Raw genomic sequence first — 112,144 nt, forward strand, 5'->3', positions numbered from 1 at the left:
CCCGGAGATTGCCATCTCGACCACAGCCCACACCGGGTAATTGATGTCTCGTGCATTCGCTTCTAATGCTTCTCGAACGTGCATCGGCAGCCCTTCCAAAAAGGCTTGGGCAACTTCCGGTGAAAGATGTTCTTCTGTCTTAAGCTGCTGAAGCATTTTACTCTTCCTGCCTAATTTGAGAGTTATACCGTGGTCTGAGCTTTTGGAGGATCAACACCTCTATTTCCAACGATTGTAACCAATCCTCGAACGGAAGGGAAACAAAAGCGATCGACACCTCCTCTGTTTGAATGCCTTCAACCCAAGCCCAGAAAAACGCCTTATGCCCATTCTTCAGACGTTCTCTCAATCCTTTTCCTTTTCCAACATATAGAATTTCTCCAGATCTATGCTTGATCGCATAGATTCCAGGATGGCTGGGCAATCCTTCTAGCTCTTTAGTGATCGGATGACCGCGATCGAAATCGGTTGAGTACAAGACTGCAAGCATTCGGTCCGCTTTTGCTCGAAGCTCATCATTCATAAAACGCTGCTCTTTTTAATTCCGATATCTTTACCCGTTTTGAGGTAAGGTCACGATCGCAGATCGCGCTTTCTGGCGATCGAGCAAATTCTCAACGAGCGTAATTTGTTGCTCCAGCTCCACGATCGCATCTCGACGCGCCAGAGCCTGCTGCCATTCTCGATGTCTTTCGCTGCCGGGTTTACCGAGCGATCGCGCTTTTACCTTCATGTCTCCCGGCTTTTTGACGTTGAGCTTAATGTACTCATAGGTCTTACCACTCTCCTTCGTTTCAACTTGCGGCGAAAGCCAGTAGTATGCAGGTGCAACTTCGCCAGATTTTCGGATCTGCGCGATCGCGTCAAGCAGCCGACGACGTTCCGCTTGGAGATGAGGGCTTACGGAAATATTTTCGACGTGATTCATTTCATTATCATATCGAAAATTGCGATTCCAGGAGCCGATTAAAACATTTTCGATATGGTAGAACCTTTTATCGCATCGAAAAGGTTTCTGATTCACGCTCGTATTCAGCTTTGCGCTTCGACGCAACCGATTCAGAAGTTGCAGGAAGTGGAGTGGTAGCATAGACACAAATACTTTGAGAAAAATTTCTGACGATCGGAGACCGAGCCGTGAAACCGGGCAATTCTCGCAGTCGTGCCACTAAGAGCCGTAAACCGAAACAAGCAATCGCCCCAGACGGGTTGCCTCAGTTGTCGATCGGGCATCCACAGAACCCACAAGAACTCGAATTGAACTCGGCGAGCAGCGCTATCCCTGATATGGCTGACTCTCTAGATGTAAACAGTTCACTGCCTGTCTTACCAAGAGTTGCTCAAGTTCCTCCAACTGCCCAACAAATCAAAGTTACAGCTCAATATCTTAAAACTCGATCGCCGCTACTCGATCTGGTTACAGTTCAACTGACTCAGCGACTTGTCACGATTTATCAGCAGCGAGTTTCTAATTCAACCAGCGGTTCATCTGCGACCGAGACGAATCTACCCTACTTTGAGGTGATTGCAAATGACAGCGTTCCTGCAACGATCAGAACCAATCTTGAAGGTGAAACGCTGCTGAGCCGAGTTAAATCGCTAGTCGAGACGATATTTGAGCAACGCCATCTTTGGGAAGAAGCAGCAAAGGAGATTTGGTCAAATTTAGTTGTCTGGGCGCTCGAAGACCTGAAGCGGGTAGATAGTGGTGAGTCTGCTCCTGAATCGCCAGAAGTGCTACAGCAGAAACTTTCTGATTATCTATTTGGGCAGAATTCGATCTCCGTTCAAAGCAAGATCCATCGGCTTGAAGAATTCTATTCCCAAACGCTGGTCAACCAAATTCAGAGCGATCTAGATTTACCAAACTATCCGTTGGTTGCCCTGGCGCAACTCCTCGGATTGCACAGTGGCGAGATTGAAAAGCCGTCTCCTCCAACCGAAGTTCGGCTATCACAGGTCGATGCGATCGCGGCGATTCCGACAGGTTTACCGATCGTCAGCAGTATCTCAGCCCAGCTTCAAACCGATCTTTGGAAGCCAGATGCCAGCGGCATCGCGCATTTTCGCTATGCGTCAAGAACAAATCAAAGCAATTTTCTCGAACACTACATTACAAGTCCGGGTGACATTGAAGCTTTACCCTGGGAAGCAGCCGAACAAATCATCAACAAGTTTGGCTTCAATACCGTAAAATTGCAATTCATCTTCGCGGCTCACGCTATGCGTCAAGGGAAGCCGTGGGAAAGTACGTTTACCCTAAAAGCCAGTGATATTGTAGCTGAATTGGGTTGGGATAGAAATCATAGTTCGACCTTACCCACGAAGCGAAATGAAGTTGCCAGCATTGCTTATGCCTTATCTTGCTTGCTCGTTAAAGCCGTCTGGATTGAAGGACGAGGCAACAAAAAACTAGATGCAAGTACTCCGGTTGGCAGGATGTGGGAAGTTCTGATCGATGTACATGGACAGTTTGACTTAACCACTGGCAAAATCGAGCAGCCCAATGAGGTTTACATCACAGTACGTCCGGGCTTGTGGACAGCACATTTCCTGAATCAAGCTGGAAGTAAAGCAAAGGAAGCGTTGTACCAGTTCGGCTATCTTGCGCTGAACATTCTCAAACTTGATCCCTATCACGATGAGTTAACGCTACGTTTAGCAATTCATTTGACGTTAGATGTTCGGATTCGAGCCAGAGATCGCAACCCATATGAATATAAAGTCCGATCGCTGCTTGAAGCCGTTCTCACCGAAAGTGCAGTTCGAGAAGCCCGACAAAGTAGCGAAAAATCACGATCGCTGTTTGATCGCTGGAATCACGCACTCAAACTTCTCCTGAATCTAGGCTGGCATCCAGAAGACTACTCACCAGAATCAAGTGGACAACCAGACACAACCCCCATGTTCTACGTGAAACCCTTTCCAGAATGGTTGAATCCAGATCAAAAGCGACGTAAACCAAAGGGCTGGATTGAATTATGGTTAGAGCAGAAACTGGTGATTAAGCCACCGAATCCGATTCCTCAACGCATGGAAGCACTGACTCAATCAAAGCAGCCTCGACAGAAGCAGTTAGGCGGCAATTCTGCGACGGAAAAACTGACCGGCTCTGAAGTGAAAACAGCTCGCAAAGCCAGAAAGTGGACTCAGGCAAAGCTGGCGGGAACGATCGATGTGGATCAAAGTCTGATTGCTAAAATCGAGTCGAGTAAGCGTCCGATCACACCTGAGCTTGAAACTGCCCTCCGGCGCGTATTGGAGTTATGACTAATTGCCAGATTTTTGCGCTCAATTGATTGTCATAAATCGAGCTTGTCATAAAAATTTTAACGGTCAAAATCGAGCTTAAACTCGTATCACACGGGCATTTGATGCTTATGACAAACGACTCCAAATTCTCCCAATTTAGCTCCGTATTCTCCCATGATCTACCCCAAATTCTCCCATAATCTTTTTTCGGACTCTTGATGCTATAAGGCTTTCGGGGCTTTTATGACATCTGATCAGTCTGATCAAGACTGATCCGCACTAAAACGCCGAAAAATTGGATCTGTCATAATTCCGCGCAGTCGTTCTGCTTGCCTTGCAGGTTTCAGTATCATTCTGCGTCAGTCCTGTGTTATCAACTTCTTCACCTATCTTTCAATCAATTCAAGAGTCGGAAGATCTGTTTCTGCGATTATTCCCTCATCGCTATGACTACATTTGGGCAACTTATTCAGAGCCGTCACACACTCCAAATTGGCAGACACAAAGCCGTCACCCCTTGAGCGATCGCCAAATCGCTCAAGGGTCTCACCTCTACGGTGTGCGCTTCGGGACAAAAACTCAATATGCGATGCTCGACATCGATGCAGGCAGCTCTTATCACCCGAAACGAGATCCGTTTGCGATCGCTCGCATGATCAGCGCTTTAGAACCACTGGGGCTGGTCAGTTATCTTGTTTGTACTTCGAGCTACAGTGGTGGACTACATATCTATCTTCCATTTGAGGAGCCACAAAGCTCTTGGCAGTGCGCGATCGCGATCTCCGTTTTGCTTGAAAGTGCAGGGTTCATCGTGAAACTGGGACAACTTGAAATCTTTCCAAATCCTAAACTCTATCGGAACGATGGCAGTTTCAGTTTATTCAACGCTCATCGGCTGCCCCTGCAAATCGGCTCCTACTTGTTAAATTCAGACTTTCAACCGATTTGGAGCGATCGCACCACATTTGTACAGCATTGGAACTTTGCTCGATCGCGCAACACAATCAACTCCGGCGCAATTAAGCGTGTCCTAAAGCAGTTCCGTCGCCAGCAATTTCGCATTTCTGGCAAGGCAGATAAGTATCTGAATGACTTGAATGCAGAAATTGAACTTGGCTGGACAGGACATGGACAAACCAATCGACTTTTGGGGCGGATTGCCATGCGATCGTATGTGTTTCATCATGTCATTGCAGGGGGCAAGCCGTTGAGCGGACAAGCCCTGATCGATGAAATTGTGCGAGTCGCGCGATCGCTGCCGGGATACGAAGAATGGTGTCGGCATCAGCATGAGATTGAGCATCGAGCCGCAGAATGGGCGCGGTGTGTCGAAGCTAGTTACTACTTTCATTATGGCGATGCGAATGGAAAATACAAAGCTCAGATCAAAAACCACGATCGTCACATCAGTGAATTACCAGACTGGAATCAACAGCAATCGGAATCTGCACGATCAAAGATTCGGAACGCGATCGCAGATTTGTTGAACAAAGAATCTCTACCCAGTAAAGCAACTGAACGATTTAAGAAACTGCTGCAATACCACATTGGAGGCGGATCGCTTTATCGACATAAAGATCTCTGGCATCCACAGTTCTTAAGTCTGGAAACTGAAGAATCGAGCATCAATCAATCAGAGGATTGTGTTGAAACTACGAGCATTAGCCCTCCAAGCTTATTACCTGGTAATGGCGGTAATTCTTCGGACGAAGCACCTTACGCGATAGCTGCGCCACACGGAAACGTGCTCGATGCAATCAGTCCTGTTCTTCCACCCAGATCGATTGTTGCTGAAGCTTGGCATGATGTGATCCAAGGCGCAGTACAACACGCTGATTCAGCAGCAATGCCAACTTCTCATCAGGTTGAACGTATGCACAGCTATCTATTATCTAGTGATCCAATTTTGATAGCAGAAGCAATCTCCTGGCTGCAAGCTCTTCAAGACTACAGCGCATCAGGGCGGAAGATGGAATCCACTAGCTCCTCGATCGATTCCAGGTCTGAAGAGTTTTGTAGCTCAGACTCAAACCATGTCACTTCGTCTGGGTCTGTTCCCGGTAATTGATAAACCAGCAATACGCCAGTCACTCGCGCTACGGTCAGAGGATCAGGAGAAAGATGGCTGAGCAATCCTTGCGCTTTTTGATAAAGCTGTTGAATTGCGGCTACATCCTGCGGGTGTTCAAGCTCGATGCCTCTGGCACACGGGACGTGCTCGACATCTGCTGTAGACTTTCCTGAACAGCTTGGACGAGTTCTGCATCTTCGGCACTGTCGAATGAATCAGACATAAGGCTTAGCGTAATAACAGCGGTTAAGGTCTCAACTATCTTAATGGTTCGCCGTCATTCTTTTGACTATCCTAGTACTACAATCAAACCAATCTAGTTCTGAACAAGCCGCTATGTCTTACGCAGTGTTAAGCGATGAAACGAAAAAGCATCTCGAACAAGAGCGAGTGCGCCTGATGAACGATCGAGAAACGATCGTGTCAGGAATCGCATCTTCCGTGAGTGCTGAAGTCGATCAAGCCATTCAAACCCTGAATGCCCTGCTTAAGGAAGCACCAAAAGTCGAAGTCGTCCCCGCAAAGGACATCGTTGAATCTGTGACGAAACTATTGGATCAGGCGGCAACTGAAACGCCGACCCAACCTTCTCGCAGAACAAGTACGAAGAAAGCTAAGACCGAAGCAAAAGAGAAGTCAAGCCAACCCCAAGCATTTGATGCCAAGCAACTGAAGCGCAAGTTTAAGGGTATCAGTCTTAGTGATGCGGTCGTTCAAGTCATGCAGCAAGACCCAGCACGAATTTATACAACCGATGACTTGATTGCAGCCCTCTATGACAAGTTCGATGAAGCCGACCTGCCGCGAGCGAGAAAAACCTTGGGAGCGACGTTAATGCACGCCATTCGAGCAGGCAAAGCCGAGAAGGTTCAGGACAAGCCGCCACACTACAAGCTGAGCACTCCTGCTACAGTTTAAGGGAGGTGCATGATGCCCTCGATTCCGGGTGCGCTCGATCCCTTAACCATTAAAATCACGCAACTCCCCGACGCGCTTGTGGTTGAGAACGACTGGCGCAGTTTTACGATCGATACCGGCAGTGCGATTATCAGCGTGAGTGTACGACCGAGGATCTGGAACAACCTCGTCGAGGGGACTAAGCAGTATCGAAATTGGACGGCGATCATCACGGGGAGAATGGGGGAACTGACCGACGTGGGGTTTGTGCTAGAACAGCCAGGAATTCAAATCTTTGATACACCGTTAGGAGAGATTGATTGAGCCGCTTGTCCACGTGACGCGAAGCGTCTAGGCAGCGTTTTCCTGGATGTACGATCGATTCACAGATGCAGCAGAATTATCAAAGTTACCGCTGCTGTAGTTGCTCCTTGGTCTTAGGTAATATAGTTTTATTGCCCTTTTCACGCATCCTAATGAAGTCTCCTCAGTTGCCCCCGCCTGTTGCGTACTGTTTAACTCATACCGGAATCACAATAAAAGATCCAGAATATGGTTGGATGACGGCTTGTGAGAGCCAGGAGCTAGGTTATTTATATCTGATAGAAAATCAATTCGATGCTCCCCAGCCGAATGCCATTGCTCATTTTGTTCTGCCCGCAATTGCCCTTCGAGAACGCATCGCGCAGATTATTGAGCAGGGAGGCGAAATTTATCTCGGCTGAAGTGCTGTTCCTTAAGCAAAAAAACCGTTCCGATCGTTGGAACGGCACTCGACATTGGTATGGGGTTTGTATTTTCTTCTAGCTTAGATTGTAGTCCCTGCCCCGAAGACTAGATCGCTAGTAAGCCTGGTCTTTGAGGGAAGCTTGAGATATCTCAAACGTAGCGGCATTGATGCGATACTTCTGGCACAGCGAACCCTACGGGAAGCGAGGCTACCGCTGCTCGCACTCTTTCGCGATCAAGTAGCTCTAACGATTCTCATAGGAAGCAGAACGGGGCTTTGTCGGCGTTGCGCGTTGAGGACGCAGCGAGTGAGACCGAGGCTTAGACTGGGGCTGTGTCAGTTCTGACGAGAGCGGAGGCGGTAAAGTCGCTTCTACTAAATAAATGCGGCTCCCAGTCAAGACGTTGTAAAACAATCCTACCGTACATTGCCAGCCCTGATGTTCGAGTTCAGCTACACGCAGATCACGCTTTTGCTGTGCCTGTTGAGCATCGTCCCAGTCCTGTTCGAGAAAGACTTCGCAAAGAAAATCCATATAGCTTAAGCGAGTAGGAGGTTGAGTGGTGAATCAGCATCGATCGTGTCCTGCTCAACAGCTTCCCCGAATACTCATTCATCACTCATGATTGAGCTAGAGTTATAGACTCATGCCAGATTGATAACCGCGATCAATGCCATTCACATAACTTTGGCGAATTCGTGCTTGATAGGCTGCGGTTCGCGCTCCGATCTGTGGATCTAACCGATAATCTGCCAGAATTTGAGCGTCTGCAACTCGTTCACGCATCGCAGCATTCGCGCTTTCGTAGTTCAAACGCTGAATCTGCTGAAGCAGATCACGCTCCAGGTCGCTCATCTGTGACGCGAACTGATCCATCAGTTGTTGGTACTCTGCGGAAAACTCGTTGTTCCCGTACATCAGCCTTGCCTCGCTTCTTCAGCAGAAAAATGGTCTTCTTCCCTCAAGGCTAGCACTTTTGTACAAAAACACCAAAACATTCTAAGATTAAATCCATCTTCAGATTTGCAGTAAAGATAGCAGGAAAAATTTGTACAAATTCCTCCTGCGTTTGCGTCTCGAAGCGATTGAATACAGGGAGCGCTAAGCGCATCACAGACCGATGAAAGAGAATTCATGAACTGTGCTCCGAGATCGCTGCACTTGCAGTTGTTCGATGCAACTTTTGCACCAGTTTATCAACTGTTGCGAATCGCTCAACATCTTTCTTCATGACTTTAGATCGGAGTGTTTCTCCATCCACTCGAACAATGTCACCCCGACCTTCTTTAATGTCTGTAATGGTCAGTTGGTTGCCAGAGCGCTGAATCCGATAGTTATCTTTTTGGAACTCGTCTTTGCCAATCTGGTCAAGAAATCGGTGTGCTTGATCGACCAACGTTTTGACTTGCTGCCACTTCTGTTGGTCACGCTGCATTTGGCTTAAATCTTCTGTGGTTGCCTGACCAGTGCCTGTTTTCACCGCAATCCCGACTTCTTTAATTTTCTGCAAATGCTCAGGTGGACGACCAATTTCGAGGGCTTGTCTCCACCACTGCCGCATCTGCTCTAGCGTCGGCGATGAATCATGTGCTTGTAGCATTGGTGCCAGTTGATTTGCTGCCTCTGGATTAATTGCGCTGATGGTCTCGATCGCAACTTGACTTGCAAGAACTGTCTGAGTGGCAGGAGATAACGTTGATTGAACTTTAGGCTCGGTAACATCAGGCAACGTGATTTGCCGATCAATTTCTACAGTGTTTTGTGTTGCCGAATGCAGTTCTTCAGAACTTCTTCCAGTTCCTTGAGGACCCGTTTCCTCAGTCGGGTTTGTGCCTTCTTTGAGATTCGCAGGCGAAAGAACAGACGATTGTATCTCAGAATTCTGCGCGAGTGTAGTTTCTTCATTGACGGGAGTTGGAAGTGTGGCTGGGTCGTCCCAATCGGTGAATTGGTCAGTCATTGCCCATTGGTCTAACGACAGTAGGGTTAATTGCTGCTCGTCGGGCTGCGCTGCTTCGCTAGAATTCTCTACAGACGTAAATAGTGTGGTTTGTGGCTCTAGATCTGATGCAGTAGATAGCGAAGCGGATTGCATGAATTCAACTAGACGATCGGGCGCGAGAATCGAGAGAATCGCTAATCGACGAAACTCAACCGTTAAATCAACGCGATCGCGCTCTGGATAAATCGATTGAAACCGATCAATCAAAGCCTCACGCGCCTGATCTGACGCAAGTACAGATTCAAGTTCAATTTCAGGCTGACCATTAAGCCATCGCTCAAGGTTAGATTGAATGCGATCGCGCTCTTGGTCAAGTTGATGGAGAAACTGAGTGTGTCGGTCTTCGATCACAAACTGAGCGAAAGCGCTGAGATTACTCAGATTCTTGTCCATCTCGCTCCACTCGTCAACGCTGACATAGCCGATGTAAACTTCACTCGGATACTCATGCCAATTTGCCGTCGAACCAATGACCTCAACTTGCAAGAAGTCGTCGTTGCGGGGCGTAACGGTTGCTGTTAATACTCCCCACGTTGTTTCAATCGTTGCATAACCTGGAGTGAGAGTTTGGTGCTCTAACGGTATTTCATGGGCATGAGAATGCTGTTGCGCCCAAGCCTGTGATAGTTCAGATAATGCAGGTACAGTTGGAATTCCACCGAGTTCAGCAAATACGCGATCAGCATCAATGTTGCGAGTGGGAGCGAGATTTCGGAATTGGTCAAACGCGGCAGTGGCAATCGCGATCGTGCGATCGATCTGCTCGCGCTGCTGTCCGCCCACTGCCTCGAATTCATAGCGACCGTTGGCGTTTATCTGTTGGTCATTCTGTTGTGCTGCGTCAATGCGTGTGACGATCTCAGCGAGCTGATTGAGATGATGGCGGATTTGATCGATCGCAGCCGCAGGTACTTTATCGCATTCTCGTTGTGGAGTCGATTGAACAACAGTGGCTCGATGTTCTTGAAGTTTCGCTTCAGCGTTTTCAATTGACTTTGGCGTTGCTTCAACAAAGTAAATTGAAGCAACGCGCTGATCGGCGGTATCGCAAATGTTGATGTAGGGATAAACTTCGCCTTCGGTTTTTGCCCAGTTCGATCGATGAAATCGGTACTCAGAATAGCGTGCTTGCAAATCCTGTAACAGTGGTTCAATCGCATTGATTTTTGCTTCGACATACGATCGACGAATTTCAGAAGCCTCTTGAACTAGGCGCAAAGCCAAAGTGCTTCCATCGACATGAGCATTTTCGTCTGTCGTCAGATTGCGAAGAACCTGTTGCCCTTGGTTTGTTGCAACCGCTTCCTTGAGTGCTTGCAGTGAAAGTTTAACGGTTTTGCGATCGAGGGTATCTGGCAGGGTTAAAGTCTGCTTAATGCGAGTTTGAATCTGAGTGAAGCGCTCTAACGCAGTTTTTTCTCCACGACCATACGTTTTGGTATTTGCCTGAACAAACGCCTCCCATTCTTGCTGCTCGGCGCTGGGTGTAGATATGTTGAGTGACGACTGTGAAAATTGCGTTCCTCGACAGTCATCATCAAGCAACGCTGTGACCGCAGCTTCGATTTGTTGAGCAGGCAGCGCAGTAGACACAATGCGGCTTAAATTGTCTCTCAGTTCTGCACGAGAATACTGATGCTGTTGAGCGAATGTTTCTGCGATCGCTGCAATTTCTTCCCGATTGAAAACAACAATGCCGCCTTCATATCTGAGCGTGGGCTGATCCACGCTCAGTAGGGGCATCTCCTCCGGAGCTAGAAGCACGATCGGGAATATGTCGCGATCATGCTTTCCGTGAGCAACGACCACTTCCTGTTGAAATTGCAGCTGTTGCACCACTTGATCAAGTCTTGACTTTGGGAATCGGCTAAACGGAACTTCTAAATCTTCAACCTCCATTGTTCGTATCTGTCCGCCTGTCAATCGAGCTACAGATGTTGCAATCTCACCGAAACACTCATAGCAGCCGAGCGCTGGATTTTGAATGAGTACGATCGCATCCGGAGTGGCAATCTTCTCCTCAAGATAGTGATTGAGCGGAAACGGCAATATCTCGATTTTCCGCAGTGCCTCAAGGATGTTGTCTTCGAGCACGATCGAGGTTACTTCTGCGACCGGATCTGTGACAGTCGCATCTTGTTTCACGCCAGTCGAGTAGCCTAGATTGCGGAGCTTTTCAATAAACTCAGCCAGTTGATGAGGCGTGGGATTGTTATCTTTATCGGTCAACCTGCCGATCGTCACCCGTTCGCGAGTTTCCTTGCTAAACGCATCAATTACAATCCCAACGGTGCTGAGGCGTTGCTCGAAGCGCAGTGCTGGAAACTCTGCTCTAAGCGCTGGAAATGGTTCAGTAGCACGCAGTATTTCATGACGTTCGATTTGCTGCTGTGCGTTAGCATAAGCCACATTTCCAAACTGCGAAACATTGACATGAGCGGCAAGCGCTCCATCAGGATCATATACAAACAGCGTAATGTCAGAATAGCGATCCAATCTACTGCGATTTTGATCAAAGGTATAGCTAGGATAACGATTTTGAAGTTCAGCCAGTGTGGTCGCTGGCTGAACGCGCTCGGAAATCGCATCATTTGTATTTGCACTTTCGGTCAGAGGGGCTGAACTCGTGATTCCGATACTGTTTTGCCACGCCTCGCGTAGCTGTTGTCGAACCGCTGCTTGTTCCGTTGGAAGCAGTAGATGGCGATGGTAGCGCTGATTCTGATCGGGATTCTCCCTGAGCCAATCACTCAGGATCTGATCAAATCGCTGCTCAAAAACGGCTTGCGCGGTTTCTAAGTCTGGTGCTCCTGCTAAAACGCTTGACTGCATACCAAGCACAGGGTCATTCAACATAAACTCACGCAGTCGATCAAACGACTGTGAAAACACTTGGTTTCGATCAGCAGTATAGATGAGCCGTGCTACTTGACGAGCGATGTCAGACCCTCTAATCCCTTGTGCCGTTGCCCACGGCTTAGGCGGAGACCAGTCCAAAGTTTCAATCAATCGTTCGATGCGGTCTAGAATTGGCTCAACCTCCGGGCTATAAGGTAATGCTGCCGGATTAAAATCTAGGAACGCATCTTTATCGGCAACGCTTTTAACTACGTCTGCACAGTCTTCGCGCCATGCTGCTGCAAGCTGCTGCTCAAGCTCGGTTAACTCTTCTGTCAATGGCAGTACAGCGTTACTGTCGTCTCCTGCAAGAAAACGATAAAGTCGATCTAATGCGACTTGCTGAGGGGTTTGCTCAAACGCTATGACTGGCACTTGCTGATGTGCTTTGGCAGCAATCTCTCTCTCGCCCGCGCTTGCCGTTTCAGCCGACTGAATCACTGCTTCGCTGACGATCGATAGCTCGTTGAGGCGATTCGCCCCTAAAACAGCACTGTTATCGACCAGTTCCTCGATCGCCATTGATCGCGCATTTGGTTCACCTGGCAGAAATACGACAAAATCTTCGCTTTCGATTTCGGCTCGCAGTCGTCTGAGATGGGTTTGATCAAAAACAGTCGCGCTCGGCTGATTGTCCATATCTTCAACGGAAAATACTGGACGCGCAAGCGATTCTGAAATATCAATCACACTGATAAAGTCATAAAATCGTCTGCTACCTGGAACAAGCATCCGTCCTGACTCGAAAACATAGTCAAGACCATCGATTTCGACTTGTCGGGACAGCACAGTATTTATGTCACGTCCCAGCAGACTGCGGATTGAATTTGCGAGCCGCAGTGCAATTGCTTCTGGGCGCGATCGCTCATAAGCGGCTTGGGTAGCTTCGACAAAGCCACCGTCGTACAATGCCCGAATCAGGGACATTGCAAATGCACGATCCGGGCTTCGCACCACTTGACCTGTGGGAAGTGGCGATGCGACTTCAACAAAGCGGAGGTGTCCTGTCGGTTCAATTTGGAACACTGCTTCGCTATCTAAGATAAAATCACCATCAATCTCTCGACAGCGTGTGAACGACAAGCGATTTTCCTGACATTGAATTGCTAGAGGTTGATAAGTTTCGTGATCCACACCAAGCTCAAACTGATCGCCCTCTAAAATTGCTTCTGCAATTCCAGAGTCGTATAAAAATCTTGTAGCTTGTTTCTCTAATAGCGACAGTTGCTCGCGGGGAATCTGAAGTGATTCTGGCGGCTCGATCGCTGTACTTTCTGAAACAGTTGGAACCGGAAGATCGATCGAAGTGGGATTGTTCGGTTGGCTTCTTGACGAACGGCGTGGAGAACTTGTCGCAGCCTCATTTTCCTCTCCTGGATTGCTTTCTAGATTGTCTAACTGCTCTGATTCTTGCTCAGGTGCTGTTATATCCGATGGCGCGATTTCAGACTCAATGTTTGCAGATCTAGTTGCTTGAGGTCGTTCACTGCTGCGAGTAACTTGAGGTGCGGCAATCGTTCCATTGCGTTCTAGCGCTTTTGCCAAAACCGCTCTTAATTGTGCCCACTCTCGATACACGGGTGGATTTTGGGCAGCGGGTAAGGGTAGCGCGGATTTGCCTCGCCCCTCGATGACCACGACATCAACGGGAAATGAAGTGCCTTGCTTGCCGTAGAGATCTCCTGAAACAGTAAAGTGCTGCGTGACATTGTAGTTGTTGTACAGCGTAAAAAAGAAGGCTCGCTTGTCACTGCCGTTGTAGGCTTTGGAAGGATTCCTACCAACTTTTTGATCCATTGGCGCACCAAGGACTAGCACGGCTCGACCTTGATCGTTCATTGCGCTTAAGGATTTAAACGCGATCGCGTGATCCATTTGAGTGGTCGGATAAGCACGAGTTCCCGGTGCTGGGTTATTGCCTAAATCAACCTCCCACTGTTTCGGGCTTCCCGTGTGATCATCGGATTTGCCGAACGGAGGATTTGCGACTACTACGTCTACCTGAGTCGGTAATCTAAATTCGGTCGCATCACGCTCGGTGACTTCGTACCCTTGACTTCGTAGCCGTTCTGCGCGGCTTGAATCAATTTCATTTGCCAACACTTGCGTCGATCGCGTCGTTGCCGTCAACAAGGCACCGTTTCCGGCTGTCGGTTCCCAAACCGTCTGAGCTATCTGAATTTGAGCTAATTCCTGCACCAGTAACCCCAATGGAACCGGAGTACTATACTGCTGCAACAAAATACTATCGCTGGTTCGAGCAGAGAGATTCGGTTGCCGCTCGTAGAGTTCAACCAAAGCATCAAAGGCAGCCAAGGGATTTGCACGATGGGCTTCGGCAAGCTGCTTTGCTTGCTGCACGATGCCGCTCTCGATACATTCTTCGATCGTGCGATCAAGAAAATTCGTGCTGCGTCCTAACTGCTCTAGTTGTTCAATGCCAAACTGCCGAGCCTGCCGGATATCTTGAAACTGACTGCCGTTCGCGAAATGCTGTTGATAAGCGTCGATGAGTACGTCAATGTCGGACCGTTCATCGTCGATTTCGTCGATCGACTCTGCAATGAGGGTCGAGTTTTTCAGACGATGCTGTTCGATTTCAGCGCGAATTTGCTCAACTGGAATTTGAAATTCAGCCATGCCTAAGTCATCGTTGCTAATGGCTGCAAATGTTTTTAACTCCTGTCCGGTTACTTCGCGAGCGCGTTCCTTGAACGCGCTCTGAGTCACTTGTAGCGGTGTGCCTGTCTGGGATAGAAGCTTGACAAAAGCTTCTAAATTTTCATCGGGAACAAAGGCTTTCATTTTGTCGGAGTGCTTTGCAAATCCTGGTTTGCCCTCGCGGTTCAGTGTGCATTTCAGTAGCTCGACATCGGTATAGTAGTGTCCACCGCCGCGACGAGACGCGCTAACTGCGACTTCCACTCCGGCTCTGCGCGTATTATCGTCCATGATCCGGCTGGTTTTTTGCAGCGTTAAGTTGTCCGGGGTTCGTAACACCGCTCCTTCACTGATGAGTTGTCGAGCTTGAGCAAAATTGGCGACCACGATCGGGGCTGAGGCAAGCTCTTTTTCAACGTTTGATTCTCTTGGTAGCAGAATGCCTTGACGAACGACACCCTGAGCCGTAGTAAAGCTAACGTACTTCCCCCCGTTTTTGGCGTTGAGCAAATTGCCCGTTAGCATTTCGCGCAGTTCATGCGTCTCAGATTGTGCTCGATCAAATAGCGCTGGCACAGGCAATAGTTCAATATCTCCGGTGTTTGGATCGGCTCTTAAGCCAAAATCCATTGGTTGCAGCGTGATGCGTCCAGATGGGGGCAGTACGTCACCGATCGTGAGAGTCAGTTCACGACTGCTATCGACAACCGCGATCGTCAGTTTCCAAGCGCTCCCCGCAACCGGAGATTTCACGCCTTCGTTGCGCTGACAATCGAGCATAATTCCGAGCATTGCTCCGTTCGATGTCCGAATCGAAACTGACTGCCCTGGCGAATAATCCGAAATCAACGCTCTGACCGATTTCCAGCGGGTTTCAATGTCTTGTTTGCGCGATCTCAGCGTTGCTTGATCCTGCTCAATTTTTTCTAGCTTCTTCAGTTTCGACTCAACTTTTTTTAATTCAGCTTGTTTCTGTTTAATCTCCTGATTTACTGCCTTGTCCACTGGCTCGTCTTTCTGTTCAGAAAGTGCCTTAATGTCCGAGTCTAACTGTGTGCGATCTCGAAGCAGTCCTGCTTTTGGCAACAGTCGTTGAGCCAACTGATCGAGTTTTTGCTCGTAGTCTTGTAGCTGCTGCGTAACTCGCTCGTCAGCGTCATCAAGCCGCGTCGCGACTTGCTCACCTGCGGCTTCACGCAGTGCTGATCCAGCAGCAAAGTCGTCGGGCTGCACGGGCATGTCGTCGAGGTTTAAGCGAGAGCGAATCTCGTCGCGAATCTGTTCGCTGGAATATGGTTTTCGCAGTGCTTTAATTAACATTCGCTCGACAGTAACGGCTCCGCCAAACAGGTGTGAAGTTGATTGGGCTTCGATGAGTTCCAATCTTTCCTGTGTCCGTGCTTCGAGATTCAATGTCTTTTGTTCGAGCGGAGATTCGCCGAGCGCTTCTTGCTGAGTAATGTAGGCATTGAAGCGCTCGGTCAAGGTTGCGAACAATCGTCCTTGCTCTTCGAGCGGCAGAAAGATGGCGCGTCCAGTCACTTTTTTTGCAGCACCGTCATTCGTTTCAGAGTTGACTAGCGGATAATCGAGTGCTTGGTTCAATTCGTCATCATCTTTCAGCAGTTGAGCCGCAACCGTGTCGCCTGCTGAGTTCGAGAAGCTTGGACCGTCGAACGATTGGGCGGATTGGCGATTTCCAGTTGTATTCGCATTGAGCGAATCCATTTTGCGGTTAATTTCAGATACGATGCGCTGAACATATGGAATCCCTTCGGCTATGATTAGCTCAGATCGAGGCAGTCCAAACGCGCCCGGAATGTCGTAACGCTCTGTGACTCTTCCCCAAGTTGGTCGTCCAGACTCGATTTGATCGGGCGAATGCTTCGCTGGGTTAAGCTGTCCGGTGCGATTCGCTCGTCCTAAGAATTGCACAAATTTATTCACATCCGGGTGCGCTTGTCCGACAATCAAAACCCGCTGTCGCTGATCTTGAAACGTTCGACTCGCATGAGCGCTCCATCCGGTTGTAATGTTTGTGATCAATGCGTCAGACGTGCCATTGTTGAAAGCGGCTTTCGCATCAGTGCGAACCTGTACATCGCTTGCATTTACGGTTTTCAGCCGAGGCGTGCCGCTACTGTAGTCCAAGCCCAAACTTCGCCCGGACATCTCAGCAATCGAGTAGCCGCGTTGGGCAATGCGGTGCAGAATGTCGTCGATCGGTGAAATTGGAATGCCTGACCAATCGAGTGCTTCGACTCGCCGCTGAATTTGATTCACGATTTCGATCGCGCCAACCCCCAACTCATCGTCGGTCATGCGGTAGCGACTTTTTTCGCCGTAAGCATCCCCGATCGTCACCCAGCGACACTTTTCAAGCTGCCGCAACAGTAAATCCCCAACATTGAGACCAATCTCCGGATTGGTAGCAATCCAGGCTTGATACTCGCTCTTTGCCGCAGCGACGATCGCTCCAAGATATTGACTCTGAAAAATCTCTTCCCAAATATCCGGGGCGACATCGGGATGCTCAACGCGAATGAGATCGAAATGTTGCTCCCGATAGTCCGCTTTGATGGCTTCAAAAATTTCATCATATTGAGCGTCTAGGTAAAACTCTAGCGCTGACTGCATTGTATTGTAGAAGCCGACGATCGGTTTTCGTCCGGCTTCAATTTCAGAGATCGCTTTGTTGGCAATGCTTTCACTCGACAGCGCGAATAGAAGTTGCTGAGCAAAGTTGTAGGCAGTGCTGCTAAACAAGGTACTCGTAACTGAAGCTTCACCTGCACTTGCATCAACAGCTTTGACTCGTTCAGCACGAACGTAGGCGGCTTCTTCGAGGGTGTGAATTGCAAGCCGCTTGGCGCGATCGAACTCAACAATCAGCCGCATTACCTCGATCGACTGTTGAAACTTGGTGAGATTCACCGTGACTAACGTATTGGTGAACTCGACCCCCTCCATGCTTTTCTCTAATCGAACGAGTTCCCCCGCCATTGCAAGCTTAGAGGTGAAATCTTGTTGGGCGGGAGTACCCTGCCGAACGAGTGTCGAAGCTAACGCCTCAGCAGATAATCCTGTTTGCTGAATCTCACTTTTCGGGTAGAGTAATCGAGCCAGAACATATGGATCTTTGAACGCAGTTGCAGATAATAGTGCATAGTTACGACTGTTTGGCAAAACAACTTCAGTGAGAAAGCCAGATGTACTCCGAATGTCACCACCAGCCGCTTGCTGTCTTTTTTGACTTGCGTTCAACTCAGGTTGTGGTCCTGATGCACCGCCGCCCAAATCACACTCATCGAGAATAAACGTTGCAGCAGGCGCGATCGCTTCGATAAACTGACGACGAATCGAGCCTTTCTCTTTCAGTTGATCGTAGGTTGTGAATACTACGTTATAGTCACCGATCTTTCCCGTTTTATGAAATTCATTGATTAGCCGTCGCATTTCTCGCGATCGCTCGGCTGATCCTCCAGTGCGGATAAATCCTAGCGTTTGACCATCTGGGGCTTTTAGCTCTAAATCTAAGCCTGCATTTGTAAAGAAAGGACGAATGCGGTCTTTGATTCCCGTATCCACCATATCGCGCCCCAGCATATCCACGTATAGCTCTGGCTTAGCAGTGAGAAAAACCGCAATTTGCTGATTCTGGCTTGCCGTCTGCGCGGTCTCAATGATTTGAGCGATCGCTTGCTCTTTTTCTGATTCAGAGAGCTGCGATACGTCAGGCAGTGCGATCGGTGCGATCACACTTTGAATTAATCCACAAACAATCCGCCCTTTGCCTGTGCCTGTATCGTTACCGATGAGCGTAACCTTGCCACGCTCTAGATTGAGGTAGGTAATCGCTAAGGTATCAATCTGTTCAGCAGCATATCGATCGTGTAACGTTTCACGATCGATTCCTAGTTTGGTCGCGACATAAGTATCCACATTTAACCCAGTGACTTGCTCCACGCGATCAAGGCTTAGTGCTAGTGCTGTGGTCATGTTGGTTGGTGTAACCGTGTCGATACCTGTTCCTCGACTGCGTGGAGCGTATTGAGATTGTAGGGCAACCATAATAAATCAACCTAAACGAAGAACGAGCTAGATCACAGTAGCTAGCTTGTAAATACAGGGACTGAACGGATAGATTGTTAAGGAATAGCTTCGAGAATCCAACCGTCAAAAGTGATTTCAGACCGAATGCAGTCTGCAAAATCTCGACTTTCCGTAGCTCTAAGCGTTGTAACGGGGAACAGTAGAGTGTGCGGAAAAAGATGAGTTCTATAGTCTGTTTGGATTGTCTTCACGATCGCGGTTGCAATGGCACGATCGCTCATGCTTGAATCGAGTTGTTCAATGCCCAATCGAGCTTCAATCAGTTGTAGTGTCGCTTGCTTAACGACTTCACGATCGCGAGGATCAACACCCATCTCATCCCCATATTGCTCAATCCAATCTTGAAGATGCCATTCAACTCGTCGCACTAAGAGTAAACAGTAGTCATCTTCAAACTCAATCTTAACGGTGCGGGGGGGTGCTAACACTAAGTTCCAATGAAAGCCTCGGCTCCGCTCGCTCCAAGTTGGACACCAAGCTGTCCCAAAATTGAGAAATGACTCATACGGAGACTGTTCAAAAGCAATGTCGTTCATTGGAATTCACCCAACCTCAACTTGTTGTCGTTGTCGTGTAGATTGAGAAGACTGCCGTTGAGGATTGTGTTGTGGAGTAATATCTAGCCGCTCAAAATCATGCTGCGAAAGAGCAGAGTGAACAATTTGCCCTTTCCGAACCGTGAGCAGAATTCGAGATTGATCAAGTTCAGGGCGTGGATGCTGGGCTGTAACGGTAAGAGTATCGTCGTTACGTTCGATCCGGTAGTAGTTGCCGTCAAAAACCGAGTTTGCCTGCAACTGCAAGCTTCGTTCTGCGATCGCCGCGAATTTCAAGCTGTTGACATAATGAAGCCGTTCGGCTACATCACCGCCTCGCACGACTTCAAGCGGCTGTACTGCCTTGAGCGTTGAAATCAGCTCCGAATTGATTCTTCCTGCTGCTACTTCAGTCACATGGATTGCTTGAGACGCTGCATCAATGCGAAAGCGTAAGATTAGTTCACCTTCAGGATTGTTAACTCGAAAATCATTGTTTCCGGTATGAGTTACCGCAAATCCATTGTGGCGATAGCGATCTTCTCCAGTGCGAACATACCCGCGAACAAACAACTGATGGGCTGCTTGGGCTGCCCGATAGTTCTGTGCGTCCTGCCAGCGAGTCGCGAACCAGTTTTTTCCAGCTTGAAGCCATGTTTGTACTGTTTTAAGCGGTGCGATTTGCGATTGAATCGATTGAACTTGCGTTTGAAGCGACTGAACAAACGACTGGACAAATCGCTTGGGACTATTTTCGGGCATTCGCTCCAGTTCAGCTTGTGTGACTTCTAATGCTGGCACGTTTACGCCAAGTGGCTCTTTGGGTACAGGCTCCTGCTTGATTCGAGTTTCCAGTTGAAACACGCCTGCTGCGTCACGGGTCCATCCTTGAATTTCTTGTGCGGCTTGAGGTGTGTCTGGTTCAGAAAGAATCTGAGCACCAATCGCTTCAACAAGCACTCTGTCACCGTATTTGATCGTTAAGCGATCAGTCTCCCCCTCTGGTGACAGTGAAATAGTATAGCCTGCAACCTCAAACCGATGAAGTTTTGAGGGTTGCTCGTTTAAGGGATTAACAAGAGTTTTGGCTGATTCAACGACTTCAGAAATCGTGGGTTCAGATCTAGGATGCGATGCTTGCACCGTGCTCTGCGATCTCTGATCGAGAATGGCATCGATGTCCGCCGCTAAACTTTCTTTCGCAAGGTTGATCGATTGAAGATCATCTGCAATCTGACAAATTTGATCAGTTGAAAGTGGAATCCCATGTTCGTTTTGATTCGTGGCTAAGTAATCATTTAATCGATCGAGTTCTACATCTGCGCCTGCTGTGATTTCTGAGACGATCTCCTGTAGTTCCTGAGCATCTACAGCACGATCTTGATGCTCTAGCTCACTCAGTCGAACTCGTGTATCTCGCAAGATGGAAATCGTGTGTCTTGTTCCTTCGGTTTGCTTAGTGCTTAGTGTTTTTTGTTCGAGTTCAGTAATGGCTCTGATTGCCCAATTATGATCCGATGGTGCAGATCGATCAACTTCAAGAATCGAAGAAATGGACTGCTGCAATCCAGTTTGGTTAATCAATACCTCTTCACCGCCACTTAGACTCCACTGAGTTTCTAGTAGCAGTACATCACCGCGAAAAATCTGATAGTCTGGGCGAAGTGTTCCAACCGACCTCGCAGGGGTTGCACTCACGTCTTGCTGTAGAAGCGATAAAAGCTGCTTTGCATAATATGAGTCAATGTGATTTGTCTCGCCGCCGGACCCGTACACAACCTCTCCAACTTTGCGAATTTCAATTTCATTCGCTAGCACTTGCGGATCAGTGTTCATTGCCAGTGCGATTTGGTTAATCACCCGGCTTGCTTGAAATTCAGGTGTTGAAGGAGAAAGTGTAGTCATCCATTGCTGGATGGCAGGCTCGAACTCACGCTCAGGCTGATAAAGTAGATTAACTGAGGTAGCACCACTCTTTTCCTCGCGCAGCAGAACTTCATCGCCAAGCTTGATGAGAATTGATGGGTTTCCTGGATGATTGACTACATTAGTATCGGGCGAATTGTTGAATGCGGCAAGAATAATGTTTGCAATCGTGTCATCGATTAAACTATGCGATCCAGTGCGATCGCCCCGAACTGTATTACCATACACGACTCTTCCTCGACTTCCATATTCGATTCTGAGATTGCTGAGGTCGTCGCGGCTTACACCACGGCGTTTAGCGACTTCATCAAGCACACGATCAGTTGCAGGTTGATTCGGATTGCCAGTCGCTAATTTGTCTTCAAACGTACTCATCGAAACCTCCAAAATGCTATCCTTGAACGACTGCCTGCTCTAGCTGTTCGGCAAACGTTGCCATTGCTCCGATTCGATTCACGATTGCTTCGCCCGATACCAGAAACAGTGCGGTTTGATCGTCAAATTGAATCTCCGTAAATCGAGGGTGGTAGGCATTCGGACAATTTCGGATCAGCGTGAATTGTCCATCTTCCCACCGAATAAACGGCATATCTTCGTACAAAATTGTGACTGATTTGGGGACATAAGCAGGCGGAAACGGCGGCTTTTGTCGAGCCTGATTGAGATCCCAAACCAGTTCGGCATAAGGTTCAAGAACGCTCATCGCAGATTGAGAGATACTTGGCAACTTAAGCGATTCACAATCGCGATCGTCTAAGGATTGCTCGATCACTTCAGGAGCGGAGTGCTGCCGAACCTGCTGCATAATTTGTTGCCACAACGAATCAGACATCTTAACTTCTCCTGACTGCTCAAAATCCAACGATCGCGATGTGTGATAAAGAGTTAACCGAGATATTTTGAGTTGCGTCCCATACAAACACGATCGGCTCGTCGCGTGCATCCGTTTGAATCGTAATGTTATATGGTTGATAGGCGGGATTCAGCTTACGCTCATCTTCCACCACTCCATCAACAATCCGATAAACTTCAACCCCATCAAAGCGAATTGATAATGTACGAATCAAGCTGACTTGATGAATGACAAGAGCTTGATCAGTAGAGTCATATGCAGGCATCGAGCAATTGTTCATACAGAGTATGCAGATGATTTTTATACAAATTCGCTAACACGAATGCTCATATTATCGATGATGCTGATAGCAACGCGACAGCGCCCTATCTAACGATTTATGTTTTTATACTTGTTATTGTTCCACTTCTGTACAGAATCACATCGACATTTCTCCAATTCGAGGACATGATGGAAAGGTCAATCGTCCCCATCTTGCCATGCGTTCACTTTTTCTCTACTTGCTTCTGAAGGACTCCGCGCCACGATCATCTCTTTCTCTCGTTGGCGTACTTGGCATCGTTCTGCTGGGACTTGCATGGCTCCCATTCGCACTTATTGTGGCAGGAGTTCAAGAGCTATCAGAAGTCAGTCGAATGGATGAACTTAAAGACATGAATACGCCCGAAGCTCAGATGCAGCGAGCTGACTATTTTTACTACAAAGGAGGATGGCTGCGAGGTCTCAATTCCAGAGCTGCTGACGATAAGGCACTATCGAGCTACGAAGCGGTCATCGCTCGTTTTCCACAGTATGTAGACCTTGACAAAGCTTATCTCGGAGCTGGGGAATTGTATCAACGTCGCGGAGATTATCAGCAGGCATTAGCGCGGCACTCAGTTGGACTACAAATCACGCAGCGAAGAGACTACATTCCGAGACTATTGCTAAGAGGAAAGCTTGTCGATGACTGCTGCATCGGAAATAACTGTCAAGATTCACGCCGATTTCTGGCGTGCTTCAATAGCGCGTCGGCAACAGCACTCGATGCGAACAAACGTCGCTAGTTAGATTTGTGACGACGCAATGCACTGTAGAGGTTTGAGAAGTCATCGCGCCAGACTGCCATCTCTCCGCGTTGAAGGTCACGCCATTGATGCTGTTTAAGTATGGCGACTTGATTTCGGTTAGAAGTTAATACGACCCAATCGCTGGGAGAGCCAACTTCAACTCGATCGCCAAAATCTCTGCGGTCTTGACGCATCGTGCCAAGAAGTCCTGCTGCTGATGCTAACTGTGCTAGTGGTTCTTCTAAATCAACGTAGCCATTCGTGATGTTGTAAACGATCGTCCCATTTGGTTTGAGCTTTGATTGAAATAGCTTTAGAGCCTCGATCGTGAGCAGGTGCATCGGAACGGCATCTGATGAGAACGCATCAAGTACAATCAAATCGTACTGCTCTGCTGATTTGTCAAGTTCTAGCCTGCCATCTCCGGTAACAATTCGGTGATTGGCTTGCATCTCAGATAAGTATGTAAACGACGATCGTGCAATTTCAACAATTAATGGATCAAGTTCGTAGAACGTCCAGTTTTGTTGTGGCTTGCTGTGGCTCGCAACTTCGCCCGCTCCTAGACCTACAACGGCAACATGAGCACGATCACTAATCGTTTGCAGGACATCATCAATCGGACTTCCAGAACTGTAGTAGCTGCCCGGAACCTGGCTGAGCGATTTATCAAGCTTTTGTTCACCATGTACGGTTGAGCCATGCAGCAAAATGCGAGCGGTCGGAGTTTGCCCGACTTGATAAGCTCCATAAAAACTTCGCACAACGGTTGTGACATCAAAGTTTGGCTCTGGTCTTGGAATCACAACTAACATAGCGAGACAGATGCTAATGCCATATCGAAAGGCAGGCAAAGCTTGCACTCGGCAGAGGGGGTTGAACCACGACTTTGCCCACTCATCCGGTAATCTCAACCATGCGGCAGAGATTGCTAGCATCAGGGGATACTCGATCAATCGAGGAAAAATCAATGGTGCAACCAAGGCATTAAACAATCCACCGAGGCATCCCCCAAGTGCAACAAACACATAAAATTCAGCCAGTTGCGCGGCTGGAAGGCGTAGCCGAGCAAGTTCACTATGAAATGACCAAATGACTCCGAGAAAAATCACAATGTTTAAGCTTAAAAGCTGAGGTGAAATGCGAGAGCCGCTCATATGGTAAAGCCCAAGCGATAAAATCACCATCATTAAGATAATTGGTTTAACTTCAGTCGGAAACAGAAAAGGGGATGGCAGAAAAACGAGAATAAACGTTGTGAGATATAGCCCTAGAAAAATTGCCCAGACGATCGGACTCGGTGCAATATCACTGGTGGTGTAAGTTGTTATCCCAGCGAGTAAACTTGAGGGCACAAATGAGAGCCACAGCCACTGGAGACGCAGATGATTTGGATCGGACTGATGCGTAACTTTGGCTGAAGCTTGGTTGTTGCGGCTCACGATTCGACAAGCCTCCATCAGTCCGAGGAACAGAACGAACAATAGTGACCACGCAATCGATTGAAAGCTCAAAGTGAATGTTGGCTCGATTGCAAATGGATAAGCGATCAGAGCAGCCAGAGAACCCATATTGCTCATTCCGTATAAGAAATAAGGCTTACGGTCAGGTGTAGCAAACCACCCCTGTAGCATCGAGGAAGTCATTGCAAGCACGACTAGCGGCGACCCGATCGAGGCAAGAATTATAGCAATGATTTGTAGCGAAGGGTGTCCGGCAAAATCCCACGGTTTGAGATGAATTGGCAGATCCCAAAGCGAAAGAATAATCAACACTAAATATGCTAATCGACGAGTCAGCTTCTTTCGCTGATTTGCCCAATGTACATAAAGATACCCCAATAGGAGTAGTAGCTGAAAACAAGCAAGGCAAGAGGTCCAAATTGCAGATCCACCTCCGAAGTTTGGTAGCAGCAATTTGGCAAAGAATAGCTCAAGCCAGAAGAGCAGAAAGGCACTTAGGAAAACGGTTGTAGAGAATAAAAGCTTAATAATCACGACTTAATCCTAAACAAGGTTGTTATTGACTTAACGGACAGGTTCCAACGAGTGGTCTTTCGATTTTGCTAGCTTCTGATGAGCAGCAATGAAGCGCTCAACATCACGCTTTAACAAGGCAGATTCGACTCGACCAGTCGGTTCAAGGCGCAGAATTTCACTATATTTGCGTCCGTCTAGTGCCTGAACGGTTAATGCTCCTCCGTCTTCCTGCTTGACTTCAAAGTGATTGCCTTTTCCGGGTCCAAGTTTTCGCACCACACCAACAACAAATTGAACCTTCTGTGCATACTGCTGTTCAGCCTCATCGGTGCCTCGGCGTAGAGCCTGGGGTGTTTGCTGAACGAGTTCTAGTGCTTCGTACTGCGCCCTGGAAATACCTGAGTTAGATTTTCCAGTAATCGTAATTCTTGGCTCTGTTCCGATTAACGGTTTTTCCGCCTTAAATTTGAGTAGAAGATTTCCGACTTGATCATTAAGGATAAATTGGTTGCGTCCTTCAAGGCGAACCTGGAATCCTTCGTAGCGAAATGCTCGCTCCTGTGTGCGGTCAAACCCATATTGATAGAGTGCTAGCACTGTTTGTGCAGCCTGGTGCTCTCGTTTTGCTTCAGGAAGCGAGGCAATCCAGTTTCCAGCAGATGCAATGCCCTGCCCGACCGCTTGAAGTGTTTTTTCCGTGTCAGCTTTTGCTCTTGATTGAGCCTTTGCTTTGAGTGATTGAAACTGCTCGCTTTCTAGACCCTGCTGAATACTGGTTGTTGCTTTGATTGCTTGCTGCTTAATATCTGCGGTTAATCGTTGAAAGAATTGCTTTGTTGAACTAGGTGGCAGCGCCTCAATTTGTTGAGTGACGATCGCGATCGTATTGAGCGCGGACGGTTTTAATGTCTCAATCTCTGGAACTAGAGTATTTGCCGGACTGGAAGCTTGAGGCGACTGAAGTTCAACTTGACTAATCGCTAACTCAGCGATAACCTCCACTGGGGCTTCAGGAGAACTAAGATCTCTACTTGGATCAAGTACAGTTTCAGGTTGATCGAACAATGCTTGTCGATGGTTGAATGTTTCTTGTTCTGTGGGATTAGCAGTGAGTGGAGAAACTCGATCAATCACCTCGTCCATCGGGCGACTTATCTCAGCAACCTGACTCACCACAGACAAGCAGGCGTGGAGCGATTGCTCGTCCGAGAACTGTTGTACAGGTTCTTGCCAAACTCGATCAATCACAGCTTCAGTTTGAGTCGAATTTAAGCCTAATGTAGCGGTCACGCGATCGAGTATATCCTGTAAAGCTACGTCAATACTCAGGCTTCGCTGCTCTGCCCAATTCTTCCATCCGTTTACTTCACGAGCAACTTGGTAGAATGACGCTTCGGGACTTTGATTGCTCTGCTTGCCTTCGATGATGTCAAGTGTCTGTTCCGATAGAACTTCAGATAACACTAGGTTTAACGGTTCCTGTGCTTGCAACGGTGTTGAAATCGGTTCTACAAGTGTTGGTGAAACTGTTTGGCGTGTTCTATCTTCATCTGTACCGTTTAGATCGATTGGAGTGCTGCTGATAACAGGTCGTTCTGCTTCGATTGAAGCTTCTTCAAAAGCACTAGGCAATTCGGTTTTGGTTTCAGGCTCCAAGATTTCAGGATTTGCAATCTCCAACTCAGGAAGTTCAAACGCATTGATCTTGACCACACCCCCGGTCTGCTCAAATAGAACAGTCTTACCAACGCTGATTTTGATCGTAGATGGAGTTCCAACTTCCGCTTCGCTCGAATTCAGCTCGGTTGATACAGGCTTTATGATTGCCGCTTTGAGCAATACAATTCTAGCCTCATCAAGATCACTGCGTTGCTCTTTACCGACCGTTCCGTAGACGACTCTTCGCCCTAGCTGAATTCTAAGTTCTCCTGGCTCGAAATCAATTCCTGCTCGTCCAGATAAATTACGAACAAGTTCGTCGATCAGAGTTTTACTGATAGAGTCAGCAGTCGGTTGTGGCTCAATTGAAGAGATATCTTGTTCGCTGCTCATAGAAAGTTGCTAGGTTGGGTTTAACTGAAGATCGAGATTTGCCATTGCGTGAGTGCGATCGACGATCGCTTCGCCGTTGATGAGAAACAGTGCGAGCGAGTGGTCAAAATAGAATGCAGTAAACGGAGGTTTGTAGTTCACCGGGCAATTAACTAGTACGGCTGCAACTCCATCAACAACTTCAAGACACGGAACGTCATCAAAGCGGATCTGAATGTGGGTTGGTTGATAGTCAGGCGCAAATGGCAACTGATTGTTTGCTTCTGTGACTTCAGCAAAAATTTCTGGTTCTTTTGTTAATACGGCAAGAGCTTGAAAGGATAAATTCATAGGGGTTACTGTTGAGCTTGACAAGGTGGACTTCATTAAAACAGATTTAATTCAGGCGAAAACTTATTCCCGTTCAATGGATACCGAAGATGAAAGGATAGGGCGCTGTTTTTGAATTGCCGGATTCTCACGCGCTTTCTGATAAATCTGACTAAAGCCCTGCTGTTCGTCTGGAGTGAGATTTGCAATTAAAATTTCTCCGTCTTTTGCTTTGAGTAAACAGTAGCCGTCTTCATTGCGGGTAATTGTTAACGTTCCGTGGGTATCACGGCTGATACTATACTTACTGTTCGGACGGTTGAACTTGTCTGTATCGTATCCATCGAGCAGATAGTTCGCAACATAAGCTGCCTTTGCTCCTCGTGGTGCTAGACCGCCTAAATTTTGTGTTTGTTCGTTGAACGTGTGATCGCTTGTAATGGAATCAAGCCCATGTATCTCAATGTTGAGACGCGAAATAATAATGTCATGCTCTTGCGAGAACGAGAGGTCATTCTTGATGACGTGGTACTCGCCGTTGTCGCTAACTTGAAAGACAAGTACCTCATTCCCTTCTTCGTTGCAAATAGTATAGATACTCTGATCTACAGAAATAGTATAGTTCTCAGCAGCATAATGCCCTTCACTTCCATAGGCGTTTGTAAGTTTTGCAACAGTATCTGCAAGAATTCGGTGTTTTGAGTATTCGAGTTCTGTTGATGTCGGTAGGACTTGAGGCTGAATTGCGGCTGGAAGGGAAGGCAAGAGTGCAGGGGGGACGCTTCCTGTCAGTTGACCCACCGTTGTTCTCGGTTCTAGCAAATGAGGATTCGTTCCAGCAAGTTCTTGCAGTGCAGCTGTCACTCTCGGTGGCAGTGCGATCGGTTCAGAAATCCCTTCAAGCTGAATAGCTGGCGCTGTTCCTGCCCTCAACAAGTAGGGTGCTGTTCCAGCAAGCTCGTTTGGAGATTCATACTGCACTTCGATCTCCGGAGGAACATCTTCGATTTCTACACCGATTTTCGGTGACCTCGATTGTGTCTGTAACTGAAGAAAGCGCAGCAGCAGCAGAATTTCTGCAATGCGTTCCCACATATGCAGGTAGCTATTGATTGCTGATTGTGCGTCACCTTTGTCGATAAATACGTCTGCCATCTCGCCCTCCTACAACAATCCAGCCGCGATCGCCCAGGCTGCCGTTTCTTCAACATTCGGGTCAACTTTTTTCTCTAGTGGGTAAGTCTCCAGAAAATACTCTTTCCGCAACCGCATTGCGGCATCGTCAATTCGTGTTTGTGAACTTTTTTTGATTAGTCGCGCTTTTACTTTCTGCCACTTTGCTTGGCTCATCTCCATTCGCTGAGTGTCCGCTTTGGGAATCTTAATCGTGCAGCGAAGTGGTAGAGAAATTTCATCTTTGTTGCTGTATCCTCGATTGAGCAGAATGCACGTTCCTTGCGGCAATCTGAGAAACTGTTCGGGAGCAAACAGCTTACGAGTTCGTTCCTGTTGTGAAATACTCGTACTAGCCCCCCCTTTTCCACCCATGCTGCGCGATCGACCTTTGTATTGCAAATGCTCTTCGCCGAGGAACTTCGAGAAGACATCAGCCGACTCGTATTCTTGGGGATTGAAGATGACTTTTCCAGCACACCCCCCAAAGATTGCCCTCGCCGTCTCGCGACCGTAGACTTTCTCAAGCTGTGCTAGGTTTTGAAAGCCAAGCAGACACGATAAGCCATACTCGCGAAACTCGTTAATCCATTTGACCAGATCCGGAATGTAGAGAGTCGGCAACTCATCGAGTGCAAGCACGAGCGGATCTTTGCGGTTCGGGTTCGCATTTTTGGTCACAATCATGTGTAGAACTGTGGCAAGCAGCGGTGCTACCACATCGCGGCGTTCTTGATCCATGCCAAGGATTAACAGTTGCTTTCCAGAAAGCGTTAGCGGAATTGTCGATGTGCCGCAAAACACGCTCAGGATTGTTGGACTCATAAATCGGCTGAACAAAATGCTTGCTGTCGAAATGACGCTCGCAACTGTTTTTTCACTATCTGCCATTGAGATGAGTTGCCCAAAGCTTGTTTCGATCCAGGTCGGTAAATCGGCTGCTTGCATTCGTGCGGCTAGATTCGGGGCACCGAGTGCTTTAGCGCAGGTAATAATGTCTGGGTACGGGGTACTCTTTGCGAGCAGCAGGACGGCTTGAATCAGTTGATCGCCAGAATTAGTAAAGAACGGATCTTCAACCGTTTGGGTTCCGGGCTTGAAGTTGCGGTTGAGAACGATCGCGATCTGCCGCGCCATCTCAACATCATCGATGTCCCGAATAAAGTCGAGTGGGTTACAGACATCGCTCTCTGGAAAGCCAGGAGCAAAGACTCGCACTTCGTATCCTGCCTTCGCTGCAACGCCTGCGATGCGCTCACTTTGAATCGGGTACTTAAAGTCGTAAAGAATGAGCGGAAACCCCTGATCAATCACCGATCTCAGTGAGGGATCAATGATTGAGTGGGTTTTTCCGGTTCCAGGTCCACCGACAACTGCCGTTCCGCTTTGAGCTTCGGTAAGCCAAAGCGTTTTGGTATCATCTTTGATCCGGACGACCGTTGCCCCAGGTTCAGTCGGTGTCGGCTGACCAGGTTTTGAAACCGCAGTCGGAAGAAACTGGAGTTGAGGTTTGACGACAAACAGCGTGACGGCATTGCGCCGACGATCGTTGATTTGGCGATGAGCGAGTCGGCGGGCAGCACGCTTCTCTTTTTTGCCTGCCCATTGTGCGGTTGCCAACCGATTTTTTTTGCTGACTCGCCCTCCATCTTGACGATTGAGCCAAATCAAGCCCACCACAGCCGTGAGAATGACTGCACCATTCGGTGAAAAAAGTTGTTTTTGAATCGCCTGGACGGTTGGACTATTTGGCGTAGCGGCTGCTAGAGATTGCGATGCCTCTGGCACACGCGAACGTGCCTGCATCGAGGTCGCACTCAATAAACTTAGTGAGAGTGCGATACCGAGACCGAACAGCGCTGCTTGAAATGGGCGAATTAGCTTGTTCATGCGTGATCGAGGACAGCTTTGATCGGCGATAGATCCGAACCAGAAAACAGTTCAACCGTTTGATTTTGGCTGACAATAAACGAGGGTGTGCCTGAAATGCCCAGTCGATTTGCGAGATCAACATCTGCGCGAACGGCGGAGAGCGCTGCGTTCGATCTGCGATCGCGATCGAATTGGTCTAAATTTAACTTCAGGGTGCGAGCGATATCGAAATACAACGGTTCACCGAGATCAGATTGATGAGTAAACAAGGCATCGTGATACTGCCAAAATTTTCCTTGCTGCGCGGCTGCCCATGCTGCTAACGCCGCAGGCATCGCCTGAGCATGAATGCTCACTAACGGCAGATGTTTGTAAACAAGCTGTACGTCGGAGCGGTCAGCGACCAGTTTCTGAAGGTCAATATGAGCTTTGGCGCAAAACGGGCACTCAAAATCTGAAAATTCAACTAGCAGTAGTTTCCCATGCCCTGCACCTATTGCTGGAGATTGACCTAGAACCGTTGTTGGCGACTGCTTGAAGCGCTCTAATGCTTGAGATTGATCTTGCGTCCTTTGATTCTCTTGTTCGGATTGATAGGCTGTGATTGCGCCGATTAACACATCCGGGTGCGCTCGGATAATGCTTAATACCTCCGCTTCAATGTTGGTTGAATCAATGGTCTGTGGTTGGGCTGCAAGAACAACTGACTGTGGCAAGAATATTGTCCACAGTGAGATCGAGAGAGCCAGCGTACAATAAAATTTTTGTACAAAAGTCATTTGCTTTATCATGATTGTCGTTCTTAAAAAATTAGGTACGAGGTTGAATTGCAGAGTTTGCCATTGCAACTAGGGAGTCTCGATCTCCGACTTTGATTCCAACGACATACCGAACCCCTTTCTCATCCCAGACGACCTTGGCATCGTTGCAGTTCGCACCGCAGATCCAAGGGATGAAATAGCCTTCGATTTGGTTCGTGAGCTGTACTTTTGCCATCAACTGCTTTGAACGCAGTCCTTTGAAGGCTGGGTCTTTCATGAATCCATAAGCTTCCTCGATCGCGGGTGTGCCGTCTGTTTTGCGAGTTGCCGAAACGGTTCCTAACCGACAAGCATTTCCACCAGAACAGGTTGGACTATAGCCTAGTATCACAGCGTATCCATTCGGGGTGGCACGATCGATGACAGCATAAGCTTTCAGTCGTCGTGCCTCAGCTTCTGATGTTGAGTCTTTGTTGCGCTGTCCACTGCTTGGAATATAAGTAGGTAATCGCAGCGGAATTCCGGTCATTTGTAGTTGAACTAGAATTGGATTGAACAAATTAGTGGCATCCGGAATACCAGGTTCGATGCTTGTTGCCTGAGCGAGAACGGGTGTCGCTTTAAATATCAGTAAACAAGCACACAGAAACACGATCAGATAGCGGCAAATCCATTGATTAATCAATTTCATAAATTCTCCAGGAGTGTGAAATTCTATGGCATAGCAGCAGGTAAAGAAAGTACAACATGGTTTTTTTAGTGCTGTTACAGCGGTTGTGGTGAATGATGAAACAGAGAAAGCAGAACTTCAAGCGATGGGGTTTGAACTCCCACGGGTGTGCATGGATGCAACAATGGGAGATATCGGATAAATTCACTCTCTAGTACGGGAGCTAGATCGGATTTGCTGTTGAATTGCGTCTACAAGTTTGAGCGCAGTTGGTTGCGGAACACCGAAGCCTGTGATATCTTCTGCTCTCAGCATTCCTCCAGTTCCACGTACAAATTGCCATTGATTCGCAGTTAAATCTTTTAACACCACCGTTTGTCCACCTGTTTCTCCATCTACCCACGAATACAGTCCATAGCGATCTGCAATCGCCAGTCGTGTCACCGTAGCTTTTGGATATCGGCTTCTAACAAGCTGAACGATCGCTGTTTCATCCGGATTCTTTGGTACATACTGAGCTTGAACAGAAGTCTTCGACGCGATGCTCATCATGATCGGAAGCGAAAACAAAGTCAGTAATAGTAGTAATCGTCTTTGCATGAGCTTGTTCCTATAAAATGACGTGATTCTAATATCAAAATCGTGACGTGTTCTGAAACTTAAACTTTGACTCGGCACAGATAGCGAGTAAATCTGCCATTACAGCCATACGACCCGCTAAAACAACCATCGCTTTCCCAAACGAAATTACACCGACCCGATGAGTTAGATATTGTGGTTTTACAGCCATCACTGGTGCAAATCCCAATATGTCCAGCAGCAACGCTGTCATCCATGATTAAGATATCGCCTGCTTTCGCATCGCTTGCGTTGACAAGGGTACCGCGACTTCCATTTTTGCAGCCGTCGATTGCAGATGTAATGCTGAGCGCAGGTTGGCTACCACCAAACATTGGCAATCCTGCTCGCTTTAGCACTGTGTCTACTGCAACCATACAGCCGTTACGACCATAATCGGTTGCTGGATCATTGCACTGATTGATCTTTCCTTTATTCGCAAGGGCTGATTTGAGGACGCGATCGTTCACTGATCCACTTGCCGGAGCCGACGCAAGGCAAGTTGTTGCACCTGTCAGTTGAGCATTTGGGGCATTAATCGAGGGAGGAGTTCCAGGGGTTGCTGCTCTTGCTCGTTCAAGTGCGGCTTGGTAGCTGCGAGCATGGCTTGCAATCAGCTCAATCTGGTCATGGTCGTTGACTTGTTGACGGGCACAGCTATAGTTTGCTCTCCCACCTGAAAAGCACTGGGCGATCGGGCGAGCTTGACCATAGAAGCCTTCCTTTAGTCCCACACATAAAGCATCAGCAGCCGTATTGAAATCTTGTAATCGCTTGTCGGAAACACCCCCATACTTCATTCCGAGGCGCTTCATAATTTTGGTTTTTTCATAGCAGTGCGTCACTTGAATCATGCCTTCGCCTATGCCACACGCATCATAGGCTCGCTTGTCATATTCCTCCATTGTGTTGAAGTGATCCGTTTCGTGACGGGCAGTTGCCAAAGCATAAGCAAGCTGTGCAGAATCAGTCAATCCAGCCTTGGCACAAGACCGCATAATGTAGGGAATGTACTGTGCTGCACGTTTTCGCTCTCCGTGATCTGTAGGGGTTGCATTAATTACAGCCTGAGTGACAGCATCGAGGTGCTTAAGGTCGATCGGCAAGCTTGCAGAACAAGTATCACTGCCGCTATCTTCTTCTGTCGCTATCTCTGGTGGTGTATAGTCGTCTCCGGTGACATCCTTTCCAGTGCTTGGTGGCAAAAATGGGATAATTTGCTTTTCGCGGAATGAGCCGATCGGCATTCCTGCGTCACCGGGCGGGAAGAAGTAAGGCGTACAGGTCTTTCCGACAAAAGGCAGTCGTTTACAGGCACGAAACTTTAATCCTACGGTAATGCTGCCTTTGTCTTCTTGTGGACGAGTTACCACAACACGAAATGCTTTGCCAAACGGATGATTACCCACAGGTCCCTTGCAGCCAAATGGAATGCAAAGTGGTCCATAACCGTCTTTAGCCTGTAATCGACCGTCTAACCACGCAAAGCCAGAATACTGCGTTGTCATCATATCGTGCATCTCAATGTGCGGACATGACTTACCTGGACATTCAACCTCCTCGAATTTGTCTCGACGGGGGATGGTTCCACTAATTACCCGCAAACGGTTTTGCTCTTTTGGTCCGAGCACCACATCGACCTCAGCGAACCGCACTCCTTGAGCGAGTTTTGGTGCAACGGGGAATTTTGATAGCGGAATATTACCAAGTCCAACCGAGTTAAGGTCTTTGAGCAATGCTTGATCTGCTACCTTAAGCTGATCGAGGGGGGCAGTCGATAATCCCGGTAAATCATCGAGTTTGAATGATGTCAGTTTGAAATCTCCTAGCGATTTAAGCGGCAATTTGGCAATGTCTGGAAATGCTTTGACTAAATCTGACACGGTTGCTACTTGTTCAAACTGAAGTGGTAAATGCTCAAAATCGATATTTCGAGTGGGATCAATCGGCACACCAAGCTTAGTTTGCAAGCTTTGCATTGCCAGTTGAACAAGTGGTTTTGCCCGCTGAATGGGTAAATTGCCAAAACCGGGAATATCTTCGATGAGGCTTGTAGGCGTTTGCAGCTTGACTACATCACCAAGATGAGCGAGGTTGAGCGATTGTAAATTCGCTCTGGATAAACGCGCAATCTGACTGATACTGAGTTGCCCAATTCCAAATGCCTCACCTCCAGAAATTGAGCCAATTTGGAGATACTGCGTAGGATCGACATACGCACCTGGAACCAGTTGGCTAAAATCAGAATTCGGTGAGATTTGTTGAAGCTGAGAGAGAAGGTCACGATCAACCTGAATCTGTGGAAATTGCTTTAAGCTGACTGCGCCAAAATCAGGAACTTCAACCGACTGCATTCCTGCATTCGTTTGAACTTGCAGCGTTTGTGTTGGCATTGCTGCCTCGGTTGTTTGGGCTTGGGCGACGTTTACGGGTCCTAGCGTGGCGCTTAGGCAAATTACGAACAGTAAAACGACCCGAACAATTAATCTAAACATAGCGGAATCGTTAGGTAGAAAAGGGAGCTTATAAAGCAAGCGTCATGAGCCAATCAATAAATTCAGTCGGAACGCCAGAACTAGATACGGCATCATCAAACGATCGCCCAGACTCAACAAGTGAAAAAAACTTTTTCAAACTGTCACGAACCAGACTGTTTGGTGCAATCAAAGACTTCGCTTCTGCGATCGCAAGCCCTTGTCGAACTTTTTGAATATTTTGCTGATCAACATTACTCTTTCGGTTTTGACTAGGGCGAGTTCTAATTGACTGTGAAGCCTGACCATTATCAGCCACAATCTGTATTGTTCTAATATTGGTTTTAGATTGTTTGACTAATCGCAGTTCAAACTCGTAAAGTTTTCGATTACTGCCGTTAGAGCGCGACGTAATCACTATCAGCGTTGTATTTTGGATTCCTGCCGCCTGATAAGATGCTCTTGCGTTTCTTGGAAAGGCAATTGCATTCCGAAGCTGGCGGAGGTAGATAACTGTTGCCCCGGAACTACAGCCTGATCCACTCCCTGAATTCGCCGTGATTGAGCAAAGTGGAGAATCAAAGCCTAGAACTACCTTCGAGCGATCGTCGAGACGAACTTGCCGGACAATTTCACCAGATGGAATAAAGCTTAAATTGACAGTATGACCAAGCGGTAGCTCGATCGCGGGTAAGCCATTCACGCCTTGAGCATCGCGGCTGGTGATCGATTGAATTGTGCTAGCCCGAATCGGAAGAACAGTCATGCAAAGTGCAATCGTGGACAGTAAGCAAGCGAGGCGAACATTCATGTGTGCCTCCTAGAACTCGATCGTTTGGTTAACATAAACCTGTAACGCTTTTCCAGATGGGATATACCAGAGCGTTGGGCGAGCTGCGAGGTCTTCAGCCACTTTTTGGCTACGCGCCGTTTGGATTTGCGATAAAGCAGAAAACGCACCTTGAAGTACTGCACCAGCAACATTCGGACGCGAATTTGTAACCGAGGTAGCTGAACTACCGCTGCCACCATTAATTGACGAAATCGAAGCCTCTGAAGTCGAGCGGTTTAAAATTTCGCCGACTTTCGACAATGCGCCGGATAGCATGAGTGAGCGATCTCTTGCTGCCATTTCACGTCTTGGATCATTCAGCTTATTAGCTAAAATTGCACCGCCGTCACCGCCGCGAATTGTGATGGCTCCGCTCGGCGGCGAATACTCCTGATTGTTAATAATTACAGTGTCTGCGACTAGATCAGCCAGTCCGGATCTAGCATCGAGAGATCGCACAGTACAGACAATCTGAGTGCCTTGCGGAAGTACTATGAGTCCGTTCGGGTCTTGCATCGCTTCGTTTAGCTTGAGGATAAATTTTGGAGTCGTTGCCGAAGTTTCGCTGCCAGTTGCAACGACTGGAGTGACCAGCGTTGCCCTGCCGTGAGTTCCAACAAGCAACTTGCGTGCGCCTGTACCTGACTGAGCGACATAAGCAGCAAGAGTGGTGGGATTCGCAGTAGCCTCAACCTGTCTTGTGGAGGCTGTGTCTAAGCTTGTGCGCGGAGTTGTTTCAGTCGGGATGTCAGATATCGTATCTGAAGCATTTGCGATCGGGGATTGTGCTGATGCCGTAGGAACACTGCCAAACGTTGCTGCACCTGAAAGACGCTCCCACTCTTCGTCTGGATTAGTTGCCCGCGCAACGGGCGGGATCGATCTGACAACCGAAGGCGGCTGCGACAGAACCGGGGAGGGTAGTGAGACAGGTCTCGGTAAACTAGATGTTGCGACTCTAACAGGAGTGGGAATGCTTGTACCCCGCTCTGTGATCGTAGGCGAGATCGGTTCAGGACTGGATTTTGAACTCGGCAGTTGTGCGGGTTGCTTTACTTTGGGTTGTGCTTTCGCGGATGTCTTTTGGCGCTTGAGTTCTTCTTGCTGCGATTGAAACGCAAGTGCAGATTTATAGTCCCCAACTGCATCACCGTTACTCCCTGGCACCATTGGAGACGCAAATTTAGCATCGGGTTTCGGCGATGACTGTTGCGCTGCCGAATTCACGCTATTCATTACGCCTGACAGGAATACACCAAGTGAACCGATCACCGCAAACACCAGTCCACCACCAAGTAACAGTCGTGAGTAGGGACTGGAGACCCAGGACACCTGCGTTTGGTATTCAGTCGGATCTTCTTCAACATCCGGATCAAGCTCCGGGTCAAATTCTTCATCAGTGCCCTTGTCGGTTGAAGCAGCTTCAGCAGTGGGCGCAGAGCGTTGCGTTTGGGAATCAAGAAACTCCCACAACTGGGCTTCGTTTGGCTCAATGGTACTTGTAGGATGTTCAGATGTCATTTTGCCTCCTACGGTTTGAGATTTCCAGGTTGAAAGTCGCGCATTCCATAGATCTCCAGCCCAGCTTGTCGAGTTTGATAAACTGCTCTTTGCAGCGTTGAGGTCAAATCTCCAGGAGTTGGAGTATCAATCGCTCGTACAAAAATTTCTTTATTAAAGGGAACGCTGATACCCTCCGGATGGTTGCTTGAAAAAGTTTCAAGCCTAGCAATTAAAATGAGCTTCCACTGACCATCGGCAATTTTTTCTGGATCAGATAGCTTGTCAGTAATCAAGGTCATTTGTGCCTGTCCATTGAAGGCTCCGGGAGGAGTTAAGTCAGCAATGCTTGCGATCGCTTGAGGACGAAAATCTTGAGATAGCGCAAAGCTACTTTGCCAAGAGAGCGTTGAAATTCGCCGATCTCCGGATTTGGTACGGATAGAAATTCCAGCATCGCTCGCTTCTGAGCCTAGTTTTGCACCTGGTTCAAGCGGAAGCTTACCAGTAGCACTGAGTAAAGCCATCATCGAATCCATTACAAACTGCCGAACCACAGCAGGAGCGCGATCGTTGCTCGACGACATTGCTGCCACCGAGATTGCCTTACCATTAACAAGCTGAACGAGCGTTGGTGGCTTTTTGTGAGCCAGTGAAAAGAAAGCTCCGACTAACAGCAACGTTACAAGTGTGTTAATTACACTCAGCGCACCCGTAACCAAGACGAAAATGCCAAAGGTGTTGAGTGGATTTGCTGTCTTGCGGCTTTCACGCCGGATTTTTTGAATCGTTTGCATTAAATTTCTCCTCTTTATTTGCCGCCCCCGACAAAAGCGGCTGCCCCGCTTGCGATAATCGTAGTGGTGGTGCCAATGGCAGCAACAATCCCATTAAAAATTGCCATTCCTCCACCTGCTGATAAAGCTAGTGCCGCAACGGGTGCAAAGATACCGAGCGCGATCGAGGCAGGAAACAAATCTTTTGGTCCGGTGTTATAAGTTGCAACTGCGATGAGACCTGTGATGATGTTGAGGCTCAATTTGCAGATGCCTAAGCTCCAGAAAGCTGTTATCCAGGCATATAGGGGTTTTGCGCCGATCGGCAGTAGGGATGTTGCAACCGCGATTGGACCAAGCAAGGCTGTTAGCAGCAGTGATGCTTCGATGAGGTGTTGAAAGGCAACTTGACATGCCATCAAGATGATCTGAACGAGTGTCAGTAATGGGGCAGTCGTTGCTTTAAGTGCAGTTGCGGCAGCGGTCGTCGCGGCATCTGCTAGTGTCCCCAATGGATTTTGAATCGCAGCGGCTGCAAATTTTACCAGTTGCTCATACCATGCTCCAGCTCGTTCATCAGCCGGAACTGCGTTGAGTGCTGTTTGTGCGTCTTGCTCAACCTTTTTGAGACACTCCTGCACCTTGTCATTTGTCGTGAAGCTATCGCAACGATGGCTCAGTTCTGCAATTTGTCCACGCACCGACGCATAGTTTGCCATTGCTGACAGTATTTTATCAACACGAATATCCTGAGAAATCACACCGATGACCTGTTCGTTGGTCGTGTTGACCATTGAGCGCATCAACGTTGTGACTCCAGCAAGTGCAGCACCATTGTTGAACAACAGTACAAACACAACAACAATCCAGAATAGTTCGCTGAGTGGGCGATTTGTTTCGTCTTCGAGCATATTCTTGGTAAATTGTAGCAAGAAGACCGCACCGCACAACACAGCAAGCGTTAATCCAAGTCGAGTGAGCGTAGTATAAAGTGGTCCGTTGAGTGCAGATTGCCAGCTTGAATCCCAGACAGCAGCCGTGGCTCTGGACAACGTTTCGTTGATATTCAGGCTTGTATCGGGATCTACAATTTGTCCTAGAAGTTGCATAAGTTCCCTAGCTCAACGGAGCATTCTGAATCCATTGCTATTTGCTTCAGTCAAACTGGCAGTCTCATCGTGGCGTGCAATTTCTGCCCGCTGACGATCGCCTTGCATTCCTTGGCTGATATCACTCAAATTTGCGATTGATACAGCAGTTCCGACCTGGATCGATCGCAATGACACAGCTTGATCCCCTTGAATTGCTGCAATCTTTTCAAGCTGAGCAGAAGCTTGTCCATGCTGATTAGAGATGCCAGAGAGTTCAGTTGCAACGCTTGATAGTCCGCTAGAGTGACCTGCGAGCTGCGTCGAAACCCCAGATAAAATGTTGGCAATTTGCCCGTTCTGCTCAGCCTGAAATTTGATTGCATCCTGGGTTGATATCGCTGCTTTTGCCCTCACTGCAAGTGTGTTGACGGTGCCTGCTTGAGTCATGGATGTTTGAGCAATCTGCCCAGAGCTTTGGACAAATTGCTGAGTTCCTTGGGCAATCTGTCCAACAGATTGAGCAACTTGGAGTGAGTTTTTACTAATCATGCCGACATCTGCGGCAGACTGCGCGATCGATGTCATCGCCTGAGTATGCAGTTTTTGAGCATCGCCGCCAAGAATCGTTTGATTAAACTGATTCGTTGCTCGTAGGGTTATTTGTCCATCTTCGAGAATTGCTGGATATAAGCCATCAATGTTTGTCGTTTGTGGCGATGTGTTTAGAATATCTGAGCGGGTGGCACTGGGATCGGGCAGTCCTAAACTGCCCTGATTTCTTTGAATTGCAGTTTCGATGTGCTTTAAGTATTCGCCGACTTGACTTTGCAGAACGGCTTGCGTTGGCAGAATCTTCGTAAACTGCTGAATGTAGGCTTGAATTTGACCAATTAAGCCGTCAACCTGAGTTCTCACACCGTTGATTGGATCTTGAATCGATGAAATTGTAGAACTTATATCACCGATCGGGTTTTGGGCTTTGCCAAGGACATCCTGAACTGCTTGATTGAGAATGCCATCATTCGGTAGAAATACGTCCGCTAGCGCGATCGAAGGTAGCAGTACTGCCATCACGGTGCTGCCGATGATCATCGATCGCCGATCAAAACATGGTTTGCGTGAGGGTCGAACAGTTCGTGTCATAAAATCCTCCCTGTAAGTAAGTGCTTCGTTCCGTTTGATTGCACACTGCTGTCTGAAGGCAGCGTATTCAGTAATGGATCTGTCTCAACTGGTGTAGGTGCCAACTCCGGTTTACGGTAGGGACGCTGATTCTTAGTTGCTGCAATAAACTCTTTCGACCAAGCGGCTAGCGCTTGGTAAGGATTTGGATAAGCTTGTAGAAACGCTTGACGACATTCAGTTTGATCCGGATTGTTTGCGACGACCCCAACTAAGATTGGTGAACCGTAGTAACGCACAAAGGTTGGACGACCTCCTTCGTCGAGGAGCCACTGCGAATACATCTCCGACGCTTGGGGATAGAAGCGCTCACCCGCGTTGACGGAAATCAGTTCGAGCGGGTATCCGAAGAATTTGCAGAAGCTGCTAATCGCAACGGGCTGAATGCGTCCAATAAGCCGTGTACTAATGTTTTGAATAATTTTTGGTCCTGCTTCGGGCGAATTCAGGAGCGTGTTCGGGTCTTGAGCCGCAAGCCCAGTTTCAATCCCTGCTTTTCCTCCGTTTGCACACAGACGCGCAATTAAATTGGCAATTTCTTCCCATTCCATCAGAACTGAAAATTCATCAATGAAGAAGATACTGCGGCGATGAGACAAGGTACGCCGTAAGGCTGCTGCATAAGCAGACAATGCTAAAACGGCTGCATCTTCAGAATCGGATAGTCCTTGCAGTGCGAATACCAACAATGGATTATCGGTTCGGAAAGTTGAGGGACGAGCGATCGCTCGTCCAACCGTCGTTGAATCAATCCACAGAACAAGCTGCCGCTCGATCTGACTCACCGATTTCTTCGTGGTATCGTCTTGCCGCGTCGATTCGGAGAGACCATCGGTGCCATGCGCTTTGAAGAACTCGAAGAAATCTCTCAGCGTTGGCATATTTAGCCATGCTTCAGTATTGAGTCCGGCTCGATGGGCTTCAGCATATCGAGCTTTAATGTCTGAATCATCAAAAAATCGAGCAATGGCAGGACCAAGAATTGATCGAATGCTTTGGCGGAAGTTGCGATCGTCAGAAGTCGTTGGCTCTTTGCCACCGAACACCAAAGTCATCACCGCAGTTTGCAAAAAGTCGATGTACTGTGGCATTCGTTCAGCGTATTCCTCGTCGTTAAAGCCAGATAGATCCGGAATCTCGAATAGATTATTGGCTTCTTTACTGATGTCGAAGTAGCTTCCACCGAGGTAACGGCACCAGTCCCGAAACGTTGAAGCAGCTTCAGACGGTGGAAAGTCCATGATGATTACTGGAATTTTATAAGCGAGTGCTTGAGATAAAATTCCAGAAGTCAGAACCGATTTTCCCGATCTCGTTGTTCCGAACAAGGCAAAATTGCGCGGCTGTGACTGAGTGTAAAAATTGAGATGCAGCGGTACGCCACCTTCTTCAGTAATTAGCTCGAATCCAGATCGATCAATTTCACGCGGAGTCACAACAGGCATCATGCCTGGAGCTTCGCTCGTGAGATAGCCAAGCCGACGATCAAACGGTTTAATTAAGAGTCCATCCCAAGTAATGAGGAGCGTTTGCAGCCAAATTTTCCAAGCATATTCACGTTCGCGATCAACCCAAGCTGGACGCAAGAAGCAGCTTTTCAGATAGCGACACGCTTCATCGAGCTTATGAACGGTCGGGCGATGCACCAAGAATACGGTTGCCGTTTGTAGGACAACACCGCCTTCATACAAAGCTTCCTGCGCTTTTACGGTTTTGGTTTGTCTCAATGATGCGGCAACGTCGATCGTGTTTTTGCGAATCGATGTGCTTTGGTCGAGCAAGCTTTGCTTCATCACTCGACGCATATTGTCTTTGACAATCCCTTGGTTCGCTTTAGAGATTTGACAGAAAACCTCTGTATCAACTACAGGTTCACGCGAGAGTGTTTGCCATAGGTAGGACAGTTGGTTAAATTTAGTGCTCCAACCTCCTGGCTTATCGAGAAATACTAGCGGAGCAACATAGTTGCCATTGACATGAACCCAAGCCCGATCGTCTTTGGGGCTACCTGAGTGCAGTAGCAATGTTGTGAAGTGAACATCGCTATTGATTTCCTCACGAATTCCTGTTTCTGTAACGTGCAGAATTTGGGGAACAGGTGGAGTCTCAGTCTTATTGAAAATTTGCCACTGCGAAACCCAGAGATCGACGACATCCATCGGGTAGGTCTCAAGACGCATCTTGGTATCGAGAAGCTGCTGGTAGTTGAGATAGCCATCGGTAAAGGCTTTTTCAAACGCAATTTCATAGCTTTGCTGCACCGCTTGGGTGTCAAATCCAGTGAATTTGTGAAATAAGCTCTCAAGCTTAAGCAGTATTTTTTCCCAGATGTCAGTGCCTTTTACGGTTTCTGATGAAATCGTGTAGGTTGCGTAGACCCTTAAGAACTTTGGTTTTCGCAGCCCTTTTGGGTGACGAACGCCATTGTGATCAACTTTCCAAGTTAAATCCTGTACCCGCTGCTTTTCTGACATGATCAAGAACTTAAGTTGCGGGGTAGGTGCTAATTCGATCAGTTGATCAAGCTGCAATTGGCGTTGAGCATCTGATGCAAAACTGCCCATATGAAAGGTGATCCGTTCTCCTTCGGGAAGGTCTTTCAGTCCAGCCTCGATCGCATCGAACGCATCTTCTTCTTGACGTGGTGTAAGCGAGGTATGCAAGCCTTTACATGTCCAACCGAAGATGAATTGCAAGCTTTCAGCACCTTTTTTGCCGGATTGCAGCATAATGCAGCTTGCCGTGGAGCCGTCTTTTAGCTGATAGCGAATCAAGCATTCTGCTTTGAATTCGTTCTCGATCGCACGACACTTGGCGTTGCCTTGATCGCTCGATGAGATCGTGTGTTGTGATTTGCGTTCTAGCTTCATGGTTGAAGATTGAGGAAGGTGAAACTGGGTTTCTTGCGGCTCGAAGCTAGGAATGACTGAACTTCGCTGGCAATGAGTCGAGATTTACCCGATCGAGTTGTGCCAAACAGTTCAAGGCTTTGGCTATCCTCGCTTCGTTGAGCAAGAAAAGGTTGGCATTTAGGTTCTGAGAGAAAATGGCTCATGTAGAACGCGATGCGATCGCTTACGGGCAGATTTTTCAGTCCAGCCTCGATTCTGCTCAGCGCATCAGCTTGAGACACTTGTGAACTATCGGGGTTTGGATGTTTTTCTACCCTTTTTCTTTCTGCTGTTTGGAGATGATTTGGTTTTTTCATATCGCTGTCTGGTAGAAGATCGGTATGCTGCGAGCGACTGATAACGGATATAGCCGCGCGTCCAGTTCGGTGTTTGGATGAACTTGGATAAGAACTGATATGGACGAGAGCCATTCAGGAGCCACCAAGTTGCACAACCCCCGGCGACGCTCAACCCAGTCCAGAGATAGCCAACGTGCAAGAGTCCCTGTAGCACCGTGTAGAACACTACTGCGATTGCAAACCAAGGAATAATCAGATCGGCAGGAATTGGACCTACTCTAGGGCGAGAATCGAGAATCCGATTAACGGTGCGAAATTCAGGTGGATTCATGCTTACGCACCTGCGGCGTTCCCGATAATTAATCCAGCCATAAAATCACCCACAATCAAGACAACCAAAATGACGATCGGTGTTTTCGCTAGCTCTTGCCAATCCGATTCTTGCTGCCTTGCTTGAACGACTCGAATAATAGACACCGCAAGATAGATCAATAGAATTGCACGCAGAAAGTTAAAGATGAGCGAAATGACAGGTGTAAGATCTTGTCCGCCTTGACCTTTGAAATTTGCGGTCATCCATTTCTCAGCATTGACGTAGAACTGAGCACTAGCGGAATCTGCTTGCACAGTCAAAAGTGCAACAATCCCAATTCCAATCATTAATCCAAAAATAGTCGCGAAGCTCAGATTAAAGGTGCGATCAAGCCGCGCTCGCTGATGGCAATGATCGAGGTAAGCATAAGCATTTGCGATCGCAATGGGGAAAAGAAACGGAATCGTTGAAAGCAAATACAATGGCGTTGAGATTAGTTTGTGCATTGACAGATCGAGCGTCAATAGCATGATGCCAATGATGATGCTAGTCGCTGGCATTGGTGCTTGCAGTTGCGACCACAAATTCAGCTTTTGTAAAGCTGACGACCGGGAAAGAGCAATACCCATAAGTCAAAGAAGTGAGTGGAGGGAGTTTTTTGACAGAAAAAAAGGCAAAAAAGCTCTGAACAAGCTCGATTTGTTGGTCAATCAAAGCGTGTTAATCAGGCTATTTATTTCTTTTAAATGGACAGCAATCTCGTTGATTTCCTGAGGCGAAACTATGACTAAAGAGTGCCTGCGAGATGACTGCATCCTACGATATATAGAAGGGGCTGAGCAAGTAAATTTGCAATATCCAATATCAGCGGTTATGGTATTTTTCCTGATTCACTAAACTTATAAAAGCCTGTAAACATTGCAATTTCTAGTATGTAGAATTCGATAATTTGTGCAGTTTAAGTTAAAACTCAAACTGCACAAATACTGCTTAAAGTTATATGAACTTCAATATTTTATATAGATTAATGCAGTTTGATTTTTGTGATTTTATCCTTGTTAAAAACTGCTTTTAACACAGTTTGAAATTTTCTCTAAATCTAATTAAAAACTGCCTCTGATGAGGATCAAAGGCAGTGAATAAACAAAGTGATTGTGCAAGATGAGCTACATCAGTTTCTCTGGTTTAACCCAGGATTCAATATCAAGTTTGTGCTTCTCGCCGTAGGCATACAACAAACGCAAATACTTCTCTGGATCTTCCGTAACTTCCGCTTCAAAGCGCTTGGTGATTTCTTCAGGTGTCATAGAGAAAAGTCCGATGTCATTAATGCAGCCTTGTTCTTTAAGCGTTTGTTTAGCAAACTCAAGATATGGACTGAGAATGTCCCGAATCATTGCAGAAACCGCAGTTCCACTGATCGTGGCGAGAACCTTGAGCGAGGTTTGATCAAAAGCGTTAATCGAGGGATGTACTTCCTCCGTAAGCTCTGTTAAATAGGTTTAGATAGCCTGGTATTCATCAGAGTGAGCGGTTAAAATGACTGCACGAGCATTCGCAAATACCTTCGTATTAGGAGCTACAACTATTTTGTCAGAACCTCAGAGATTCGCCTACTTGTACCTGCGAATTTACTCATCAAATAAATGTCTTCTTAATCTAAATACAGCCTCTTCGCCCTGTATTTCTTGAATTGTTTCCAGATGCCTTTCCAAAAACTCAATGTAATTTTCGATACCGATCTCAAAAGCGATTTGGGTGAGTAGGACCATGACAGTTTCGATTTGAGAGGCTTGCAGCAAGTCAAATACAAGCAGACTATTCAGCAAACTAGAGATTGCCTGATCAAACTGTCTGGATAATCGATAGGCATCGCCTAGATTGCATGTTGCCGCTGCATATCCCCAGCGATCGCCAATTTCTTGAGTAATTTCGACACTCATTTGCTGGCAACGAATTGCCTTTTCATAGTCTTCTATACAGGTGTAGGTGTTACCTATGTTGCTGAGGGCGTAAGCCTCACTTTCCTGGCTTTGAAGTTGGCGAGCGAGGACCAATTTCTGACGCAGGTATTCCAAAGACGCTTCATAATCTCCCAGATCTTTATATACTGTGCCAATGTTTCCTAAAGCCTTCTCTTCACCTTCCAGGTAGCCAATCTCGCGAGACATCTCAAGTTGCTGCTGATAGTACTGAAGAGCCTCCTGAAACTGTTCAAGCGCAGTGCTGACATTCCTTAAACTGCCCAGAGTGGCTGCGATCGCTTTCCTATTGCCAATCTGAACACTTATTCGCAGACTGCTCTGGAAGAGATCTCTGGCAATATCGTGGACTCCAAGATAGTAGTGGGCAACCCCCAGATTCTCCAGAGCGTTGGCTTGTCCATCCTGATCATCAAGTGCTATGGCAAGGTGCAGGTGTTGTTGATGATAAGCGATTGCTTCCTCAAAGTTGCCCTCTAACCGTTGTAATACGCCTAAGTTGCCCAAAAGTTTGCCTTCTCCTCTGCGATCGTCTAATTGACGTGCCAGACCAAGTGCCTGTTTATAGAAGGTGGCTGCCGTAGAGTATTGCCCTACTGCTCCATAAACATTTCCCAGATTGCACAGTGCGTTCTGCTCTGCTTCTGCGTCTTTTACTTGCTTGGCAAGGTCTAAGTGTTGAGAGTGATACTCAATCGCTCTAGAATAATTACCTAAACTCTGGTAAGCTAGACCTAATCCATTCAAACAAATCATCTCACCATCTGGAGAGCAATGCCCTGATAGTTGTTTATATAGCTGTATTTGTACGGTGTAATATCCCCATCGCCCTAACTGTAGGTGTAATGGGTCAATCAACGAACCCTGTAATTTTGTATTGACGACGTTGAGCCGAAGCAGCAGTAACTCCGTCGCTTGTTCCCATGCAGTAACTTGACACAGATGGTAAAACGATTCCAACAAACCCTGAATTTGGTCTAAATTTGTTGTCTTTCCATCAGGCTGGTATTTTGTCAACCAATTTTTGACAGCTTTATAGTTAGCACGCTCTGTGCGTGAAGTACCACTGCACCGTCCATCGGTACCTACAATCTTCAGGTAGGACAGAATCACCTGCCCAGCCTGAGTAAGGTCATCAGTCTCCAGAATTGGTTGCATTTGACTGTTCATTGAGCAACCTCTCTTTCAGCATATCGCATTCTTGGCGTAATGAAATCCCAAGTTCTGTAGCTATAGAGTGAGCGCGATCGCAGCAGGAAAAAGCTTTTTCAGGATTCGTGAGTTCAGAATTAATTTCTGCCATGTCATAAAGCACCAGAGCTTCAAGGTGACGATCACCCACCTCTATAAAGCATCCCAGTGCCTCCTTCAAATTTGCCATTGCCTCTTCATACTGCTCCAGAGTTCCCAGGTTAGCTGCGATATTGTAAAGAGCTTTACCCTCCTCGTAACGATCTCTGATAGCTTCCGCAACCGCTAAACCCTGTCGGTGAAACTCAACTGCCTGAGAGTAATGTTTCAACTGATAAGAGGAGTTACCCAAATTAGCTAAGGCTCTGATCTCAGCAGGGCAATCGCCTAGTTCCTGTACGATCGTCAAATACTGTTGGTGACAATGAAGTGCTTGCTCATGGTCTTTCAGAGAAGCAAAGGCATGTCCTAAATTATTTAGAGCCGCACCTTCTATCGGACGATCGCCCAGCCTTCTAGCAATAAATAGCTGTTGTTGATAATACTCAATCGCTTGACTATATTTCTCCAGGGCATCGCAGGTAACTCCCAGATCCCAGAATGCTGCCATTTCCTGAGGTTGATCATCAAGGGATTGCACGATTGATAATCGGCGCTGCTGGAAGTCTAGTGTAGTGACATATGCCTTTAATTGAAAATAGGTTCGACCTAATGCATCTAACGCCTGAATTTCTATGGTATGACCTGGAACAGCCTGGGCAATGGCGAGAAGTTCCTCACCCCGCTTGATGGCGAGATCATACTGCTCCATCTCACGATAGGCACGATTGAGATAGAGAAGAGTTTGAGCTTTTTTAACTCGATCCTGAGCAAATTCCAAATGCTGTTCGCCGTAATGAATGACACTGGCATAGCTCTGATTTGCAGCATTGCAATCACATAGAGTCTTCAACGCCTGCTCTTGTCCCAAATGGTCTTGAATTGTTTGGGCAATTGCAAGATGCCGTCGATGGTAGTCCAGTGCTTTCTCTCGCTGGTTTAAAGCCCAGTAGGTGCTTCCTAAACCACCTAAAGCGTAGCCTTCGACTTGACGAAACCCGATTTCACGAGCAATGTTTAAGCAGTCTTCAAGAACAGCGATCGCTTCGTTATACTGACCAACACATTGATAAGCGTTGCCCAGATTACCTAATGCTTTCATCTCTCCTGGGCGATCGCTGATCTGTTGCGCGACGGCTAGACGCTGCTGCTGATGCTCAATGGCTTTCTCATAGTGCCCCAACGAATAGTAAACAATCCCCAAATTTCCTAAAGCATGTCCTTCACCGGGACGGTCGTAAAGTTGCCGAGCAATGGTCAAGCTTTGTTGATGGAAGTCGATCGCTTTATCGTAGTTACCCTGACTGTGGTAGTTCAATCCCAAGTTCGTCAAAGCATTCATTTCTCCATGCTGATCCTGAATTGCTTGGGCAATGGTTAAGCGTTGCTTCTGACAACCAATTGCTTCGTCATAGCTTCCCACGTTGTAGAGAAGCACGCCCAGATTACCCAGAGCACGTCCTTCCTCAAGGCGATTACCGGTAGTTCGTGCGATTTCCAGGCTCTGTTTGTGGCAGTCAAATGCTTGCTGGTAATCACCCAAATCAGCATAGGCATTACCCAGTCCCATCAGTAGTGTTGGTTGCGATTCAAAAGTAACATGGGCTAGCAACGTGGTATACAGTTCAATTTGGGTTGAATAGTAGCCCCATGTGGCTAATTGGTTGTGCAGTTCTTCCGCAGTCGCCGTATTGAGTGGTATTTGAAAAACGCTAATTGCCTGACTCCAAGCATCAATTTCGCAAAGATGATGGAAAGCTTCCAGATATCCTCGAACCTGCTCTAGACTGGAAACGCCTGCTGGAGGTTGATATTTCCCAAGCCAGTTTTTGATGGCTGTGAAATGGGCACGGTGGGGAGAGTGTCGCTGTTTAACTTCCTGTGCAATTAAAGCAGCTTCAATCTCAGTCAAAAGTTTTTTACCCGGTAGAGTCAGATCTGCCGGATTGATTTCGTGCTGAGATGTCTTTTCTGACGGAGCTTTGACGGAGACATTCGGCTGCTTGTTCATATTGACCAAGAGAATAGTAGATTATCGCTAAATTGTCTGAGATGCTATCTATGCTGACTGGATCTCCAAGTGTTTTTGCAATGGTTAAGCTTTGCTGATAGTGGTGAATTGCCTGATCGTCATCACCTACAGCATAGAAAATTCCTCCTAAATCTCCCAGTGCTCGCTTTTCTCCTTGAGGATCACCAATGGTTCTGGCAATGATTAGACTATTATAATAACAGTCGATCGCTTGCTGGTATTGCTCTTGCGCTGCATAAATACTCCCTAAATTCCCCAGTGCTCTGGCTTCTCCTTCAGGATCACCAATGTCCCTGGCAACCGCCAAACTTAGTTGAGCAAAGGTAATTGCTTGGTCGTAATCACCCAGAATTTCGTAGAGGCTACCTAAATTTCCTAAACTCAAACCTTCTACAGCACGATCGCCAATTTCATTGGCAATCGCTAAACTTTGTTTGCAGTACGCGATCGCCTGTTCGTATTGCTCTAATGCTTCATAAACAGTTCCTAAACTTTCTAGCGTTGAGCATTCTCCAGAGCGATCTTCAAGGTCACGGGCAATAGCCAGACTGTGTTGCAGACAATCGATCGCTTTCTGATAGCGTCCTAAAGCTTCACAAGTACTACCCAAATTCCCCAAAGCTCTTCCTTCTTCATGCCGATCGCCAAGCTCCTTGGCAATGGCTAAACTGTTTTGATAGTAGTCAATTGCCTGCTGGTATTCTCCCATCGCTTCATAGGTGTTACCCAGGTTGCCCAGCGTTGTTGCCTCCATTGGACGATTCTTAGTTTCTCTGGCAATTGCCAGAACCTTGAGATGATAATCCAGTGCGGTCTGATACTGACCTGAATAGGATAAAGCATTGCCTAAATTGCCCAACGATCGTGCCTGTGCCTTGCGATCGTTCATCTGTTGAGCCAGTTCTAAACTGTGTTGGTGATAATCAATTGCCGTTTGGTACTGCCCCAAAGCGCAGTAAACAATCCCTGAGTTATCCAGCCAGATGACATCCCACGCAGGTTCTAAATGTCCTAGCAATCTTTCGTAGAGCAAAATTCGTTCTCGCTGGTACCCCCAGGTTCCAAGCTGATGGTGCAGTTTTTCATAGGTAGGGGTGTTGCAGCGTAAATTTATTATTTCCTTTGCTCCAAGCCAGTCCCTGACCTCGCACAGATGATGAAATGCCTCTATCCCTCCACGAACTTGCTCCAGATTAATAGCTTCATTTGTGGGGCGATACTGGGTTAGCCAGTTTGCAACCGCCCGGTAATGGGAGCGTTTTGAAGGCTGAATGGTTTTGAGTAATCGCAGGTCAATCCCTATCTGTTCAAGAACTGATACATCAGAGGGTAGAACTCTTTTCATACTTTTCTGTAGCTCCCTTTGCAACGCTGAAAGTGAAACACAGTGCCTGCTCAGCCTGAACAAGATTAGCCGTCTTCGGAACTCTTCCTTTCTAATTGTTCATTCAGCAGCATCTCTTTAAGTTCCTTGCATTCCTGCAATAATGGAATTTCTAGTTCTGTAGCAATCTCCAAGGCACGATCGCAATACTCCAAAGCCTCCTGATATCTGGACAGCCTGCGATGAACAGCGGCAAGGTTCTGAAGCGTTACAGCTTGAATATAACGGGTCTTCAGGCTGATTGCTATCTCCAATGCCGACTGCAAATACTCGATCGCCTGCGAATACTGTTCCAACCGGATCGCCACCGCCCCTAAATTGCACAGAACGTTGCCTTCCCCTCGTCGATCGCCGATGTCCCTAGCAATTTCCAGGCGTTGCTGATAGTACTCGCTGGCGGGTTGATATTCTTCCAATGAGAAGTAGACATTGCCCAAACTTCCCAGGGCTACCCCTTTGCCTGATCGATCGCCAATGGCTTCAGTCATTTGCAGATACTGCTGAAAGTAGCCAATTGCCTGCTCATAGTCGCTCATAGAAAGGAAGGCATTGCCTAAAGCGCCCAATCCACTGGCTTCTCCATCGCGATCGCCAATTAACTTTGCAATTGCCATTTGCTGCTGATGGTAGGCAATCGCTTTCTCGTAATCGCCTGATGCATCATAAATACTTCCCAAACTACCCAGTGAGTTTGCCTCACCTCGACGGTCCTGAATGTCCTGAGAGATCACTAAACTGCGCTGATGGAAGTCAAGAGCTTCCCGGTATTGTCCCAAGTAGTAAGCAATGTTGCCCAGATTTGCCAGGCTGGCACTTTCACCCCGGCGATCACCGATAGTCCGGGCAATTTGCAGGCTTTGCTGATGATATTCAATAGCACCGATGTAATTCCCCTGGCTGACATACACAAGTCCCAAATTTCCCAATGCCTGCCCTTCGCCGAATTGATCGCTGATATTGCGTGAAATCTCTAAACTCTGCTGGTGGCATTCAATGGCTCTGGTATAGTCTCCCAGGCTGTTGTACGTTAATCCCAGGTTGCCCCAGGCTTCTCGTTGTCCTCGATAGTCGTCAATTTGTTGGGCGATCGCCAAACGTTGCTGCTGATAGTCAAGGGCTTTGGAATAGTCTCCCAGAGCATCGTAAGCTAGTCCTAAATTTCCTAGCGCCGCACTTTCTGCACGACGATCTCCAACTTCTCGCACAATTGCCAGACTTTGCTCAGAATATTGAATTGACTGATGGCAGTCACCCAGAAAGTAGAGATTTAACCCAATATTTCCCAATGCCAATCCTTCACTCTGGCGATCGCTGCTGGCTTTTGCAACTGCCAAGTGTTGGCGCTGGTACTGGATAGCGGTGTTGTAGTCTCCAAGAGAGTTATGCAGATTGCCTAAACCATTAAGCAGAACCATCTCCCAAGTAGAATTGAGCTTACCGAGGAGTTGAGTGAACAAGTCGAGTAGCTCACGATAATAGCCCCAGGTATTGAGTTGATTATGGAACTCATCTCTGGTGGGCGTATTCAGGCGAATAGAAAGAATTTTGCCTGCGGCTTTCCAGTTCTCAAGTTCAGACAAATGGTGGCAGGTTTCCAGGTAGCCACGCACTTTCTCCAGGTTAGAAGCATCTGAGGACGGCTTGTATTTGGTAAGCCAATTGATGACTGCTCGACATTGTACTTTCTGAAAGTGTGAAACCTGCATTGATCCCGAAGCATCTGGATTAATTCCCAGTTCGGTCAGTACTAATTCGCTTGAAGGAAGGATATCAACTGAGAACATTTTCTCTACTCCCTCCTTTGACTAAGCCTGTGCCAAAGCTTGAGAAATCTTAGAACTAGATGAGTCAATGTCAGATTGAGTCGGGCAAGGAAGATTCCTTGGCGATCCCCAATCTTCTGCGTAACGATTAATGCTTGTCGATGAAGCTCAATGGCTTGCTCGTACTTGCCCATCCACCCATACACAGACCCCAAGTTTCCCAGTGCAACTCCTTCACTGGAAAGTTCTCTAGTTTCCCGTGCCATAAATAGGCTTTGCTCAAGGCAGGATATTGCTTGATCGTACTGTTTAGTTCGTCGGTAAAGTTCACCCAAACTATTGAGAGCAATAATCTGTCCAGCTCGATTTTCTAATTCCTGGGATGCAATCAGGTAGTATTCGAGGTAAGTTGCTGCTCTATCATATTGATGCAGATACGCGTAGATATTACCCAGGTTGCCTAACGCTTGAGCCTCTATAAGTCGATCTCCACTTTGACGGGCAAGTGTTAAGCTCTGTTCCAGGTAGTCAATTGCTTTCTGAAACTGTCGCCGATCTCCGTAAACATTACCCAGGTTTCCCAGTACCTTGGCTTGTTCTTTAAGAAGACCAGTATGTCTAGCAGTTGACAAACTTTCTTGCAAAAAAGCAATTGATTGCTTAAAGTTCCCAAAACCTGCATGAGCAATACCAAGATTGATGAGAGCAGTCGCTCTACCTGAAACATTACCACTCTGCCGCGATAGTTCCAAGGCTTGCTGAGAAAAGTCAATAGCACGAGAGTAGTTTGCAAGATGTCCATATACATTTCCCAGCCCAACAAGAGATATCACGCGCACATCTAAAGGTGCTTCTTCCATAATTAAACTTGTGTACATCGCCATCTGTTCAGGATAATAACCCCAAATTTCTAATTGGTGAATTAGCTCATAAGTTGTTCCAGTAACCTCATTCTGTAAAGGAAGACGCAGTATGATGTTAGCCCTTTCCCAATCTTGCACTTCACAAAGATGATGGAAAGCCTCTAAATATCCACGAACCTTCTCAAGATTGGAAGCCTCCGGAGATGGAGTGTATTTAGTGAGCCAATTAATAACAGCTCGATAATGCGCTTTTTGACCTAGAGTAAGCGTCTTGAAGTCGCGCTCCGGTTTGATATCAAGACTTGACAGTACAGGTGTTGTGGAAGCAGGCAAGTTGCTCATGCATTACACCTCACTAAGTAAGTCTGTCTTCAAATCTTGGTACCGTTATATTTTCTAGCGTATCCAACCCTCGCAAATTCTCTAATGAAACACTACGGATCAGATTGTGCTGTCTCAACAGATATTGATCGCTACTATCAACTAATTCTTCAATTAAATATCGATCGCGCAGCGCATCTAACGCTGCTCTTTGTTCCTCTTCATCCCGATCCCAATCCTCCAGGTGACTTAACCAAAAATCTTCAGGAACTGGGCAACGGTAAACCGATGCCTCGCAAAGCATAATGTAAGCCCATTTTGAGTCTTCTTTCAGTCGCTTAAAGGTTTTGTTTAAACGTGATTGCACGTTTCTCCTCAGCGTCTTCGTAAATCGATCCAATTGCCATTTATCATCGGCTCCCACAGAAACTCCCTCTTGAGCTTCAGCAAGCGCTTTCTCGACTTCCTCAATCTCGTTACCGTATCTGTTCCAATAGGCGATAACATTGCCCTCAAAGGGTTTGTTCTTAATTTCACCCGCGATGACTCGTAGCGCTAAAGGGTGTCCTTCATAGGCAGTCCCAACTCGCTCCAAATAAGGTCTGCCTTCCGAAGTGGGGGCAATATCTAGTTCCGTTTTTTCAAATAACGCCATCCGCTCTGGTTTTTCCAAACCGCTCAACGGCTGACAGTACCAGAAATTATAAGATCGCTTACCTGCATCCTCAATATGTCCAGGTAAGTCCTGAGAAGTCAGAATGAAACGGCTTTCACAGGAATTTGCTTTCAGATAGCGATCAAAGAGCTTGATCCACCATTTATCTTTGAAGTCACTCCATCCTTCCTCTTCGTTACCCTGCAAAATATTCTCCAGAGAGTCCATCTGGATCAGGTAGCGATTCTCACACAAGTGTTTGATGAGACGTTCCAATAGTCGCTGGGGGTCTTTGCGATCGTCAGGTGTAATCAGTTCTCCCCACTTTTCTAACCAGCGGGCAGCAACACTGGCAAAGTCCGAGGTCTGCTGCTCATCGTCAAAGTTCTCCTGGTGATAGTGGGACCAGTCATTTCCAAACCAGTCACTCACTTCTACCGCCAGTCGCTCACCCAGAGCCGTTTTCCCAATTCCTGTGATACCCACCAGAATCAGCAGACGGCAGTTACCACGGATGCGATCGCTTAACGCCTGAATCAGGCTATCCCGACCAACCCAAGCATTATCGTAAGCAAAAAAGTTGGGAGAACCAACTTCAGGCACATTTTTACTCTGAACTATTCCGTTATCAATATTTGAACCAGGTTTATTACCTACCAAATCACCTGCTGGGTTTCTGGGAGTTAAAGGTTCGTCGAGCAGGAAATGTTTAGTAAAGCCTGCGGCAGCAGCAGCAGCATAATCATGCCATTCGTCATTTTTACTGGAATCTGCGTAGTCACAAAGACCACGAATCACTAAGCAGCGAACTCGTTCAAAACTTTGCCAGGTAGAAGCGATGACACCGTAACCTTCCATTTCAATTGCCATGATTTTTCGATTCACAGCAGCAATTCTGTCTCGCTCCATTGCATCTGCAATCACTTTATCGCCCGAAGCAATTACCCCTAGACCGAGTTTAGGACGAGTTTGAGTTCTATCAGGGCGATCGGCAAGAATTGGAAAAATGGATTCAGGCAATGCCTGCACTCGATCCAGGAGAGTAGCATCCACAGGAATTTGCTTAGGTTCGGGAAGTTTACCTTCCGAGGTCACCTTACCCATCTCATAGTAGTAAATCTCTTTTCCGACGACTAAATCTCCAAGATGTTGCTTTGATGAGGATTTAGCAGTAGCTGCAATCCCCACCATAAGTACCACAGCAGGTTCCCAATGATGTAATGTGTCATTGGTAAGAATAGCTGCGTTCACACTTGCCATATCCAAGGATTGTGCTACAACAATTTCGTAAAACCTACCATTATTGAGCAGTAGGCGTTTCCTCCAGTATGTGCGAGAACCTTTTCGGACGCGATCTTTTGCCTCGTCAATTTCAAGGACTTTTAGGATAGCTAATCGCTCAATCTTAATTGCGGTAATGATAGCAAAATCAATCATAGTATCCTCTTTAGCCTCTAACTTTGGAATTGACACTCCAATTAAATTGTGTTGGGTTTCTTGAATTTGGGAAATGGTTGAGGCGCTTAGTTGGAACTTTGCTAATACCTCAAATGCAAATGCGCTAGCATTACGGGCTGCCTTGTCCTGCCGCTCATCCTCAGTGCCCTCCGCAGGATCATCCGCGTTTTTGTCCTGAATCAGGTCAGATATACCCCGAATCACGATCGCCTTGATTTCAGGGTTGGCAAAAGCTGCACTGAGGAAACCAAACCCCTCCATCTCAACGGCAATTGCATCGTTGTAACTCGCTCTGATGAAGTTAAAAACATCCGATTCTTTCGAGGCAACAACTTTCTCTCCGGCAGCAATGGGAGCTACAAACACACGAGATTGCGGAATCGGACTATTGGACAGCCGTTTCAACCACTCTCCTCTTCTTGCCTCTGCTCTAGCTCGCTGCACTAATGCATGAGCCGATTGCCCTGACGCAGGGCGGGTAAAGAACTGCTCTCCGACTTTGCCAGATTCATAACCGTAAACTTTTGTTGCTGCCACGACATCGCCGATCGCAACATCTTTGATGCCTCCAGCTATGCCCACAAAGAAAAGGATGTCGGGCTTGAAGTAGGCGATCGCCCGTCCTGCTTCGACGGCTGCTCCCGCATTCCCGGCTCCCACCTCGGCAATCCCAACTTCCCACGCCTGCTCGTTCCCTGAAAATTTTCCCCGCTCGTAGATTGTTCCTTGAGGATGCGTTTCCTCCTGAAGATCTGTGAGATGGGCACGGACAGCCGAATATTCAACGGGTAAAGCAGTCAGTATCACCGCACGAGGCATAGGCTGGCTCCTCGAGAAACCTGAATACTCACTATTTTGGCGGTTTAAATCTGAATTGCCCACAGTTTAGAGAATTTCTTTGGCTGGCTGAGGGATGGCTTCTCATAATCCACAATAGAGGCAGGATTTGAGAGGGAGCCAATCATGAGCGATAAAGACCCGATTCTTGAAATCTTCTTCAAGGAATATGACAAGCTGAAGTCAGAGCAGGCGCAACGGATCGGCTTTCGGGACAACCTGCTTTATGTGACGCTAGGCTTGTTTGCCACGATCATCTCGTTTGCGGTTTCTAATGCAAGCAATTATTATGCTTTGCTGGTGGTTCCCTGGGTCTGCCTAATTCTGGGCTGGACCTATGTGGTCAACGATGAAAAGATTTCGGCGATCGGCAGGTACATTCGCTACAAGCTGGTTGATAAGGTGAAAGAGCATACGGGCTACGAGGATCTGGAAACCCTGTTTGGTTGGGAGGTTGCTCACCGGGATGATAGACATCGCAAGCGCCGTAAAATTCAGCAGTTGATTGTGGATGAAATTACGTTTGTCGCTTCGGGGCTGATTGCTCTGGGGGCGTTCTGGTTTCTGGTTCCCAAGCCACCTGTAGGAGTGACGATTCTATCCTGGGTAGAGCTTCTGTTGCTGATTGTGCTGGGAGTTGAGACGTTTATCTATGCTGACCTGGGTGAGGGACGCTGATGTTTAGTTCAGGTGTACGGTTCAGTAGGGAAAGTCTATGATGGGGGAGGGAAAACGGGATGAGGAGCGGGAAGAGCGCATCACGATGGAAGTTGTGGTGGATGCCTATGGGTCGGAAGAGCAGGCGATGGGCTGGTACTACTATTTGCAGGATACGATGCAGTTTCCGTTCACAGCAATCTGTGTCAGTAAGCGACGCATTTCTCCTTTGAGAGAAGGCACAACTGTGGAGGGGGTGGGTATGGCACCGGAGGATGAGTGCGAGCAGGAGATGTTTGTGAAGATTGACTGTGAGGGGGATACGCTGGGAGTGCCCTTGATTCAGCTAGAGGCTCCAGAGGCAGATGCAGAAACGCAGCAAGCGAACACTTTGTGTGAGCCAAAGGCACCGCCGACTGGCACTACTGGATCTCAGGGCTATGAGTTTGGGTAGGGTTTAGTGCCCGATTGCTTGACGTTGGGAGTAGATTTCTTCGAGCAATAGGTCGCGGAGTTCGTCGGCAATGTCATCGGGAGGATTGCCAGCCAGTGCTCGTCCGATCAGGCGTTCTGCATCTCGAAATTGATTACACCTGATCGCCAAGACTGCGGCACTGCGGTGTAATACAGAGCGAGTGGGTTCCAGGTCAAACTGGTTAGCAACGAGATCAGCAGCAGCCCGTTCTTTCGTAAAAGCGGCTCTGGAGAGAGCGTTTACCGCTTTAGCATCACCCCGTTGACGAGCCAGAACTGCCTGGTCAACCAGTTCCATTGCTTCTCGGTGAAGGGTTTCTACATCCTGCATTTTTCCACGAGCCGTGCTTTGGGGGTGCCAAATTTAACCACTGCAATGTAGCCAGGAGCCACCGTGTCTGAAAGGCTGATCCTTAGCTTCATATTAATCCTGGATTGCAGGAGGGTTTCAGAACCTTGACGAATGCCTGAAACTTCCAGACGGGCTTTCCGTTGGAACGGGGTGTCTGAGTCATCAATGGAGCCAAGCCAGAAATCGAAGCCAAAGCCTTTTCCTTTGACCGATCGCTCAATAATGGTGAGGTTGCTGAGGCGAGGCATGATTCAGTGCGGCAATGCCGTAAGCCCTGTACTCGATGGCAACTTCCTGGTCAGCGTTGAAGCGTCGAATAGTATCTCGATCGCATTCCACTGAAGTTCAATGGTGCAGGATTGGATGCCATCAATTTGCAATGCGACACTCTCTTGATGCCCCTGATCGTCCAGGCAAACAGCAGCGGCTTCAGCACAAGTTGCTCCAAAGGTCAGCGACCAACCGGAACGTTCGGGTTTGTTCTGGCAAAGGTCAATCCAAGCTAAAGGGGGAGTTGGCAGAACGACGATCGCCCGAAAATATCTTCAGCAAGAATTTGGAACGTTTTTGGAATTCCCGATTGCTAAAGAAACCAAAGATATTGCTTCGATCGAGAGTTTGATTGAAGAAAACTAAGGCAACTAGGAGAAGAGCCAGGGCGAGAATTTTTAGTGTCTATTGATCGACTCAAACGCAAACTCCAAAGAGATCGCATCAGCATACCTTGGGTCGTGGCAGCCATCGCCCGTCGCGCCATGCAGGGCGTGAACTTCGTCCATTGCCAGCATCGCGCATTTCCGACATTTCTGCGGTATTTTTGCCCGTCCTGTTTATGCCATGACCGTGACGATTAAGGAAAGAATGAACCAGAAATGCTTAGATCTTCGCTGTTAAAGATAAGTATTTACACTTATTTGCTACATTTTATCCCAAATATACGATGCAAATATCTGGTGTAAGACTAAGACAAATGTAAGACCATTAATTAGCAAAATTCTACATCAAGTGAATCGAACCGACTCTGCCCAATTCTTTCTGTTGTTGAAATTTATCAATTTTTGATTTAGGGGCACTGAGCAAACCGGCTTTATAACTCAATTTTGATTTTTTGCGTGAACTTCGTTAACACAGTGTTATGAGTAAAGTGTCACTATAGACTGGTACGCTTGATCTAAAACGAGGCATTATCAATCCAAAAGGAGGATGTAACGCATTTATCCTCTACGGCTGCATGAACAATATAGAATTTCAGAGCGCCTCTTAAGCGTTCTGCTTCCCGATTTGGAATCCTTATGTCAACTGCCCAGCAAGTCATCGCGCTCCTCAAGAGCCACATCGAAGGCGAGGAACAACAGTTCTATACTGTTGCGATGCAAGTTGCTGCCCATGAAGCAAAGCAAGGGCATTCCAGGGTCGCTCAGGAAATCCGGGACTTAATCGATCGCGCCAAACAATCCCGCTCGCCAAACATAGGAACGAAGTCAGGTCCCACTCCCTTGATCCAACCCAAAGGGGAACTGGCAACCCTACTGTCGGCTCGTTATTCAACGATGCGCTTGAGTGACATGGTGCTGGACGCAAATCTGTGTAGACGATTGGAGAGAGTCATTCATGAAAACATCAATAGGCGCCGATTAGAGGAACATAATCTTAGCCCCCGTCGAAAACTTTTGCTGGTTGGCCCTCCTGGATCGGGAAAATCCATGACAGCTGAGGTCTTGGCAGGTGAACTCCAGTTGCCGCTTTTTACCGTACTCTACGACACGTTAATCACCAAGTTTATGGGAGAAACGGCGAGCCAGCTCCGGCTAATTTTTGATGCGATGTCCGCTACTCGTGGGGTGTATTTCTTCGACGAATTTGACGCGATTGGAGCACAGCGCAGCAATGTAAACGATGTTGGCGAAATACGGCGCGTCTTGAATTCATGCCTGCAATTTCTGGAAAATGATCAAAGTCCCAGTCTGATCATTGCGGCAACCAACCACCCTGAATTGCTGGACAAGGCGTTATTTCGGCGGTTTGATGATGTAATCCAGTATGAGCTGCCTACACCCAGCGTGATTCAACAACTTATTCAAACTCGAATTTCTAACTTCAAAGCTTCCTGGTCTGACTGGCAGCCAATTGTTGGCGGTGCTGAAGGGCTGAGTCAGGCTGAAATCATTCGTGCCATCGAAGATACCGTGAAAGCCACAGTGCTGGAAGAAAAAAAAGTCATATTGGAACAACTCCTTATTGATAGCCTCATTGAACGTAAAAATGCTACATTCCGTTGAATTCGCTATTAATAAAGATAGTGTTCAAGGAGTGTCGCGCAACCGATGGCTGAACCTTTTTCCGACTTGCCACATTTTTATCTGCAAGGGACTTCCAGTGCCGCAAATTATACTCGTCCAAAAGGCGGCGGCGACTCAGACCCTCCTCCTGAACGCGATCGCATCAGTCATGCAAATTTCCTCACGAGTCGCCTTCAAACGGCATTAGAAGCAGCAGCGAATGAGCGCAGCCTTCGCGTCAAAGACTTAACTTACGGAGAGTCCGGGTTTTATCTAGAATTTACGGTTAACAAAGAAGAATTTAAAGAGATTTCGTTGGATGATCGACGTAAGCAGATTGAGCTTCGCGCAGTTCGGTTGTCGGAGACGGATGACAAGTTGATTCACGCCACAGTTTTTGTTCCTGACAAAGCTGCGAAGCATTTTCTCAAGAAGATTGAGAACTACCGGGATAAGAACTCCAAGTGGGACAAGCCGCAAAACCAGGGACTCGTTACGCGCTTAGATGATATTCGACTGGGAGCGGTTAGATCGCTCTTTACTGACCGAAAGGAGCTTTATCCGCCGCCTGATCAAACCATCTGGTGGGAAGTCTGGCTGAAACGCGATCGTAGAGCTGATTTTCTGGAAATTGCAGAAAAGCTCAACTTTCAAGTAAAAAGCCACTCGCTTTCGTTCCCGGAACGGGAAATTCTGCTGGCACTCACGAATATTACGACGATCGCGACCATCATTCGCAACACTGATGGCATTGCGGAGCTGAGGATTGCTAAAGATAACCCTTCTTTTTACTTTCAGGAATTAGAGGTTCTGGAGCAAGCCGACTGGGTTGAAGCCCTGAAGCGTCAGCTCTTCTATCCCACGTCTGACCAGATTGCCGCTGCCATTCTGGATGGTGGGTCTAACCGCTCCCATTCGCTTCTTGAAAAAAGTCTTGCTTCTAACGACATGCATAGCGTTGATCCTACGTGGGGTGTAGGTGATAACCCAAACTGTGGTCATGGCACTGCGATGGCAGGCGTCGTCCTTTATGGTGATCTCGAAGCTGCGCTCGCTTCAACACAGCCGATTGAACTCACATACCAGCTTGAATCGGTGAAAATTCTTCCTCCGGTCGGGCAAAACGATCCAGACCTTTACGGAGCAATCACCGGGGAAGCGATCGCAAGAGTCGAGATTCAGGCACCACACCGCAAGCGCGTAATCTGCATGGCAGTCACAAGCTCAGGTCACAATACAGGGTGTCCTTCGTCTTGGTCAGCCGCAATTGATAAACTGTGCTTTGAGGACAACGAGACGCGCCGGTTGATTGTTCTGCCAGTCGGGAACATTCGAGACGAGATTCTACCGAATGAATATCTCGATCGAAACGATACTGAAGCCGCCGAAAATCCCTCACAGGCTTGGAATGCGCTGGTGGTAGGGGCCTACACTGAAAAAGTTAACATTACAACACCGCACTACAAACATTATCAAGCGATCGCGCCCGGTGGAGATCTCTGTCCCCGTAGCCGGACTTCAACCCTATGGCATTCACAATGGCCCATTCGCCCCGACGTGGTTTTTGAAGGCGGGAACCTAGCGACAGACGGCAGCTCGGCAGGCATGGTTATTGACGATTTAGGATTGCTCACAACCCACCATAAACCGATGGCGCGGCAGTTCGATTTTCTAAGTGACACCAGTGCTGCTACCGCGCTGGCAACGCGAATGTCGGCGCAAATTTTGTCTGAACATCCTGATTATTTACCCGAAACCGTTCGGGCACTCATGGTTCATTCAGCCAGATGGACACCCGCCATGCTGGATCGCTTGCCCACGAAAGTCACGCAAACCCAAAAGCGAACTCACCTTCTGGCGCGCTACGGCTTTGGTGTTCCAAGCCTCGATCGCGCACTTCAAAGTGCAAAACACGACCTGACGATGATCATGGAGGATCAATTTCAGCCATTTTGGAAGAAGGATGGCGAGATTAAGACCTATCAGATGAATTTCCACAAGCTCCCCTGGCCGAAAAAGGAACTTGAGAAACTCGGCGGAGCGGAGGTGGAACTTCATATCACGCTTTCTTACTTTATTCAGCCCAATCCCGGAGAGCGAGGATGGACACGACGGCATTCTTACGCTTCGCACGGACTGAGATTTTCTGTGAAGAATTCGCTTGAGTCCGTTCCAGAATTCAAGAAGAGAATCAACAAAGAAGCACGCGATGCTGAAGAGAGTTTAACGTCTTCTGGAAGTGACAAGGGATGGGTTCTAGGTCAGATGTTGCGGGATCGCGGCTCGCTTCACTCTGATATCTGGCGTGGTACTGCGGCTGATTTGGCAACAAAAGATGCGATTGGCGTCTACCCGGTCAGTGGATGGTGGAAGGAAAAACCAAATCTCGACGCTTGGAGTATGCTTGCACCTTATACGTTGATAGTTTCCATCCGTGTCCCGACAGGAGCTGACATTTACACCCCTGTTGAGAACATTGTTAAGCAAACAATTGTGATTGAGAATGAGTACTAGCGGTAGACGCTATTAACATTCCAAATCGCTTGAACTGTAACCCGATGTTTCTGGGTGGTATCGACGTATTATGGGTAGTGGCGAGATCACTCCTCTACCATGCGTCAGCCGATACCACAGCCACAACTGGTTATCCCTGCATCTTCCCCTGCGCTTCTGCCCATCCCTGTTGCGCCTCCCACTGATGTACGGGAAACCTATGTCGAATCATTCTTGCAAGCGCGAAACATTCAGCCAAATACCGCCAAAGCTTACCGGCAGGACTTGCAGACCTTCATGGAGTGGAGCGATCGTCCGTGGGGAGCCGTCACCCAGCGTCAGGTCATTCATTTCAAAACCTACCTCACCAAGGAGCGCAAGCTTGCGTCAAACTCAATCCGACGCATTCTGCGAACGCTGAGATCATTCTACGGCTGGATGGTCAAGTCGGGGCACCTGAGCATGAATCCCACGCTGGAAGTGGAGTTGCCGGAAGCCGAAGAAGCGGAGTCGCAAGAACTCCGCGATCGTGAAGTGGATCAAATTCTCGCCGCCGTGGCGCGATCGCGCTTTCCTGAACGTAACGCCGCGATCGTGATGGCGCTGTTGCACGGAATGCGAGCTGAAGAAGTGGTCAGCCTGGACATCGGCGATTATCAGACGCGGGAGGTGGCAGGGTACGACTCGAAGCAGCTACATATCCGTAAAGCCAAGGCGAACAGTATCGGCTGGGTGGTTCTGCTGCCGGCCGGAATAACAGTGTTTGAGAATTACCTGCGTTGGCGAACAGCGCCGCCAAGTGCAGAGCTTGCACCCGATGCCCCGATGTTCCTGTCCTACTCGAATCGCACGAAGAACGCACATCAGCGCCTGACCTACTGGGGGATTGATGAACTGATGCAGTGGCTCAAAGCAGAGACCGGGATTGACCTGCACTCTCACCGAGGACGCCACACCTATGCGACAAACCTGATGATTCAGTACGGTGTACCGGAAGCGGAAGCAATGAAGCTGACCCGGCACCGCGATCGGCGCAGCTTCCGACGCTACACCAACAAGCAGGAAATCCACGCGGCGCAGATGACCATCCTCAAAGCCAGCGGGCAAATCCCTTCACCTTAGCGGCAGGCTGCACGGTTCGGAGTGTAGGGATCGAGAGTCGTCATTCAAGGATCGAGTGGACTTTTCACCCCTCGTCCTCCTTTGTTTAGGACAACTTTGCGATCGACGGCGAGATGTGTAAGGTAGGCACTTATTTCGGCGGCTCCCATTTCGCGAGGGGGACGACGATGATGAAACTCATAAAAATCTCGAATGTATCCAAGATAAGCCTTTTCAGTTTTATCGCTGAGGTGTTCAAGACGAGCGACAGCATGAATTTGATCGACTATCGGTTGGGCGTAACCAAGAGGTTAACGGTTGAGTGCGATCGCCAGATGTGCAAAGTTTTAGTGAAGCCCGTTAATTTTCCGGTCAACTATAAGTGAACTTTGTACTCTTCAATGAATAAACTGTTAGAGTGCCATAGCAATAGCCTTGTAAGCTTGTTAAGCTTTACAGTTGCTTACATTCTGAGGAAGGAGCTGAATGGATAATTTGAATCGGCTCATCGAGTATAAGCTCGATGATGGGCAGACGATTTTAGTTGAGGTAGTCGAACCAACACCAGGTGGTTTAGCGCCAGTGGGAAGAACTGCCGATACTATTGTGCAAGCTCAGAAGACGCTTTCAGAGGCTTTAGATAATGTTCGACCAGTTGCAGAGGCAATAATTGGGAAGTTATCCAACCTATCAACTCGTCCAGATGAAGTGTCTGTTGAATTCGGGGTTAAGCTGAGTGCAAAGGCAGGCGCAGTCCTGGCAGCAGCAAGTGCTGAATGTAATTATGTTGTTAAACTGACATGGAAACATGTCAAGTAGACAGAACTATCATCAAGACTTCCGTTCAGCAACTTATGAGTAAGGATATCGAGGCTTAATTATGGAAGAACAACTTATCAAGTCAGTTGTCTGTATTTGCAATGAGAATGGTACTCCAGAGGGCGTTGGTATTCTTGTAAGTAAGAGGCATATAGTAACTTGTGCCCATGTAATAACAAACATAGTTGGGCATAATTTTGAAGATCGAAATAGTGATATTGAATTAAATGCTATGGTCTTCATCTATGAAAAACCTTTTCCTATCAAGGTTCGAGTGGTAGAGATATTCCCCCAGGATAATATTGATTTCGCTGGACTTGAGATTTTGACTGAGATATTTGAGAGTATTCCTCCAGTTAAATTTATAAGTAATAATTCCTTGTCAGGGGATACATTTCGGGTCTACGGTTTCCCAGACTACTACAATAACGGAGTTTGGTCATATGGTGAGATTCGTGGTAAGCAAACTGATGGTTTAATTCAAGTAGAAAGTAACCCGAACAGCGCGTACTTTATAAAGAAAGGCTTTAGTGGTTCGCCTGTATGGAATGATGACCTTCAGGGATGGGTTGGAATCATAAATAAAGCTGATGCACTTCGTGGTGCAACTATGATTTCTGCATCTACTCTTCGCCAATGTTGGACTCAGGTTATTGAGTTAATTGCTACATCTGAGTCACAGTATCTTTCTCAGTTGGTTGAGGATCTACAATGCTTTGCAGGAATTGTTGCATATGAACCTCCTGCTATCACTATAAGGGTCAAAGCAGGTAAGCCGCAACCTCATATCAAGCATGGGATTAAATGGTCGAGTGAGTTTAGCGATGTAGAATCAAGCGCACGTATTGATGATGGTTATCTGATCACAGATACCAAAGTAGGAATTGAAGAAATTCTTCCTGTGCATTCACGATTCATTCTCTTAGGAGATTTGGGAAGCGGAAAAACTACTTCATTGCAACACATCACAATAAAGCTAGCACAAGCACGTTTGAAAAGTGGTAAGGGTACTATACCGCTTTTTGTGGATCTCTCTGATGAATGGATTAGACCACAGACAATCGACAATAAAAACACTAGTTACTTAGAAGGTTTCAGAAACCTTCTAGAAAAGAATTGGAATTTGGAAACCCCACTTGATGAAATGCTATCAAATGGAAAAGTGATAGTTTTTCTCGACGGGCTTAATGAGATGGGTGTAGATAAGCTCGAAAAGGTTAACGCAGTTAGAAGCTGGATTCAAGGGCAGCGTAGTCCAAGATATGTGGTTGTCGCTTGTCGAGACACAGCATACACCAGTGAACTAGATTTAGGATTACCAACAGCTTATATCGGTAAGCTTAAAATAGATGCTTGGGAACTAATCGCTACTAAGTTAATCCAGCATCTTATTGATGAGGGGCAGGGGTCTCAACTTGGGGTAAGTGATTTTGTAGAGGCAGTTCGTAATCAGCATGAACTGAAAAGTATTTTAGATAAACCCTACTTTATTGAGCGTTTAGTAAAAATCTATGTAAGTAGTGGACAAGTTCCTAATACAGAGGCTTTGATCTTAGATGACTTTGCGAATACTGTATGGAAGCGAGAGAGACAGCAACAGAATAAATTGCCGGAATTTTCTATCATGCAGGTAATGCTGGGGCATTTAGCTTTTTTATTGCTCTCACGTCAAAAAGTATCACTTGACTATAAGGAAATTGTGAAAGAAGCAGTTGGGCTTCTTGGTTGGTTATTTAAACGTGAAGAGTTGACGAACTTAAACCTTGTTATTAATGCAGCGGTACATGCCAGTTTGTTGAGACAAGAAGGTGCTTATTACAGATTTTCAGATGAATTTTTCAGAGACTATTTCGCTGCGACATACATGATGGTTAATCCTTCAAAAGCAATCCCTTCGCCAAAGGCTGATAGCAGCAATTTATCAGAGGTATGGCAACAGCCAGTAAAATATTTTCACCAGTTACTTCCTACGGAAGACACTAAATTAATCGAACTCCTCAAGAGAGTAATACCATGTAATCCCGTTATTGCTGTAGATTCAATTTTGAATTCAGAGTCACGATTGAGACATAACGATTTTGTTGTTGGTCAATTACTAAACTTACTGAAGACTAACTATCCATCTTCTCTTGAAAACTCACTATTATTAGCTTTCAAGAAAATTGGTTCACACTCACATTCTCAAATTATTCAAGCACTCGCCGATAAAAATGAGAACTTCCAACAGAAAACTTATCTTGCACGACTTGCTGGAGAGTTAAGGATTCGAGAAGCAACTCCAGTTCTTGTAGAAATTGTTCAACGTGAAGATTTTTACAGAGGCAAAATACGTTCATTGCAAGAAGAAAAAACTCGTCTTGAAAATAAGTCAGATAATCAGAAGTTGAAAGAAAATCTTAGAGTTGGACTAGGTGTTGCTGCATTAACAGCATTTAAGTTCGGTTTAGCTATTCTCTCAGGCAATCCAGCGACGCTAAATACTGCTGCAAGCTCGTTTAAGGAAGTTGGTCCTATGGCGTACCATCAACTTAACAATCAGAACCAGCAACCTATTCGTGAATTAGCGACAAAAATAGAAGCATTAAATAATGGACCTTTGAAACTTATAAATGCTGCCAAGTTAGCCTTAAATCTATTAGCAAAACCTGTTGAGAAGAACAAAGAGAAATCTGCACAGGAAAGCCGAACTCAATTCGATGCTGAGGGTGAAATTAGATTGAATTGGTATGAGATGCAAAATGGTACAGAGAGAAGAGTGGGCTTTAATAGTGAGACCTTTACTATTCGTATTCCTCCAGGTGGAGAGCCGGGTAGAGTAATCAGAGTTTTAGGAAAAGGGTCTGTTGATCCGCACAATCAACAACGTGGCAACCTTTACTTGGTGATTGTTGCGGACAGTAGCACTTCAGATCAGCAAATTGCTACAAATTAGGGAGTCACTCAGGAAATACTAGGGGTTGAAACAATTGGTGGTGTTATGACACCAATAATTTTACGGGATACTCCTCTACCTACTCAAAAGGTAGAAATTTTCAGCACGGCGGTAGATGGGCAAAGCAATATAGAAATACACGTATTAAGAGCCAATCAAAAATTTACTCACGAGAATATTAGCCTTGGTACATTTCGTCTTGGTGGGATTCGACCAGCACCAAAAGGGATTCCTCAGATTGAAGTAACGTTTACTGTCAACATAGATGGATTCCTATTTTTTCTGCTAGAGACCTAATCGCTGGCAACGAGTATGGCGCGACAACATGCAAAACAAGTCAATTTCGAGTCGTCTGAGCGATGCTGTTGCAGAACATAATATTGGCTGAAGTGCTTTTTCGACAAGAGTTACAGCGATTACGGTCTAAATGAAAATGTATTGATCAAAGATAGGGAACGTTCAGATCTAGACCTCGATCTGTTTCGATCTCTACACGGAGCGTAGCGCTTACGCCTTCGGTTCGCGGGTATACCTCCACGAACCGGGAAAAAGCATCTGCTTGCAGGCAGCAGTTTTGAGTTGCGCTTTCTCGCCGTCGATCGCATATCAAATGCAACGCCTTAAGGGAGTGCATCGTGATGGAAGCGCAACGCGAAGAACTGATTGACTTGATTAAGAACGCGGACAGCGCCTTGTCAGACGTATTCAAACCCACGATGCTTTCATGGCTTGAAGCTGGAGATCTATCTTTGTCAGCATTGTTAAAAAAGACTCAGCACGCGCTTAAACAGGCCCAGGAACTTGAAGAATTCCTGCAAGAAGTGGGCAAGAAAAATCCGCACGGGATCTACCCGACTTTGCAGGAATCATACCCTGATCATTTGACTGTGGATGGAACGGCTGCGGTGAATTAACCGCCTGACTTGATCAATTCTTCAGCATCAGATTTTGAGAGTAGTCCGATCGCGCTCAGCTCGTGAATGACGGCTTGACGCAGAAACGCCGCTTTATTGGGCATCGCATCCACGATCGCTTCAACGTTAATCGGCGCGACAGGCAGCTTGGTGCCCGTGATGCGATCGGAAAGCACGACCGTGGATTCCCGTTTAAATTGATGTTGTTTAAACCGTTCGGTCTGTGTAGGCTTTGGATTGCTCATTTTATTGGTCTTGTGTCTTTCTATGATTGTATTCCCTCGTTATCCTGTGAATCACATTGTAAAGCTTTGTTAAAACGCTGCTATTCCCGCGTTACCCTGCGATAGACTGATTTCATTCGAGAGCCATTCGTTTCAAGTTGTCGCTCTCGATCAGGACCCGCTACACCCTGTAATTTTTGGAGAATTGAAGATGTTGGAAATGATTGATTCCGCTCTAACCTACGCGGCAGTAGGCGTCTTGGTTCTAGGATTTTTGTATTTTGCGATTAGTTTTGTACTGTTTTGCAATCAGCAAGCTGATGCCCAATTGAAAGCGCGCGCAACGGCGAAAGTAAGCGCTACAGAACCAGCAAACGCAGATGTCGGTGTTTCAGATGAACCTGCGGCCGCAATCGACCATCCTCAAAGTTTGCCAAGTTCCGATCTCACAACTGACTCTCGTGACGTTGAGAACACGATCGCGGATAGCTCTGCTGAAACAAACACACAAGAACGCGATCGCACTGTTTCAGAGTTGCCATTGTCCACTGAAACTGATCATGTCAATAGTTTGTCTGAATCTGATTGTTCGTTAGATGGTGTTCGTCGCTATACGCTGCATGGGCGCACGGTTGTCAGAGTATCAGATGTTAAAAGTACCGTTCCCGACCATGTGAGACGCTACACGTTGCATAGCAAGAAGGTGGTTCGAGTTGAGGATTTGCAGGCTCAGTTGCTTTGATTTCTTGTGGCACTTTGGGAAAGGGGTTCGATGGAGGAGATCCTCGAACCTTCCTTTTCCTGAACAGTATCGAATGTCGCTTCGCATTCTTGATCATACTGGGCTGCAAAATACTGTGTCACTTCGTAATGCACGCTTAACGGCACATAATATTCTTTATGGGTAAACACAAAGACGCCCTGCCTTTCAGCTACGGTTTGCGACACAATCAAACCTTTCTTTTCTAGAGAATCAAGGGTCTTCTGTGCGTAGCCGCGTCCTGTGTCGCCGCAGTAGATGGAACCTAAAGCCTCTTTCTGTTTGTTGGAAAGACGCGATAAACCAGAACTGTCATTCATCGTGTGACCTTTCACCCAGCATCAATGGTTTGATGCAGCGGTTGGTATTTGAGAACCCTTTTCCCCATTGAGGTATAACTTTGGCAGCCTACTCATTCTCATCGGCTGAATCAACCTCGATCGGGCGATGACTTTCGAGTTCGATCTCCAACTGCTCCACGCTGGAAATGATTTCTTGAAGCTGGGGTGGGACAGCATCACCGCCGATCCGGTGTGTGGAGACGCTGATCGGCTGCGTCATGCCTTGAAGCGCGAGTTCAGCAACCATCCGTTTTTTGGACTTACACAAGATGATGCCAATGGTTTTCTGGTCGTCCGGGTGCTTCAGGATGGCATCGACAGCCGACACATAAAAATTCATTTTGCCGGAGAACTCAGGCTGAAACTCCACCATCTTCAGATCAATCACCACAAAGCAGCGAAGCTTAAAATTGTAGAAAAGCAGGTCAATCCTGAACTCCTGCCCCTCGACGACGATCGGGTACTGGCTGCCGACAAAGCTGAAGCCAGAGCCAAGTTCCAGCAGAAAGTCGCGGATGTGTCCAACCAGCCCTCGCTCAAGATCGCGCTCTTGTGCTGCCTTATTTAAAGAGAGAAAGTCAAAGTTGTATGGGTCCTTCACGAGAGCCTGCGCCAGGTCGGACTGTGGTTTCGGCAGGGTCTTCTCAAAGTTGGTGACAGCCCCACCTTGTCGCTGGTAAAGATTGCTTTCAATCTGCATTTCTAGAATGGCGCGACTCCACCCATTTTCGATAGTTTGACGGATGTACCACACGCGCTGTTCTGGGTCTTTCACCCGGTCCATCAAAACGCAGTTATGTTTCCACGGAATTTGTCCACCGAGCTGGTGGACAAATTCCTCATCGGGATAGGCTTCAGCGAAAGCCCGCATGTATAGCAGGTTTGTGCGGGAAAATCCCTTGATGTCAGGAAACTCCCGCTTCAAATCTTTGGCCAGCCGTTCAATCACCTTGCCGCCCCAGCCTGCCTCTGCCTGACGGGTAAGAATCTCACGGCCGATGTGCCAATACAGCAGCACAAGCTCTTTGTTCACCGCGATCGCCGCGCGGAGCTGCGCCGATCGAATGCGCGATTTCAGGGCGCTGAGAAATTCATCGTATTTTTGAATGTCGGGGAAGAGGCTGTCAGACACGGTGAATCGGGGTAAGGGGTGCTCGTTTCAGCATCGCAGATTTCATGAAAACGACAAGCTTTTGCTGTAATCGAACGAGCGAATTGCTGTTCCGCGCTACTGCAAAGCTCCATTATTTCGGGGTATCAACATCACCGCTGATGCCGCCTTTGGCTTTTTTGATGAAGTCGATGAACTGTTGGGTCGGAATGCCGAGACCGCTGGCCGCGATCGCTACGTTGGCGCTGGGAATGGTTTCACCTTCAATTAACCGGCGCATCGTCTCGGTCGTGATTTGCTCAACCGAGGTGCCCCGCTCTAGGTCAGCGATCGGGGTCGGAGAATTCAGGTCAAAGCCGTCCTGGCAGAGCAACTCAAAGAGCCGTTCAACGGGAATGTTGCGGGATTGGGCTTCGACCTCTAATCGCTGTTCGTTTTCCTCCCAGTAATGCTCCAGCCACAGATTAACGGCATCCCGCATCAGCGACGCGCCAGATTCGTTGAGTAGTTTAGAAAGCACAAGGAATTTCCAATGGTCGAGTCGGGGCAGGGCACCGGATTGAAACCGCTGGGGTCTGGTCGAGGGCAGGCGAACTTTTTTCCAATCAATTCCCATGCAAGTGTGAAATCAGCAATTTGCCTTATATTACTTGACTCGCAACGCTCGCTAAACAGGCGAAGATTACGCCTTGTCTTATTTGCGTTATAAGTAAAGCAATATTGCGTTATCGGCTTCGTCTCGTCGCTTGACCATGAATGCAGACACCCACGCCCTGATCTCACAGCAATACCAGACGATCGAAGCCCTGCGGACGCAGCCGATGGGGGGCATGGACTATTGCCAGAAATGGGTGCCGACATTTTACGGAGTTTATCCGGGAGAATCGGGTTTCAAGTCGAAGTGTCTGGCCGAGCTATCGAGGGTTACAGGCACCCAGCCGGACACAATCCGGGCGACGTGGGGAACAAACTTTGAGAAAACACCAAGCTATGCCGCTCTGCTGCTTCGCACGACGGATCTGTTGAACCAGGTGATCGTCGGCATCCGACTCCCCCCTAACTTTCCAAATTAACTGCATGATTTCATAGCAAAACGCTTGCCGTAATAAAATGCGGCATTTTTAATAGATGCATGGGGATTGCAGGCTGCAATATTGCAGACCGGGTAACGCAAGACTACTGAATCCCAGATGCGATGTCTCTGCATTCGAGATCAACTGAATCTGAACGCTCTCTGCACTGCCCCTGAAACCGGACTGAACCCATTCAGAACTCACTATGAAATGGAAGCCCAGATCATACAAACATCCCTGCATGATTTCATGCATTCGACCGAATTCGAGCCGACGCGCAGGCAGCTTGCCACGCTGGCGGAATGCTCGGTTCGGACGATCGACTATGACGTGGCGTTGTTGAAGCGCCTGGTTCCGAAAGAGTTTCGCTATATCGACGGACAGGAAATTTTCACCCACGAACAAAAACGCGCGGTTCTCGGTGTGAGGCGACTGTTCAAGAAGTACAACAATGCAGCCCAGGTTGAAGATTACATCGTTAGAAATGGAGTCCCCCTCGCATGACACGACAAGACGGCAGTGACTATCTCGGTATTCCTCTATTGCGGTTGAATGCTATTGCTGAAGCCCTCGGCGTTCCCTATGACGCAATGGAGCTGGACGAGACGCTGATCGAAGAGATTGGCGCGATCGCAATCTACATGAACGAGCATGGCGTGAGCAACCCGGCGACAGCGGTGCAGGCGGTGCATCTGAACCGCAACGCAGCGAGTATGCCAGAGACATTCGGCGCGCAGACGAACCATGAAGCCGACATGGAGACCGTGCATCAGGATGTGGCGAACCGCTTCGTGATGATTCAAGTCGCGACCAATATCGGATTAGGCATGGCGATTCAGAACGGCGGTGTGGACCCCAAGTATCTGACCCCGGAGCATCGGCAAGCTCTGGAAGATTCGCAGAACTTCACCCGCAGCATGGTCAACCAGCGCTTCAAGGGTGTCACCACTTTTTTGGGGCAGGTGGCGAAGGGAACGCGGCAATTGGAGATGCCCGTGGTGCCGACCTCCGCGAGGGTTATCTCGCAGGCATCCGATTCGGGCAGCTAGCGATCGCCATTCACGTTTCCGGTCAAGTTGAAGCGCGAACTGCCTATCTCAGAACAGGTCAGCATCTCTTCTACGGCGTTGTCCTGACCACGCTCGTGGCAGTGATCTTTATTCCACAGTTGGCATTTTCCGTTCCGGTCTACCTGACGGGAGCCGCGATCGGACTGATGACTCGATTCCTGTTCAACTCATCTCAGGGAGCAAAATAATGGCTCAGTACACAATCGACGTTCCGCTCCGACATCACGAGATTCTCGACGGGCTGGGGTTGCACGAACTCAGTGACACCGCGAAGTGTGACTTGATGAGTGCCCTCAGCCTGTTCGGCGGGCTTGAGGACGATGTTTCAGGACTGAACCCGCTCTCGAATGCCACCGATCTGTTGAGCGATATTGACTGTCTGGACCAGCAGGCGGTCGCCATTCTGAATGGGCTGAGCGCCTACGCTCTAACACCGCACGACGGACGAACAATGGCAGCGATCGTGGCATCCACCCTGCACGCGGTGCAGCCAAAGCCGTATGCGTGGAGGACGACCTGATGCACCCCCCGATTATTCAAGATGAACCCCGCTCCCCTCAGTCCGCACCCGCGCCCACCGCCGCGTCTACATCAGCGTCGCCGCGCGGCGCAGCACCACCCTCCTGGTTTCGCTGGGTGCTGGGCAATCTGATGCGTCTCGGATCGCTGAAGTTTCATCAGGTGTTCTGGATACTCGCGGCGGCAACGTTGGTCTTTCTGTTGATCCAGCTTGCCAACAGTCGCGGCAGTGCCAGCAATACCCGCATTACCACGCCCGCTGCACAGGACTTTAAAGACCTGCAAATGGCGCAGTCGATTCAGATTGTGCTCGGCAAGCCTCTCAAGAATGCGGCTGGTGAGCTGGTCACGGTATCCGACCCGCAAGTTCGGCTCCAAGCTGGCGTGCGCGTCAAGCGATGGCAGGACGAGGAACTGATCGCCAAGCAGTCAAATATCACGATTCTGGCCATGCTGAAGGGCATGACCAGCCCAAAGCATCCGTGCTATCAAAAATCCCGCCCGGACTGTTTGCAGATCGTGCGCCGGTTTAACGATCAAGACCGCGTGAAAGCGGCGGCTGCCGAAGACCTAAAAGGGTTGATGAAAGCAAGCCAGGTCGAGGAGAGCCTCGATTTGATTGCTCAAGGCGACCCGCCGCCGACCAAGTTTGACGATGATCTCTATACCCTCGCTGTCGCCACCGTTCGCACAGCCCGCAACGAGCTACAGCAGCGATCGTCTGGGGGACAGGCAAAAGCTCTGATTGATTCTGTTGTAAATGGAGGAGATGACAATGACCCTCGAAATGCCACTAACGCACCCCGCCGTCAGCGTTAGCAATAATCTGATCGAGGCTTTTTTCAGTGAGTTTGGCGCAGAATTTGAATCGTTCGTAAATTTAACGGCTCTGCTGGATTTTCGCTGCGTGCTGGCGTGTTATTCGGCGATGCACCTGGGGGGCGAACCAGACTATACCTATGTCGATGCCCTACGTGACGCGCCGCCTCCCGATATGGACATCAGCGTGCCAGTTATCGATGCCGCCGTGAAGTTTCTGTTTGACCACCACGCACCACCTGCGATCGCGGAGTATCTGATTGGTCGGATCACGCAGCTCATTATCCTGCGTCATTAGGGCGCACTACGACTGCCATGCAAACAATCATTCCAATGTGTGAACTGGAAGGGCAAATTGATCCGGTCGTCTGGAGCCAGACGCAGGCGATCGTCGAGCAGTTTCTTGAGACCTACGGGGAATGGCTCGAATCGTTTGAAACAGCTCACCTGTTCGATTTTCGCGCCGTTCTCGCAAACTATAGCAGTCTCGTGATCGGGGCTGGCCAGAGCGACTATTGTTTTTCCCGTGCGCTGGAAGACACGCCGCCTGCGGGCATGGTGATCGCCTCAGAGACGATTCGCAGTGCAGTGGAATTTCTGGATGATGCCCAGCCTCATCCCGCAGTTTGCGAATTCCTGATTGGTCGATCATCTCAAGTTTTGCTGTCCCGATTCTGAATAATCCACGCAATTGATTTGAGGACTCACTTGTGAACGCGATTTCTTTTACGAAAGATGCTTTACCCGGCTACTACGGCGACACACCCGCCGTTGCTGCAATCATCGCTTATTGCCACGACGATGATTTGTTCAAAACGCTGTCTGCATCGGAGAAATGGGGGTTCTTGACCTTTTTGACTTACTGGCAGTGGAACTGTGTCGATGCGGGTGCGGCCCGCACCAACACCGCCATCAGCGGTTCGTTTGAAGAATTTGGCTATGAGCTATCCCCCACGATCGCAGCATTGATACAAATCCTGAATGATCATCACGCCAACGAGGTTGATGCCCACATCTTGATCAACGCGCTAACCAACCAGATTCAGCAAAACATTTTCGCGGTTTGATTGTCCTTTTCGTGATCCGGTACAGCATCATGCCTCCTGTGCTTAAAAACCTATTGTCAATGCTGTGTCTGCTGGGCGCGTGCTGGTCAGGACTGAATGCGGCGCAGATTCAGTCTGTTCTGCCAGCGGACGCACCGACCGAGATCATGCAGGAAGGCACCATTCCGGTCGAGCAGCGCTCAAACACGCTGGGGTTCGGCTTGTCGGGGCTGCTGTTCGTGCTGGCGATCGCCATGCAGCTCGACACTGTTTTTCGCCGTGAGGAGCAGGGCAGTTTGCCACCCACATCAGTGCCAGCCGCACCGTTGACAGACGCGCCTGTGGCTTCATCGAACCTTGCCCAGACCCCACCTCCGCCGTCCTCACCACAGTCTGCACCTGACCCAAATTCTCAGCAGAATGGTGAGGTGCCAAGCTCGGTAGCGCCTGCTGTTCAAACACTCGTTGCGGTTGCCCCGATTATTCAGGATTCCCCTGTCTATACAGTTCCCGCAACTGCAACGAACGGGGGTGCAGCAACCCGCGAAGACATCTTGACCAAATTCGCGGCATCACCGTTGGGACTGGTGTTTACAGCGCCCCCAGGCACAGGAAAGACCTGCACCGAGCTTGCCTATCTCGCCAAGCTGTTCGAGCAGTCGCCAGACGCGATCGTGCGGGTGGTGTGCCGCAAAAAGGATGCTTTTTTGGGACTCGCAGCTATTCCCCGCTGTGTTGAACTGATTGACCCGCAGTTCGAGGTGTTTTTCGAGGCGATTAACTGGATTCACGGCATCCTGCATCAACGCCTGGGAATGCCCGTGCAGCAGCGCGGGTCGCTTGAGCCAGTGCGTCAGGTAATCGGTGACTACTACAGCACAGCAAACAGTTTAAGCCAGCAGAAAAAATACCGCGATCGCTGGGAAGAAACCAAAGCAAAGCTGGGCGACATCAATACGCTCGGTCGCGAGGTCAACGTAGGAGCGGTAATCGATACGCATAGCTTCAACACGGCGGCACTGGGCGTCTCCGATGGCAATATCCGGGACTGCCTCAATATCGCAGCGCTCGGCAAGATTACCCGCGATGACAATGGTCGCGAGGATGGCGGTTACGGATCGATCTTCAAGGCGATCAACAACAAGCTGGTCGTCGATGATGACACGCTGCGTCAGCAGCTCTTAAAGCGGGATTTACCACCGCTGCAAGAGCAGAGCCAGCAAACAGGTCAGCCCGTTCTGTTCACAACGATGGGCACCCCGCGCCTGATGCTGCTGCCGGATTTGCGCTGGGCAGAAACCTATCAGTTGCCGCGTGCAACCCTTCAACGTTTGGCCGCGAAGCTGGGAACGTCGTTACCGGAGGAACATGCAACCTGACCATCGCTACGGGGAACGCGCCCCACCTGCGGCTTTTGCCGTCAAAGACCGCTGACCGCTCGAATGAAACCAACTTTTTTGAGGACTGAACTCATGCCGACAAGACGAACTACGACCACGATGCCGCAGCCCGTCACTCTGCCGCAGCAGACAACCTACAGTGACGATATTTTGATGTATGACGCGCACGGGCACGCTGTACCCGTTGGGCAAGAAGCGATCGTTTACCGCAGCTATCGCGACGTGAATCCGCATACCAACCCGAACGCCGTGATCGACTGGGCATGGCAGGGGTCATCGATTCTGTTCCGCCGCCCGGTGCGAACCCTGTTCGGCGGCGCACTGATTCTGCTGGTGCTGGTGGCGGGGTGGAATATTTTCACCGGCACGCTGCTAGTTGCGATCGGCGCGGCTAAACCCGTGTCACTAGGGCAAATCCGCGACAAGACTTCTGTTTCGCAAGTGTCATACGCGATCGGATCATCGTTTGTTGCGCCGGTGGCGCGTGGAACAACCGCTACCTTTGTCCGCGTGGCAAGTGAAACCGCGCCTGAAGCCGTTCTGGTGGACGATCGCAAAGCGACTCCCCAGCAGGACGACCTGGATCGGGCACTGACCGAAGTGCGCTACACCCGCCAGCCAGCGCGCTAGGAGGCACCGTGAGAACAGGGAATCTGCTGATTTGCATCACCTGCCTGCTGACGCTGCTTTCAGAGTGGTCTGTATCAGGGCAACTCATGTTTGGATTCCCTTTTATTACAGAACCCCTCAGCCAGTTGGCCAAAGTACCGGGGTCAGCATCCAGGGTGCGCGATCGAACGTTTGCCGAGCTGGATAAATTCCGGCCAGCACTGCCCGCCGACCCGATGCTGACCACTGCCCCGCCCAAGCCTGCGCTCGATCAAGCCACGCTCGTGGAGTTGCGAGGAACTCATGCACATCCCCGGTTATCTCAAAAAGGCACTCGACGAAGCAAACCCTGAAGTTCGGGCACAACTGGCGATGCAGATTGCCCGATCGCAGGATCGCCGCGTGTTTTGGCTAAAAGTCTGGCTCCACACAGAGTCTGGTCTGACTTTGCTGCTAGTGCTGTTCACTCTGTCAGTACTGACAATCAGTTCAATCAATCAGCGCACGACTGCCTGGTTTCAGGGATTCAAGCTGTTTGGTGTTGCATTGTCAGGCATTCAGTCTGCGGCACGTCTCACCACCTTCAATCCAGAGGCGGGAAAGCCGCTGAAAGTGGGCGATACGGTCGCTGGCTTTGAAATTACCAGCGGGTTTGGCAAGCGCACGCACCCGGTCAGCGGGGAGGTGGCTTTTCACAACGGGGTCGATGCGGCCATGCCGGTGGGAACCGCGATCGTGGCTCCGTTTGACGGTGAGGTTCAACCGATCGCGAATGATTCTTGCGGCTGGGGTTTGCGCTACTTCAGCCCGACGATGCCAAACCATCGCTTCGGCATGTGTCATTTCTCCGAACAGGTCAAGGGGGGTTCGGTCAAGGCAGGAGCGACAATCGCCCGTAGCGGCGGCAGTCCTGGCAGTAAGGGAGCTGGCAGCTCAACCGGCCCACATTTGCATTTCGTGGTGTCCAATCGCGATGGAACCCCGGTTCCGCCGACACAGGAGGCATTATCGAAGTTTCTCACACCAGCCAAGACTGCATCTACCCAATCGCCAAGCGACGCGACTTCTAACGCTGAAAACACATCCGAAGCTTCAGCCACAGAGACCTTGAAGTACTTTGAGGAAATTGCACTTGGCGATGAGTTCAACACCTCAGCAAAAGTGGTCAAAAAATGGCGATCGTCGATTCGCTACGCGGTGACGGGAAGACCGACGCAAACCGACCGGGAAACGCTGCAAAAGGTACTCTCGGAACTGCACGAGCTGACCGGGCTGGAGTTTTTATACGGTTCTATTGGCAAGCATGTGATCACCATTCACTTTGTTCCTGTCGATCAGTTTAAGTCCGTTCTACCGGCGACGCCGGCCGGCAATCTTGGTTACTTTGAGTTCAACGACCAGAACAATGTAATCACCCGTGCCCGTATTCTCATTTCAACCACTGGGGTGAATCAGCAGGAGCGATCGCACCTGATTCGCGAAGAAGTGACGCAGGCGCTTGGGCTGGCGCGCGATTCGGATCGCTATAAAGACAGCATTTTCACACAGCAATGGACCAAGACCCAGCAGTACAGCCCGATCGATAAAGCGGTCATTCGGCTGCTTTACGACGAGCGGATCAAGCCGGGAATGACGATCGAGCAAGTAACGCAAGCCCTCAAGTCCACCAGAGTATAACGATGCCAAAGCCAGTAACCAAAACGCCGCTTGACCTTGACTGCATTGATTTCGGATCACTGGTCCGGGTTCACCCGATGCAGAAACAGCTTCAGTTCGGACAGATTTATCAGTTTGTTGGCGCAGTGGTCGAAGTGCGCGACAACATGACCCGGACACTTTGCCGATTCCTCTCGACCACATCCTCCGATTACTTTGTGCTGGAGTTGGGAGATGTTGCTGAGTGGATCAATGCAGGATGGCTGAGCGATGCTGACGCAGAGACCTTTCAGCACACTGTTCTATTAACCGCACAATAATTCAGCAATGTATCAGGTTGTTGTGATCGATCATTCGGGTGTTGTTCCCGATCGTCCCGTTTCCCTTCCTCTGAAGTTTCAGGATGCTCTCGATTTGGCAATTTTGCTGAATGCCGACAGTTTTCTTGATGGATATTGCCTGAAAGAAGAAAGCTATGTTGTTTCGATTGCAGGAGCGACGCACGGAGTTGTTTAAAGGCGTATTGTACAGCGATCGCGTCAAGCTTCATCCTGATGAGTTTGTGAGGGTTTGACAGCTTGATGAGGAGGGCGAAAAGCAAATGCGCGCTGCCATGATGCAGCGATACCCGAACTCAGGCGGGTTCTATGACTTCAAAGAATCGGTTTGGTAACAGCTTATGCGCTACAACCCCTATAACTTTAACAACGTTAAATTGATTGGCTTTGCAGCGGTTTGTGGATTGTCGCTTGTGGGGCTGGCCAATACCGGCACGGGCGTTGCGGTCCTAAAAACCGTTCAGCGCGTCCCGGCGACCTTGACCAGTTTACTCGCGTCTCCCACCGCAAAAGGCGCGATCGCGGTTTGTGCTGCCGAGGGCAACTGTACGCCCCAAGGCGAGCTGACCGCGTATGCTGACGGTCACGCTGACCCCGGTAATGGCAGATGGAACATGGGTCGATTCTCGTACCAGCATGGGGCGGCAACGCCTGCGGAAGCCGATCGCAAACAGTTGGCGCGACTGCGATCGCAAGGCAAAGTCATTTTGAATGAAGCAAAGAAGGAAAAGGTGCCCTTGAATGAGAAGGAGATCGTGAATGCGATTGACTTGGCAAACCAGGCACCGCTCGCCGCCCTGGAGCCAAACGGAGGGTTCATCGATCGATTGAAGCAGTGTCGGGGACAGGGGAAGACGGGATCAGACGCTGTACTCTGCGCGCGATCGCAGAGCTTTAGAAATCCCATTACAGGTGAACTCGAAGCGCCGGGGTTGGGCAATTCGCTTTCCCGCGTGGAGCGTGACCAGCAGCGGCGCATGGATGCCATTCGCGATGCGTTGGCTAGTGCGCCGTAAGATTCAGCTCTACAAGCCTACCCCATACCCCACAATACTCAGAATTCTTGACTGGCTACACAAAGCTTGCGTTGCGTCAAGGGTTTCATCAAAGTCTGCAAACCTGTTTCTGCCCTAGCGCGCCTCATGACCATTTTTTGAAAATGAGCGAATTGTAAGCAACAGGTAGAAAAATTGAACAGATCACAGGCAGTCTTGTCAGTCGCAGCAGAAACTCTGAAGCTAACTGAATGCACACATGAGCAGGCGATAGTCGGATTGGACGCTTTTTATTGTCCTGTTTGTCAGTGCTCTATTGAGAGGGTATTGAATCAAATCGAATTGAATTTGATTGAGCTAAATCTGATCGAATTTAAACAGATCGAATCAAGACAATACAAAGAACTACTGCAACGTCTTGAGTCCACGTCTTCCTCGCTAGTCGAGAACGATGACGATGATTACGACGACTTTTAGGGCATACCATAATCTCTGAAATTAATCCAGGGCATCGGATGAATCTTCATCATCAACAATGCCATTTTAGATATCGCGCTTATCTTTCTAAGATTTGATCGCAATGTAACTTCTCGCATTTTAAAGCGCTCCATGACGCTTGCGACCAAGATTCACTCATCAATTTCTTCAATCATGTGCAAACAACTTCTTAAAATACTCCGCCGTATGATCATTGGGTTTGATTCGACAGTACGCCCAGTGGCATCACTTCCCGTTTCTTTAAGGTTCGTCGAGCCACCTTGCTTGCTAGCTCGTGAGGAACAGATAACCGCCACGCTGAAGACCGTGTTGGGCAATGGGCAGATTGCCATCTGGGAAGGAGAGCCAGAAGAATTTGCCCGCATTGCTCAGGGTCTGGGACTGCAATCGCAATGGCAGGAAAACAGTTGGGGAGGCTGGGATTTCACGGCGCACAACGATCTTGGAGAAACTGCTCAGATTACGATCGTGCGACCAGATTTTGCAACCTGAAAGCGCATCCAAGCAAGTCTGATGCTTGATTAGCAGGAAACGACGCCATGAATGAATTTACCGAACGACAAATCGAACTGTTGGCGACCGTCATTGAGGGCTGTACGGATGAAACGCGACAGCATCACACCCGCGAAAAGCTTCAGTTTCTGAATCAGCTCACCACTTCTCATCTGATGGGGGAGGTATTTAACGATCGCTGCCGCTTCCTCGAATTGCTGATTCATGGATTAGTCCTACAGCAGGAAAGCGTTGTGGATGCTATCGAATGCTATACCCAGGAGGGCGATTCTGCGGCGTTCAAGCAAAAGCTTGAAGCGATCGCGCATCAGTTCGGAATTGTTTGATTGAATTGCTGATTGTCTGATACGGAGGACGCGCTGATGAGGATCGCGATGACACGCAACGCTTTGACCGTCGAACAGTTTCAAATCACCTTGGATGTTTTTAAGACTTGGCGCGAGGAGTGCGAGCAAGAGATTGAACAGTCGGTCGGTAGCGGCGAGCCGCCTGCGCTTTGGCGGCAGGATGTGATTAATGAGGCAATTCGTCAAGTGACGCAGCACGCGATCGAGATTACCAAGCCCGTGATGCCGGAGGGACTGACATTTGATGAAAAGCTTGATTTTATTGAACGTCATCAAAATCGTGTGCGGCGCTATGTGCTTGATGATGATGGTTTTACCGCAACGATCGCGACGCTGAGCCAAGCTCAGGAAGAGGTGCGGCATCGAGAATTCGAGGGCGAGTTTGAAGCCCTGCAAGTCAATTACGACAACTGCAAGGATGCTTCACTCGAAGCCTACACGGACGTTTTGCGGCTTTTGACGGGAGAGGAAGCCCAGCTCTGAAACTGGTTCCCCAAAAGGCCGCGTAACGCGGGACTATTACCGTGTTACACTGATCCTGTTCTCGTGGAGAATAGTACAAATCACCACACAGAACAGGAACTGCAAAGCACTGAACAATCGTAAGGAGGTGCAGGTAACTGAAATTAAACGGCAGAGACGCGCTTTCACTGGTACACAAGCATGATTGCTCTCAACATCATGCTCGGTAGAGCAAGGCGACTTCTCTGAAAAAACCCCATAAATGCAAATCCTCTCAAGTGTTGGAGCACCGGAGAGGGAAGTGACAAGCCCGGATGGGCTGCTACGTAACGTAATGCTTTCATTATCGTAGCAGACATCGCGGGAAATTTGACCTGCAAATTTCTAAAAATGACTACGAATATTCCAACCACCACGTTCGCCCCGATCACGGCGGCGTGGGATCGGCAGTTTGCCCGCCTGCTGCCCGACGGAGCACAGATTCTGTGGAAATGGCTGCGGCGCATGGCCAAGCCCGGTACTGAGATTGAGTTCGAGCTGGAGGATTTTACCGAGGAACACAAGTACTCGTCCAAATGGGCGCGGCATTCGCTGAATCTTCTAGTAAAGAATGGACTGGTGGAGATTTTGCGCCAGTACCGGGGATACGGATTCAAGGTTAAGGTGAACCAGCCTGATGCGATCGGGAACAAAAGTTCCATTTCCCGGAATACGGCTTCTGATCGCGGCGAGGAGTGTTCCGATAATGACCACTCAACTTCCCAAAAACCGACCGCAAACGGCGAGAATCCGTCAGACCTTAACAGAGAAGAAAACAGAGAATCATTTAAAAAAGAACAACAGAACACAGCGGTCCCACCGTCCCACCCTGTTCTGAATGGACAGGAAAATGTTTTTGAGGCGGATCGAAATCGGCAGAATCCAACGTATTCCAGACTGCTGAACGAAGCCGAGCGGATTGGGGTTCGGCTGAATTCGCAGCTAGAACAAGAGATGCTGGCTGCGCCAGCGATCGTGCTGGAAAACGCGATCGAAGCCCTCAAACAGCGGCTCCGCGCCGGGAAGACCAAAATCAAGAACAAGGAAGGATTCCTGCGAAAAGCGATTCGCGGCGGCTGGCGGCCGAATTTAGAGCAAGCGTCGGGAGAACCAGCATCGGTGAAACAAGATTCAAGACCGACGAGAGGTGCGATCGACAATCATCTACCCGCTCGGCCGCAACCGGATGGACCGATTGACCTGTCAGACATTCTGGTTGGAATTGATCTGGCGCTTGAGCATTTGAGGTTCGAGTCCAGGCTTGTCGCTGAAACGCTACGAAGTCGGTATGGTGTTCCCGATCAATCCCGGCTAGACACAGACCAGCTCATGGATTGGCACGTTTACCTGCAAACGTTTCTGCCAAAGCCTGCCTCCTAGCGATTTGCCTGCCGCCACTCCCACGGCGGTGTGAACGTGCTCGACCAGATACCAAGTCGGGCTTGTCTCGCTTGATTTTCCTGCGGAACGTACTGCTTGGAGTAGTGGCGGTAGGCCAGTGCCCATCCGTTGGCTACCAGCCAGCCGTTCAGGTCTTCGCGCCCGATCGTGCAGATGGCCACCAGACGCTGATGGCGATCGCGCTTTTTGCCGGAGCAGGTGACAGTTTGATTGCCAATCTTTTCTTGCAGGGCGAGCGTGGCCGCCTGTCCACAGCGCCATGCCTTGCCTTTAAGCGTGCAGGTCTGGCGACCTTCCGGCGCGTCAATGCCGTGCAGGCGTATCCTTTGATCGTGAATTTCCAGGGTATCGCCATCAATCACCGAGGCAGTGCCTTTGAGGTCGGCTGCCTGGGCGATCGGACATAGCAGCATGAAAAATGCGGCGGCAATGATCGGGTGTTTCATAGTGCTAACATTCCCTCTCTTGATCCATGACTATCCATCCATGTTTTGGAAAAAGGTTGGATCAGGCTGTGGCGATGGCTTGGAAGGACTGAAGCTTAAGCAGACGTTTCCCCTGTTTGACAAGATAACGCGGACTCCAATGCGTCAATAGTGCGCTGCGCCGCTCCTAGCGTCGCGCTATTGACCCATTGAAGCCTCCCGCGCTGGCGGATTGACAGGGGTAAACGTCGCAAGAAATTGTCACTCATGGCAAAGGTGTCAATGGTAGGGCTGAAGACAAAGCCGCGATCGTGACGATGTATCTTCTTTGCCAATTCACCATCACCCACACGGTTTTTTGACGGTTAAGAGTTGTGACAAAAACCGTGTAACACGGCTTTTCAGTCATTTTGCGCGGTAGAATTGAGTAGCAGTTCAGGTGTACCTCATGTTCGATAAGGTTCAAATTGTGGAAACGCGCGTTCCTGTCACAGTTGAAACTTTGGAGCAGGTGATCGCGGCGCTTGGTATGTACAAATACTCCATCGGATTCTTGCAGGAGGCATGAACCGTGAACGAACCTCACGAGTTCAGCAGGCTTGAACCGCACCGCGATCACGCTCAGCATTTCGAGATTGCGCTGGGGGACATAGTGATTCAGATCGCTGTGACGCTGTACGACGACCATTATGCCCGAATAGAGTTCAACGGTCTGCCGCTTTACGAAGACGGGTTTCGGGTCGATTTGGTGCCTGACAGCCACCTTGAGCAAGGATTAGCAGGCATTGACCAGGAATACCTTGCCTGGGCGGTTGAGCAGATCTTAGTCGAGCGGTGCCTGGAACTCGATCGCTGGATCAAGCGGGTGCAGCCTGCGATCGTGCAGGCGTTGGCAACGTTGCCGCCCGACGCGCAGCGACAGGCAATTTTGGTTCTAGGGAATGCTCCCGCGAATCGATCGCACAGCAAGGTTAAAGCCATTCTGAACGCGGCGGCGCTGGTTGAGCCGGAGTATCTGGTGTACTGCGCGATCGCCGACGCGGTGAAGCAGTTGCCACAGCCCAAGACGCGACTGACCGCTTCAAGTCTTCCGCCCGCAGCACACGCCGCCGAGCAGCTTTCATTGTTTGACTGATTTTCTACCAAGCATTCGTCAGTCATAGTTCTAGAGATTACAGTCTCAATATTTCTCTAGAACTGTGAGCTAAATCCGTCTCACGTCTACATTTTTTTGCCCTCTGGGGGACGTTCTCATGCTTCCAGACTTTCAATTCTACGACACCATCATCGTGACCGGATCAGGCGGAAAAGACTCGCTGGCGTGCCTTCTCTACCTGTTTGAACTGGGAATCTCGAAAGAGAAAATCGAAATCTGGCACCACCTCATCGATGGGCGCGAAGGGTCTTGCTTGATGGACTGGCGCTGCACCGAAGCGTACACCAGAGCGATCGCCGAGGCGTTTGATGTCCCGATTTATTACTCGTGGTTGGAGGGCGGTTTCGAGCGGGAGATGCTGCGAGAGAACACCACTAAGGCACCCACCTGGTTTGAGACACCAGACGGATTGTGCAGAGCAGGCGGCACATCGCCGAAACTGGGGACGCGCCTGAAGTTTCCGCAGCAGGGTGCCTCGCTGACGGTGCGCTGGTGTTCGGCGTATCTGAAGATTGACGTGTGCGCGATCGCCATTAACAATCAATCCCGCTTCAGCGGCAGGCGTACCCTGGTGATCAGTGGAGAACGGGCAGAAGAATCTGCCAACCGCGCCAGCTATGCCGAGTTTGAACCAGACCGCACCCACGCGAACACCCGCCACGTCGATCGCTGGCGACCTGTGTTGCACTGGCGCACCGAGCAAGTCTGGAACCTGATTCGTCGCTACCGGGTCAGTCCGCATCCTGCCTACCGTTTAGGGTTTGGGCGCGTGTCTTGCCAGTTCTGCATCTTCGGCAGTGATCACCAGTGGGCAACGCTCTGGCTCATCGACCCGGAGCGCGTCGAGCGACTGATTGCCTACGAAGAGCAGTTCGGATTGACCATTCACCGATCGATGAGCATTCGAGAACGGATTCAGCGCGGCACGCCTTATCCACTCCTGAACCTGCTGGACATTGCCGCTGCGCTCGATGATCGCTTTATTGAACCCGCGATCGTGCCCAAAGGTAAGTGGCGACTGCCTGCGGGGGCAAATGGAGAGACCTGCGGCTCTCCGTAGCAATATTCCAGATGCGAGAACGGATTGACCGCTCTGGTTCCCTTGGCTAGGGTGCTGAGTCTGGATGCAGAAAACGATTTATTTCTCAGGCGTGAACAGTGCTAGAAATGCAAAGTTGATTGCCCGCAGCGGTGGGTCAATTATGTTCTCGCCGCCGACTAAACTGAACGAACCGAGCGTGTGGGCTTGCGTTGCACAGTCGGTTAACCGAAATGTTCTCGATAGCGGTGCTTATTACGGTTTTTCTGACGTTGCGGCTTATGCTGCCATTCTCGATCGCGTTCATTCTCACTTCCGATGGGCGGCGAATCTGGATGTGATTGGCAACCAGCACCAGAGCAATCAGCATTACGAACAACTGCACCAGCGTCTACCCGGTGCCGTTGCCGATAAGATTCTCTGGGTGCTGCAAACCGATGGCGACCCGGCGATGATTTCGGACTACGGTAGAAATCGACTGGTGGGCATTGGCGGACTGGTGCCGCTGCGTCGCCACCCCGAACAACTGATGCGCTATCTCGATCGCATCGCGTCCTATCTGGTCGCTGCTGGCAGCACCGCACACCTGTTCGGCATGACTAACCCGAAGATTCTGAAATGGGCAGCCTTTCAGGAGTGGTTTGAATCGGTCGATTCGCGCCGCTGGATGTACGGGCTGACGGCAAAGGAACTCCTGACTGTAAATGGCGATGCCTTTGACGCTGAACAGCGGGGGTTTCTGTTTACGCCGGAAGAACGAGTAAGCCACAATATCCGCGTTCTCAAAGCGATCGTCGAGACACCTGAACACAGCCTGCAACTGGAGCTTCCTTCCATTGCCGTCTCACCCGATTTGCTGAAGGTTGCGATCGGGGCACCGCCCGAACTTGAGGAGATACCGACTTCAATGACAAACTCGACAATTTGCTACACCGAGTACCGGAATCGGGTGAAGCCAAAAGAACACGGCGAAAATCATGTGGGACACGTTTGCACCGCCCTGACAGCGGAACAGATTGAGCAATACCAGCCGACTGAAGGCAGATTCGGTGTATATGCGCTCGCGTGCGACCTTCCGACTGAAGAAAAACCCAACGCTTGGTCGCATGATCAAATCGCTGATTTCACAGAATTGACGCTAGAAGAGCAGTATTACGCCTTTGGTCAAATCGGCTGCTGGCGGTAACGAGCGTGACGGCTTTAGAACCGGAAACACAATCGCTGAACTGAAGTTCGAGGGATAGCTCCCTCGAACTTTTTCAAGCTTAAATAAACATCAGTAAACTCAGCCAGGAATCCTCGTGATCAGGTTCGACGATTTCACCCTCTGGCGTTTCGCACTCTCCATCCATCATCCAGCGATTTAACTGAAACAATGCCGGAACATCGTACACCTGCCCCCGCCAGGTAAGCGTAGCAGGCAATCCATCGGAACGGTTTTTAGCACTCACAACATAGAACGCCCGTGGCGTTTCAAGACAATACGCTACGGTTTATTCGATGCCAGTTGCCGCCACAACCTGAAACTGGACGGCGCGATCGCTCACGAGGATTTGAAGTTCGCGGGAAATCTCCCGCGAACTATCTCGGCTAAAAAAGAACCGCAAGCAGCCCATCGCTGTCCTGCGGCTGGAGCGTTAATTCTATTTAGGCAGCACTCGATGAAGGTTCGAGGCGACCTGGCTGGTTATCATTCGCGGATTGCTTTGCCAATTTCTCGCGCACAGCTTCTTCGATAAAAGCGCGAAGCTTGGGATTATCTTCGGTGCCAAGCCAGCCGACCGTGCCGCGCAGTTGCTCGTCCAGCGTCCTCGGCAGACGCAGCGCGATCGCTTCCCCCCGTGGTTCATTGTACGGGCTGGCAAAAATTCCGGTTTTGGCTCTCGGTTGTTGCTTCATATCGTCAGTATATCCCACCTTACCCTCAACTGTATGAAGTTATGTAACAATTACCGTGTTACGCGGCTTGTCTACCGTGTTACGCGGTATGATGAGTGCATCGAAGGGGAGCCGGTTCTGACTCGCAATCTTCTCCAACTCCCCTTGTCCCCTTAAAAACGGAACAAGCTCATTATGACTTCACAAACTGAGTACGCGCTAGAGTTTCTCACGGGCGACGATCGCTTTGAAAAGCTCGTAGAAATGAAGAACCGCCTGCGAGCGATGCAGGATCAAGCCGACCGCGACCTTGATGCTGAAGAAAGATTGATGCAGGCGATGCAGGGCATTCTTCGCTCCTTCGCAATGCTGTACACGAATGTGACCGATGAAATTTGGAGTTCTGCACGTCAGGCTTTTGTTAAAGAGCAGGCATATTTTGGGACTGTCGAAAGATTTCAAGCTCGAACCAATTCCAAGGTCAAAGTTTGCGTTGATAGCTTTGGGCAACGCTACACCACGGTGAACGGTCGCAGCATCGACTGAGTTTAAACGATTCCGATTGTCTGATGAACTTCCGCAGCCATTGAACAGGCAGTTTCTCAGAGTTTAGAGCGGATTGGGCACTCACCTCGCGTTCCGGCGCGGGGTGTCACCAGAAGAGTTTGAACTCCTCACCGAAACCCTTGCTGATCAAACCCTCGATCCCAGCGACATGCAAACCATTAAAAGCGTGTCTTGCTGGTAGTTGGTTCAATTTAGTCCCTTATTCACACATTTGGTCACTTGTTATGCTACATACTCATCGCGTCTGGCATATTAAGACGGTTCCAACGCTTGAAGAACTGGTCAAAGCGTTACTGAAAAAGAACTATGTTCTTTGTGCGGGTTTTCGTGTTGGCGATTTGTTATTTCTGAATGATTCCACCAGTGAAGATGCGATTCAAGAGTATGCCATTGTCTTGAATGTCGATCAGGCATTCACACAGGTAGAGTCCGTCACAGTCGATTGGTGTAGCCCTGAAGAACTGCATCGCATTATCGGCGACATTCAAGCGGGTGATTACGCTTTGGTCGCGTCGATCGCGATTCGGGTTGATGAATCAGATTCTCATCGTTGTGAGTCATGTGCTTAAAGGTTTGCCTTCCCTGCGCTTTCGACCTGTCCTCTCGCACCTCATCGCCTGACTATGGCTACACTTCCTCCAGCAGTGTTCAACCCGTTTGAACCCATCCAGTTTACTGAACTGCTAACCACGCTCAACCCGAACTACTTGCCGCACATTCTTTCGATAGGGTGTGGGATTGACTCGCTTTCACTGCTGATCGAATACATCGAAAATCCAGCTTCGCGGGACTTCCCCCTGGAAAACTTGATCGTGGTTCATGCCGTTGTCGGCGGTGAGTCCGCCCAAACCCGACAATTGATGGAGGACGTGTTCTTTCCCCTCTGTCGGCAACACAATATCTGGATGATTCAGGTCTGCCGCAACGGTGAGTACGAAAAGGACGGGATTACGATTCTGTCCTCAACGCGCCAGCCGACAACATTTTATCTACGCGGCGACTACTCTCTATTTGTTCACCTGATTATGAGCGGCACCGTGCCGCAGCGCGGCGGCAGCAGCCGGCTCTGCACCCTTAAATTCAAAGGGTGGGTGATCGACGCGATCGCGCAACTGCTGTTCGGAGATTCCCCCCGCAAACGCTTTATCGGCTTCAATGCCGACGAAGCCAAACGGGTGAAGACCGAGCAGAGTATTCATAGTGCCCCATATTACCTGATTGGCTATAACGCCGATGAGACCGGACGATTGAAAGATCGCAGCTATGGCGACGCTCAACCGTATGACTATGCGATCGGCTTCAATGCTGACGAAGCAGGGCGCATCAAGGAGAGCAAGCAGCGCCGCCAGATATTCCGGTTCCCGCTGATTGAAATGGGGCACGGTCGAAAGTGGTGCGAGCAGCGGGTGAACGACTTCGTTTCGCGATTCACTCAGGGACGAATGACGCAGGGCAAAAAATCCTTCTGTGTCAATGGCTGCCCGTTCTCCGAATGCAACGGTAAGCAGCGTGAGCGCGGCAACAACACCCACGGCGACCTGCGCCAAGATTGGCTGAATGAGCCGGAGTACGGCGGGGAGGCAGCTTTTATCGAACACATGGCACTGGCTCTCAACGACAATCAGCCGCTGTATAAGACTCAACTGGTGATTGACATTCTCAGGGAGAGCGAGAACGCCGCCGCGATCGCGCATTACGAACTCCTGCTGGCTGGCGCATGGGTGTCTGCGGTGATTCCCTCGTTTGAACGTCTGATTGATAGTGCGATCGCTGCCCAAACCAGCCGCAGGCAAACCAAGAAACCGGAATCAGCACGCTTGCAGGCGTTTATCGAGCGAACCGCAGCGCAGGTCGAACATCTCCGCCAGGGCAAGACCTGGGCTGTCTACTGCGTGCGGCGCATGTTCACCCGTAGCCCGGACGCGACGAAGAAAGATCCAAAGCCATTCCGCCAGACCCGAATTCTGTTTCAGGGGCAGCAGGATGAGTGCGATCGCTTTCTAGCGGAAGTGGCGCAACGATACGCAGCGACCCCCGTGATGGAAAAGCTATCGCGACGCTTCTGGACAATACAGCGACCCGCCGGGAAGAACCCGCCGCGACCGTTTGTAGAAGAAATGCTGGTCGTCTGCCCTGCCACCGTGGTGCAGAAGCAGCGGATCGAGCCGAGCGAGTATGACCTGAAATGGCTCGGCATCACTGGATCACACCCTCATATTCTTGGAATTGATTTACCTCATGATGTCCCCCCAACCAACACGCGCCTTAGAGTCTCCCGCATCCGCGCCAGCCTCCGAACCCGCTAACTACCTGTTCCCCTGTGTGCGCGGCATTCAGTGCGGCGATGATTACTGGCTGGTGCAGTTTACCTTTGACCAGCTCCATACGCTGCTACACCCCTTTTTTGAACGTCCCAAGGTATCTGCCCCCCTGAGTCTGGCACAGCGCACCCTCGACCCCAGACGAGCCAAAAAAATCGCCCGCTACGTCATCACCGGATTGTCCCAGCCGGAGGAGTTCTACATCCTGTTGCCGATCGTGATCACCGTCGATATTCCTGAATGGGAGTGCTACGACTTTCAAGCGCTGGATCTCGAAATTCCCGGCATGGAGGGGCTGGGATTGCTGGGTCTGCCCGGTTCCGCGACCTTCTGGGTGCCGGACGGTCAACATCGTTCATGGGGAGCGATTCAGGCACGCCTCGAAGCCCCTGGACTCACCGCAAATGAGACGATCGGGGTGATGCTGATTCCCGATGCCGAAGGACAGAAGCGGCAGAGAATTTTCCTTGATGCCAACCAGCACGGCGTCAAACCGAACAAGTCGATCATCTCTCTGTTCGACCATCGCGACCCGTATAGCGACATTGCCCGCGCTGTTCTCACATCCGTAGACATCTTCCGCGATCGCACGGCGTTGGAATCAACCAACATTCAGCCGAAGAGCGGTGATGTCTTCACGCTGAACTCGCTGCGTGAGTCCTGCAAGCTGTTACTTCTCGGTGCAGAACGCGACTTGCACCAGGAAGCGATCAGGTTCTGGCGGCATGTGGCGCAACACCATCCGCACTGGAAGCTGCTTCAGACCAGCAATGACCCAACCCTGCGCCAGCACAGCATTGGATTTAACGCTCTCACGCTCTGCGCCCTGGCGATCGTCGGACAGGAATTGCGGCAACAGCAACAGCTCACACGGATAACCAAACTGGAGCGGATCAACTGGCGACTATCCAACCCGGATTGGAATCTCTGCAAGCTGAACAACCGCATCGTGAAAAACAGAGACACGATGCGGGCAATGGCAACTTACATCTTGGAGCGCATCGCGGACTAACGTTCAGGGTTACATTCGGGCGAACGCAGTGTATTCGTTAAAGTTTTGATTTTTGGAGTCTGTCATATGCAGGTTTATGCACGGTTTGTGATTCCTTCGTACAAGCGAGATGCGATTCAGTATGCGAAAGTCTCTGCACGGGTAGATCATCCCATGCAGCGAGAGAAAATGTTTTTTGATGCCCTCAGCGCCGCTGTCTGCGATTGGGTTCACCACACTTCGATCGGGCAAGCTGCGATCGCGAGCAGGCAGACCCTACCACTGGACGTTCTTTCAGGATACGTTCGTCAGTTTGATTACGATCCGAGCCTTGACGACGGCGAAGGTGAGACTGATGCAGATTTGCGCCACTGGCTAGAGCAGCACGGAATCGAGGACCTCACGCTCGATCTCATCCAAGAATTGCAGCCCTGTGTGACCTGGCATCTGGAAACTCCACTTTTTAGTGTTCCAAGAACGGAAAAACCCTAGCCCTGCGCCCACAACTGACTTCAAATGACCCGCAATTGAGGTGAATACCATGACTGATTCCCAAAGCCTGAACCCCAAACAAACTGGCATTGCCTATGTAACCCGCGAGTTCGTCCGTGCCGATGCCGGAGCCAACGGCGCACAGTTTTCCGATGAAGATTGCGATTGCATCATTGCCGAAGTGCAGCGCCTTTATGCCGAAGGCAACTTTCACCACAACGGCGTTTACTGGATTGCCAATCGCCTCGCTGCCGATCGCCTCATTCATCCCACCCTGCCGGATCACTTCGAGTCGCGGCTTCCGCGTGAACTCTATGACTTCTCGACAAATTTAGTGATGGACATCGTGCGCGAGGTTCTGTCCTACGACGAAAACGACGAGGACGGCGAAATTCACATCAATTCGATTCAGCCAGCGACCTTGGACATTATCAAATCCAGAGTGTTCCAAACGAGTGACCTACTCATGGCAGATGTGACCCACGAGGTATTGCAAACCTTTGTTCAGGTTCATTCCAAGCAGTGTTATTCGCCTGCGGACTTGGATGATGAACTTTATGGTCATCTTTTCGAGAACTTCTTCGCACGAGAGATTCTTGCCTAGTTGCTACTTTTGTTTGTAGTCTGATGCGCTTTATCGTCGTTAATTGCGTTGTGAATCATGGATGTGCAGCTCTCTTTTTTTCCTGAACTTGAGGGAACGCGCTTAGCGACCCGTCATGCCGGGAACCCTGAACATAACCGGGTTCAAGGTGCGGATGCGATCGTCCACGACTGGTATCGCTTCATTCTGGCGTATCCGCCACACTTGGTCAGAACCTACCTGGAACGCTTCGCGGTGATGCCGGATCATACGGTTCTCGATCCCTTTTCGGGAACCGGCACGACGATCGTGGAATGCAAAAAACGCAGCATTTCAGGAATTGGCAGCGATGCCAATCCCATCGCTGTGCTTGCCAGTCGTACCAAGTCGGATTGGATAGCGAATCCCGATTCTCTCCGATTGAGGGCTTCGAGAATTGCTGAGCGGGCAGGAGAAACCGATCAATCGATTCTCAGAACCCTGACACCTGACGCTGAGGCATTGGTCAGCCGGGGCGCGATCAGCCCTTTGCCGCTGCACAAAACGCTCAACCTGCTGGATGCCATCCGCGAAGAGCCAAACACCCCGCCACATCTTCTGCTGGCGTTAGCAAAAGCCCTCGTCAGCAGTATTTCAAATCTCTGGTTCGCGCCGGGTGTGACGGTGGGACCCGCGAAAGCCGATGCGCCCGTGATTGAGTCGTGGCTGAACAATGTCAACACGATCGCGGCTGACCTGGAATTGATGCAGCCGAACACAGTCACCACGACCGTGCATCATGCCGATGCCCGCACCTTGTGCGATGTTCTCACTCCGGGTTCGATTGATGCCGTCATCACCAGCCCCCCATATCCGAACGAATCGGACTATTCCCGCGCGACACGCCTCGAATCGGTGCTGCTGGGCTATTTGAACAATCGGCTGGACGCTCAAACCTTGAAACAAACGTTGCTCTGTTCCAGCAGTCGCAACGTGTACCAGGGGGACACCGACGATGCGTGGGTGGCAGGCAACGATCGCGTTCAGCGCATCGCCAGCGAAATCGAACAGAAGCGACAAGACCTGGGCAAAACCGATGGCTTCTCCCGTCTTTATGCCAGAGCCGTCAAACTCTATTTCGGCGGAATGCGGCGACATCTGCGATCGCTCAAACCTGCCCTGAAAGACGGAGCATCTCTGGCTTATGTGGTCGGTGATCAAGCGTCATTTCTGCAAGTGCATATTCACACTGGAGAAATTCTGGCGGAAATCGCTGAGAGCGAAGGCTATACGATCGCGGGAGTGGACTTGTTTCGCACCCGTCAGGCGACTAAGACAGGAAAGCAGATGCGGGAAGAAGTTGTGTTGTTGCGCTGGACTCCGTAAAGCCCGCTCCAGCCCGTTTGAGGAACCTTGAAGCAGTATGGATAAAATTGAACCGATGTTTGCAGGGCAGGGGCTTTCTGATCTGCGGGTTCACCTGTACCAGGCGGAACACTCTTTGACCGAGTGCGACGGCGCGACAATGATGGTAAGTCACATCCTCTCGGAACTTCAGGTTCCACACCATCGTATGAGCGGGATGGTTCACTGCCGCGAAACCGGCGCTGTCGTGGTTCCTCACTGCTGGGTGAAGTTGCACGACGATGAGGGTCATCGCTGGATTATCGATTATCGGCTGCGCCTTTGGCTTGGCGATCGCAGTGACATTCCCCACGGGATTTTTCAGCCGAATCAGTCCTTCGCGTATGAAGGTGAGGAGATGCCCCCGATCGTGCTGCACGAGGCGCTGATTCTTGCGTTCACGACCCCAATGAAGTTACCGCAATGATTAGAATGGCACTTTGTGTCGCAATCACAGGGGTTTTGATCGCTCTGTCCGCGCCCGTCGATGCAAAACAATCGACAAAAAGTGAGATTGTCGGGACAGCAAGCGTGATCGACGGTGACACAATAGAAATTCACGGTCAACGAATTCGGCTGCATGGAATTGATGCGCCTGAGAGCAGTCAGCTATGCAGCAAACTGAACGGCGACAGGTATCGCTGCGGACAGAATGCGGCGCTGCAACTCTCAGATTTGATCAACAGATCGACCGTGCGCTGTCAGGGAAAGGCGCACGATCGCTACGGGCGGATTGTAGCGGTTTGCGCCTTGGACAAAGCTGCACCCGCAGGAACGTCTAGCCGCACCGAGCAAATCGATATCAATGAATGGCTGGTACGCAACGGCTGGGCGGTGGCGTACCGAAAATACAGTTCAGACTACCTCTCTGCCGAAGCAGACGCGCAACGTCAGAAAGCAGGAATCTGGCAAGGTAAATTCGATCTACCGTGGGACTGGCGGCGCGCAGGAAAAGAAGCTCGAAATCCACCGCTCCAAAATCGAACCAGCCCGAAACCTGCGCGCAACGAGACCGCTTTACAGTGTTCAGGCAAGCGGTACTGCGGACAAATGACTTCCTGTGAAGAAGCTTACTTTTATCTGAATCAATGCGGCGTTCATCGACTGGATGGCGACCGTGATGGGTACCTTGCGAGGCGATCTGTCACTGATGTGCTGCAAAGGTGCTGTGTTTTTCTGATGTCTTCGATCGCGCGGGCGAGTGCTTGCAGCCTGCCCGATTGAAAAGAGTTCGCGGGAACGTTTCCTCGAACCAAATGTAAAGCTTTGTTGAGAAACGGCGTAACACGGATCTCCTGCCGCGTAACACGGATAGAATGTGTGCAGGAACCACCGAAAACCGTTTGGATGTGGTTCAAACGCCCACCCCGTAGACTTTCAAGCTTTCTTGTTTGGTTCGCGGGACTACTCCCTCGAACCGCCTATGCCTTCTGAAATTGATGCCGCTCGTGAAGCCCTCTACCAAGCGATCGCGCTGCTTGAAAAAACTGGCGCAACTGCGCCGGCCGGCACCAGCATCACGCCTTACTTCACAACCAAGACCCGCAAAGACGGCTCGAAAGTCCAGCACCGCTACTTTAAGCTCGAAGCAGACAAGCCGATCTTTCAAGGTGATCGCGCTGGCAAGACCAAGTATCTGCACCTGGGCAAACAGGGCAGCGAAAAATACCAGGACTGGCGCGGCAGAATCGCCAGACGCAATGTGAAAAGCGCGATCGAATGGGCAATGCAGGAGCTGGCCACCCTAGAAGAATTGCATGTCGAAGACCAGGACACCTAATTTTGGATACAGTTTTTGCATTTCCTGCAACAGAGTACCGCTTTATTGCAGCCTGTCGCGCCACTTGTCAGGGTCTTGGCGGGAATTAAAGACGGCATAGACAATCACCTCTGTGGTCGTCTCTTCGTACAAGATTGAATATGGAAAGCGTCGAACGACTGCTCTTCGATAATCTTTATATATTGTTTGGTAGATTCTTGGGTTGCGGCTGATTCTTTGCAGGCAGGCATCGACTGCCGTTAAAAACTCCCGCCCTAGTCCTATTTTTTTGCTTTCGTACCAGAAGTACCCTTGATCAGAATCATCTTCTGCTTCTGGCGTGAACACAATGTTCTTAGCCATGCCGATCGATAATTCGACGCTGCACTTCTTCCCATGAACGACCAGAGGACGGATTTGCTTGGAATGCCGCCTTTCTGCGATCGAGTTCCTGTTTCTGCGAATCGGTCAGGGGAATGTCTTCTTCATTTAAGCTGTCCCACAGGTCTTGTACCAGCAGGAGACGTTCAGAAGGGCTGAGTTTCAGCAGATCAGCGTATTCAGCGTTCAGCATAACAATAGTTCGATCATCTGTCTCAGTTGTACCTCAAAAACGGTCAAGGCTCAATGTGAGTTGAGGACAGAAAAGTTGAACAGAAGAAGGGGGCGAACCCCCTTCAGTACTGTTTATGCAGCCAGAGTTGTTTGATCAACTGGCAATTTTCTTAAGACAGCAACGGAACCATCTGGCAATAAGCGAACAGTTGGAAAGAAATTCCCCGAAGCTGTGTATGCTCTTGCTTGTTGCTGCATCTTTGGTAGCAGTAAGGCTTGAGCAATGACAGGCACAGCAAAACGCGGAAACAGCATTTTTGGAGCCACATTACCAAACCGATCCCAATTCAGCACCCCGAAGCCCTTTGGTAAAGGTACTTTTCGATCAGCCGCAAAGTCCCAGTAGAGTTGAATCGAGTTTAGTGTCGTGACTCCTGACATTTGCGTGAGTAAATGCCCCACCCCTGGCGGAATGGGCAGAGACCGCTTAGCATCTGGCATTGTCTCGACAACCTTATAGTTTCCAAAGGTAGGAGAGTCTGCCCTGCAATCAATCAACTCCACACGCACAGGTCTACGATCGTCACCACTTCGGGAGATAAAGCACAACTGATCGCCTGCGTTAGGATGCAATGCCCAGACAGGATAAGAATCCGCCACACCATTTCCGTCTCGCCATACAACTGTCGGGGTTGCCGTCAGCGGCAGGGTAACGCCTGATTCCTCATGGTCGCCCGTCAGGTAGATCGGGTTTTCAATCCACTCAGTACCAATGATTTCACCCTCTTGACGATTTGAGAAGTCAAACATTTCAATTTTGACGTTTGATGGAGCTTTGGCTGCACGCCGTTCCAGCAAGGAAACAATATTTCTCATGGTTCAAAGTGAGTAAATGTACAAAACGAAAGCCCGCTGATGTCTCACGAGGAAAACATAAGCGGGCAATCTGTCCTTTAGAGAGCGAGAACCTTGTGGGTTAGCCGATCACTGTCACTTCAACGCCAGCTTCGCCAGCATCTTGTGTTGCCTGGGACAACTCAGAGGCAGTTTGTGCGGTCATAAAGTCATTCCAGACTTTAGACTGCTTACCGCCGCCTTCGACCTTGCCGCCAGAACCGCCGCCCCTACCTACGCTGATACCTGCTACTAAAGAGCTTGCACCATCGCTGATCAAAGCAATCCCGACCATCAGGCAACCACCAACGGTAATGACAGCAGGAATTGTGCGCTTCAACATAGACATAGAAAAGTCTCCTTACTTTTCAAACAAATGACAATCGGAAATGAAAACAACGCAAATCCAAAGGAGGATAAGTTTGTGGGCGACAAATTATATTGTTTTTGGCTAAATTACAATACATTTGTATCGCCAATAATCTAAAGGTGTTGAGCTATGGAAAACGTCTTTGAAATGGCACTCAGGCTCAGAAGTCAGGGGCTTTCCGCTGATACAGAGGAAGCGGGGAGAATGCTTTTGGAAAAAGCACTGGCACTCTTTCAGCAGGCGGTGAACGAAATGCCGGATGACGCCAAGCGCGTTTTCTACTTGGCAATGTCCCACGACATTCTTGATATGGAGCAAGAAGCCATCCCGTTTTACCACCGCGCGATCGCGCTTGAATTGCCCTTGGCACAGCGGTTTGAAGCCAACCTGTACCTTGCCAGCAGCTATTTCAATGTGGGAAAACTGGAGCAGGCAGAACATCACCTGGTGATCGCTGAACACATCCGCTCAAATGAAGGCGCAGTAGATGACCAGGGAGCGTTTTTCGACATTGCCTCAAAAATCCGGGGTCGATGAACGGAGAAAACGGTGTCTGTTTCATGGGAATTCATCCTTAAACGGTGCAATGCTTTCCAGGGCGTTGATTTCATCCTGGGTCAGCTTTTGGTATTTACCCTTGAGAATCTGTAGCCACATCTCCTCGAAAGGAATGCCCCGCTTTGCGGCAAGGTATTGAACCCGTTTTGCAATGATGGTTTCACGCTCTTTCAACTTGGCACGCAGCAGGGACGCCGCCTGAGCAGGCTCGGTATTTCCGGTAATAGCACTGTCAACTGTCAGCAAGTCTTCATACCATTCACCGAGCGGTGGGATTCTCAGGCGTTCATCTTTGGCTGCCATGTTCTGAATGCGATCGTGGATCATTGCAATTTTCACCGCAAAGTCAGCACATTTCAATTATGACCTAAGTTTGTCCAATTTTTGCCCTTATCTGTCCCAAATTTGGACAGTTTCATTAATCTTCCAGATTTTGTCCCGCTTCTTGTTCATCGGGTTGATCCAATGGACTGGAGATCACAAGCGGCGCTTGCATCAGTTCGACGACTTCTGCCAGCTCTGCCGCGATCGCGCCGAGACGGTTCCGCAGCAGGGTCAATCGGTTGCGCCGCTCGATGCCGCGTCGCCCCTCTAAATTTCTGGGGTCATCGTTGTGCGACAGGTGGATTTCCTTCACACGACGCTCTTCAATTACCGGCTCAAAAATTTGCTCATCCGCCGAGAGCTTGTTGTACCAGTACACGGCGCGGTACTCGACTTCACTCACTGTCCCGTCTTCGTTTGAATCAACTCGAATCCGCTTTTTCTTGACGTTGTAGCGGTGCGCTTCGGTGTTCGGTGGCGCGATGAATTGCCCTTCATACTGCTCTGCAATCACCTGCTGGATTGTGGTGAGCGATCGCGTCAGCGTCGTTAGCAGTTCCGGCACGTCAAACTCTGCCAGCGTCTGAGGATTACCCCGCGCCATCAGCATCATGACAGCGGCTTCATGCCGGCTCACCGCAATTCGTCGTCGCCGGCGTCTGCCCCGTGCCACCTCGACCCGAATCAGCTCGGCCCGTTCTTCAGCGGTATACTCCACAATTTCACCGCACGTCCTGCGGTTCGGACAATCATTCGCTTCCAAACCTGGGGTCATCATCATGGACGCGCACGAAAAGCCAAGCCGACAGCGCGATTGAGGCATAGGACGAGCATAGTTCTAGAGAAAGCTTTTGTATTGTAGCGCTAGAACTACAGCCTTGAGCAACGCCGATGCCGCCATTAATCCGAAATTAATCAAACTGTTCTAGAGATATAGATAACATTACTTCTCTAGAACTACAGCCCGCGATCGCATCCCCTTTGCACGTCGCTTTGCTTGTGATATGGGGTCGGCATCGTTGCGAGATTTTATGTTCAGTATTCAATTTTTAACGCCACAGCCCTCTCCACCGCTGCATCTGCCGCTTTATACTGCCACCGTATCGGCAGGCTTTCCCAGCCCAGCCGACGATTATCTGGAACGATCGCTGGATTTGAATGAATATCTTGTGGAGCACCCGGCCGCCACTTTTCTCGCGCGCGCCGAGGGCGATTCAATGGTGGAAGCGGGCATTCACTCCGGGGATCTGCTGGTGGTGGACCGCTCGCTTGAGCCACGCGACGATGATATCGTTGTCGCTGTGGTCAATGGCGAATCCACCGTCAAGCGTCTCTGTTACCGAGGCGATCAGCCGTTTCTGGTTCCGGCCAACCCCAGCTACGCCACGATCGCGCTGACCGATAGCTTCGACGTGCAAATCTGGGGCGTGGTCAAATTCACAATCCGTCACCACCGGAAACCATGTTCGCCCTGGTAGACTGCAACAATTTCTACGTCTCCTGCGAGCGGGTGTTTAATCCGCGCCTCGAAGGCATTCCCGTGATTGTGCTCTCGAATAATGACGGCTGCGTTGTGGCGCGATCGAATGAAGCCAAGGCCCTCGGCATCAAGATGGGCGTTCCCCTGTTTCAGATTCAGCCGCTCGTGCGGCAGCAAAGGATAGCTGTCCTCTCGTCGAACTATGCCCTCTACGGCGATATGTCGCAGCGGGTGATGCAGGTGCTGGAGCAGTTCACGCCGACGCTGGAAATCTACTCGATCGACGAAGCCTTTCTGTCGCTCGATGGCTTTGCTCACCTTGATCTGACGACTTATGCCCGTAGCATTCGTCAAACCGTGCGGCGCTGGACCGGCATTCCGGTTTCGATCGGACTTGGCACCACCAAAACCATTGCCAAGCTGGCCAACTATCACGCCAAGCGATCGCGCAAAGCCGGAGGCGTTCTTGACCTGACGCCACCCGACCTGCTGAGCGTCGCCCTGCACCGCACCCCGGTTGATGAAATCTGGGGAATTGGGGCGGCGATTACTCAACGCTTGAACCAGCGCGGCATCGAAACCGCCGCTCAGTTCGTCGCTGCCAGCCCAAAAGAGTTCGCAGTGCCTTTTCGGTCGTCCTAGAGCGCACTCTGCTCGAACTTCAGGGATATTCCTGCATTCCCCTAGAGACTGCTGCCGCCGCCAAGCAGTCTACGGCGGTCACGCGCAGCTTCGGCACGCCGGTCACAACCCTAGATCGCTTACAGTCTGCCCTTGCGTCATATGCTAGCCGCGCCGCCGAGAAACTGCGATCGCAGCGCCAGGTTGCGCGTCACATGCAGATTTTCTGGCACACCAATCGCCATCAGGCGCATCCGCGATCGTGGAGCGTCACGATCGCGCTTCCCGTGGACACCCACGACCCGCGCGATTTGATTCATGCGATTGACCCTGCCGTTGAACGCCTGTACCAGGCTGGACATTTGATCGCTAAAGCAGGCATCATCCTCTACGAGCTACAGCCAGAGCAGGTGTCGCAGCCTGACCTGTTTCAGCGCCCTAATCCTCGCTCTAAAGCGCTGATGCGGGCGATGGACACAATCAACCGTCGCTATGGGGCACGCACGATTTATCTGGCCGCTTGCGGCACGCGCACCCCCTGGGCGCTCAAAGCAGAGCGGCGATCACCCCGGTATACGACCTGCTGGCGTGAGTTGTGGACGGTGCGATCGTAATTGTTCGCGGGGGTGCTCCCGCGAACCAACATCGCGAAAGCGAAATCTAGGTGGATTTCCAGCTCAGGAGTGTTTGAAAAAACACGCTATAATTAGCATGGATTTGTACAAAATGTGCTAGATATAGCGTTCGCTCTTCTTGGCTTCCCGAAATATGATCATCATCCGACCAAGGCTAACCGATTACTACAATATTGATGCCACCCAAGAAAAGCTAGATTTTGCAATTCCTTGCCTAGACGAAGACATCCCACTTTACGTCGATCCTTTCCTTCTCTGGAAGTCCCCATCGCAACAAGATAATGCGTTACACACTGCACTGGTGAATGCATTCAATCATCTAAATTTTCTCATACGAAAAGGAAAACGTGACCAAGCGCGAAATAATCTCATTCTTGCTTCTGAGTGCAGAGAAGTTGGACTAGGGCTTTCTAAAAAACGAAAGGGTTTAAGAATTGGTGCCGATAAAGCCGATGAGATTCTCTTTATCTTTGAATCCATACCAGAGTATGAACGATACGGATTTCTGCATTTTGAAGAAATCCAATTATATGTAGATGGCATCGCTAAAGACCGTATCAGCGATATTTCCTGTAATTTAATTAAATCGTTCTTGATAGATTTTACGATTCAGCAGGCAGAGGACATAGGGATTCCGATCGAGAAAACAATTCTCCCGTCGCTCTATGACTACAAAACAAACTCCTTTCTCGCTGAACAAGCAGTCAGTTTACCACTCCATCCAGAAACCAAAGATCCGCTTATATTCGTTCCTAAAAGGTGGCTACGATTTTCCCCTTGGATCAATTTCGAGGATTATTTCAAGGATTACTGTCCCTACGACGAGATTTTCAGCCAAGGTGAACCAAAGGATCGCGTCAAAGTTTTGAACTTCAACAGAGAAAATTATGGTGTCGTCAAGTCGTACATTGAAGCCAAAACCCGAACTCAAGCAGACTGCAAGAATGATCCTCTGTTTGCCCAGATTCCCGTTCTGTCCGCTAAACGCAAGTTATCGGAGATAAAAAAACTACCCACTGGGAAAGAAAACAGAGCCGACGAAATGTATGAAAAGTACATCTGCCAACTTTTGGCATCTCTGCTTTATCCAGAGCTAGACTTTGCCGCAGAGCAAAGCAGAACTGAATCCGGTACTCTTATTCGAGACTTGATATTCTACAACAATCGTTCAGTGGATTTCCTCAAGGAAATTAGCGAGGACTACGGCAATCGGCAACTTGTCTTTGAATTGAAGAATGTGAAGGCTATCGAGCGAGATCACATTAACCAGCTCAACAGGTATCTCGATAGCGGACTTGGGAAATTCGGTGTTCTGGTCACAAGACATCGATTGCCAAAGGCAATGTTCAAAAACACGATCGATTTGTGGTCCGGGCAACGGCGATGCATCATTGCCCTAACCGACGAGGATATTGAACTGATGGTCAATATCTTTGAGAGCAAACAGCGCTCACCGATCGATGTTCTCAAGAAAAAGTATCTGGAGTTCCGGCGAGCATGTCCGTCATAAAAGTTTCACAGGCAACCCGAACAAAGCTAGGTTTCACCGGAAGGACAAGAAGTATGAAGCGCAAGGACGTTGACGAGTTTGAGAAATTGTGTGGGCAACTTCAAAGTACATATCATGAGCTTTCTGCTCTTTCAAAAAAATCACCTAATGATGCTGTAAACACATTCAAGCTGAAGTTTGTTAACAGACTTCTCAATCAGTCCAACAGTCTTTTGGGCGATAAATACCGTCCCTTTGATGATTTCTTTGAATTCGATACCGACGATGTTCCAAAAAACAGTGATGCGGTTTTTATGCTGTCCCAATACATTGAGTGTTTTGAAAAGTTTCGCGCCGATAGCATCATCTACAAGAGCGGATGGAAATGGGTTGTTGATGCCGAAGAGGGTGAGAAGGGAGATGAACAAGGTTTTGTTTACATAGAGACGATCGTGCCAAAACGCCTACGGTATAAGTAAAAATGCGAAGCTCAGATAAAAAGACGACAACTATGGAGAAGGCAAACTTGCATGACACGGTTATGCCTCTCCTCGAAGCGATGCATCAGGAGTTCAAGGAGTTGAGCAAAAAGAAGCCTGACTCTGTACTCAGCCTAACCAAGGTCAAAACAGTAAATAGGCTTCTTAATAGCTGTAGAAAGATTCTTGAGTCGGAGCAGTCCATCCAATTTCTTGACACGCTTGACGAAGACAACATCCCGCAAAATAGCGATGTCGTATTGACGCTCTCTCAGTACGTTGCAGCGATGGCACAATTTAAGTCCAGTCATTACGGTTGGGATGGAGTTAAAGAACGCTGGTTTACAGAAGATTAAATAATGACTAGAAGGAATATTCAAAGCAATCCACGATCGCATCGAAAAATTAGTTGGAAAACCTTTTCTTCGGCTGCCCGAACGGGTGATCATGCGTATGTTGTTTACATTCCAAACCCAGTTCCTGTAACTGCCTCATTAGAAAGCCTTACGTTCCGTTCTGCATAATCGTTCGCGGAAGCATCCCCACGAACGAAATTTCTATGCGATCGCCGGAATCATCCCAGAATCCTGCCACAAACTCTTGCACAGGCTAAAATTGGCTGTGGAAAGTGTAACGTATCATTCGACACGTCAGTAGGTGTTGCTGCAAAGTCGCAAAACCACTATTGGTGGCGATCAGACAACAGAGTAAGACCCCGTTGTAATTTCAAGAAGTGACTGCCTCCATGAAGCTCAATCAGATTGCAGCAGGACAAAACCTCTCCGGCGTGGAACACGATCAGATTGTCACGGTCGTGGCGGTCATTCCTCAAGGTGACTCGGCACTGCAACTGATTTATCGCACGCCTGATGGCTCGATCAAGGAACGCTGCTCTGCGCCAGCGATGAAGATAGCATTGCGATCGCAATGCTGATTAGCAAATATCTCGAATGCTTCATCGCTCATTTGTACAAAAATCATTGCTGCTTATCGACGATCGCGGCTTTTGTCATTACTCGTCAACGTCAACACCCGCAGCTTTGAGCTTCAGCTTGAGGATGGCATTTTCCTCTTTCAGTTGACCAATACTTTTGAAGCTCTTAGGGAATGTTGCTGCGTCCACATCCAGAAAATTGACGATTGCCAACTCAACGACCTGATCTGGGTTAAGTCCCGTTTCTGCGCCATAGTCTTCCAAAGCTTCCCGAATGGCAGGAGGTAGAGAATCTAGGATTTTGACTTTATCCGTGCTAAACATAATCGTTTGAGCTTTAATTGAGGATACACGACCGTTATATCGTGGTTTGGCTTGAAGAATCATCCGTGTTTCGAGTTCTTCAAGACTTGCGAGCCAATACGGAGAAACAGTCACAACGGCAATGCGAAGATCTTCAGCCATTACGCCGTCGATGAATGCACTAACGAGCGCGGTATGTCCGGTTTTGAAGCGATCGCGCAGATTAAGCGCTTTCCCTACATAAACCACCGTGTCACGCTGCCGAATAGCATATAGTCCAGGTTGACGCGGCAGTTCTTTGAAGTCCTTGGTCAGCAGGTAACAACTTTCAAACTCAAGACTTGATAGCAACTTCAGAATCTTCAGTGCCTCTTGTTTAACGCGATCGCTCATAAAGCTGACGGATTCGCCTGCGTTTGATCATCGCTTGCAGCCCACCCTTCGGCTCTAGCCGCTGCCTCGATCGCTGATCGCAACCAATCTGAGCGATTCTGCTTCGATCGCACATAACGATCGAGGTCGGAAGCCGAAGCACAATTCACCGTTTCGAGCGAACTGGGTCTAAGTGATGAGCAGCTATTGATTCTACAGGATATGTACGACGCAGCAGAATAAACGGACTTTTAACTTAGGGAACATAATTCTGAACGTTCCCTAAGTTTAGACGCTGAGCATAATGAGAGCCGAACGGAGATCCGTTCAATCAGTTCAATCAAAGATCGATAAGACATCACGTTTAGCGACTTAGGGAACAAAAGAGCTTATTTGTTCCCTAAGCTTAATCCTCAGAGGGATCTATGCCACGCCAACCTAGTAGCTGTACGTTTGAAATAAAGTTCCGAACTTTAGAATAAAGTTTTGGAATTTAAAATAAAGTTCTGAACTAACTGGCACGGAGCAGGGCGATTTTAATATCGGAAAGAGGTCAGGCAAGGTTGCGATTCTGTGCAGGAAAATGACGAAACATCAGTATTCATAAGAGTTTGACACCTTGACCTTATATATGGTCTAGAGATGTGACAGTACGGAACTTTATTTTTTCAATTTGCTGCCATTCAACTGAGAGAAATCACCATAGTACGGAACTTTATTTTCACCCCAGCGTTACTTTGCTACAGCAGCATAGGGTTTTTAGCGCCTGAAAATTCAGAGCTTCATTTCAAACGTACAGTAGCCCAGCAGAAGAACTGATTCAGCAGATCCAAGCATGGGACGATCGCGACCTCGAAGATTTGCAAGCGATGATTCAAGGCTTGCTAGAGGCGCGACGGGAGCCGAACGACGCGGAACCGAATATGCGATTGGACGGAACCGCCGTCGGGAAACGCGGCGGGAAGGGGCACATCGAGCATAAGATGATTCGCGACAGCAAAACCGGGAGGGAATACGGTCCGTATCGCTATCTGCGTTATCGAGGAATTAGTCGAAAAACAGGAAAGCAAGCCTTGCTCAGCGTCTACTTAGGAAAAGTCGCACCTGCTAGCAGCACCTAGCACTTTTGTACAAATTGCTGAGTCTTTATTCGATCGCACATCAGCAAGCAAAACACAACTAAAATTAATTAGATTTATATTTACATACGTATATACTTAAAAGATAATAGAGAAAGCTTCACAAGAGATTTCCAATCATGCTAGTAAACACAGAAATTGATCCGCGAGTAGTTGGATTGATCGCGCAGTTAAACACAGCCATTGCATCGCTTCATCGGGTTCAAGATCAAGCTTCGATCAAGTATTTAGCGCATGAACTTGCAGAGATCGCTTGAAAAATAAATAGAGTACAGGTAGCAACGCTTCAATCGTAGACTGTGTAGCATCATGATTTTCATCTTATAAGTGAGCAGTTTGCTTTCTGTGATTGTCCTCTGAGGGATGATCGGGTTTGCTGATTGTGGCTCTCAAGATTAAGCAGTATCTGTCGCCACTTGAACGGAGCTTTGGGATTAACTACGGAACATTACTGTTTCTCTCAACAGGCTCTAATCCTGTCTCTTTATTGCAACGCAATCGCTCAGTAGAATGAACCTATTTTTTTATCGATTTGAATTTCGTTGTCTAATTGGCTGAGCGGTACTACTATTAGCTGTGCTACATCGCGTTGCTGAGTACTACTCTCGCGGCTGCGATCGCGAAAGTGCTGTGTGATGTATCCGAAGTGCCTGCCTTTGTAGAACCTGCGTCCGAGCGTCTTACCCGTTCCCTGATAGACCAGACTGGAAGCAGCAAGATCTTGAGCGATCGTAGAATCGTACACTTGTCGAATCAGATTAACTCCGGCTGAATTTTTTGGATTGAAATCGAAAGACGGATCACTAGAGCGATAATCGACAAGTTCTTTAAGCACTAGCCCTTTCGGTGCCCAAACTGCAAAACCTAACTCGCGACCCATACACTTGGATGCAGACATTAGATCGGGTTCTACCGTTTGTAATTTGAGCGCAGGCATGAGTGCAGTAATCAACGGATGCTGAACTGTCCATCGTGCGACTTCCTCTGCATTTTGCCCTGGTAAAGCCACGGCTGGTAGAGCAGCACAAGCGTTAAAGGCGCAAGTTAAGCCGACTAGGATAGACCAAAATTTAAGTTGCTGATTCATTTGCACCTCGTTGAATCTTACAATTTTTGCCTGTATTTAGATTCCATCCTTCTACTGATAGATGGGTCGTAATTTGTTTTGATTATGCGGCGACCCCTACTTCATTAGTAAAGTGAATTGGAATTACGATAGGTGTAACAGGTAGGACTGAGTGCGATTATGAAGTTTTATCGGATTTTCAAACCGATAAAACTTCATCACATGCGCTGAAAAATTGTACAAATTTGCGATGCTACTCATTCTCTGCGTGTCTTGGCTCGAACGATTGACAATCTTCACAGGATGTCGCACTGGGATTGACTGCACAGCGGATATAGCCATTTCGATTGAAATAGAGGCAATCGTCTTCACGCCTTGTGTCAATATCAATAACATTCTCGATTGATCGAGCAAAGGAGTTCGCAAGCAGATCTAGTCTTTGATTCAAATCTTGAGTTGCCCGTCTTAAGCGATTGATCGCTTCGGTACTGTTTAACATCTCCTGCCTAATCTGGCTCGATAATTGTTCAGTTGTTTCCTGATGTCGTGAACACGAAAGTTTTAATGCGTCCAAAGCAGATTTCATAGGCTCAAGTGCTTCGGTCAAGTCGCGAATTGATTATGTAATCGGATTGTTTACGCGCTGAGTCTCTGATGCGGGGACGATCATTGTTTGATCCAACTGCAAATTCTCAATTTGGGCTACTGAGAGCGATGATTCATCGAAATTGGTTCCCTGAACTGAACTAGCAATCAGCTTCGTGGCTGTAAAATTTGCGTGAGAAAAATCAGAGAGATCGAGAACCGCACCTGTGAAATCTGCTAATTCCCCGTTCACATACTGTGCCGTCACCTGAATCAGCGCTGCGCCACAAAATTTTGTCCACCTGATGTTGGTGTGGTTTAAGTTTGCATCATTCCATTCACTCTGTATCGCATCAGTTGACTCTAAATTTGCTGACTCTAAATCGGCTCCGTGCAGTCGAGCAAACCGAAGCGTCGTTCGGCTAAGATTTGCGCTGCTGAGGTTCGCATCACGCAAGTCCGCAAACGTTAGATCTGCGCCTGCAAGATTGGCACTCGACAAATCTGCTGAGGTTAAATTGGCAAACTTGAACTTGGTTCCAATCAGTTGTGCGTTCTTGAAATTTGCACCAGCAAAATTAACGTGACTGAGATTAAAACCCGATAAAGCTTTATTCGACAAATCGATGCCTGAAAGCGAGACCGCAACATCGAGATGCTGCGATCGCCAATAGTTCCAATCCCAACTAGAGTGCTTATCAATGCCTTTCAAAAGGAGTTTGACTGCCTCTTGTGAAGCTCCTTGTTTCTGGGATCTGACCCCCAAAAGCACAACAGCCCCGATCGCAGGAATTCCGATAAAAGCTCCCCAAGCGACCCCAAAGATGGATGCAGCACTGCTTTTTTGACTTGAGACAAGAAGCTCGGTCGCTCTGATGACGATGAAGTAGACCGATTAATTGGTCTTAGCTTTGCAGTCGTTTGCTGCTGCGCGACTGCTTGTGCTATATGCAGTTCAGCAATCTCACCTTGCGTCATCGGTCTCACATTTGCTGCGGGTGAAGCAGATGTCGATTGATCAGAAACAATTCTGTATCCAGTGACCCCGATCGCGCCAACACCTAAAACACTCAGCACTAAAAGCAGGGCTTTATTCATTGTCTTCATCCTGATAGATAGATTGACGTACTCCTTGATGCGGACACCAAGGTTTCTGGGTCAACCAGCAATTGCAGGCACACCGCATTTGAAAGTAGCACTCTCCGCAAGTGTTGCTTTGTTGTAGCTTTTACTAGCAGTATCGATCAACCGTTTGAGATAGCAATTCCGCTTGTGATAGTAGAACTTAAACTTCAGGGCTTTCATGACATTATGGTAGGACAAAACAACTAATCTGAATAAAAAAGCTTTCGTATTACTGTTTCTGTTCAAGTTTCTGAATCCGGGCAGCAGATGCAGCAAGTTGATTATTGATGCGATTCAAGACTGGAGTAACCCACAAGAAACAGCCACAGATCACGATCGCGAGTGCCCCACACAACCCCAACGCTACAAATGAATCAGCTCTCCAAATGGGGAAAATGCCTGCCGATTTCTTCTGGTTGAGCTTGGTAAGCTTCTCGTTGGTTGCTTGCAGATTTTCGTGAAAACTTTTCAATCTGCTGAAGGTGTCGCCCAATTGCTTCATTGTTTTGTCGTATTCGCTCTGTCGCTGACTGAATTCTTCGCCCCATTTCATAACGCTCCTGTAAGAGTCTCCAGATTTCTGGGTCTCCTCGGAATTTACCATGATGACTTTGAGCAGGTGCTGGCTCGATTCGAGAATTAGACGGTTGGTTTCTATCCATTGATCGATTTTGTCGTGAATTTTGACCGCATCTTGTTGAGATGCAATTTTGCTGGCATCAACCTCTTTCCAAAGCCTGCCAACCACCTCTTTGAGTTCGCCGATCGAGGTCGTTTGCTGGCTAAGAGCGAGTGATAATTCAGCCACTTCATTTTCTAAGTCGCTGAGGGGATTGCTATTTTCCGGCATTGCTCACCTCAGCTTTTTTGCTAGGCTTTGGCGTTTTGAATCCAAGCCCCAGATAGTCAGTGGCAGCTTCAAGCTGCGGACGGCTGAGATCGAGAAAGCTTTCGAGCAAAATGCGATCGCCAAACGGCAACTGATCCTGCTCGAAAAATGACAGTCCCTGTTCGTGAATCACGTCAAACGTACTCAATTCTAGAACAGGCATTGAGATTTCAATGCCCTTAAGCGCTTGGAACTGTTTGCGAGTCTCAGAGCGCTCCCAGCGATCAAAGTTAAGTGCTCCTTGATTCCAAAGATCACTCTTGACCACCACATAATCCGCGCGATCGCCGCAGAAAGATTGCATCATCTGCAAACTATTAATCGTGTTGTAAGCATTGTTCATGACCGTATCAAGCGTGACGCGATAGCCCAACTGTTGAGCGATTTTAAACATGCCAAAGCGCTTGATCTGATCGCGCGTTGCCCGTCCTGACGCACCTGGCATGTCGATCAAGACAACATCGGGTTTCTGCTGTTCAATCTGGGTAAAAAAGGCTTTCGCTTGCTCAGTTTGAACAAAATCGATCAAGGTCACTGCCTGTGATGCTTCGGTGTGATATTCCTGAAACTCCGGGTTCTCGACATCGGCATCAAAGGCTAAACAGTTCACGCCGGATTGAATCAGAAAGAAATACAACTGTCGGCAGTGCAGGGTTTTCCCTGTCCCTCCTTTGCCGCCCAGGATCATAATAATTCGTTTCATTTGTGCGGAAGTTGTCATGATGTAGTCCTATTTCGTTTGGGTCGAACTCGGTTGATATTAAAGGTTGGCTCTATCCATTCCCCGTTGACCCAGCCTGAGTTTTCCGAGATCGCATCTGACGTTGATGACGCTTCAGATAAAGTCGCTTTCGGGGATGTTTCTGGAATGCTGGCAAAATGCTCTTCTAGATCAAACGCTTTTTCTTCTACTTCGCTCATTAATGTTATGGGGACTTCAGGCGAAGAAGTTTCTACAATCGTTGATTTTGATTGTCCCTGATGTTCATCTCGCGCTGGCACTTTTGTCGGCTCCGAAATTGCACCTTTATCAACCTGCCTTGCACCCCTCGGCTTCTTCGATGCCGTTGATTTCTTCTGCTTTTTGTTGGCAGCTTGGCAGTAGTAATATCGCAACGTTTTGGGTTTGATTTTAACCTCTTCTTCAAACGCCTCCTCAAGACTAGATGCAATTTCTTCCCAGGTGAATCCTCGATCGCGCAATCGCTTAAGAATCGAAAATGATTGATCAACAATTTGGCGCAGATTTAACTGACTTGGCGAAGCCTTTCTCATCTCCGCTAGTTTCTGTAGTGCGCTGTGGAAGGAACTTTTACTAACTTTGATTGGCAAAATTCACCTTCCGTCAGAATCTATCTTGTTAGCCATCTTATCCCTGTAATGCTTAATAGGAAATGGCATTGAAGTAATTTAACAAACTGCAATTTTATCAAGGTTAAAATAACATTTGAGTCGCCTGTGATTGCACGATCGTTCTCATTTACAGGCACAAGGCTTTTCGGCAACAGATAGTTAGTTTTTCCGGTATAGTAACGCCTTGCTTCTGTTTTTTCTTTTGTCTTTTATCCAGGTTAATGAATCAATTTCTTGGGGCTGATTTGTTATATTTCATCTAAACGAAATGTACCTGTTTGATTGGCGTTATACTGGCGATGCTGTACGAGTACGCGATCGCAGATTCGTCAATCTAGAAATAGACAACTGCAATAGTGCTAGCCCCGCAGCAAGTCGTGGCAAGTTACCGGGTAATATGGCAAAGCGAGAAGGAAAGACCGCATCGATCGAGATCACCTGCACACCGAGCCAGAAGACAGCAATTAAAGCTCGATCTCAATCAGTCGGGGCAAAATCGGTCTCTGAATATCTCTTGATGATCGCGCTGAGAGGCAACGTCGATGACTATGGATTTATGCGTCGAAAAGCTGACGGTCCACTGGTAAATGCAGCAACGTACCAGCGGTTGGGAGAAATGATTGAACTTTTAGAGACAAGGATATGTGCGACTTCAAAAGATTCTCTGTTCAGCGCATCACCAGATGCTCAATCGCTGTTGCAAGAACTGATTGAACAAATTCATGAAACAAGGCGGGAGATTGCTTTGAATCGTCTAAAGAACGCCGTTAA

Annotated in this window: 122 protein-coding genes (1 of these 122 cut by a window edge); 60 read left to right on the plus strand and 62 right to left on the minus strand. The window is 48.8% G+C overall.

Features of this window, described 5'->3' with window-relative positions; translation table 11 throughout:
• Positions 1-157: 157 nt before the first annotated feature.
• A complete protein-coding gene (locus tag LEPBO_RS0133205) occupies positions 158-523 on the minus strand; it encodes a GIY-YIG nuclease family protein (protein ID WP_017291907.1) in 366 nt (121 codons plus the stop codon).
• 30 nt (positions 524-553) lie between these two features.
• On the minus strand, positions 554-928 hold the full coding sequence (locus LEPBO_RS0133210) for a hypothetical protein (protein WP_144056452.1): 375 nt from the start codon (positions 926-928) through the stop codon (positions 554-556).
• A gap of 209 nt (positions 929-1,137) precedes the next feature.
• On the opposite strand from LEPBO_RS0133210, the gene LEPBO_RS42685 reads away from it, so the two are divergent.
• Positions 1,138-3,270 (plus strand): helix-turn-helix domain-containing protein, encoded by a 2,133-nt coding sequence (locus tag LEPBO_RS42685; protein WP_017291909.1) that lies wholly within the window; start codon positions 1,138-1,140, stop codon positions 3,268-3,270.
• Between the two features lie 349 nt (positions 3,271-3,619).
• Positions 3,620-5,320, plus strand: coding sequence for a bifunctional DNA primase/polymerase (locus LEPBO_RS44205; RefSeq protein WP_017291910.1), 1,701 nt, complete (start codon positions 3,620-3,622; stop codon positions 5,318-5,320).
• Between the two features lie 100 nt (positions 5,321-5,420).
• On the opposite strand, the gene LEPBO_RS44690 is transcribed toward LEPBO_RS44205, so the two are convergent.
• Positions 5,421-5,546 carry a hypothetical protein gene (locus tag LEPBO_RS44690; protein WP_263970855.1) on the minus strand — a complete coding sequence of 42 codons (126 nt, stop codon included), beginning with the start codon at positions 5,544-5,546 and terminating at the stop codon, positions 5,421-5,423.
• Between the two features lie 113 nt (positions 5,547-5,659).
• Here LEPBO_RS44690 and LEPBO_RS0133225 point away from each other — a divergent pair, with 113 nt between their 5' ends.
• The 3 genes from LEPBO_RS0133225 to LEPBO_RS42690 all read left to right on the plus strand — a co-directional run bounded on the left by LEPBO_RS0133225 (position 5,660) and on the right by LEPBO_RS42690 (position 6,945).
• Entirely contained in the window at positions 5,660-6,241 is a 582-nt protein-coding gene (locus LEPBO_RS0133225) for a hypothetical protein (protein ID WP_017291911.1), read from the plus strand.
• Positions 6,242-6,250: 9 nt separating this feature from the next.
• Positions 6,251-6,544, plus strand: coding sequence for a hypothetical protein (locus tag LEPBO_RS0133230; RefSeq protein WP_017291912.1), 294 nt, complete (start codon positions 6,251-6,253; stop codon positions 6,542-6,544).
• A gap of 152 nt (positions 6,545-6,696) precedes the next feature.
• Complete coding sequence (locus LEPBO_RS42690; RefSeq protein ID WP_144056453.1) at positions 6,697-6,945, plus strand: hypothetical protein; 249 nt, start codon at positions 6,697-6,699, stop codon at positions 6,943-6,945.
• Between the two features lie 249 nt (positions 6,946-7,194).
• Here the strand turns inward: LEPBO_RS42690 and LEPBO_RS0133240 are convergent, their stop codons facing one another.
• The 7 genes from LEPBO_RS0133240 to LEPBO_RS0133275 all read right to left on the minus strand — a co-directional run bounded on the left by LEPBO_RS0133240 (position 7,195) and on the right by LEPBO_RS0133275 (position 22,220).
• Entirely contained in the window at positions 7,195-7,485 is a 291-nt protein-coding gene (locus LEPBO_RS0133240) for a hypothetical protein (RefSeq protein WP_017291914.1), read from the minus strand.
• Between the two features lie 102 nt (positions 7,486-7,587).
• A complete protein-coding gene (locus LEPBO_RS0133245) occupies positions 7,588-7,869 on the minus strand; it encodes a hypothetical protein (protein WP_017291915.1) in 282 nt (93 codons plus the stop codon).
• A 214-nt stretch (positions 7,870-8,083) separates the two neighbouring features.
• The gene (locus tag LEPBO_RS0133255) at positions 8,084-18,583 is read right to left on the minus strand and encodes a hypothetical protein (RefSeq protein ID WP_144056454.1); all 10,500 of its coding nucleotides are present in this window, start codon (positions 18,581-18,583) and stop codon (positions 8,084-8,086) included.
• A 77-nt stretch (positions 18,584-18,660) separates the two neighbouring features.
• Positions 18,661-19,161: a hypothetical protein gene (locus LEPBO_RS0133260; RefSeq protein WP_017291918.1), complete on the minus strand. Its 501-nt coding sequence runs from the start codon at positions 19,159-19,161 to the stop codon at positions 18,661-18,663.
• Between the two features lie 6 nt (positions 19,162-19,167).
• On the minus strand, positions 19,168-21,462 hold the full coding sequence (locus LEPBO_RS0133265; protein ID WP_017291919.1) for a hypothetical protein: 2,295 nt from the start codon (positions 21,460-21,462) through the stop codon (positions 19,168-19,170).
• A gap of 16 nt (positions 21,463-21,478) precedes the next feature.
• Complete coding sequence (locus tag LEPBO_RS0133270) at positions 21,479-21,919, minus strand: hypothetical protein (protein ID WP_017291920.1); 441 nt, start codon at positions 21,917-21,919, stop codon at positions 21,479-21,481.
• Between the two features lie 19 nt (positions 21,920-21,938).
• The gene (locus LEPBO_RS0133275; RefSeq protein WP_144056455.1) at positions 21,939-22,220 is read right to left on the minus strand and encodes a hypothetical protein; all 282 of its coding nucleotides are present in this window, start codon (positions 22,218-22,220) and stop codon (positions 21,939-21,941) included.
• Between the two features lie 199 nt (positions 22,221-22,419).
• On the opposite strand from LEPBO_RS0133275, the gene LEPBO_RS0133280 reads away from it, so the two are divergent.
• Positions 22,420-22,986 (plus strand): tetratricopeptide repeat protein, encoded by a 567-nt coding sequence (locus LEPBO_RS0133280; protein WP_017291922.1) that lies wholly within the window; start codon positions 22,420-22,422, stop codon positions 22,984-22,986.
• Here the strand turns inward: LEPBO_RS0133280 and LEPBO_RS0133285 are convergent.
• From LEPBO_RS0133285 to LEPBO_RS39275, 25 genes are all read right to left on the minus strand, one after another.
• The gene (locus LEPBO_RS0133285) at positions 22,983-24,986 is read right to left on the minus strand and encodes a spermidine synthase (protein WP_017291923.1); all 2,004 of its coding nucleotides are present in this window, start codon (positions 24,984-24,986) and stop codon (positions 22,983-22,985) included. The two genes, LEPBO_RS0133280 and LEPBO_RS0133285, sit on opposite strands and share 4 nt — an antisense overlap.
• Positions 24,987-25,016: 30 nt before the next feature.
• Positions 25,017-27,020 carry a hypothetical protein gene (locus LEPBO_RS0133290; RefSeq protein WP_017291924.1) on the minus strand — a complete coding sequence of 668 codons (2,004 nt, stop codon included), beginning with the start codon at positions 27,018-27,020 and terminating at the stop codon, positions 25,017-25,019.
• Between the two features lie 9 nt (positions 27,021-27,029).
• Positions 27,030-27,350 (minus strand): hypothetical protein, encoded by a 321-nt coding sequence (locus LEPBO_RS0133295; RefSeq protein WP_017291925.1) that lies wholly within the window; start codon positions 27,348-27,350, stop codon positions 27,030-27,032.
• A 63-nt stretch (positions 27,351-27,413) separates the two neighbouring features.
• Positions 27,414-28,484 carry a hypothetical protein gene (locus LEPBO_RS0133300; protein WP_017291926.1) on the minus strand — a complete coding sequence of 357 codons (1,071 nt, stop codon included), beginning with the start codon at positions 28,482-28,484 and terminating at the stop codon, positions 27,414-27,416.
• A gap of 9 nt (positions 28,485-28,493) precedes the next feature.
• Complete coding sequence (locus LEPBO_RS0133305; protein ID WP_017291927.1) at positions 28,494-30,392, minus strand: type IV secretory system conjugative DNA transfer family protein; 1,899 nt, start codon at positions 30,390-30,392, stop codon at positions 28,494-28,496.
• Positions 30,389-31,090 (minus strand): DsbA family protein, encoded by a 702-nt coding sequence (locus LEPBO_RS0133310; protein WP_199326379.1) that lies wholly within the window; start codon positions 31,088-31,090, stop codon positions 30,389-30,391. The genes LEPBO_RS0133305 and LEPBO_RS0133310 overlap by 4 nt, the downstream gene beginning before the upstream one ends.
• A 94-nt stretch (positions 31,091-31,184) precedes the next feature.
• The gene (locus tag LEPBO_RS39240; RefSeq protein WP_017291929.1) at positions 31,185-31,826 is read right to left on the minus strand and encodes a hypothetical protein; all 642 of its coding nucleotides are present in this window, start codon (positions 31,824-31,826) and stop codon (positions 31,185-31,187) included.
• A gap of 183 nt (positions 31,827-32,009) precedes the next feature.
• Complete coding sequence (locus LEPBO_RS0133320) at positions 32,010-32,405, minus strand: hypothetical protein (RefSeq protein WP_017291930.1); 396 nt, start codon at positions 32,403-32,405, stop codon at positions 32,010-32,012.
• Positions 32,406-32,464: 59 nt separating this feature from the next.
• Positions 32,465-34,918 (minus strand): hypothetical protein, encoded by a 2,454-nt coding sequence (locus tag LEPBO_RS0133325; protein ID WP_017291931.1) that lies wholly within the window; start codon positions 34,916-34,918, stop codon positions 32,465-32,467.
• A 28-nt stretch (positions 34,919-34,946) separates the two neighbouring features.
• Complete coding sequence (locus LEPBO_RS0133330) at positions 34,947-35,708, minus strand: hypothetical protein (protein WP_017291932.1); 762 nt, start codon at positions 35,706-35,708, stop codon at positions 34,947-34,949.
• Between the two features lie 9 nt (positions 35,709-35,717).
• Positions 35,718-37,250, minus strand: coding sequence for a TrbI/VirB10 family protein (locus LEPBO_RS0133335; protein WP_017291933.1), 1,533 nt, complete (start codon positions 37,248-37,250; stop codon positions 35,718-35,720).
• Positions 37,251-37,258: 8 nt separating this feature from the next.
• Positions 37,259-38,026: a hypothetical protein gene (locus LEPBO_RS39245; RefSeq protein ID WP_017291934.1), complete on the minus strand. Its 768-nt coding sequence runs from the start codon at positions 38,024-38,026 to the stop codon at positions 37,259-37,261.
• A gap of 14 nt (positions 38,027-38,040) precedes the next feature.
• A complete protein-coding gene (locus LEPBO_RS0133345; RefSeq protein ID WP_017291935.1) occupies positions 38,041-39,114 on the minus strand; it encodes a hypothetical protein in 1,074 nt (357 codons plus the stop codon).
• Positions 39,115-39,126: 12 nt separating this feature from the next.
• Positions 39,127-40,239 carry a hypothetical protein gene (locus tag LEPBO_RS0133350; RefSeq protein ID WP_017291936.1) on the minus strand — a complete coding sequence of 371 codons (1,113 nt, stop codon included), beginning with the start codon at positions 40,237-40,239 and terminating at the stop codon, positions 39,127-39,129.
• Positions 40,236-43,148, minus strand: coding sequence for a hypothetical protein (locus LEPBO_RS39250; protein ID WP_017291937.1), 2,913 nt, complete (start codon positions 43,146-43,148; stop codon positions 40,236-40,238). The genes LEPBO_RS0133350 and LEPBO_RS39250 overlap by 4 nt, the downstream gene beginning before the upstream one ends.
• A complete protein-coding gene (locus tag LEPBO_RS0133360; protein ID WP_017291938.1) occupies positions 43,145-43,411 on the minus strand; it encodes a hypothetical protein in 267 nt (88 codons plus the stop codon). Before LEPBO_RS0133360 ends, LEPBO_RS39250 begins: the two co-directional genes overlap by 4 nt.
• Positions 43,412-43,418: 7 nt before the next feature.
• Positions 43,419-43,799, minus strand: a complete 381-nt coding sequence (locus tag LEPBO_RS0133365; protein ID WP_017291939.1) for a hypothetical protein — start codon at positions 43,797-43,799, stop codon at positions 43,419-43,421.
• Positions 43,800-43,801: 2 nt separating this feature from the next.
• Positions 43,802-44,410: a hypothetical protein gene (locus LEPBO_RS40610; protein WP_051077912.1), complete on the minus strand. Its 609-nt coding sequence runs from the start codon at positions 44,408-44,410 to the stop codon at positions 43,802-43,804.
• A gap of 537 nt (positions 44,411-44,947) precedes the next feature.
• Positions 44,948-45,178: a hypothetical protein gene (locus LEPBO_RS0133375; protein WP_017291942.1), complete on the minus strand. Its 231-nt coding sequence runs from the start codon at positions 45,176-45,178 to the stop codon at positions 44,948-44,950.
• 234 nt (positions 45,179-45,412) lie between these two features.
• Positions 45,413-46,933, minus strand: coding sequence for a tetratricopeptide repeat protein (locus LEPBO_RS39260; protein ID WP_081614831.1), 1,521 nt, complete (start codon positions 46,931-46,933; stop codon positions 45,413-45,415).
• A complete protein-coding gene (locus LEPBO_RS40615) occupies positions 46,899-49,064 on the minus strand; it encodes a tetratricopeptide repeat protein (protein ID WP_017291944.1) in 2,166 nt (721 codons plus the stop codon). Before LEPBO_RS40615 ends, LEPBO_RS39260 begins: the two co-directional genes overlap by 35 nt.
• Positions 48,973-50,430 (minus strand): tetratricopeptide repeat protein, encoded by a 1,458-nt coding sequence (locus LEPBO_RS39270; RefSeq protein WP_017291945.1) that lies wholly within the window; start codon positions 50,428-50,430, stop codon positions 48,973-48,975. Before LEPBO_RS39270 ends, LEPBO_RS40615 begins: the two co-directional genes overlap by 92 nt.
• 65 nt (positions 50,431-50,495) lie before the next feature.
• Positions 50,496-52,253: a tetratricopeptide repeat protein gene (locus LEPBO_RS0133395; RefSeq protein ID WP_017291946.1), complete on the minus strand. Its 1,758-nt coding sequence runs from the start codon at positions 52,251-52,253 to the stop codon at positions 50,496-50,498.
• 5 nt (positions 52,254-52,258) lie between these two features.
• Complete coding sequence (locus tag LEPBO_RS0133400) at positions 52,259-53,437, minus strand: tetratricopeptide repeat protein (protein ID WP_017291947.1); 1,179 nt, start codon at positions 53,435-53,437, stop codon at positions 52,259-52,261.
• A 13-nt stretch (positions 53,438-53,450) separates the two neighbouring features.
• Positions 53,451-56,348 (minus strand): phosphorylase family protein, encoded by a 2,898-nt coding sequence (locus LEPBO_RS39275; RefSeq protein WP_017291948.1) that lies wholly within the window; start codon positions 56,346-56,348, stop codon positions 53,451-53,453.
• Positions 56,349-56,492: 144 nt separating this feature from the next.
• Here LEPBO_RS39275 and LEPBO_RS0133410 point away from each other — a divergent pair, with 144 nt between their 5' ends.
• The gene (locus tag LEPBO_RS0133410) at positions 56,493-57,044 is read left to right on the plus strand and encodes a hypothetical protein (protein WP_017291949.1); all 552 of its coding nucleotides are present in this window, start codon (positions 56,493-56,495) and stop codon (positions 57,042-57,044) included.
• A 37-nt stretch (positions 57,045-57,081) separates the two neighbouring features.
• Positions 57,082-57,477: a calcium-binding protein gene (locus LEPBO_RS39285; protein WP_242049423.1), complete on the plus strand. Its 396-nt coding sequence runs from the start codon at positions 57,082-57,084 to the stop codon at positions 57,475-57,477.
• Between the two features lie 3 nt (positions 57,478-57,480).
• Here the strand turns inward: LEPBO_RS39285 and LEPBO_RS0133420 are convergent, their stop codons facing one another.
• The gene (locus LEPBO_RS0133420) at positions 57,481-57,795 is read right to left on the minus strand and encodes a hypothetical protein (RefSeq protein WP_225903992.1); all 315 of its coding nucleotides are present in this window, start codon (positions 57,793-57,795) and stop codon (positions 57,481-57,483) included.
• Between the two features lie 20 nt (positions 57,796-57,815).
• Positions 57,816-58,097, minus strand: coding sequence for a hypothetical protein (locus tag LEPBO_RS43785; protein WP_017291951.1), 282 nt, complete (start codon positions 58,095-58,097; stop codon positions 57,816-57,818).
• Positions 58,098-58,326: 229 nt separating this feature from the next.
• On the opposite strand from LEPBO_RS43785, the gene LEPBO_RS43160 reads away from it, so the two are divergent.
• From LEPBO_RS43160 to LEPBO_RS39295, 4 genes are all read left to right on the plus strand, one after another.
• Positions 58,327-58,485, plus strand: a complete 159-nt coding sequence (locus tag LEPBO_RS43160; RefSeq protein WP_017291952.1) for a hypothetical protein — start codon at positions 58,327-58,329, stop codon at positions 58,483-58,485.
• A 656-nt stretch (positions 58,486-59,141) separates the two neighbouring features.
• A complete protein-coding gene (locus tag LEPBO_RS0133435; RefSeq protein ID WP_017291953.1) occupies positions 59,142-60,128 on the plus strand; it encodes an AAA family ATPase in 987 nt (328 codons plus the stop codon).
• Positions 60,129-60,173: 45 nt separating this feature from the next.
• The gene (locus LEPBO_RS0133440) at positions 60,174-62,642 is read left to right on the plus strand and encodes a S8 family peptidase (RefSeq protein ID WP_017291954.1); all 2,469 of its coding nucleotides are present in this window, start codon (positions 60,174-60,176) and stop codon (positions 62,640-62,642) included.
• A gap of 99 nt (positions 62,643-62,741) precedes the next feature.
• Positions 62,742-63,743 (plus strand): tyrosine-type recombinase/integrase, encoded by a 1,002-nt coding sequence (locus LEPBO_RS39295; protein ID WP_017291955.1) that lies wholly within the window; start codon positions 62,742-62,744, stop codon positions 63,741-63,743.
• A gap of 44 nt (positions 63,744-63,787) precedes the next feature.
• Here LEPBO_RS39295 and LEPBO_RS45520 read toward each other — a convergent pair whose 3' ends face one another.
• A complete protein-coding gene (locus LEPBO_RS45520) occupies positions 63,788-64,012 on the minus strand; it encodes a site-specific integrase (RefSeq protein ID WP_081614833.1) in 225 nt (74 codons plus the stop codon).
• Between the two features lie 196 nt (positions 64,013-64,208).
• On the opposite strand from LEPBO_RS45520, the gene LEPBO_RS0133455 reads away from it, so the two are divergent.
• The 4 genes from LEPBO_RS0133455 (at position 64,209) to LEPBO_RS0133470 (ending at position 68,387) form a co-directional block, all read left to right on the plus strand.
• Positions 64,209-64,541, plus strand: a complete 333-nt coding sequence (locus LEPBO_RS0133455; protein WP_017291957.1) for a CU044_2847 family protein — start codon at positions 64,209-64,211, stop codon at positions 64,539-64,541.
• A gap of 61 nt (positions 64,542-64,602) precedes the next feature.
• A complete protein-coding gene (locus LEPBO_RS0133460) occupies positions 64,603-67,473 on the plus strand; it encodes a serine protease (protein ID WP_017291958.1) in 2,871 nt (956 codons plus the stop codon).
• 15 nt (positions 67,474-67,488) lie between these two features.
• Positions 67,489-67,770: an Hsp70 family protein gene (locus tag LEPBO_RS0133465; RefSeq protein ID WP_457920332.1), complete on the plus strand. Its 282-nt coding sequence runs from the start codon at positions 67,489-67,491 to the stop codon at positions 67,768-67,770.
• A gap of 341 nt (positions 67,771-68,111) precedes the next feature.
• A complete protein-coding gene (locus tag LEPBO_RS0133470; protein WP_017291960.1) occupies positions 68,112-68,387 on the plus strand; it encodes a hypothetical protein in 276 nt (91 codons plus the stop codon).
• Here the strand turns inward: LEPBO_RS0133470 and LEPBO_RS0133475 are convergent.
• A complete protein-coding gene (locus tag LEPBO_RS0133475; RefSeq protein ID WP_017291961.1) occupies positions 68,384-68,632 on the minus strand; it encodes a hypothetical protein in 249 nt (82 codons plus the stop codon). The two genes, LEPBO_RS0133470 and LEPBO_RS0133475, sit on opposite strands and share 4 nt — an antisense overlap.
• A gap of 190 nt (positions 68,633-68,822) precedes the next feature.
• On the opposite strand from LEPBO_RS0133475, the gene LEPBO_RS0133480 reads away from it, so the two are divergent.
• Entirely contained in the window at positions 68,823-69,353 is a 531-nt protein-coding gene (locus LEPBO_RS0133480; protein WP_017291962.1) for an OadG family protein, read from the plus strand.
• On the opposite strand, the gene LEPBO_RS0133485 is transcribed toward LEPBO_RS0133480, so the two are convergent.
• The 3 genes from LEPBO_RS0133485 to LEPBO_RS0133495 form a co-directional block, all read right to left on the minus strand.
• Entirely contained in the window at positions 69,341-69,691 is a 351-nt protein-coding gene (locus LEPBO_RS0133485; RefSeq protein ID WP_017291963.1) for a hypothetical protein, read from the minus strand. The genes LEPBO_RS0133480 and LEPBO_RS0133485 overlap by 13 nt on opposite strands.
• Before the next feature lie 88 nt (positions 69,692-69,779).
• Positions 69,780-70,844: a PDDEXK nuclease domain-containing protein gene (locus LEPBO_RS0133490; protein ID WP_017291964.1), complete on the minus strand. Its 1,065-nt coding sequence runs from the start codon at positions 70,842-70,844 to the stop codon at positions 69,780-69,782.
• A gap of 112 nt (positions 70,845-70,956) precedes the next feature.
• A complete protein-coding gene (locus tag LEPBO_RS0133495) occupies positions 70,957-71,439 on the minus strand; it encodes a hypothetical protein (RefSeq protein WP_017291965.1) in 483 nt (160 codons plus the stop codon).
• Positions 71,440-71,575: 136 nt separating this feature from the next.
• On the opposite strand from LEPBO_RS0133495, the gene LEPBO_RS0133500 reads away from it, so the two are divergent.
• The 10 genes from LEPBO_RS0133500 to LEPBO_RS0133550 all read left to right on the plus strand — a co-directional run bounded on the left by LEPBO_RS0133500 (position 71,576) and on the right by LEPBO_RS0133550 (position 77,380).
• On the plus strand, positions 71,576-71,896 hold the full coding sequence (locus LEPBO_RS0133500) for a hypothetical protein (RefSeq protein WP_017291966.1): 321 nt from the start codon (positions 71,576-71,578) through the stop codon (positions 71,894-71,896).
• A 249-nt stretch (positions 71,897-72,145) separates the two neighbouring features.
• Positions 72,146-72,400, plus strand: a complete 255-nt coding sequence (locus LEPBO_RS0133505) for a hypothetical protein (RefSeq protein WP_144056456.1) — start codon at positions 72,146-72,148, stop codon at positions 72,398-72,400.
• Positions 72,397-72,945: a hypothetical protein gene (locus tag LEPBO_RS0133510; protein ID WP_017291968.1), complete on the plus strand. Its 549-nt coding sequence runs from the start codon at positions 72,397-72,399 to the stop codon at positions 72,943-72,945. The genes LEPBO_RS0133505 and LEPBO_RS0133510 overlap by 4 nt, the downstream gene beginning before the upstream one ends.
• A gap of 208 nt (positions 72,946-73,153) precedes the next feature.
• Positions 73,154-73,486: a hypothetical protein gene (locus tag LEPBO_RS0133520; protein WP_017291969.1), complete on the plus strand. Its 333-nt coding sequence runs from the start codon at positions 73,154-73,156 to the stop codon at positions 73,484-73,486.
• On the plus strand, positions 73,486-74,304 hold the full coding sequence (locus tag LEPBO_RS0133525) for a hypothetical protein (RefSeq protein ID WP_017291970.1): 819 nt from the start codon (positions 73,486-73,488) through the stop codon (positions 74,302-74,304). Before LEPBO_RS0133520 ends, LEPBO_RS0133525 begins: the two co-directional genes overlap by 1 nt.
• A complete protein-coding gene (locus LEPBO_RS0133530) occupies positions 74,261-74,602 on the plus strand; it encodes a hypothetical protein (RefSeq protein ID WP_144056457.1) in 342 nt (113 codons plus the stop codon). Before LEPBO_RS0133525 ends, LEPBO_RS0133530 begins: the two co-directional genes overlap by 44 nt.
• A gap of 17 nt (positions 74,603-74,619) precedes the next feature.
• Positions 74,620-74,982: a hypothetical protein gene (locus tag LEPBO_RS0133535; RefSeq protein ID WP_144056458.1), complete on the plus strand. Its 363-nt coding sequence runs from the start codon at positions 74,620-74,622 to the stop codon at positions 74,980-74,982.
• A gap of 32 nt (positions 74,983-75,014) precedes the next feature.
• The gene (locus LEPBO_RS0133540; RefSeq protein ID WP_017291973.1) at positions 75,015-75,371 is read left to right on the plus strand and encodes a hypothetical protein; all 357 of its coding nucleotides are present in this window, start codon (positions 75,015-75,017) and stop codon (positions 75,369-75,371) included.
• 29 nt (positions 75,372-75,400) lie between these two features.
• Positions 75,401-76,729 (plus strand): hypothetical protein, encoded by a 1,329-nt coding sequence (locus tag LEPBO_RS0133545; RefSeq protein WP_144056459.1) that lies wholly within the window; start codon positions 75,401-75,403, stop codon positions 76,727-76,729.
• Between the two features lie 93 nt (positions 76,730-76,822).
• Positions 76,823-77,380, plus strand: a complete 558-nt coding sequence (locus LEPBO_RS0133550; RefSeq protein WP_017291975.1) for a hypothetical protein — start codon at positions 76,823-76,825, stop codon at positions 77,378-77,380.
• A gap of 117 nt (positions 77,381-77,497) precedes the next feature.
• Here the strand turns inward: LEPBO_RS0133550 and LEPBO_RS43165 are convergent, their stop codons facing one another.
• Positions 77,498-77,668: a hypothetical protein gene (locus LEPBO_RS43165; RefSeq protein WP_017291976.1), complete on the minus strand. Its 171-nt coding sequence runs from the start codon at positions 77,666-77,668 to the stop codon at positions 77,498-77,500.
• Here LEPBO_RS43165 and LEPBO_RS40625 point away from each other — a divergent pair.
• The 8 genes from LEPBO_RS40625 to LEPBO_RS0133605 all read left to right on the plus strand — a co-directional run bounded on the left by LEPBO_RS40625 (position 77,663) and on the right by LEPBO_RS0133605 (position 83,587).
• Positions 77,663-79,036 (plus strand): DUF2927 domain-containing protein, encoded by a 1,374-nt coding sequence (locus tag LEPBO_RS40625; RefSeq protein ID WP_017291977.1) that lies wholly within the window; start codon positions 77,663-77,665, stop codon positions 79,034-79,036. The genes LEPBO_RS43165 and LEPBO_RS40625 overlap by 6 nt on opposite strands.
• Before the next feature lie 2 nt (positions 79,037-79,038).
• A complete protein-coding gene (locus LEPBO_RS0133565; RefSeq protein ID WP_017291978.1) occupies positions 79,039-79,335 on the plus strand; it encodes a hypothetical protein in 297 nt (98 codons plus the stop codon).
• 7 nt (positions 79,336-79,342) lie between these two features.
• Positions 79,343-79,531: a hypothetical protein gene (locus LEPBO_RS0133570; RefSeq protein ID WP_017291979.1), complete on the plus strand. Its 189-nt coding sequence runs from the start codon at positions 79,343-79,345 to the stop codon at positions 79,529-79,531.
• 163 nt (positions 79,532-79,694) lie between these two features.
• Positions 79,695-80,369, plus strand: a complete 675-nt coding sequence (locus tag LEPBO_RS0133575) for a hypothetical protein (RefSeq protein ID WP_017291980.1) — start codon at positions 79,695-79,697, stop codon at positions 80,367-80,369.
• A gap of 630 nt (positions 80,370-80,999) precedes the next feature.
• Positions 81,000-81,338, plus strand: coding sequence for a hypothetical protein (locus tag LEPBO_RS0133590; protein WP_144056460.1), 339 nt, complete (start codon positions 81,000-81,002; stop codon positions 81,336-81,338).
• A gap of 47 nt (positions 81,339-81,385) precedes the next feature.
• Positions 81,386-81,685, plus strand: coding sequence for a hypothetical protein (locus LEPBO_RS0133595; RefSeq protein ID WP_017291984.1), 300 nt, complete (start codon positions 81,386-81,388; stop codon positions 81,683-81,685).
• A gap of 48 nt (positions 81,686-81,733) precedes the next feature.
• Positions 81,734-82,189: a hypothetical protein gene (locus LEPBO_RS0133600; RefSeq protein WP_026149113.1), complete on the plus strand. Its 456-nt coding sequence runs from the start codon at positions 81,734-81,736 to the stop codon at positions 82,187-82,189.
• Between the two features lie 369 nt (positions 82,190-82,558).
• Positions 82,559-83,587 (plus strand): hypothetical protein, encoded by a 1,029-nt coding sequence (locus LEPBO_RS0133605; RefSeq protein WP_017291986.1) that lies wholly within the window; start codon positions 82,559-82,561, stop codon positions 83,585-83,587.
• Here the strand turns inward: LEPBO_RS0133605 and LEPBO_RS0133610 are convergent.
• Positions 83,584-84,054, minus strand: a complete 471-nt coding sequence (locus LEPBO_RS0133610) for a thermonuclease family protein (RefSeq protein WP_190711072.1) — start codon at positions 84,052-84,054, stop codon at positions 83,584-83,586. The genes LEPBO_RS0133605 and LEPBO_RS0133610 overlap by 4 nt on opposite strands.
• Positions 84,055-84,298: 244 nt before the next feature.
• Positions 84,299-84,796, minus strand: a complete 498-nt coding sequence (locus tag LEPBO_RS43545) for a hypothetical protein (RefSeq protein WP_192820022.1) — start codon at positions 84,794-84,796, stop codon at positions 84,299-84,301.
• Between LEPBO_RS43545 and LEPBO_RS0133620 the strand changes: the two genes are divergently transcribed.
• The 3 genes from LEPBO_RS0133620 to LEPBO_RS0133630 all read left to right on the plus strand — a co-directional run bounded on the left by LEPBO_RS0133620 (position 84,782) and on the right by LEPBO_RS0133630 (position 87,414).
• Positions 84,782-85,168, plus strand: coding sequence for a hypothetical protein (locus LEPBO_RS0133620; RefSeq protein WP_144056461.1), 387 nt, complete (start codon positions 84,782-84,784; stop codon positions 85,166-85,168). The two genes, LEPBO_RS43545 and LEPBO_RS0133620, sit on opposite strands and share 15 nt — an antisense overlap.
• A gap of 376 nt (positions 85,169-85,544) precedes the next feature.
• Positions 85,545-86,249, plus strand: a complete 705-nt coding sequence (locus LEPBO_RS0133625) for a phosphoadenosine phosphosulfate reductase domain-containing protein (protein ID WP_192820023.1) — start codon at positions 85,545-85,547, stop codon at positions 86,247-86,249.
• 64 nt (positions 86,250-86,313) lie between these two features.
• Complete coding sequence (locus tag LEPBO_RS0133630) at positions 86,314-87,414, plus strand: hypothetical protein (RefSeq protein ID WP_017291992.1); 1,101 nt, start codon at positions 86,314-86,316, stop codon at positions 87,412-87,414.
• Between the two features lie 79 nt (positions 87,415-87,493).
• Here the strand turns inward: LEPBO_RS0133630 and LEPBO_RS0133635 are convergent, their stop codons facing one another.
• Positions 87,494-87,679, minus strand: coding sequence for a hypothetical protein (locus LEPBO_RS0133635; RefSeq protein ID WP_017291993.1), 186 nt, complete (start codon positions 87,677-87,679; stop codon positions 87,494-87,496).
• A gap of 14 nt (positions 87,680-87,693) precedes the next feature.
• On the opposite strand from LEPBO_RS0133635, the gene LEPBO_RS44695 reads away from it, so the two are divergent.
• Positions 87,694-87,822 (plus strand): hypothetical protein, encoded by a 129-nt coding sequence (locus LEPBO_RS44695; RefSeq protein WP_263970856.1) that lies wholly within the window; start codon positions 87,694-87,696, stop codon positions 87,820-87,822.
• 53 nt (positions 87,823-87,875) lie between these two features.
• Here the strand turns inward: LEPBO_RS44695 and LEPBO_RS0133645 are convergent, their stop codons facing one another.
• Positions 87,876-88,145 (minus strand): hypothetical protein, encoded by a 270-nt coding sequence (locus tag LEPBO_RS0133645; RefSeq protein WP_144056462.1) that lies wholly within the window; start codon positions 88,143-88,145, stop codon positions 87,876-87,878.
• A gap of 156 nt (positions 88,146-88,301) precedes the next feature.
• On the opposite strand from LEPBO_RS0133645, the gene LEPBO_RS0133650 reads away from it, so the two are divergent.
• The 10 genes from LEPBO_RS0133650 (at position 88,302) to LEPBO_RS0133695 (ending at position 96,223) form a co-directional block, all read left to right on the plus strand.
• Positions 88,302-88,652, plus strand: a complete 351-nt coding sequence (locus tag LEPBO_RS0133650; protein ID WP_017291996.1) for a hypothetical protein — start codon at positions 88,302-88,304, stop codon at positions 88,650-88,652.
• A 245-nt stretch (positions 88,653-88,897) separates the two neighbouring features.
• Positions 88,898-89,242, plus strand: coding sequence for a hypothetical protein (locus LEPBO_RS0133655; protein ID WP_017291997.1), 345 nt, complete (start codon positions 88,898-88,900; stop codon positions 89,240-89,242).
• Positions 89,243-89,296: 54 nt separating this feature from the next.
• Entirely contained in the window at positions 89,297-90,979 is a 1,683-nt protein-coding gene (locus LEPBO_RS0133660) for a hypothetical protein (protein ID WP_017291998.1), read from the plus strand.
• Positions 90,980-90,995: 16 nt separating this feature from the next.
• The gene (locus LEPBO_RS0133665) at positions 90,996-92,006 is read left to right on the plus strand and encodes a DNA sulfur modification protein DndB (RefSeq protein WP_017291999.1); all 1,011 of its coding nucleotides are present in this window, start codon (positions 90,996-90,998) and stop codon (positions 92,004-92,006) included.
• A 66-nt stretch (positions 92,007-92,072) separates the two neighbouring features.
• Positions 92,073-92,477, plus strand: coding sequence for a hypothetical protein (locus tag LEPBO_RS0133670; protein WP_017292000.1), 405 nt, complete (start codon positions 92,073-92,075; stop codon positions 92,475-92,477).
• A 49-nt stretch (positions 92,478-92,526) separates the two neighbouring features.
• Positions 92,527-93,081 (plus strand): hypothetical protein, encoded by a 555-nt coding sequence (locus tag LEPBO_RS0133675; RefSeq protein ID WP_017292001.1) that lies wholly within the window; start codon positions 92,527-92,529, stop codon positions 93,079-93,081.
• Between the two features lie 57 nt (positions 93,082-93,138).
• Positions 93,139-94,425, plus strand: coding sequence for a TRM11 family methyltransferase (locus LEPBO_RS0133680; RefSeq protein ID WP_017292002.1), 1,287 nt, complete (start codon positions 93,139-93,141; stop codon positions 94,423-94,425).
• A gap of 115 nt (positions 94,426-94,540) precedes the next feature.
• The gene (locus tag LEPBO_RS39305; RefSeq protein ID WP_225903993.1) at positions 94,541-94,870 is read left to right on the plus strand and encodes a hypothetical protein; all 330 of its coding nucleotides are present in this window, start codon (positions 94,541-94,543) and stop codon (positions 94,868-94,870) included.
• Between the two features lie 5 nt (positions 94,871-94,875).
• Positions 94,876-95,667, plus strand: coding sequence for a thermonuclease family protein (locus tag LEPBO_RS39310; protein ID WP_144056464.1), 792 nt, complete (start codon positions 94,876-94,878; stop codon positions 95,665-95,667).
• Positions 95,668-95,866: 199 nt separating this feature from the next.
• The gene (locus LEPBO_RS0133695; protein WP_017292005.1) at positions 95,867-96,223 is read left to right on the plus strand and encodes a hypothetical protein; all 357 of its coding nucleotides are present in this window, start codon (positions 95,867-95,869) and stop codon (positions 96,221-96,223) included.
• Positions 96,224-96,265: 42 nt separating this feature from the next.
• Here the strand turns inward: LEPBO_RS0133695 and LEPBO_RS0133700 are convergent, their stop codons facing one another.
• The 4 genes from LEPBO_RS0133700 to LEPBO_RS0133715 all read right to left on the minus strand — a co-directional run bounded on the left by LEPBO_RS0133700 (position 96,266) and on the right by LEPBO_RS0133715 (position 98,000).
• Complete coding sequence (locus LEPBO_RS0133700; RefSeq protein ID WP_017292006.1) at positions 96,266-96,565, minus strand: type II toxin-antitoxin system RelE/ParE family toxin; 300 nt, start codon at positions 96,563-96,565, stop codon at positions 96,266-96,268.
• The gene (locus tag LEPBO_RS0133705) at positions 96,558-96,776 is read right to left on the minus strand and encodes an addiction module protein (protein ID WP_017292007.1); all 219 of its coding nucleotides are present in this window, start codon (positions 96,774-96,776) and stop codon (positions 96,558-96,560) included. The genes LEPBO_RS0133700 and LEPBO_RS0133705 overlap by 8 nt, the downstream gene beginning before the upstream one ends.
• A gap of 113 nt (positions 96,777-96,889) precedes the next feature.
• On the minus strand, positions 96,890-97,633 hold the full coding sequence (locus LEPBO_RS0133710) for a dTDP-4-dehydrorhamnose 3,5-epimerase family protein (protein ID WP_017292008.1): 744 nt from the start codon (positions 97,631-97,633) through the stop codon (positions 96,890-96,892).
• Between the two features lie 100 nt (positions 97,634-97,733).
• Complete coding sequence (locus tag LEPBO_RS0133715) at positions 97,734-98,000, minus strand: hypothetical protein (protein WP_144056465.1); 267 nt, start codon at positions 97,998-98,000, stop codon at positions 97,734-97,736.
• A gap of 150 nt (positions 98,001-98,150) precedes the next feature.
• Between LEPBO_RS0133715 and LEPBO_RS40635 the strand changes: the two genes are divergently transcribed.
• Complete coding sequence (locus LEPBO_RS40635) at positions 98,151-98,558, plus strand: tetratricopeptide repeat protein (protein ID WP_017292010.1); 408 nt, start codon at positions 98,151-98,153, stop codon at positions 98,556-98,558.
• Between the two features lie 21 nt (positions 98,559-98,579).
• Here LEPBO_RS40635 and LEPBO_RS0133725 read toward each other — a convergent pair whose 3' ends face one another.
• Positions 98,580-98,906: a hypothetical protein gene (locus tag LEPBO_RS0133725; protein WP_017292011.1), complete on the minus strand. Its 327-nt coding sequence runs from the start codon at positions 98,904-98,906 to the stop codon at positions 98,580-98,582.
• Positions 98,907-98,997: 91 nt separating this feature from the next.
• A complete protein-coding gene (locus LEPBO_RS39320) occupies positions 98,998-99,540 on the minus strand; it encodes a hypothetical protein (protein WP_144056466.1) in 543 nt (180 codons plus the stop codon).
• Positions 99,541-99,934: 394 nt separating this feature from the next.
• On the opposite strand from LEPBO_RS39320, the gene LEPBO_RS0133735 reads away from it, so the two are divergent.
• The 7 genes from LEPBO_RS0133735 (at position 99,935) to LEPBO_RS0133760 (ending at position 104,541) form a co-directional block, all read left to right on the plus strand.
• On the plus strand, positions 99,935-100,381 hold the full coding sequence (locus tag LEPBO_RS0133735) for a LexA family protein (protein ID WP_026149115.1): 447 nt from the start codon (positions 99,935-99,937) through the stop codon (positions 100,379-100,381).
• Positions 100,366-101,025 carry a Y-family DNA polymerase gene (locus LEPBO_RS44210; RefSeq protein ID WP_225903994.1) on the plus strand — a complete coding sequence of 220 codons (660 nt, stop codon included), beginning with the start codon at positions 100,366-100,368 and terminating at the stop codon, positions 101,023-101,025. Before LEPBO_RS0133735 ends, LEPBO_RS44210 begins: the two co-directional genes overlap by 16 nt.
• 35 nt (positions 101,026-101,060) lie before the next feature.
• On the plus strand, positions 101,061-101,618 hold the full coding sequence (locus LEPBO_RS44215; protein ID WP_225904000.1) for a DUF4113 domain-containing protein: 558 nt from the start codon (positions 101,061-101,063) through the stop codon (positions 101,616-101,618).
• A 154-nt stretch (positions 101,619-101,772) separates the two neighbouring features.
• A complete protein-coding gene (locus LEPBO_RS0133745) occupies positions 101,773-103,149 on the plus strand; it encodes a hypothetical protein (RefSeq protein ID WP_017292015.1) in 1,377 nt (458 codons plus the stop codon).
• A gap of 53 nt (positions 103,150-103,202) precedes the next feature.
• Positions 103,203-103,607 (plus strand): hypothetical protein, encoded by a 405-nt coding sequence (locus LEPBO_RS0133750; RefSeq protein WP_036047207.1) that lies wholly within the window; start codon positions 103,203-103,205, stop codon positions 103,605-103,607.
• A 32-nt stretch (positions 103,608-103,639) separates the two neighbouring features.
• On the plus strand, positions 103,640-103,963 hold the full coding sequence (locus tag LEPBO_RS0133755; protein WP_199344626.1) for a hypothetical protein: 324 nt from the start codon (positions 103,640-103,642) through the stop codon (positions 103,961-103,963).
• A 389-nt stretch (positions 103,964-104,352) separates the two neighbouring features.
• The gene (locus LEPBO_RS0133760; protein ID WP_026149116.1) at positions 104,353-104,541 is read left to right on the plus strand and encodes a hypothetical protein; all 189 of its coding nucleotides are present in this window, start codon (positions 104,353-104,355) and stop codon (positions 104,539-104,541) included.
• A gap of 78 nt (positions 104,542-104,619) precedes the next feature.
• Here the strand turns inward: LEPBO_RS0133760 and LEPBO_RS42695 are convergent, their stop codons facing one another.
• Positions 104,620-105,237 carry a GIY-YIG nuclease family protein gene (locus LEPBO_RS42695; RefSeq protein ID WP_017292018.1) on the minus strand — a complete coding sequence of 206 codons (618 nt, stop codon included), beginning with the start codon at positions 105,235-105,237 and terminating at the stop codon, positions 104,620-104,622.
• On the minus strand, positions 105,234-105,386 hold the full coding sequence (locus LEPBO_RS43180; RefSeq protein ID WP_017292019.1) for a hypothetical protein: 153 nt from the start codon (positions 105,384-105,386) through the stop codon (positions 105,234-105,236). Before LEPBO_RS43180 ends, LEPBO_RS42695 begins: the two co-directional genes overlap by 4 nt.
• A 690-nt stretch (positions 105,387-106,076) precedes the next feature.
• On the opposite strand from LEPBO_RS43180, the gene LEPBO_RS0133775 reads away from it, so the two are divergent.
• Both LEPBO_RS0133775 and LEPBO_RS43185 read left to right on the plus strand, forming a co-directional pair.
• Positions 106,077-106,337, plus strand: a complete 261-nt coding sequence (locus LEPBO_RS0133775) for a hypothetical protein (protein WP_242049422.1) — start codon at positions 106,077-106,079, stop codon at positions 106,335-106,337.
• 137 nt (positions 106,338-106,474) lie between these two features.
• Positions 106,475-106,612, plus strand: coding sequence for a hypothetical protein (locus LEPBO_RS43185; protein ID WP_017292021.1), 138 nt, complete (start codon positions 106,475-106,477; stop codon positions 106,610-106,612).
• 245 nt (positions 106,613-106,857) lie between these two features.
• On the opposite strand, the gene LEPBO_RS0133785 is transcribed toward LEPBO_RS43185, so the two are convergent.
• From LEPBO_RS0133785 to LEPBO_RS0133820, 7 genes are all read right to left on the minus strand, one after another.
• The gene (locus LEPBO_RS0133785) at positions 106,858-107,442 is read right to left on the minus strand and encodes a hypothetical protein (RefSeq protein ID WP_017292022.1); all 585 of its coding nucleotides are present in this window, start codon (positions 107,440-107,442) and stop codon (positions 106,858-106,860) included.
• A gap of 232 nt (positions 107,443-107,674) precedes the next feature.
• Positions 107,675-108,007 (minus strand): DUF6464 family protein, encoded by a 333-nt coding sequence (locus tag LEPBO_RS0133790; RefSeq protein WP_017292023.1) that lies wholly within the window; start codon positions 108,005-108,007, stop codon positions 107,675-107,677.
• 33 nt (positions 108,008-108,040) lie between these two features.
• The gene (locus tag LEPBO_RS40645) at positions 108,041-108,718 is read right to left on the minus strand and encodes a pentapeptide repeat-containing protein (protein WP_017292024.1); all 678 of its coding nucleotides are present in this window, start codon (positions 108,716-108,718) and stop codon (positions 108,041-108,043) included.
• Positions 108,715-109,104: a hypothetical protein gene (locus LEPBO_RS0133800; RefSeq protein ID WP_017292025.1), complete on the minus strand. Its 390-nt coding sequence runs from the start codon at positions 109,102-109,104 to the stop codon at positions 108,715-108,717. The genes LEPBO_RS40645 and LEPBO_RS0133800 overlap by 4 nt, the downstream gene beginning before the upstream one ends.
• Before the next feature lie 256 nt (positions 109,105-109,360).
• On the minus strand, positions 109,361-109,981 hold the full coding sequence (locus LEPBO_RS0133810) for a hypothetical protein (protein ID WP_017292026.1): 621 nt from the start codon (positions 109,979-109,981) through the stop codon (positions 109,361-109,363).
• Complete coding sequence (locus tag LEPBO_RS39340; protein ID WP_017292027.1) at positions 109,968-110,741, minus strand: nucleotide-binding protein; 774 nt, start codon at positions 110,739-110,741, stop codon at positions 109,968-109,970. The genes LEPBO_RS0133810 and LEPBO_RS39340 overlap by 14 nt, the downstream gene beginning before the upstream one ends.
• Positions 110,738-111,295: a hypothetical protein gene (locus LEPBO_RS0133820; RefSeq protein WP_017292028.1), complete on the minus strand. Its 558-nt coding sequence runs from the start codon at positions 111,293-111,295 to the stop codon at positions 110,738-110,740. Before LEPBO_RS0133820 ends, LEPBO_RS39340 begins: the two co-directional genes overlap by 4 nt.
• A 346-nt stretch (positions 111,296-111,641) precedes the next feature.
• Here LEPBO_RS0133820 and LEPBO_RS0133825 point away from each other — a divergent pair, with 346 nt between their 5' ends.
• Positions 111,642-112,144 carry the 5' portion of a hypothetical protein gene (locus LEPBO_RS0133825; protein WP_144056467.1) on the plus strand. The gene runs 10 nt beyond the window's last position, so only the first 503 of its 513 coding nucleotides appear in the window; the start codon lies at positions 111,642-111,644; its stop codon lies off the right edge, out of view.

The sequence above is a fragment of the Leptolyngbya boryana PCC 6306 genome, from assembly GCF_000353285.1.
Taxonomy (GTDB): Bacteria; Cyanobacteriota; Cyanobacteriia; order Leptolyngbyales; family Leptolyngbyaceae; genus Leptolyngbya; species Leptolyngbya boryana.

What these genes read in the sequence shown, in the direction of transcription:
- LEPBO_RS0133205 (WP_017291907.1), bottom strand. Translation starts at nt 523, where the DNA reads ATGAATGATGAGCTTCGAGCAAAAGCGGACCGAATGCTTGCAGTCTTG.
- LEPBO_RS0133210 (WP_144056452.1), bottom strand. Translation starts at nt 928, where the DNA reads ATGAATCACGTCGAAAATATTTCCGTAAGCCCTCATCTCCAAGCGGAA.
- LEPBO_RS44690 (WP_263970855.1), bottom strand. Translation starts at nt 5,546, where the DNA reads ATGTCTGATTCATTCGACAGTGCCGAAGATGCAGAACTCGTCCAAGCT.
- LEPBO_RS0133225 (WP_017291911.1), top strand. Translation starts at nt 5,660, where the DNA reads ATGTCTTACGCAGTGTTAAGCGATGAAACGAAAAAGCATCTCGAACAA.
- LEPBO_RS0133230 (WP_017291912.1), top strand. Translation starts at nt 6,251, where the DNA reads ATGATGCCCTCGATTCCGGGTGCGCTCGATCCCTTAACCATTAAAATC.
- LEPBO_RS42690 (WP_144056453.1), top strand. Translation starts at nt 6,697, where the DNA reads ATGAAGTCTCCTCAGTTGCCCCCGCCTGTTGCGTACTGTTTAACTCAT.
- LEPBO_RS0133240 (WP_017291914.1), bottom strand. Translation starts at nt 7,485, where the DNA reads ATGGATTTTCTTTGCGAAGTCTTTCTCGAACAGGACTGGGACGATGCT.
- LEPBO_RS0133245 (WP_017291915.1), bottom strand. Translation starts at nt 7,869, where the DNA reads ATGTACGGGAACAACGAGTTTTCCGCAGAGTACCAACAACTGATGGAT.
- LEPBO_RS0133255 (WP_144056454.1), bottom strand. Translation starts at nt 18,583, where the DNA reads ATGGTTGCCCTACAATCTCAATACGCTCCACGCAGTCGAGGAACAGGT.
- LEPBO_RS0133260 (WP_017291918.1), bottom strand. Translation starts at nt 19,161, where the DNA reads ATGAACGACATTGCTTTTGAACAGTCTCCGTATGAGTCATTTCTCAAT.
- LEPBO_RS0133265 (WP_017291919.1), bottom strand. Translation starts at nt 21,462, where the DNA reads ATGAGTACGTTTGAAGACAAATTAGCGACTGGCAATCCGAATCAACCT.
- LEPBO_RS0133270 (WP_017291920.1), bottom strand. Translation starts at nt 21,919, where the DNA reads ATGTCTGATTCGTTGTGGCAACAAATTATGCAGCAGGTTCGGCAGCAC.
- LEPBO_RS0133275 (WP_144056455.1), bottom strand. Translation starts at nt 22,220, where the DNA reads ATGAACAATTGCTCGATGCCTGCATATGACTCTACTGATCAAGCTCTT.
- LEPBO_RS0133280 (WP_017291922.1), top strand. Translation starts at nt 22,420, where the DNA reads ATGCGTTCACTTTTTCTCTACTTGCTTCTGAAGGACTCCGCGCCACGA.
- LEPBO_RS0133290 (WP_017291924.1), bottom strand. Translation starts at nt 27,020, where the DNA reads ATGAGCAGCGAACAAGATATCTCTTCAATTGAGCCACAACCGACTGCT.
- LEPBO_RS0133295 (WP_017291925.1), bottom strand. Translation starts at nt 27,350, where the DNA reads ATGAATTTATCCTTTCAAGCTCTTGCCGTATTAACAAAAGAACCAGAA.
- LEPBO_RS0133300 (WP_017291926.1), bottom strand. Translation starts at nt 28,484, where the DNA reads ATGGCAGACGTATTTATCGACAAAGGTGACGCACAATCAGCAATCAAT.
- LEPBO_RS0133305 (WP_017291927.1), bottom strand. Translation starts at nt 30,392, where the DNA reads ATGAACAAGCTAATTCGCCCATTTCAAGCAGCGCTGTTCGGTCTCGGT.
- LEPBO_RS39240 (WP_017291929.1), bottom strand. Translation starts at nt 31,826, where the DNA reads ATGAAATTGATTAATCAATGGATTTGCCGCTATCTGATCGTGTTTCTG.
- LEPBO_RS0133320 (WP_017291930.1), bottom strand. Translation starts at nt 32,405, where the DNA reads ATGCAAAGACGATTACTACTATTACTGACTTTGTTTTCGCTTCCGATC.
- LEPBO_RS0133325 (WP_017291931.1), bottom strand. Translation starts at nt 34,918, where the DNA reads ATGTTTAGATTAATTGTTCGGGTCGTTTTACTGTTCGTAATTTGCCTA.
- LEPBO_RS0133330 (WP_017291932.1), bottom strand. Translation starts at nt 35,708, where the DNA reads ATGAATGTTCGCCTCGCTTGCTTACTGTCCACGATTGCACTTTGCATG.
- LEPBO_RS0133335 (WP_017291933.1), bottom strand. Translation starts at nt 37,250, where the DNA reads ATGACATCTGAACATCCTACAAGTACCATTGAGCCAAACGAAGCCCAG.
- LEPBO_RS39245 (WP_017291934.1), bottom strand. Translation starts at nt 38,026, where the DNA reads ATGCAAACGATTCAAAAAATCCGGCGTGAAAGCCGCAAGACAGCAAAT.
- LEPBO_RS0133345 (WP_017291935.1), bottom strand. Translation starts at nt 39,114, where the DNA reads ATGCAACTTCTAGGACAAATTGTAGATCCCGATACAAGCCTGAATATC.
- LEPBO_RS0133350 (WP_017291936.1), bottom strand. Translation starts at nt 40,239, where the DNA reads ATGACACGAACTGTTCGACCCTCACGCAAACCATGTTTTGATCGGCGA.
- LEPBO_RS39250 (WP_017291937.1), bottom strand. Translation starts at nt 43,148, where the DNA reads ATGAAGCTAGAACGCAAATCACAACACACGATCTCATCGAGCGATCAA.
- LEPBO_RS0133365 (WP_017291939.1), bottom strand. Translation starts at nt 43,799, where the DNA reads ATGAATCCACCTGAATTTCGCACCGTTAATCGGATTCTCGATTCTCGC.
- LEPBO_RS40610 (WP_051077912.1), bottom strand. Translation starts at nt 44,410, where the DNA reads ATGGGTATTGCTCTTTCCCGGTCGTCAGCTTTACAAAAGCTGAATTTG.
- LEPBO_RS0133375 (WP_017291942.1), bottom strand. Translation starts at nt 45,178, where the DNA reads ATGATTCGGGACATTCTCAGTCCATATCTTGAGTTTGCTAAACAAACG.
- LEPBO_RS39260 (WP_081614831.1), bottom strand. Translation starts at nt 46,933, where the DNA reads ATGAACAGTCAAATGCAACCAATTCTGGAGACTGATGACCTTACTCAG.
- LEPBO_RS40615 (WP_017291944.1), bottom strand. Translation starts at nt 49,064, where the DNA reads ATGAACAAGCAGCCGAATGTCTCCGTCAAAGCTCCGTCAGAAAAGACA.
- LEPBO_RS39270 (WP_017291945.1), bottom strand. Translation starts at nt 50,430, where the DNA reads ATGAAAAGAGTTCTACCCTCTGATGTATCAGTTCTTGAACAGATAGGG.
- LEPBO_RS0133395 (WP_017291946.1), bottom strand. Translation starts at nt 52,253, where the DNA reads ATGTTCTCAGTTGATATCCTTCCTTCAAGCGAATTAGTACTGACCGAA.
- LEPBO_RS0133400 (WP_017291947.1), bottom strand. Translation starts at nt 53,437, where the DNA reads ATGAGCAACTTGCCTGCTTCCACAACACCTGTACTGTCAAGTCTTGAT.
- LEPBO_RS39275 (WP_017291948.1), bottom strand. Translation starts at nt 56,348, where the DNA reads ATGCCTCGTGCGGTGATACTGACTGCTTTACCCGTTGAATATTCGGCT.
- LEPBO_RS0133410 (WP_017291949.1), top strand. Translation starts at nt 56,493, where the DNA reads ATGAGCGATAAAGACCCGATTCTTGAAATCTTCTTCAAGGAATATGAC.
- LEPBO_RS39285 (WP_242049423.1), top strand. Translation starts at nt 57,082, where the DNA reads ATGATGGGGGAGGGAAAACGGGATGAGGAGCGGGAAGAGCGCATCACG.
- LEPBO_RS0133420 (WP_225903992.1), bottom strand. Translation starts at nt 57,795, where the DNA reads ATGGAACTGGTTGACCAGGCAGTTCTGGCTCGTCAACGGGGTGATGCT.
- LEPBO_RS43785 (WP_017291951.1), bottom strand. Translation starts at nt 58,097, where the DNA reads ATGCCTCGCCTCAGCAACCTCACCATTATTGAGCGATCGGTCAAAGGA.
- LEPBO_RS0133435 (WP_017291953.1), top strand. Translation starts at nt 59,142, where the DNA reads ATGTCAACTGCCCAGCAAGTCATCGCGCTCCTCAAGAGCCACATCGAA.
- LEPBO_RS0133440 (WP_017291954.1), top strand. Translation starts at nt 60,174, where the DNA reads ATGGCTGAACCTTTTTCCGACTTGCCACATTTTTATCTGCAAGGGACT.
- LEPBO_RS39295 (WP_017291955.1), top strand. Translation starts at nt 62,742, where the DNA reads ATGCGTCAGCCGATACCACAGCCACAACTGGTTATCCCTGCATCTTCC.
- LEPBO_RS0133455 (WP_017291957.1), top strand. Translation starts at nt 64,209, where the DNA reads ATGGATAATTTGAATCGGCTCATCGAGTATAAGCTCGATGATGGGCAG.
- LEPBO_RS0133460 (WP_017291958.1), top strand. Translation starts at nt 64,603, where the DNA reads ATGGAAGAACAACTTATCAAGTCAGTTGTCTGTATTTGCAATGAGAAT.
- LEPBO_RS0133470 (WP_017291960.1), top strand. Translation starts at nt 68,112, where the DNA reads ATGGAAGCGCAACGCGAAGAACTGATTGACTTGATTAAGAACGCGGAC.
- LEPBO_RS0133475 (WP_017291961.1), bottom strand. Translation starts at nt 68,632, where the DNA reads ATGAGCAATCCAAAGCCTACACAGACCGAACGGTTTAAACAACATCAA.
- LEPBO_RS0133480 (WP_017291962.1), top strand. Translation starts at nt 68,823, where the DNA reads ATGTTGGAAATGATTGATTCCGCTCTAACCTACGCGGCAGTAGGCGTC.
- LEPBO_RS0133485 (WP_017291963.1), bottom strand. Translation starts at nt 69,691, where the DNA reads ATGAATGACAGTTCTGGTTTATCGCGTCTTTCCAACAAACAGAAAGAG.
- LEPBO_RS0133495 (WP_017291965.1), bottom strand. Translation starts at nt 71,439, where the DNA reads ATGGGAATTGATTGGAAAAAAGTTCGCCTGCCCTCGACCAGACCCCAG.
- LEPBO_RS0133500 (WP_017291966.1), top strand. Translation starts at nt 71,576, where the DNA reads ATGAATGCAGACACCCACGCCCTGATCTCACAGCAATACCAGACGATC.
- LEPBO_RS0133505 (WP_144056456.1), top strand. Translation starts at nt 72,146, where the DNA reads ATGCATTCGACCGAATTCGAGCCGACGCGCAGGCAGCTTGCCACGCTG.
- LEPBO_RS0133510 (WP_017291968.1), top strand. Translation starts at nt 72,397, where the DNA reads ATGACACGACAAGACGGCAGTGACTATCTCGGTATTCCTCTATTGCGG.
- LEPBO_RS0133520 (WP_017291969.1), top strand. Translation starts at nt 73,154, where the DNA reads ATGGCTCAGTACACAATCGACGTTCCGCTCCGACATCACGAGATTCTC.
- LEPBO_RS0133525 (WP_017291970.1), top strand. Translation starts at nt 73,486, where the DNA reads ATGCACCCCCCGATTATTCAAGATGAACCCCGCTCCCCTCAGTCCGCA.
- LEPBO_RS0133530 (WP_144056457.1), top strand. Translation starts at nt 74,261, where the DNA reads ATGACCCTCGAAATGCCACTAACGCACCCCGCCGTCAGCGTTAGCAAT.
- LEPBO_RS0133535 (WP_144056458.1), top strand. Translation starts at nt 74,620, where the DNA reads ATGCAAACAATCATTCCAATGTGTGAACTGGAAGGGCAAATTGATCCG.
- LEPBO_RS0133545 (WP_144056459.1), top strand. Translation starts at nt 75,401, where the DNA reads ATGCCTCCTGTGCTTAAAAACCTATTGTCAATGCTGTGTCTGCTGGGC.
- LEPBO_RS0133550 (WP_017291975.1), top strand. Translation starts at nt 76,823, where the DNA reads ATGCCGACAAGACGAACTACGACCACGATGCCGCAGCCCGTCACTCTG.
- LEPBO_RS40625 (WP_017291977.1), top strand. Translation starts at nt 77,663, where the DNA reads ATGCACATCCCCGGTTATCTCAAAAAGGCACTCGACGAAGCAAACCCT.
- LEPBO_RS0133565 (WP_017291978.1), top strand. Translation starts at nt 79,039, where the DNA reads ATGCCAAAGCCAGTAACCAAAACGCCGCTTGACCTTGACTGCATTGAT.
- LEPBO_RS0133570 (WP_017291979.1), top strand. Translation starts at nt 79,343, where the DNA reads ATGTATCAGGTTGTTGTGATCGATCATTCGGGTGTTGTTCCCGATCGT.
- LEPBO_RS0133575 (WP_017291980.1), top strand. Translation starts at nt 79,695, where the DNA reads ATGCGCTACAACCCCTATAACTTTAACAACGTTAAATTGATTGGCTTT.
- LEPBO_RS0133590 (WP_144056460.1), top strand. Translation starts at nt 81,000, where the DNA reads ATGTGCAAACAACTTCTTAAAATACTCCGCCGTATGATCATTGGGTTT.
- LEPBO_RS0133595 (WP_017291984.1), top strand. Translation starts at nt 81,386, where the DNA reads ATGAATGAATTTACCGAACGACAAATCGAACTGTTGGCGACCGTCATT.
- LEPBO_RS0133600 (WP_026149113.1), top strand. Translation starts at nt 81,734, where the DNA reads ATGACACGCAACGCTTTGACCGTCGAACAGTTTCAAATCACCTTGGAT.
- LEPBO_RS0133605 (WP_017291986.1), top strand. Translation starts at nt 82,559, where the DNA reads ATGACTACGAATATTCCAACCACCACGTTCGCCCCGATCACGGCGGCG.
- LEPBO_RS0133610 (WP_190711072.1), bottom strand. Translation starts at nt 84,054, where the DNA reads ATGAAACACCCGATCATTGCCGCCGCATTTTTCATGCTGCTATGTCCG.
- LEPBO_RS0133625 (WP_192820023.1), top strand. Translation starts at nt 85,545, where the DNA reads ATGCTGCGAGAGAACACCACTAAGGCACCCACCTGGTTTGAGACACCA.
- LEPBO_RS0133630 (WP_017291992.1), top strand. Translation starts at nt 86,314, where the DNA reads ATGCAGAAAACGATTTATTTCTCAGGCGTGAACAGTGCTAGAAATGCA.
- LEPBO_RS0133650 (WP_017291996.1), top strand. Translation starts at nt 88,302, where the DNA reads ATGACTTCACAAACTGAGTACGCGCTAGAGTTTCTCACGGGCGACGAT.
- LEPBO_RS0133655 (WP_017291997.1), top strand. Translation starts at nt 88,898, where the DNA reads ATGCTACATACTCATCGCGTCTGGCATATTAAGACGGTTCCAACGCTT.
- LEPBO_RS0133660 (WP_017291998.1), top strand. Translation starts at nt 89,297, where the DNA reads ATGGCTACACTTCCTCCAGCAGTGTTCAACCCGTTTGAACCCATCCAG.
- LEPBO_RS0133670 (WP_017292000.1), top strand. Translation starts at nt 92,073, where the DNA reads ATGCAGGTTTATGCACGGTTTGTGATTCCTTCGTACAAGCGAGATGCG.
- LEPBO_RS0133675 (WP_017292001.1), top strand. Translation starts at nt 92,527, where the DNA reads ATGACTGATTCCCAAAGCCTGAACCCCAAACAAACTGGCATTGCCTAT.
- LEPBO_RS0133680 (WP_017292002.1), top strand. Translation starts at nt 93,139, where the DNA reads ATGGATGTGCAGCTCTCTTTTTTTCCTGAACTTGAGGGAACGCGCTTA.
- LEPBO_RS39310 (WP_144056464.1), top strand. Translation starts at nt 94,876, where the DNA reads ATGGCACTTTGTGTCGCAATCACAGGGGTTTTGATCGCTCTGTCCGCG.
- LEPBO_RS0133695 (WP_017292005.1), top strand. Translation starts at nt 95,867, where the DNA reads ATGCCTTCTGAAATTGATGCCGCTCGTGAAGCCCTCTACCAAGCGATC.
- LEPBO_RS0133700 (WP_017292006.1), bottom strand. Translation starts at nt 96,565, where the DNA reads ATGGCTAAGAACATTGTGTTCACGCCAGAAGCAGAAGATGATTCTGAT.
- LEPBO_RS0133705 (WP_017292007.1), bottom strand. Translation starts at nt 96,776, where the DNA reads ATGCTGAACGCTGAATACGCTGATCTGCTGAAACTCAGCCCTTCTGAA.
- LEPBO_RS0133710 (WP_017292008.1), bottom strand. Translation starts at nt 97,633, where the DNA reads ATGAGAAATATTGTTTCCTTGCTGGAACGGCGTGCAGCCAAAGCTCCA.
- LEPBO_RS0133715 (WP_144056465.1), bottom strand. Translation starts at nt 98,000, where the DNA reads ATGTCTATGTTGAAGCGCACAATTCCTGCTGTCATTACCGTTGGTGGT.
- LEPBO_RS40635 (WP_017292010.1), top strand. Translation starts at nt 98,151, where the DNA reads ATGGAAAACGTCTTTGAAATGGCACTCAGGCTCAGAAGTCAGGGGCTT.
- LEPBO_RS0133725 (WP_017292011.1), bottom strand. Translation starts at nt 98,906, where the DNA reads ATGATCCACGATCGCATTCAGAACATGGCAGCCAAAGATGAACGCCTG.
- LEPBO_RS0133735 (WP_026149115.1), top strand. Translation starts at nt 99,935, where the DNA reads ATGTTCAGTATTCAATTTTTAACGCCACAGCCCTCTCCACCGCTGCAT.
- LEPBO_RS44210 (WP_225903994.1), top strand. Translation starts at nt 100,366, where the DNA reads ATGTTCGCCCTGGTAGACTGCAACAATTTCTACGTCTCCTGCGAGCGG.
- LEPBO_RS0133745 (WP_017292015.1), top strand. Translation starts at nt 101,773, where the DNA reads ATGATCATCATCCGACCAAGGCTAACCGATTACTACAATATTGATGCC.
- LEPBO_RS0133750 (WP_036047207.1), top strand. Translation starts at nt 103,203, where the DNA reads ATGAAGCGCAAGGACGTTGACGAGTTTGAGAAATTGTGTGGGCAACTT.
- LEPBO_RS0133755 (WP_199344626.1), top strand. Translation starts at nt 103,640, where the DNA reads ATGGAGAAGGCAAACTTGCATGACACGGTTATGCCTCTCCTCGAAGCG.
- LEPBO_RS0133760 (WP_026149116.1), top strand. Translation starts at nt 104,353, where the DNA reads ATGAAGCTCAATCAGATTGCAGCAGGACAAAACCTCTCCGGCGTGGAA.
- LEPBO_RS42695 (WP_017292018.1), bottom strand. Translation starts at nt 105,237, where the DNA reads ATGAGCGATCGCGTTAAACAAGAGGCACTGAAGATTCTGAAGTTGCTA.
- LEPBO_RS43185 (WP_017292021.1), top strand. Translation starts at nt 106,475, where the DNA reads ATGCTAGTAAACACAGAAATTGATCCGCGAGTAGTTGGATTGATCGCG.
- LEPBO_RS0133785 (WP_017292022.1), bottom strand. Translation starts at nt 107,442, where the DNA reads ATGAATCAGCAACTTAAATTTTGGTCTATCCTAGTCGGCTTAACTTGC.
- LEPBO_RS0133790 (WP_017292023.1), bottom strand. Translation starts at nt 108,007, where the DNA reads ATGAAATCTGCTTTGGACGCATTAAAACTTTCGTGTTCACGACATCAG.
- LEPBO_RS0133800 (WP_017292025.1), bottom strand. Translation starts at nt 109,104, where the DNA reads ATGAATAAAGCCCTGCTTTTAGTGCTGAGTGTTTTAGGTGTTGGCGCG.
- LEPBO_RS0133810 (WP_017292026.1), bottom strand. Translation starts at nt 109,981, where the DNA reads ATGCCGGAAAATAGCAATCCCCTCAGCGACTTAGAAAATGAAGTGGCT.
- LEPBO_RS39340 (WP_017292027.1), bottom strand. Translation starts at nt 110,741, where the DNA reads ATGACAACTTCCGCACAAATGAAACGAATTATTATGATCCTGGGCGGC.
- LEPBO_RS0133820 (WP_017292028.1), bottom strand. Translation starts at nt 111,295, where the DNA reads ATGAGAAAGGCTTCGCCAAGTCAGTTAAATCTGCGCCAAATTGTTGAT.